Source organism: Pontixanthobacter sp., from assembly GCF_049682855.1.
Classification (GTDB): Bacteria; Pseudomonadota; Alphaproteobacteria; order Sphingomonadales; family Sphingomonadaceae; genus Pontixanthobacter.
Window position 1 is genome coordinate 1 of record NZ_JBAUIK010000014.1, and the last position, 92,946, is coordinate 92,946.

92 protein-coding genes, 1 tRNA gene and 1 pseudogene are annotated in these 92,946 nt (G+C 59.7%); 55 read left to right on the forward strand and 39 right to left on the reverse strand.

Annotated elements, in window-relative coordinates:
- From WA922_RS09370 to WA922_RS09380, 3 genes and pseudogenes are all read left to right on the forward strand, one after another.
- A pseudogene (locus WA922_RS09370) lies at positions 1-213 on the forward strand (YifB family Mg chelatase-like AAA ATPase); the annotation flags it as partial.
- Between the two features lie 192 nt (positions 214-405).
- Positions 406-1,113, forward strand: a complete 708-nt coding sequence (locus tag WA922_RS09375; protein ID WP_424771442.1) for a hypothetical protein — start codon at positions 406-408, stop codon at positions 1,111-1,113.
- A 99-nt stretch (positions 1,114-1,212) separates the two neighbouring features.
- Positions 1,213-1,929, forward strand: coding sequence for a Crp/Fnr family transcriptional regulator (locus WA922_RS09380; RefSeq protein ID WP_424771443.1), 717 nt, complete (start codon positions 1,213-1,215; stop codon positions 1,927-1,929).
- 17 nt (positions 1,930-1,946) lie between these two features.
- Here the strand turns inward: WA922_RS09380 and WA922_RS09385 are convergent, their stop codons facing one another.
- The 4 genes from WA922_RS09385 to galE form a co-directional block, all read right to left on the reverse strand.
- Positions 1,947-2,501, reverse strand: a complete 555-nt coding sequence (locus WA922_RS09385; RefSeq protein ID WP_424771444.1) for a winged helix-turn-helix transcriptional regulator — start codon at positions 2,499-2,501, stop codon at positions 1,947-1,949.
- Between the two features lie 306 nt (positions 2,502-2,807).
- Positions 2,808-3,452 (reverse strand): HAD family hydrolase, encoded by a 645-nt coding sequence (locus WA922_RS09390; protein WP_424771445.1) that lies wholly within the window; start codon positions 3,450-3,452, stop codon positions 2,808-2,810.
- A 72-nt stretch (positions 3,453-3,524) separates the two neighbouring features.
- Positions 3,525-3,650 carry a type B 50S ribosomal protein L36 gene (gene ykgO, locus WA922_RS09395; RefSeq protein ID WP_007165381.1) on the reverse strand — a complete coding sequence of 42 codons (126 nt, stop codon included), beginning with the start codon at positions 3,648-3,650 and terminating at the stop codon, positions 3,525-3,527.
- Between the two features lie 145 nt (positions 3,651-3,795).
- A complete protein-coding gene (galE, locus tag WA922_RS09400; protein ID WP_424771446.1) occupies positions 3,796-4,818 on the reverse strand; it encodes a UDP-glucose 4-epimerase GalE in 1,023 nt (340 codons plus the stop codon).
- 213 nt (positions 4,819-5,031) lie between these two features.
- Here galE and WA922_RS09405 point away from each other — a divergent pair, with 213 nt between their 5' ends.
- From WA922_RS09405 to WA922_RS09415, 3 genes are all read left to right on the forward strand, one after another.
- Complete coding sequence (locus WA922_RS09405) at positions 5,032-5,643, forward strand: DUF4136 domain-containing protein (RefSeq protein WP_424771447.1); 612 nt, start codon at positions 5,032-5,034, stop codon at positions 5,641-5,643.
- On the forward strand, positions 5,640-6,770 hold the full coding sequence (locus tag WA922_RS09410; RefSeq protein ID WP_424771448.1) for a M14 family metallopeptidase: 1,131 nt from the start codon (positions 5,640-5,642) through the stop codon (positions 6,768-6,770). The genes WA922_RS09405 and WA922_RS09410 overlap by 4 nt, the downstream gene beginning before the upstream one ends.
- A gap of 114 nt (positions 6,771-6,884) precedes the next feature.
- Positions 6,885-7,565 (forward strand): DUF4197 family protein, encoded by a 681-nt coding sequence (locus tag WA922_RS09415; protein WP_424771449.1) that lies wholly within the window; start codon positions 6,885-6,887, stop codon positions 7,563-7,565.
- A gap of 14 nt (positions 7,566-7,579) precedes the next feature.
- Here the strand turns inward: WA922_RS09415 and WA922_RS09420 are convergent, their stop codons facing one another.
- From WA922_RS09420 to WA922_RS09430, 3 genes are all read right to left on the reverse strand, one after another.
- A complete protein-coding gene (locus WA922_RS09420) occupies positions 7,580-7,990 on the reverse strand; it encodes a cytidine deaminase (protein ID WP_424771450.1) in 411 nt (136 codons plus the stop codon).
- Between the two features lie 151 nt (positions 7,991-8,141).
- Complete coding sequence (locus WA922_RS09425) at positions 8,142-8,843, reverse strand: GH25 family lysozyme (RefSeq protein WP_424771451.1); 702 nt, start codon at positions 8,841-8,843, stop codon at positions 8,142-8,144.
- A gap of 7 nt (positions 8,844-8,850) precedes the next feature.
- The gene (locus WA922_RS09430; protein WP_424771452.1) at positions 8,851-9,348 is read right to left on the reverse strand and encodes a UPF0262 family protein; all 498 of its coding nucleotides are present in this window, start codon (positions 9,346-9,348) and stop codon (positions 8,851-8,853) included.
- A 146-nt stretch (positions 9,349-9,494) separates the two neighbouring features.
- Between WA922_RS09430 and WA922_RS09435 the strand changes: the two genes are divergently transcribed.
- Positions 9,495-11,033, forward strand: a complete 1,539-nt coding sequence (locus WA922_RS09435; protein WP_424771453.1) for a replicative DNA helicase — start codon at positions 9,495-9,497, stop codon at positions 11,031-11,033.
- Between the two features lie 4 nt (positions 11,034-11,037).
- Here WA922_RS09435 and WA922_RS09440 read toward each other — a convergent pair whose 3' ends face one another.
- The gene (locus tag WA922_RS09440) at positions 11,038-12,210 is read right to left on the reverse strand and encodes a phospholipase D-like domain-containing protein (protein ID WP_424771454.1); all 1,173 of its coding nucleotides are present in this window, start codon (positions 12,208-12,210) and stop codon (positions 11,038-11,040) included.
- 225 nt (positions 12,211-12,435) lie between these two features.
- On the opposite strand from WA922_RS09440, the gene rpoZ reads away from it, so the two are divergent.
- From rpoZ to WA922_RS09455, 3 genes are all read left to right on the forward strand, one after another.
- Positions 12,436-12,780 carry a DNA-directed RNA polymerase subunit omega gene (gene rpoZ / locus WA922_RS09445; RefSeq protein ID WP_424771455.1) on the forward strand — a complete coding sequence of 115 codons (345 nt, stop codon included), beginning with the start codon at positions 12,436-12,438 and terminating at the stop codon, positions 12,778-12,780.
- A gap of 150 nt (positions 12,781-12,930) precedes the next feature.
- Positions 12,931-13,668, forward strand: coding sequence for a ParA family protein (locus WA922_RS09450; RefSeq protein ID WP_424771456.1), 738 nt, complete (start codon positions 12,931-12,933; stop codon positions 13,666-13,668).
- 42 nt (positions 13,669-13,710) lie between these two features.
- Complete coding sequence (locus WA922_RS09455; protein ID WP_424771457.1) at positions 13,711-14,799, forward strand: DUF3667 domain-containing protein; 1,089 nt, start codon at positions 13,711-13,713, stop codon at positions 14,797-14,799.
- A gap of 28 nt (positions 14,800-14,827) precedes the next feature.
- On the opposite strand, the gene WA922_RS09460 is transcribed toward WA922_RS09455, so the two are convergent.
- From WA922_RS09460 to WA922_RS09470, 3 genes are all read right to left on the reverse strand, one after another.
- Positions 14,828-15,202 carry a hypothetical protein gene (locus tag WA922_RS09460; RefSeq protein ID WP_424771458.1) on the reverse strand — a complete coding sequence of 125 codons (375 nt, stop codon included), beginning with the start codon at positions 15,200-15,202 and terminating at the stop codon, positions 14,828-14,830.
- Positions 15,203-15,283: 81 nt separating this feature from the next.
- Positions 15,284-17,233, reverse strand: coding sequence for an ATP-dependent zinc metalloprotease FtsH (ftsH, locus tag WA922_RS09465; RefSeq protein WP_424771459.1), 1,950 nt, complete (start codon positions 17,231-17,233; stop codon positions 15,284-15,286).
- A gap of 94 nt (positions 17,234-17,327) precedes the next feature.
- Positions 17,328-17,981, reverse strand: a complete 654-nt coding sequence (locus tag WA922_RS09470; protein WP_424771460.1) for a TetR/AcrR family transcriptional regulator — start codon at positions 17,979-17,981, stop codon at positions 17,328-17,330.
- Positions 17,982-18,074: 93 nt separating this feature from the next.
- Here WA922_RS09470 and WA922_RS09475 point away from each other — a divergent pair, with 93 nt between their 5' ends.
- From WA922_RS09475 to WA922_RS09490, 4 genes are all read left to right on the forward strand, one after another.
- The gene (locus tag WA922_RS09475) at positions 18,075-19,211 is read left to right on the forward strand and encodes an ABC transporter permease (RefSeq protein WP_424771461.1); all 1,137 of its coding nucleotides are present in this window, start codon (positions 18,075-18,077) and stop codon (positions 19,209-19,211) included.
- On the forward strand, positions 19,208-19,945 hold the full coding sequence (locus WA922_RS09480; RefSeq protein WP_424771462.1) for an ABC transporter ATP-binding protein: 738 nt from the start codon (positions 19,208-19,210) through the stop codon (positions 19,943-19,945). Before WA922_RS09475 ends, WA922_RS09480 begins: the two co-directional genes overlap by 4 nt.
- Positions 19,946-20,008: 63 nt before the next feature.
- A complete protein-coding gene (locus WA922_RS09485) occupies positions 20,009-21,064 on the forward strand; it encodes an efflux RND transporter periplasmic adaptor subunit (protein ID WP_424771463.1) in 1,056 nt (351 codons plus the stop codon).
- Positions 21,061-22,515 carry an efflux transporter outer membrane subunit gene (locus tag WA922_RS09490; protein WP_424771464.1) on the forward strand — a complete coding sequence of 485 codons (1,455 nt, stop codon included), beginning with the start codon at positions 21,061-21,063 and terminating at the stop codon, positions 22,513-22,515. The genes WA922_RS09485 and WA922_RS09490 overlap by 4 nt, the downstream gene beginning before the upstream one ends.
- Here the strand turns inward: WA922_RS09490 and WA922_RS09495 are convergent.
- The 4 genes from WA922_RS09495 to WA922_RS09510 all read right to left on the reverse strand — a co-directional run bounded on the left by WA922_RS09495 (position 22,485) and on the right by WA922_RS09510 (position 26,776).
- Positions 22,485-23,480 carry a HupE/UreJ family protein gene (locus WA922_RS09495; protein WP_424771465.1) on the reverse strand — a complete coding sequence of 332 codons (996 nt, stop codon included), beginning with the start codon at positions 23,478-23,480 and terminating at the stop codon, positions 22,485-22,487. The two genes, WA922_RS09490 and WA922_RS09495, sit on opposite strands and share 31 nt — an antisense overlap.
- Positions 23,477-24,301 carry a peptidyl-prolyl cis-trans isomerase gene (locus WA922_RS09500; protein ID WP_424771466.1) on the reverse strand — a complete coding sequence of 275 codons (825 nt, stop codon included), beginning with the start codon at positions 24,299-24,301 and terminating at the stop codon, positions 23,477-23,479. Before WA922_RS09500 ends, WA922_RS09495 begins: the two co-directional genes overlap by 4 nt.
- 24 nt (positions 24,302-24,325) lie before the next feature.
- The gene (locus tag WA922_RS09505) at positions 24,326-26,257 is read right to left on the reverse strand and encodes a DUF3604 domain-containing protein (protein ID WP_424771467.1); all 1,932 of its coding nucleotides are present in this window, start codon (positions 26,255-26,257) and stop codon (positions 24,326-24,328) included.
- A 66-nt stretch (positions 26,258-26,323) separates the two neighbouring features.
- Positions 26,324-26,776, reverse strand: coding sequence for a MaoC family dehydratase (locus WA922_RS09510; RefSeq protein ID WP_424771468.1), 453 nt, complete (start codon positions 26,774-26,776; stop codon positions 26,324-26,326).
- Between the two features lie 157 nt (positions 26,777-26,933).
- Between WA922_RS09510 and putA the strand changes: the two genes are divergently transcribed.
- The 5 genes from putA (at position 26,934) to WA922_RS09535 (ending at position 34,163) form a co-directional block, all read left to right on the forward strand.
- A complete protein-coding gene (gene putA, locus WA922_RS09515) occupies positions 26,934-30,110 on the forward strand; it encodes a bifunctional proline dehydrogenase/L-glutamate gamma-semialdehyde dehydrogenase PutA (RefSeq protein WP_424771469.1) in 3,177 nt (1,058 codons plus the stop codon).
- A 21-nt stretch (positions 30,111-30,131) separates the two neighbouring features.
- Positions 30,132-30,662 (forward strand): hypothetical protein, encoded by a 531-nt coding sequence (locus WA922_RS09520; RefSeq protein WP_424771470.1) that lies wholly within the window; start codon positions 30,132-30,134, stop codon positions 30,660-30,662.
- Positions 30,663-30,747: 85 nt separating this feature from the next.
- Positions 30,748-31,302 (forward strand): dCTP deaminase, encoded by a 555-nt coding sequence (dcd, locus tag WA922_RS09525; RefSeq protein WP_424771527.1) that lies wholly within the window; start codon positions 30,748-30,750, stop codon positions 31,300-31,302.
- Between the two features lie 163 nt (positions 31,303-31,465).
- Complete coding sequence (locus tag WA922_RS09530; protein ID WP_424771471.1) at positions 31,466-32,497, forward strand: hypothetical protein; 1,032 nt, start codon at positions 31,466-31,468, stop codon at positions 32,495-32,497.
- Positions 32,498-32,960: 463 nt separating this feature from the next.
- Positions 32,961-34,163, forward strand: a complete 1,203-nt coding sequence (locus WA922_RS09535) for a saccharopine dehydrogenase family protein (protein ID WP_424771472.1) — start codon at positions 32,961-32,963, stop codon at positions 34,161-34,163.
- A gap of 84 nt (positions 34,164-34,247) precedes the next feature.
- On the opposite strand, the gene WA922_RS09540 is transcribed toward WA922_RS09535, so the two are convergent.
- Positions 34,248-36,374, reverse strand: a complete 2,127-nt coding sequence (locus WA922_RS09540) for a TonB-dependent receptor (protein WP_424771473.1) — start codon at positions 36,372-36,374, stop codon at positions 34,248-34,250.
- Between the two features lie 235 nt (positions 36,375-36,609).
- Positions 36,610-37,848, reverse strand: coding sequence for an RsmB/NOP family class I SAM-dependent RNA methyltransferase (locus WA922_RS09545; RefSeq protein ID WP_424771474.1), 1,239 nt, complete (start codon positions 37,846-37,848; stop codon positions 36,610-36,612).
- Between the two features lie 75 nt (positions 37,849-37,923).
- Here WA922_RS09545 and WA922_RS09550 point away from each other — a divergent pair, with 75 nt between their 5' ends.
- A complete protein-coding gene (locus WA922_RS09550) occupies positions 37,924-38,094 on the forward strand; it encodes a DUF1674 domain-containing protein (RefSeq protein WP_424771475.1) in 171 nt (56 codons plus the stop codon).
- Positions 38,095-38,107: 13 nt separating this feature from the next.
- Here the strand turns inward: WA922_RS09550 and WA922_RS09555 are convergent, their stop codons facing one another.
- From WA922_RS09555 to WA922_RS09570, 4 genes are read right to left on the reverse strand one after another with little or no spacing between them, the layout of a single operon-like run.
- Entirely contained in the window at positions 38,108-39,526 is a 1,419-nt protein-coding gene (locus tag WA922_RS09555) for a cytochrome P450 (protein WP_424771476.1), read from the reverse strand.
- 39 nt (positions 39,527-39,565) lie between these two features.
- Positions 39,566-40,606 (reverse strand): ferrochelatase, encoded by a 1,041-nt coding sequence (gene hemH, locus WA922_RS09560; protein WP_424771477.1) that lies wholly within the window; start codon positions 40,604-40,606, stop codon positions 39,566-39,568.
- Positions 40,607-40,611: 5 nt separating this feature from the next.
- The gene (locus WA922_RS09565; RefSeq protein WP_424771478.1) at positions 40,612-42,897 is read right to left on the reverse strand and encodes a molybdopterin cofactor-binding domain-containing protein; all 2,286 of its coding nucleotides are present in this window, start codon (positions 42,895-42,897) and stop codon (positions 40,612-40,614) included.
- Between the two features lie 13 nt (positions 42,898-42,910).
- A complete protein-coding gene (locus WA922_RS09570) occupies positions 42,911-43,891 on the reverse strand; it encodes an Mrp/NBP35 family ATP-binding protein (RefSeq protein ID WP_424771479.1) in 981 nt (326 codons plus the stop codon).
- 126 nt (positions 43,892-44,017) lie between these two features.
- Here WA922_RS09570 and hflK point away from each other — a divergent pair, with 126 nt between their 5' ends.
- The 3 genes from hflK (at position 44,018) to WA922_RS09585 (ending at position 47,820) form a co-directional block, all read left to right on the forward strand.
- Complete coding sequence (gene hflK, locus WA922_RS09575; protein ID WP_424771480.1) at positions 44,018-45,277, forward strand: protease modulator HflK; 1,260 nt, start codon at positions 44,018-44,020, stop codon at positions 45,275-45,277.
- 2 nt (positions 45,278-45,279) lie between these two features.
- On the forward strand, positions 45,280-46,131 hold the full coding sequence (gene hflC / locus WA922_RS09580) for a protease modulator HflC (protein WP_424771481.1): 852 nt from the start codon (positions 45,280-45,282) through the stop codon (positions 46,129-46,131).
- Positions 46,132-46,305: 174 nt separating this feature from the next.
- A complete protein-coding gene (locus tag WA922_RS09585; protein ID WP_424771482.1) occupies positions 46,306-47,820 on the forward strand; it encodes a Do family serine endopeptidase in 1,515 nt (504 codons plus the stop codon).
- Positions 47,821-47,961: 141 nt separating this feature from the next.
- Here WA922_RS09585 and WA922_RS09590 read toward each other — a convergent pair whose 3' ends face one another.
- The 5 genes from WA922_RS09590 to WA922_RS09610 all read right to left on the reverse strand — a co-directional run bounded on the left by WA922_RS09590 (position 47,962) and on the right by WA922_RS09610 (position 52,345).
- Positions 47,962-48,351 (reverse strand): hypothetical protein, encoded by a 390-nt coding sequence (locus WA922_RS09590; RefSeq protein ID WP_424771483.1) that lies wholly within the window; start codon positions 48,349-48,351, stop codon positions 47,962-47,964.
- Between the two features lie 109 nt (positions 48,352-48,460).
- Positions 48,461-50,650 carry a PBP1A family penicillin-binding protein gene (locus WA922_RS09595; RefSeq protein ID WP_424771484.1) on the reverse strand — a complete coding sequence of 730 codons (2,190 nt, stop codon included), beginning with the start codon at positions 50,648-50,650 and terminating at the stop codon, positions 48,461-48,463.
- Positions 50,651-50,784: 134 nt separating this feature from the next.
- The gene (gene msrB, locus WA922_RS09600; RefSeq protein ID WP_424771485.1) at positions 50,785-51,186 is read right to left on the reverse strand and encodes a peptide-methionine (R)-S-oxide reductase MsrB; all 402 of its coding nucleotides are present in this window, start codon (positions 51,184-51,186) and stop codon (positions 50,785-50,787) included.
- A 46-nt stretch (positions 51,187-51,232) separates the two neighbouring features.
- Positions 51,233-51,904, reverse strand: a complete 672-nt coding sequence (locus tag WA922_RS09605) for a glutathione S-transferase family protein (RefSeq protein ID WP_424771486.1) — start codon at positions 51,902-51,904, stop codon at positions 51,233-51,235.
- A 63-nt stretch (positions 51,905-51,967) separates the two neighbouring features.
- On the reverse strand, positions 51,968-52,345 hold the full coding sequence (locus WA922_RS09610) for a hypothetical protein (RefSeq protein WP_424771487.1): 378 nt from the start codon (positions 52,343-52,345) through the stop codon (positions 51,968-51,970).
- A 129-nt stretch (positions 52,346-52,474) separates the two neighbouring features.
- On the opposite strand from WA922_RS09610, the gene WA922_RS09615 reads away from it, so the two are divergent.
- The 4 genes from WA922_RS09615 (at position 52,475) to fghA (ending at position 55,349) form a co-directional block, all read left to right on the forward strand.
- Positions 52,475-53,581, forward strand: a complete 1,107-nt coding sequence (locus WA922_RS09615; RefSeq protein ID WP_424771488.1) for an S-(hydroxymethyl)glutathione dehydrogenase/class III alcohol dehydrogenase — start codon at positions 52,475-52,477, stop codon at positions 53,579-53,581.
- 22 nt (positions 53,582-53,603) lie between these two features.
- A complete protein-coding gene (locus tag WA922_RS09620) occupies positions 53,604-53,996 on the forward strand; it encodes a VOC family protein (RefSeq protein WP_424771489.1) in 393 nt (130 codons plus the stop codon).
- Positions 53,997-54,026: 30 nt separating this feature from the next.
- Positions 54,027-54,407, forward strand: a complete 381-nt coding sequence (locus WA922_RS09625) for a VOC family protein (RefSeq protein ID WP_424771490.1) — start codon at positions 54,027-54,029, stop codon at positions 54,405-54,407.
- Between the two features lie 87 nt (positions 54,408-54,494).
- A complete protein-coding gene (gene fghA, locus WA922_RS09630; protein WP_424771491.1) occupies positions 54,495-55,349 on the forward strand; it encodes an S-formylglutathione hydrolase in 855 nt (284 codons plus the stop codon).
- Between the two features lie 129 nt (positions 55,350-55,478).
- On the opposite strand, the gene WA922_RS09635 is transcribed toward fghA, so the two are convergent.
- The 3 genes from WA922_RS09635 to metX all read right to left on the reverse strand — a co-directional run bounded on the left by WA922_RS09635 (position 55,479) and on the right by metX (position 58,593).
- Positions 55,479-56,324 carry a hypothetical protein gene (locus WA922_RS09635; protein ID WP_424771492.1) on the reverse strand — a complete coding sequence of 282 codons (846 nt, stop codon included), beginning with the start codon at positions 56,322-56,324 and terminating at the stop codon, positions 55,479-55,481.
- 557 nt (positions 56,325-56,881) lie between these two features.
- The gene (metW, locus tag WA922_RS09640) at positions 56,882-57,490 is read right to left on the reverse strand and encodes a methionine biosynthesis protein MetW (RefSeq protein ID WP_424771493.1); all 609 of its coding nucleotides are present in this window, start codon (positions 57,488-57,490) and stop codon (positions 56,882-56,884) included.
- Positions 57,487-58,593, reverse strand: a complete 1,107-nt coding sequence (gene metX, locus WA922_RS09645; protein ID WP_424771494.1) for a homoserine O-acetyltransferase MetX — start codon at positions 58,591-58,593, stop codon at positions 57,487-57,489. Before metX ends, metW begins: the two co-directional genes overlap by 4 nt.
- Before the next feature lie 149 nt (positions 58,594-58,742).
- Between metX and WA922_RS09650 the strand changes: the two genes are divergently transcribed.
- Positions 58,743-59,843, forward strand: coding sequence for a pyridoxal phosphate-dependent aminotransferase (locus WA922_RS09650; RefSeq protein ID WP_424771495.1), 1,101 nt, complete (start codon positions 58,743-58,745; stop codon positions 59,841-59,843).
- Positions 59,843-60,718 carry a prephenate/arogenate dehydrogenase family protein gene (locus WA922_RS09655; protein ID WP_424771496.1) on the forward strand — a complete coding sequence of 292 codons (876 nt, stop codon included), beginning with the start codon at positions 59,843-59,845 and terminating at the stop codon, positions 60,716-60,718. The genes WA922_RS09650 and WA922_RS09655 overlap by 1 nt, the downstream gene beginning before the upstream one ends.
- An 8-nt stretch (positions 60,719-60,726) precedes the next feature.
- On the opposite strand, the gene WA922_RS09660 is transcribed toward WA922_RS09655, so the two are convergent.
- The 4 genes from WA922_RS09660 to ftsE are packed head-to-tail and all read right to left on the reverse strand — an operon-like array spanning position 60,727 to position 63,637.
- The gene (locus tag WA922_RS09660) at positions 60,727-61,419 is read right to left on the reverse strand and encodes a lysophospholipid acyltransferase family protein (protein WP_424771497.1); all 693 of its coding nucleotides are present in this window, start codon (positions 61,417-61,419) and stop codon (positions 60,727-60,729) included.
- A gap of 6 nt (positions 61,420-61,425) precedes the next feature.
- Positions 61,426-61,956, reverse strand: coding sequence for a YdcF family protein (locus tag WA922_RS09665; RefSeq protein WP_424771498.1), 531 nt, complete (start codon positions 61,954-61,956; stop codon positions 61,426-61,428).
- Positions 61,953-62,888, reverse strand: coding sequence for a cell division protein FtsX (locus tag WA922_RS09670; protein ID WP_424771499.1), 936 nt, complete (start codon positions 62,886-62,888; stop codon positions 61,953-61,955). Before WA922_RS09670 ends, WA922_RS09665 begins: the two co-directional genes overlap by 4 nt.
- Positions 62,885-63,637 carry a cell division ATP-binding protein FtsE gene (gene ftsE / locus WA922_RS09675; protein WP_424771500.1) on the reverse strand — a complete coding sequence of 251 codons (753 nt, stop codon included), beginning with the start codon at positions 63,635-63,637 and terminating at the stop codon, positions 62,885-62,887. Before ftsE ends, WA922_RS09670 begins: the two co-directional genes overlap by 4 nt.
- Before the next feature lie 154 nt (positions 63,638-63,791).
- Between ftsE and WA922_RS09680 the strand changes: the two genes are divergently transcribed.
- From WA922_RS09680 to WA922_RS09695, 4 genes are all read left to right on the forward strand, one after another.
- Positions 63,792-64,727: a zinc-ribbon domain-containing protein gene (locus tag WA922_RS09680; RefSeq protein WP_424771501.1), complete on the forward strand. Its 936-nt coding sequence runs from the start codon at positions 63,792-63,794 to the stop codon at positions 64,725-64,727.
- Positions 64,728-64,838: 111 nt separating this feature from the next.
- Positions 64,839-64,925: transfer RNA gene (locus WA922_RS09685), tRNA-Leu, on the forward strand.
- A 161-nt stretch (positions 64,926-65,086) separates the two neighbouring features.
- Positions 65,087-65,566, forward strand: a complete 480-nt coding sequence (locus tag WA922_RS09690; protein WP_424771502.1) for a hypothetical protein — start codon at positions 65,087-65,089, stop codon at positions 65,564-65,566.
- A 655-nt stretch (positions 65,567-66,221) separates the two neighbouring features.
- Positions 66,222-67,481, forward strand: a complete 1,260-nt coding sequence (locus WA922_RS09695; protein ID WP_424771503.1) for a tyrosine-type recombinase/integrase — start codon at positions 66,222-66,224, stop codon at positions 67,479-67,481.
- Positions 67,482-67,559: 78 nt separating this feature from the next.
- On the opposite strand, the gene WA922_RS09700 is transcribed toward WA922_RS09695, so the two are convergent.
- Positions 67,560-67,961: a MerR family transcriptional regulator gene (locus tag WA922_RS09700; RefSeq protein ID WP_417613382.1), complete on the reverse strand. Its 402-nt coding sequence runs from the start codon at positions 67,959-67,961 to the stop codon at positions 67,560-67,562.
- A 150-nt stretch (positions 67,962-68,111) separates the two neighbouring features.
- Between WA922_RS09700 and WA922_RS09705 the strand changes: the two genes are divergently transcribed.
- The 7 genes from WA922_RS09705 to WA922_RS09735 all read left to right on the forward strand — a co-directional run bounded on the left by WA922_RS09705 (position 68,112) and on the right by WA922_RS09735 (position 76,104).
- Positions 68,112-68,492 carry a DUF3703 domain-containing protein gene (locus tag WA922_RS09705; protein WP_424771504.1) on the forward strand — a complete coding sequence of 127 codons (381 nt, stop codon included), beginning with the start codon at positions 68,112-68,114 and terminating at the stop codon, positions 68,490-68,492.
- Positions 68,489-69,154, forward strand: a complete 666-nt coding sequence (locus WA922_RS09710) for a class I SAM-dependent methyltransferase (RefSeq protein ID WP_424771505.1) — start codon at positions 68,489-68,491, stop codon at positions 69,152-69,154. Before WA922_RS09705 ends, WA922_RS09710 begins: the two co-directional genes overlap by 4 nt.
- Positions 69,155-69,192: 38 nt before the next feature.
- Positions 69,193-69,513, forward strand: a complete 321-nt coding sequence (locus WA922_RS09715; RefSeq protein ID WP_424771506.1) for a hypothetical protein — start codon at positions 69,193-69,195, stop codon at positions 69,511-69,513.
- Between the two features lie 63 nt (positions 69,514-69,576).
- On the forward strand, positions 69,577-70,809 hold the full coding sequence (locus tag WA922_RS09720; protein WP_417613390.1) for a TolC family protein: 1,233 nt from the start codon (positions 69,577-69,579) through the stop codon (positions 70,807-70,809).
- On the forward strand, positions 70,806-72,047 hold the full coding sequence (locus tag WA922_RS09725; RefSeq protein ID WP_424771507.1) for an efflux RND transporter periplasmic adaptor subunit: 1,242 nt from the start codon (positions 70,806-70,808) through the stop codon (positions 72,045-72,047). Before WA922_RS09720 ends, WA922_RS09725 begins: the two co-directional genes overlap by 4 nt.
- A 14-nt stretch (positions 72,048-72,061) precedes the next feature.
- Positions 72,062-75,190 carry an efflux RND transporter permease subunit gene (locus WA922_RS09730; RefSeq protein WP_424771508.1) on the forward strand — a complete coding sequence of 1,043 codons (3,129 nt, stop codon included), beginning with the start codon at positions 72,062-72,064 and terminating at the stop codon, positions 75,188-75,190.
- Positions 75,187-76,104, forward strand: a complete 918-nt coding sequence (locus tag WA922_RS09735) for a cation diffusion facilitator family transporter (RefSeq protein ID WP_424771509.1) — start codon at positions 75,187-75,189, stop codon at positions 76,102-76,104. The genes WA922_RS09730 and WA922_RS09735 overlap by 4 nt, the downstream gene beginning before the upstream one ends.
- 35 nt (positions 76,105-76,139) lie before the next feature.
- Here WA922_RS09735 and copD read toward each other — a convergent pair whose 3' ends face one another.
- From copD to WA922_RS09755, 4 genes are read right to left on the reverse strand one after another with little or no spacing between them, the layout of a single operon-like run.
- A complete protein-coding gene (gene copD, locus WA922_RS09740) occupies positions 76,140-77,066 on the reverse strand; it encodes a copper homeostasis membrane protein CopD (RefSeq protein ID WP_424771510.1) in 927 nt (308 codons plus the stop codon).
- A 7-nt stretch (positions 77,067-77,073) separates the two neighbouring features.
- Positions 77,074-77,469 (reverse strand): copper resistance protein CopC, encoded by a 396-nt coding sequence (locus tag WA922_RS09745; protein WP_424771511.1) that lies wholly within the window; start codon positions 77,467-77,469, stop codon positions 77,074-77,076.
- Between the two features lie 32 nt (positions 77,470-77,501).
- On the reverse strand, positions 77,502-78,533 hold the full coding sequence (locus tag WA922_RS09750) for a copper resistance protein B (RefSeq protein ID WP_424771528.1): 1,032 nt from the start codon (positions 78,531-78,533) through the stop codon (positions 77,502-77,504).
- A 5-nt stretch (positions 78,534-78,538) separates the two neighbouring features.
- On the reverse strand, positions 78,539-80,416 hold the full coding sequence (locus WA922_RS09755; protein ID WP_424771512.1) for a copper resistance system multicopper oxidase: 1,878 nt from the start codon (positions 80,414-80,416) through the stop codon (positions 78,539-78,541).
- Positions 80,417-80,486: 70 nt separating this feature from the next.
- On the opposite strand from WA922_RS09755, the gene WA922_RS09760 reads away from it, so the two are divergent.
- The 15 genes from WA922_RS09760 (at position 80,487) to WA922_RS09830 (ending at position 92,587) form a co-directional block, all read left to right on the forward strand.
- Positions 80,487-80,759, forward strand: a complete 273-nt coding sequence (locus tag WA922_RS09760; RefSeq protein WP_417613404.1) for a metal-sensitive transcriptional regulator — start codon at positions 80,487-80,489, stop codon at positions 80,757-80,759.
- An 88-nt stretch (positions 80,760-80,847) separates the two neighbouring features.
- Positions 80,848-81,357: a DUF305 domain-containing protein gene (locus tag WA922_RS09765; protein WP_417613406.1), complete on the forward strand. Its 510-nt coding sequence runs from the start codon at positions 80,848-80,850 to the stop codon at positions 81,355-81,357.
- The gene (locus WA922_RS09770) at positions 81,354-81,737 is read left to right on the forward strand and encodes a hypothetical protein (RefSeq protein WP_424771513.1); all 384 of its coding nucleotides are present in this window, start codon (positions 81,354-81,356) and stop codon (positions 81,735-81,737) included. The genes WA922_RS09765 and WA922_RS09770 overlap by 4 nt, the downstream gene beginning before the upstream one ends.
- A gap of 80 nt (positions 81,738-81,817) precedes the next feature.
- Entirely contained in the window at positions 81,818-82,093 is a 276-nt protein-coding gene (locus tag WA922_RS09775; protein ID WP_424771514.1) for a DUF5676 family membrane protein, read from the forward strand.
- Entirely contained in the window at positions 82,090-84,405 is a 2,316-nt protein-coding gene (locus tag WA922_RS09780) for a copper-transporting P-type ATPase (RefSeq protein WP_424771515.1), read from the forward strand. Before WA922_RS09775 ends, WA922_RS09780 begins: the two co-directional genes overlap by 4 nt.
- 100 nt (positions 84,406-84,505) lie before the next feature.
- Complete coding sequence (locus tag WA922_RS09785; protein ID WP_424771516.1) at positions 84,506-84,991, forward strand: hypothetical protein; 486 nt, start codon at positions 84,506-84,508, stop codon at positions 84,989-84,991.
- A gap of 742 nt (positions 84,992-85,733) precedes the next feature.
- On the forward strand, positions 85,734-86,711 hold the full coding sequence (locus WA922_RS09790; protein WP_424771517.1) for an ArdC family protein: 978 nt from the start codon (positions 85,734-85,736) through the stop codon (positions 86,709-86,711).
- The gene (locus WA922_RS09795) at positions 86,708-86,926 is read left to right on the forward strand and encodes a hypothetical protein (RefSeq protein ID WP_424771518.1); all 219 of its coding nucleotides are present in this window, start codon (positions 86,708-86,710) and stop codon (positions 86,924-86,926) included. The genes WA922_RS09790 and WA922_RS09795 overlap by 4 nt, the downstream gene beginning before the upstream one ends.
- 14 nt (positions 86,927-86,940) lie before the next feature.
- Positions 86,941-87,342, forward strand: a complete 402-nt coding sequence (locus WA922_RS09800) for a DUF2958 domain-containing protein (protein WP_424771519.1) — start codon at positions 86,941-86,943, stop codon at positions 87,340-87,342.
- A 137-nt stretch (positions 87,343-87,479) separates the two neighbouring features.
- A complete protein-coding gene (locus WA922_RS09805; RefSeq protein ID WP_424771520.1) occupies positions 87,480-89,273 on the forward strand; it encodes a ParB/RepB/Spo0J family partition protein in 1,794 nt (597 codons plus the stop codon).
- 152 nt (positions 89,274-89,425) lie between these two features.
- Complete coding sequence (locus WA922_RS09810) at positions 89,426-89,866, forward strand: hypothetical protein (protein ID WP_424771521.1); 441 nt, start codon at positions 89,426-89,428, stop codon at positions 89,864-89,866.
- A gap of 527 nt (positions 89,867-90,393) precedes the next feature.
- A complete protein-coding gene (locus tag WA922_RS09815) occupies positions 90,394-90,717 on the forward strand; it encodes a DUF736 domain-containing protein (protein ID WP_424771522.1) in 324 nt (107 codons plus the stop codon).
- Between the two features lie 224 nt (positions 90,718-90,941).
- The gene (locus WA922_RS09820; protein WP_424771523.1) at positions 90,942-91,454 is read left to right on the forward strand and encodes a DUF4287 domain-containing protein; all 513 of its coding nucleotides are present in this window, start codon (positions 90,942-90,944) and stop codon (positions 91,452-91,454) included.
- A 172-nt stretch (positions 91,455-91,626) separates the two neighbouring features.
- The gene (locus tag WA922_RS09825; protein ID WP_424771524.1) at positions 91,627-91,962 is read left to right on the forward strand and encodes a DUF7668 domain-containing protein; all 336 of its coding nucleotides are present in this window, start codon (positions 91,627-91,629) and stop codon (positions 91,960-91,962) included.
- 226 nt (positions 91,963-92,188) lie between these two features.
- Positions 92,189-92,587: a VOC family protein gene (locus WA922_RS09830; protein ID WP_424771525.1), complete on the forward strand. Its 399-nt coding sequence runs from the start codon at positions 92,189-92,191 to the stop codon at positions 92,585-92,587.
- Positions 92,588-92,713: 126 nt separating this feature from the next.
- Here WA922_RS09830 and WA922_RS09835 read toward each other — a convergent pair.
- A partial coding sequence (locus WA922_RS09835) for a helix-turn-helix domain-containing protein (RefSeq protein WP_424771526.1) occupies positions 92,714-92,946 on the reverse strand: 233 nt, incomplete at its 5' end.

Here is a 92,946-nt window from a genome sequence, read left to right on the forward strand (position 1 = left end):
GACGGCGATGCGCTGGAAGCCTTTGCCGCGCCCGATGCGGACGGGCACACATTATTGATGCAGGCGGCCGCGACCATGCGTCTGTCGGCGCGGGCCTATACCCGGATATTGCGCGTCGCGCGCACTATCGCTGATCTTGACGGGTCAACCGGCATTCACCGTATTCACATTGCCGAGGCGCTGAGTTACCGCCGCCACGCCCCGCGCGCATAATCATTCAGTAACGCGTCAGGCCGGTGCGCTGTACAAGCATCATGAACGCCGGGCGGGCCTTGCTGGCCAATGCCCCCTGCATAACGAAGGTACCCCGCGATTTCTGCAACGCATGATACCTCTGCCGGATATGCGAATCCGGACAACCAGGCCGATTGGACGCGGCGCGCAGTCGGCATCGCACTGGCGTTAATGCTCGAGGCGTTGCTGCTGTTGCTGCTGTTGACGCTGGGGATTATCGGTGAAGACCGGGCGCGGCCTCCGGCGGAATTTGTGAAATTCACGGCGTCAGAACTGACCGAAAAATCCGATCCAGAACCTGAGCAGGACCGCGCTGAAACCCAGTCCGACGCCCCTTCTGACAGCCCAGCGGAATTCGCGCAAAAAGAACCAGATCGCCCCACAGCTATAGCCATAGAAACGGCCCCACCGGTAGTGCGCCGAAAGCCAGCGCCGCAATTAATGCCGCTGGATCCCAGCCAGATGGCGGCTGCTGACATATCGAAAACGCCGAGGACCGCGCCGGGAAATGATGGCCCGGCCTATGGTCCGCCAGACACAGGCACTCCGGGTGACACGCAGCGGGTCAGCGGGTCGTCCCCTACCGGCGAGCCGCTTTATGCCGCGCGGTGGTACCGGGAGCCGAGCGATGCGGAACTGGCGGGATATCTGTCCACAGCCAGCGGGCCTGGATATGCCATTATTGCCTGCCAGACTGTGCCCGATTTCCGGGTCGATCATTGCGCATTGGAGACCGAATATCCCAGCGGATCACAGATCGGCCGGTCCGTCATGGCTGCCGCCTGGCAATTCCGCGTACGGCCCCCGCGCATTGGCGGGAGATCCCAAGTCGGGGCCTGGGTCCGGATCAAAATTGATTACGCGGTCAGGCGGCCCTGACAGAGGACTTCTTGGCGGCATGGACCGGCACGCTTGCACAGTGTCGAACGCGCTGCCAAATGGTCTGCCAGATAGCCGCAGAACGGGGGCGTACGCGTGATGGCATTGTGGAATGTATCCTTGCTGATCCATATTGGCGCGGCGCTGTATATTGCGGCCTTTCTGATCCGTGACGAGCTGCTGTTGCGGTTGCTGGTTCTGGCAGGATCGGCCTTTTACCTGCTATATTACTATCTGTTTCCGGCAGAGCCGCTGTGGGACGCCATCATTACCACACTCATCTTGATGGCGGCCAACATGTTTGTCCTGACACACGTCGTGCTGGAGCGGACAACGCTGCGTCTGAGCGACGAGGAGAAGGCGCTGTTCGACGCGTTCGAAACGCTGACTCCGGGCCAGTTCCGGCATATCGCAAAACTGGCGGTGTGGAAAACGGCAAGCGAGGAGGACGGCACCGTGCTCACGCGGGAGGCCGAACCATCGCGGTCGTTATTCTATATCTTCAGCGGGGTGATTTCGGTTGAGAAGGGTGACCGGCAGTTCCGTTTGCCGGAAGGGAATTTTGTTGGCGAGATTGCCTATGTTCTGGGGCGCGACACCACCGCGACCACAGTCGCGCCGGAGGGTGTCCGTTATGTCGCGTGGTCATCCGATGCCTTGCGGGCATTGAGCAAAAAGAAACCCAATCTGGGCAATGCGGTCACTGCATTGCTGACCCGCGATCTGGCGCGCAAGCTCACCGCCAGCTATCGGCCCGATACCGCCCTGCCCGCCAATCAGGAAACCTCAAAACTGATGGCTGCAATGGGCCAGTGATCGCCCGGGACATGCGGCTAACTATATACCGCGCGGATATGTTTGCCGTTCAAATCAGTCCGGTCGCCGCGTTGTAAAGGCGCGGCGGAAACAGCTGTGCTGCCATCTGCGCGGATACCCAGAACCGCGCGGTCAGCCAGCCGCAGATCATTGGGCCCCAATATGCGGCCGTCATGGGCGAGCATCGACACCGGGCCGATCGGCAGCCGGTCCTGTGTATCGACGAGCACCGGATTCTCCTCAGTCTCGACCCCGTATTTCTGGCCCCATTGGCGCAGGGCCAGCATCGCTGGCAGCAGGTCGAGGCCCTTTTCAGTCAGGCGATATTCAATGCGCCGCTTGTCATCGGCGCAGGGTTCACGGTTCAAAATGCCGTGTTGCACCAGCTTGGCCAGCCGGTTGGACAGGATATTGCGCGCAATACCCAGCTCGGTCAGGAATTCCTCAAAATGATGCAGGCCGTTGAAGCTGGCGCGCAGGATCATAAATGACCACCGCTCCCCCATCACTTCCAACGCTTCGGGCAGACCGCATACGGTCAGCTCTCTCAGCGGTTCTCTCAGATCGCCCATAAATCATCCTCTTGCAGGCACTCTAGCGCGCTTTGAATATCGCTCAACGCTCAAATTGCATTTTCAGTTTTGATATGAAATCCATCCTGCCGCAGGGACGCTGTATATGCGGTGCGTGATGCTGCTCTCCTCCGGCGCAGTTTCACAGCCAGCAGCCAATGCCGGGATCTATGCGTTTTTTGCAGGCTGCCAGATTATCGCGGCGCCAGAGCCGCTGCGTGCCATCCCCCAAATCCGCCCATGCGCATTGGCGAAACCGGCGAACGCGTTATCGTTCAGGCCAGAAAAGGGCCCTGACTGGCCACATTATGCCAGCAAGCCCCGCTCGTTCAGATCATGTTCCAGCCGATCCGCATCGGTGAACAGATGTGTCTGCCAGCCAAGCCGGTCCGCGCTGTGGATATTGGCGGAATTATCATCCACAAACAGCATGCGGCCGGGCGCAAAGCCGAAACGCTGCTGCGCCAGATGAAATATGGCCGGATCCGGCTTTGCCAGTTTCTCTGTACCTGACACCACTATATCGCGGAAAAATTGCAGCTCTGGCCGGGTCGGGAAAAACTGCGCCCAGAACTCATCGCCGAAATTGGTTATCGCAAACAAAGGCATACCGGCCCCCGCCAGCCGCTCAATGATACTGGCCGTGCCTGCTACCGGCCCAGGAATAGTTTCCAGAAACCGCGCGCGATAGGCATTGATCAGATCGGCATAGGCGGGAAATTGCGCCGTGCGTTCGGGCAGCATATCATCCAGCGGGCGGCCCGCATCATGTTGGAAATGCCATTCTTCGGTCACGACATGGGTCAGGAACCAGTCCAGCTCCTGCGCATCGTCAATCAGTTTCGCGAACAGATGCCGCAAATCCCATTCGACGATCACCCGGCCCACATCGAACACGACAGCGGCCAGTGGTGCGTTTTCGATCCCGTTTCCCATCTGCCCTTCAGACATACAAAAAGCCCCCGCTTTCACGGAGGCCTTTTGGGTGCATCATCCCGCGATCGGATCGCGGTGACGGCATGATTAACCCTGACGCGCCTTGAAGCGGCGGTTGGTTTTGTTGATCACGTAAGTGCGCCCGCGGCGGCGGATAACGCGGCAATCACGGTGACGGTTTTTCAGCGACTTGAGGCTGTTACGGATTTTCATCGGTCAATTTTTCCAAAAAGAAGGGCACCGGAGACAGACCCCGATGCCGGAATTTATGCAGCGCAATTAGGGCGCGAATCGTCATCAGTCAAGCGATTGTCTGGCGGGCGGGATGGTATTGCCGCGCGGCATGCCGCTGCTTAAATCATGCCTTCCCGCCTCTGATTTCGCCCAGTTTACGTTCCCATTGCAGCGCATGGCGAATAATCTCGTCCAGATCGGCATGCTCTGGCTGCCAGGGCAATGTGGCACGAATCCGTGACGGGTCCGAAATGAGCGATGCCGGATCCCCCGCCCGGCGCGGCTGCATTTCGCGCGCAATTGTCCGGTTGGTGACGCGGTCCACGGCGTCCAAAACTTCAAGCACGGAAAAACCGCTGCCATAACCGCAATTCATGGTCAGCGATCGGTCCGGCTGCTTCATCAACGCCTCCAGCGCCAGCACATGCGCCGCCGCCAGATCCGAGACATGGATATAATCGCGAACACCGGTGCCGTCAGGCGTGTCATAGTCAGTACCGAATACCGCGACAGATTCGCGCATACCCAGCGCGGCCTCCACCGCGACTTTGATCAGATGTGTCGCACCCGCTGTCGATTGCCCGCTGCGGCCCTGCGGATCGGCACCCGCAACATTGAAATAGCGCAAGGCGCAGAAATTGAGATCATGCGCGAATGCCGTATCGCCCAGCATCTGCTCGGTCATTAATTTGGACCAGCCATAGGGATTGATCGGAATTTGCGGCGTATCTTCGGTAACAGGCGACACTGCGGGCACGCCGTAGGTCGCGGCTGTCGAGCTGAAAATGAAATGCGGCACGCCCCCGGTTACCGCAGCCTCTATCAAAGCGCGGCTTTTGACAGTGTTATTATGATAATATTTGAGCGGATTATCGACCGATTCCGGCACCACGATGGAGCCAGCAAAATGCATGATCGCGCCCACTTTCTGTTCGGCGATGATCCGCGCAATCAGCGCCGCATCCTCAATATCGCCTTCATAAAACGATACCGCATCGGGCACGGCAAAACGGAAGCCCGTGGTCAGATTATCAACCACGGCCACTGGCCATCCGCCATCGCGCAAGGCGAGTACGGCGTGACTGCCAATATAGCCCGCGCCGCCTGTTACGAGGATGGTAGGTTTGGAGATGGTAGGTTTGGGCATGGATTTAAGCGCCTTCAGAAAGTTGTTACCAGGGCCATAGCAATTCCGGGCGAGCGATTGGTTAACGCCTATAGCGTTTGTTTACCAGTGCTGGCCCGTGCGATGCTGGCCCGTGCGATGCTGGCCTGTGCGATGCTGGCCTGTGCAAGTCTGGCTTCGCGTGGCATAGTGGTTTAGGCGCAGGGACAGATGGCGGGGCGAAGGAGAACGAGTATGACGATTTACAGACTGATTGCCGCATCATGTATGGCCGCAGGGCTTTCTGCATGCGCCGCTGGCCCGAAAGTAAGCCCGGTGGAAATCACCCGGTTTCATCAGGCGGCGACTGTCCAACAGCTGGGCATGGGCACCATCTTTATCGAAACCGCGTCTGATGACGGTCTGACCGCGCTTGACCTTGCGCCTTACAAATCGGCGCTTGCCACTGAATTGATGGAAGTTGGGTACCGCGAAACCGCGCGCGCCGAAGCGCAATATATCGCGTCAATGTCTGTGGACCGGTATATCGCAGAGGAAGAACGCGGCCAGAGTCCGGTCAGCGTGGGCGCGGGGGGATCGACCGGCAGCTATGGTTCGGGCCTGGGGCTCGGCATCGGGATCAATCTGGGCGGCAGACAGCGCGAGATGCGCGGTACCGACATGGCTGTGCGCATCCGCGATGCCGCCAGCAGCGATGTCGTGTGGGAAGGCCGCGCCAGTTTTGCGGTCAGTGACAATTCGTCTTTATCGGACAATGCCGCCAATGCCTCTGCAATCGCCGATGCCCTGTTCCGCGAATTTCCCGGCAATAATGGCGAAACCGTTGCAGTAAGGGTCGCAAATTGACAGACATTCAGATCGATGCCGCATTCGATAGCGGGAATATCGAGGTGCTGTCGGTTGTTGGCAGCACCGCGCGTCTGGCAATCCGGCAGGATCACCACAGCGAGTTCAGGCAGTGGTTCCATTTCCGCCTGTCGGGGCAGGCCGGTCAGGAGGTCGAGCTGAACATCGAACAGATGGAAAGCACCGCCTATCCGCGCGGCTGGCCCGGCTATAATGCCCGTGTCAGCGAAGACCGCGAATATTGGGGCGTTGCCGCGACATCATATGACGCGAAGGAAAATGGCGGCACGCTGACCATCCGTTATACGCCCGCCAGCGATATCGCCTATTTTGCCTATTTCGCGCCCTATTCGATGGAACGCCATCATGATCTGATCGCAGAATGTGCCGCCAGCCAGGGCGTCACCTATCAGCGAATCGGCACCACACTGGACGGGCAGCCGCTCGATTATGTGCGGCTCGGCGAAGGCGAAACGCAGGTCTGGCTTTATGCCCGCCAGCACCCGGGCGAAACCCAGGCCGAATGGTGGATGGAAGGCGCTCTGGAATGCCTTACCGATGAAAGCGATACGCTCGCGCGCGAATTGCGCCGCAGATGCACATTCCACATCGTGCCGAATTGCAATCCTGACGGATCGCGCCGGGGTCATTTGCGCACCAATGCGGTGGGCGCGAACCTCAATCGCGAATGGCTTGACCCCAGCGACGACCGCGCGCCTGAAGTGAAAGCCATTTTGGCAAAAATGGACGAAACCGGCGTCCATTTCGCGATGGATGTCCACGGTGACGAAGCCATACCGGCGGTATTCCTGGCAGGGTATGAAGGCATTCCTGATCTGACCGAGGAGCATATCGGTCAGTTCAATCGCTACGAAGCAATCCTTGAGCGCCGGACGCCGGATTTTCAGACCAGGCTCGGCTACCCCAAAACGCCCGCTGGCAAAGGCAATCTGGGCATGTCGACCAATCATGTCGCGCACCGTTATGGTTGCCCCGCCATGACGCTGGAAATGCCGTATAAAGACAATCAGGATGCGCCCGACGCAGAGCAGAACTGGTCGCCTGAACGCTGCAAAATACTGGGCCGCGATTGCCTGGCGGCATTACTGGAATTTCTGGCAGGCTGACCGCGCTGGATTCAGCCGCGCTTCATCAATGTAAATTCCCCGAGGGCAGTCTTACACCGGCCGCGCCTTTGCGCTACGGTTACCGGATAGACGTCGCCAGTATCGGAGAATATAATGCCGCATTCACACAGGCTTTTCGGACGTAGACAGGTGCTTGCCGGGGCTGCTGCTGGTGCCGCGCTCCTGCCATTTGGTGCGCTGGCACGGGCTCAGGGTCTTGATCTTGCCAGTCTGCTCGAGTCGGCATCCGATGGCGCTCTCGACAAGCTGGCGGTGCCCGGCGCATTTTACGGCGATAAGGATGTCCGTATCGGGTTGCCCTTTGCCGGACGCAGCAGCGGGTTATTGGGATCGCTGCTCGGCGCGGGTGAACGGCTTGGTCTGCTTGACGGCTTGATTCGCACAGTCAACAATGCTGCGGGCGCAGCAGCGGGCGAGGCTAAGCCGATTTTCCGCACCGCGATCAGTGATATATCCTTCAGCGATGTGCCCGGTATTGTGCGTAGCGGTGATGGCGGCACACAATATCTGCGCGGCAGCGCCCATGAGGAGCTTCACGGCAAAATGACACCGCTGGTCGATAGCGCATTGGGCGATCTGGGCGCGTATAATGAATTGGATGCACTCTCGGAAAAACACAGTTTCGTGCGCCGCGCGGGCCTGTCACGCGCCGCCATGAGCCGCACCGTTGCCGATCAGGGCCTGGATGGAATTTTCAGCTATATGGGCAAAGAAGAACGCGCATTGCGCGCCAACCCGCTGAAACAGGCAGGCCGCTTGCTCGACCTGTTTTAAACCTGAACCAGGTTTTAATCCTGCATCAAACTGGCGGGCCCGAACGCAGCGGGTAACAGCACGCTCAGCTTGATCTGCTTGACCGTGTCTGCGCCGACGCACAGAATATCGGGATCGGTTCCGCCGAGTTGCGCCAGCTCGTTCAGCACCTGGCGGCACCGCCCGCACGGCGTGATCGGTACATCAGCCGGACCTGTTACGGCAGCCGCCACCAGGCCGCCGCGCCTGCCCGCATCCATCGCCTTGGCCGCCGCGACCGTTTCTGCACACAATGCCAGTCCGTAACTGGCATTTTCGATATTGGTGCCGGTTACCACGCTGCCATCAGCGAAACGCAGTGCCGCCCCGACCGCAAATCTGGAATAGGGGGAATAGGAATGGCGCGCCGCACCGCGCGCTGCGGCTATCAGATCATCATCACTCATGCGAAAAATTCCATCTGTCCTGACCGCAGCAAAAAGAACCGGGCGGAGCCAAAGCGGGGCAACGCGGTGCCGGCGATGGGATGCGCGGGGTGAAATGCCGGGGGGTGAAATGCCGGGGGGTGCGGTGCCGGGGGGTGAGTTGCCATTGATGTCACGGCTGCACCACCACCCACTCCAGCGGTTCTTCGGCGGCGGCGGTCTGCAAATGCGCGTTGGCGGACCACAGCAGCCAGGGCCGCACGGCATAACTGGGCGCAAACCGGGTCTGCTGGACCCACAGATTGCGCTCCAGTTTGGCCGAAATCGCATAATGGTCTTCAAATTCCGGAGTGATCTTGAGGATCACCGGTTTGCCGGTGTGATGTTCGATCTGGTTGATCAGCGTCATCAATTCGCTTTCAATCGCCGCATCGCTGACGCGTTTCGGGCACGTATCGGCCAGCCGGGTCAATGCGATGGCAGACGGCAGCAAGGCTTTCTCGCGCGGGACCATCGTTGCGAAATTGGCCGATTGACCGTCCGCCAGCACGCATGGATCAAACCGGTGGATCGCGCCGACCTGTAATCCGGCCTCGCGCGCTGCGGCGTAATTGGCGGTAAACCGGCTGTCACGGTGCCCCGCGCCGGTGCTGGCTTCCAGATAGACGAAATCCGCCCCGATCGCAGACAGGGTTCGGAAATCGGCCGGACCGGTCTGGCTGGTGACCACCGCGCCTTGATCGGGAAATGCCGCCTCTTGCGGGGTCCAGTGCTGGATATCCCACCACAGCCACAGCGCCGCTACTCCCGCCATCAGAACCAGCGCCGCAATAATGCGCCAGAGCCAGCCGCGTGGTCTGCGTTTGCGCGCCATCGATCCCCTATCCCTTGATATGGAGCACGCAAATCAGCGTGAACAGGCGCCGAGCGGTCGCAAAATCGGTCTCGACCTTGCCTTCGAGCCGCTCCAGCAGCAATTCCGCCGCGCCATTGTGCACTCCGCGCCGCGCCATATCGATCGTCTCGATCTCCGCCGGGGTGGCCTTGCGGATGGCCTGATAATAGCTGTCGCAGATCGCAAAATACTCGCGGATCGGGCGGCGGAACCGGCCCAGGCCCAAAATCAGCGTTTCAAGCAATGCGCCTTCGGGGTTGGTAATCGTCAGCCCCAGCCGCCCGTCCTGCACCGCCAGCGCCAGATGATACGGCCCATTATGGCCAGCGTCCGACGCGCGCACCGGTCGGAAGCTGTTTTCCTCAATCAGATCAAAAATCGCTACGCGGCGTTCCTGCTCAATATCGGCGCTGCGCCACAGGATCGTATCCTCGTCGAGCGTGATCTGGGCAATGCGCCAATTGGGATCGGGAGTTTCCGGCATGAAGCCTCCCCATCGCAGATAGGTAGGGGGCCGTGCAAGCCTTTCGCGGGTCATCCCCACTATCCACAGGCAGTTGGTGCAACACTGCATCCGATTTGTCGCAAACACTCTTGCTATTGGATGGGTAGAGCCTCCAAAGAAGCGCCATGCCCGAGCACGATCTTCTTGAACGCACCGCCACCCAATCCGCGCCTGATTCGGGAAATGGTGCGCCGAAAGGTCAGACGCTGCCCGCCAATATAGAGGCGGAGGCGGCGTTTCTGGGCGCGGTCCTGATCGATAATCGCGTGATCGAGGAATTACCGGCCGCCATCCGCCCTGAACATTTCTTCGAGCCTGCTCACCAGCGTATCTATGGGCGAATTCTGACCTTGCTCGACCGCAGCGCGGTGGTGACCCCGGTAACACTCAGGCCATATTTCGAGGCGGATGACGCGCTGAAGAAAATGGGCGGCATAGCCTATCTCGCGCAGCTTACAGCGGACCGACAGGGTCTGCTCGCCCCGCGTGAACTGGCGCAGCAGATCTATGATCTGGCGCTGCTGCGCGAATTGGTGACGGTGGGCCGCACTCTGGTAGAGGGCGCGCTTGATACCTCACAAGATGTCGCGCCATTGCAGCAGATCGAACTGGCCGAGGCGTCGCTGTTCCAAGTGGCCGAAGGTGCTGGCGCGCAAAGCGAGGCCTCGCCGTTCAGCTCTGCATCGACCAAGGCGCTCGGGCTGATCGAAACCGCGATCAATTCTGGCGGCAGCATCTCGGGAAAAACCACTGGCCTCACCAGTATCAACCAGAAAATCGGCGGTTTGCACGATTCCGATCTGATCATTCTGGCGGGCCGTCCAGGCATGGGGAAAACCTCTCTGGTCACCAATATCGCGTTCAATTGCGCCGACCGGTTTCTGCGCGATCAGGCCGACGGGATCGAGAAATCGGTCGGGGCGTCGGTGGCATTTTTCAGTCTGGAGATGAGCGCGGATCAGCTTGCCACGCGGATCCTGTCCGAACAGGCGGGCATTTCGTCCGAAGCCCTGCGGATGGGCAAAATCAGCCGCGAGGATTTCCAGCGGCTCAGCTTTGCCAGTCAGCGGCTGGCCGATCTGCCGCTATATATTGACGATACGCCCGCCCTTACTATCGCGGCACTGCGCACCCGCGCCCGCCGGTTGAAGCGCAAGCATGATATCGGCCTGATCGTGGTGGATTATCTGCAATTGCTGCAGGGCACAGGCCGCGCCAATGACAACCGCGTGAATGAGATTTCGGAAATTAGCCGGGGCCTCAAAACGCTGGCTAAGGAGCTGGAACTGCCGGTTATTGCATTGTCCCAGCTAAGCCGGGCGGTTGAACAGCGCGAAGACAAGACCCCAATGCTGTCCGATCTGCGCGAATCGGGTTCGATCGAGCAGGATGCCGATATGGTCTGGTTCGTGTACCGCGAGGATTACTACGTCCAATCAAAAGAACCCAAGCGGCCGATCGAAACCGATGACCAGAAAGTCCATGAAGCCCACGCCGCGTGGATGGCCGAAATGGAGCAGGTCTTTGGCCTGGCTGAATTGGTGGTGGCGAAACAGCGTCATGGCTCGACCGGCAAAGTGCGGATGAAGTTTGAAGCGCGCATCACCAAATTCTCCGATCTGGCAGAGGATGATCCGCGCGCCAATTATGATGGTTCGCTCTAGCGGTTCAGTTTCCGGCATTCAGACGGCGGGTTACCGTGTAATCCAGCGTCGACACCAAAAACCAGCCCATCCGCCATTGCAGCTGGGTCCACACATTGCTGCGCTGCCTGTGCAGATCATAGGTCACATGTACCGAGGCATCCTGCAGCCCGTCGATAAATTCACGTATCCGCGCCGCCAGCCCGGCATCATCAATCCGGAACATCATCTCCAGATTGAGCCGGATTGACCGATGATCAAAATTGGCGCTGCCAAAATAGGTTACATCATCAATAACCAGCAGCTTCATATGCAGCTTGCTGGGCTGAAACTCGTAAATCTGCGCGCCCTTGCGCAGCATCCCGCCATATAATGCGCGCGATGCGCCAATGGTTGCGCCATTATCGGATTTGCCCGCCATGATCAGCCGCACCGCGCCGCGCTTTGCAATGCGCCGGATATGCCGGCGGAAACTGCGCGGAGGGGAGAAATACGCCATCACAACGTCCAGCTTCTCCGCCTGTGCAAGATCGCGTTTCACGCCCCGGGCCCAATTGCTGGCAGCGCGCGTGGGGCCGCCCAAGGTCAATTGTACGCGGCCATTGCCGGGCGTCCAGTTTTTCACAAGTTTGCGGATGGCGCGGAACTGGGTGGTATCGTCGCGCGCCCAGTCCCATAATTTTTCGTACCAATCGAGCAGCGGCGCAATGGTCGCGCCGGTCATGGAGACGCCCATATCGTTCCAGCCATTTTCCGCAGGCGGAGCGAAATAGTGGTTGGAAATGTTGAACCCGCCGACCATTGCGCGCTGCTCGTCCGCGATGGTCATTTTCTGATGGTTGCGGATGAAATAGCGGCGGCTCCATTTGGCGGAGAATACGGTGAATGCCCCGCCCGCCTCGGTCACCGGATCAAAAAAGCTGTTTTCCGCATCGGTGCCAAACCTGTCCACCAGCAACCGCACTTTCACGCCGCGCTGCGCCGCATCGGCAATGGCATCGCGCACTTTGGTACCGCACGCATCATCCTGAAACATGTAGTAGAATATGTCGAGCGAGGACTGCGCCGAGGCAATCATGTCCAGCAATGCATCGAGCCGGTCCTGCCCGCATGGCAGGAATGTCAGCGAGACATCATCCGTCTCGACCGAAAAGGGCGGAGGGTCCTGATAATCCGAAATGGTGTCTGGCGTGGTCACTGCGCTGCATGTGGCCATCCCCGCACGCAAGAGCAAGGGCTTTGTTATGGCTGCATCGCCCAATGCATCGCCCAATGCATGGCCCAGTGCATGGCTCGGTGGGTGTGGGGCATGGCTCGGTGTGGGGGGTGTGCCGCGATGCGGCTGCGCGCAAATTGTTGACTCGCGCACATGCGCGGCCTATTTGGCAAACTTTCCCGAAACACTTGTTTTATCGGAGTGCTCATGGCGCGCGTTACCGTCGAAGATTGCGTTGATAAGGTCCCTAACCGTTTTGATCTGGTTTTGCTTGCTGCGCAGCGCGCGCGCGAAATTTCTGGCGGCGCGGAACTCACATTGGACCGCAACCGTGACAAGAACCCGGTCGTTGCGCTGCGCGAAGTGGCCGAACAGACGGTCAAGCCGAAGGATCTGAAAGAAAGCGTTGTCACCGGTTTGCAGAAAATCCTGCCCGATGATGAAGACGAGGCGGATGAAGTCTCCTCGCTCAGCCAATCGGCAGAAGCGTTGCGGATTACCGCATCCGCCCCGACCCGCTCGACATCGATCGGGTCCGATTACGATGGCTGATTGCCGCCGCTGACCGCGGGACGCGATTTTTGCAGTCCTGCTTTGGGTCACAGGCCGAAACATAACGGGTCGCTCCTTGACGGGGCGGCCCGTTTTGTTTGGATGCCGCCAGGCGAATGACAGCCCACCGAATCAGGAGCGATCAGCGGCATGGCGACCGTGGCGGTTTACAGTGTGAAAGGCGGTGTCGGTAAAACGACTTTGGCAGCCAATCTGGCGTGGTGCTCTGCCGCGATATCCTGCCGTGAAACATTGCTGTGGGATCTGGACGCCTCTGGCGGAGCCGCATTCCTGCTGGGGGTCGATCCGAAAAAGAAAAAGCGCGTCACCAGCGTCTTCTCGCAGGAATATGATCCGCACCGCCTGATCCGCGCGACTGGCCATTCCAGGCTGGACGTGTTGCCGGCGGATGAAAGCATTCGCGCGCTGGACCGGCAATTGATGAAGATCGGCAAGCGCAAACGCCTCGCCAAACTCGGCGCGGGACTAAGCAAGAAATATGACCGGATCGTGCTTGATTGCCCGCCAGTTTTGAACGAGCTGAGTGCTCAGATCATGCGCGCTTGCGATCTGGTAATCGTGCCTTTGCCGCCCTCGCCATTATCCACCCGCGCATTCGATCTGGTTGCGCAGGAAGTGAAATCCGCCATCCAGCCGCATCCGCCAATATTGCCGGTGCTGTCGATGATTGACATGCGCCGCACATTGCACCGCGAAGCGCGCGCGCAAGCGTCCGACTGGCCGGTTATCCCGCTCGCCAGTGCAGCCGAACAATGCGCCGTGCGCCAGCAGCCGGTGGGCGTGTTTGCCCCGCGATCGCCATCAGCCCAGAGCTTTGCGCAGCTATGGACCGCGATCGAACGCAAACTGGCCGCGCTGAAAAAGTAATCTCCACTCGTAATATCATAGCCGCTTCGCTAGGCTGAGAGCATGAGCGGGGACGGGATCGAGGCAGCTGGCCAAATTGCGGAAGGCGCCATAGCTGCCCGCGCGGCAGAACGCGCGCATGGGCAGCGCGGCAATCCGCCTGCGTCCAAAGGCCATTTCGATGAGCGGGACTGTCTGAATTGCGGGACGGCACTGGACGGAAATTACTGCCGTCATTGCGGGCAGAAGGCGCATTTGCACCGGACATTGGCGGCATTCGGCCATGACCTGATGCACGGGGTCCTGCATCTCGATGGCAAGCTGTGGCGCACGCTGCCACTGTTGTTTTTCAAACCGGGGGAGATAACGCGGCGTTATATCGAGGGCGAGCGCGCCAAATTCGTCTCCCCAATGGCAATGTTCCTGTTCAGCGTGTTTGTGATGTTTGCCGTTTTCCAGGCAGTTGGACTGACGACTCCCGCCACTCTACAGACCCCAGGAGAGGTGCAAACGGCGCTCGATCAACCCTTGATTGACGCGAAACAGAAGCGCGATGAGGCGCAGGCGGCGCTCCGCACTGTATCTGCCGGCAATCCTGAACGGGCCTCTGCCGAAGCGGCGCTGCTCGAAGCTGAGGAGGAGCTGGCGGCCATTGAGGCGGCAGCTGAGATTGTGACCAAAGGCAGCGATGGCCAGATAAAATTCAGCGGAACCGGGATCCGCTCGTTTGACGAAGGCTTGATCAGGAAATGGCGCGATAATCCCGGATTGATGCTGTATAAATTGCAGAATAACAGTTACAAATTCTCATGGATACTCATCCCGCTTTCGGTACCGTTCGTGTGGCTGCTGTTTTTCTGGAAACGTCAGTTCACGGTTTATGACCATGCGATTTTCGTAACCTATTCGCTCGCATTCATATCGCTGCTGTTCATTATCGTGTCGGTATTGGGCAAGATCGGGGTATGGGCCCCTGCGCTTGTCTGCGCGGCCATCCTGATCCCGCCAATTCATATCTATAAGCAGCTGCGTTACGGTTATTCATTGAGCCGAAGCGGCGCGCTGTGGCGGACTTTCACTCTCACCAATCTAATCGCCTTTGTGGTGATTGTGTTATTTCTCTGGCTGCTGCTTTTACTGGGGGCGTTCTGACATAGACGGTGTCTGTTGGAGGGCGTTTCTAACAGGGATATTTTTGTTTCATCAGCGCAAAGAATGCGGTGCGCACGGTTACATTCGCGCGGCGCGATTGCGGGTAGCTGGTGAAATGCGCCATCAATTCTTCGCTATTCATCGAACCTTTGGCGGGCGGGCAGCTATGCGGTGTGCGCCCTGCGGCCTTATCGCGCGTAATGCGCGCACGGTAATCGGCGCTGGCACCCTCGACCTCGCCCTTGAGCACTTTCATATCGCTGGAGAACAAAGCGAGCGCGCCTTTCTCGATCAGCCGCTCAGCTTTGGGAATGAACACCGCCAGGTTCATATCGCCCGCTTTTGCCGCCAGGGGCGAAGCGAGCAATATGGCTGGCGCAAGAAGTGCTGACCCAATACGCATGAACAGGGGCTCCCGAATGATCCGGAAGCCCCTGTGATATGTCAGCATTGAATAGCGGATGAACCGCCATGCAATATTGGGTCAGGCGCCCTGCGGCTGCGCACCGCCCGGCCCGCCAAACTTCTTGCCCGCTTTCGGGATGGCCGATGTGGAGGCCGGTTTCACCGAGCCTGTGCCCGATGGTTTGTCGGGCCGGTCCATTTTGCCGGTTTCCATCAACTGGTTGATCTCGTCGCCTGTCAATGTTTCATATTCCAGCATGGCCTGGGCAAGCAGATGGAGTTTATCCTCCTGTTCACGCAAGATGGTTTCTGCCCGGTTCAGACCGCCTTCGACCAGAGCCTTGATCTCGGCATCGATCAGCTTGTTGGTTTCCGCGCCTGCCATTGTCCGCTGGGTCGATCCCATGCCGAGATAGCCTTCCTGGCTGGCCTCATATTGCAGCGGGCCAAGCTTCTCGGACATACCCCATTTGGTCACCATATTGCGCGCCAGATCGGTTGCATATTGAATGTCAGAGGATGCCCCGCTGGAGACTTTATCATGGCCGAAGATAATATCCTCTGCCACGCGCCCGCCCATCGCAACCGCAAGGTTGGCGTGCATTTTATCGCGGTGATAGGAATAATTATCCCGCTCTGGCAAACGCATTACCATCCCCAAGGCGCGGCCGCGCGGAATGATCGTTGCCTTGTGGATCGGGTCCGATGCCGGCTCGTTGAGCGATACCAGCGCATGGCCCGCCTCGTGATAGGCGGTCATTTTCTTCTCGTCATCGGTCATGACCATAGAGCGGCGCTCTGTCCCCATCATGACCTTGTCCTTGGCGTCTTCAAATTCCTGCATTGCGACCAGGCGCTTGTTCCGGCGCGCAGCCAGCAAAGCCGCTTCGTTGACAAGATTGGCCAGATCCGCGCCAGAGAATCCCGGCGTGCCGCGCGCGATCGTGCGGGCATTGACATCGGGTGCAAGCGGAGTTTTCTTCATGTGTACGCCGAGAATTTTCTCGCGCCCTTCAATATCAGGAACGGGCACGACAACCTGACGGTCAAACCGGCCCGGGCGCAGCAATGCCGGGTCGAGCACATCAGGGCGGTTGGTCGCCGCGACAATGATGATGCCTTCATTGGCCTCAAACCCGTCCATCTCGACCAGTAACTGGTTGAGCGTCTGTTCGCGCTCATCATTGGAATTGCCGATCCCGTTGCCGCGGTGGCGTCCAACCGCGTCGATCTCGTCAATAAAGACGATGCATGGCGCGTTTTTCTTGGCCTGTTCAAACATGTCGCGGACCCGGCTTGCGCCGACCCCGACAAACATCTCGACAAAGTCGGAGCCGGAGATGGTGAAGAACGGTACGCCTGCCTCGCCAGCGATTGCGCGGGCAAGCAATGTTTTACCGGTACCCGGCGAACCGACCAGCAGAGCGCCTTTCGGAATTTGACCGCCAAGTTTCGAGAAACGCTGCGGATCTTTCAGAAATTCGACGACTTCCTCCAGCTCTTCACGCGCTTCATCAATACCGGCGACATCGGCGAAAGTGACTTTACCCGACCGTTCGGTCAGCATTTTGGCTTTCGATTTGCCGAACCCCATCGCGCCGCCCGCGCCGCCGCCCTTTTGCACCTGGCGCAGAGCGAAGAAGGCGATGCCCAAAATAAGAATGAATGGCAGCGACTGGATCAGGATCATCAGCAGCGGATTCATCTGCTCGCGCGCGGCACCTGAATAGGTCACGCCTTTTTCATCGAGCAGTTCGGTCAGCTTGGCATCGCTGGTAACCGGAACAGTGGTGAAATATTCACCGTTTTTCAGCTTACCGGTAATTTTGTCGGGCGCTATCTGGACTTCTTCCACCAGGCCCTGCGACACCTGATCGCGGAAACCCGAATACTGGATTTCGGTCGAGGGTGGCTGGCTCGCGCCGCCAAACATGGTCACCACCAGCAGCAGTGCCATAAAAATCCCGCCCCAGATCATCAGACTCTTCATCCAAGGGTTGGGGGCTTGCGGTTCGTTGTCGTCATTCATCGGCGCAAAAGTCCTTTCTTACCCGTGTAATGTAGGGCACGAGACGTGAATGGCAAGATAACGCAGCATGCCATATAAATGTTTGTTTTTTCGATTACTCTGATCGGGCATAGGCGGTGAGGAAGACATCGACCGCGCCCTCGATCCGTTCCTGTGTGCGTTCGGGGTCATGCGTGGCGCCGAATCGGCGCTCCAGATCGCCAAATCCCTTGCACATCGACACGAATTGTTCCGCTGCCAGCGCCAGGTCATCAATCTGCAGACATCCCGCCGCCACTTCCCGGCGGAGCATCTCGACAAAATTATTGCGCATGTTGCGCGGACCCGCATCGAGGAACGAGCGCCCGATTTCCGGTGCATGTTCGGTCTCGGCGGCGATGCGCAGTTCAAACCGGGTCATTTCAGGCCGCGCCAGAAACGCAGTCATCGCTTTCCCCAGATGCAGCAACCGGTCGCGCAAAGCACCCGGCGTGTTCAGATCAAGCGTGAAATAGCCGCGCATTCTGGTGCATTCATGCTCGACCGTCGCGATGAACAATCCGCGCTTATCGCCGAAATGATTATACACGGTAACTTTGGAAACGCCCGCCTTGCTGGCAACCTGCTCGATCGCGGTCGCGGCAAAACCGACATCGAAAAACATCTGTGAGGCGGCCTCGATAATCGCGTCGCGCTTGCCCTCATCCGCCGGGCGCCCAAGGCGCGCGCCGGGCCGTTCAGCAGGAGGTGGCGAAGTATCAGTTGACAAAGTGAACGACCCCGTTCAGTTAAACGCTATCGTTCAATATGTAGGGTCGCGGCACGCAAACCGCAACCCGCCGTCACTGTAAGGGGTACCTGCGTGCTGTGGATCGCCATCCGAATGCTCACCGGCGATAGGCAAAAATTCTACGGGCTGCTGTTCGGCATTGCCTTTTCGACTTTGCTCATCACTCAGCAGCTCACGATTTTCGTCAATCTGGTCGAGCGCGGCGCGAGCGGTGTCTATAATGTACCCACTGCTGATGTATGGGTAATGGACGCGGTCAGCCGCACCACCGACGTCAATTTCGCCATGCCGTCAACCGCGCTCGACAAGGTGCGCGGTGTATCCGGTGTCGAATGGGCGGTCCCCCATCTGCGCGGGAGTGCTGCGGTACGGACACAGGAGGGCGATCTGGAAGGCGTCAACATTATCGGCGTTGATGATGCGACGCTGATTGGTCTGCCCAAGAATATGGTCGAGGGCCGCACCGATGTGTTGGCGCAGCCTGACAGCGTTATCATCGATGATGTCGGCGTATCGAACCTGTTTGAAGACGGGCAGTCACCGATTGGCGAACGGCTCGAACTTAACGACCAGCGGGCGATTATCCGCGGCGTGGCCGATTCGATCCCCAGCTTCACCAGTCAGGTCGTGCTTTACACCAAATACAGCCAGGCGCTGCGATATGTGCCTGGCACACGCAACCGGATGAGCTTCGTGCTGGTTGGTGCCGCTGATGGCGTTTCACCATCCGCCCTGGCCGCGCACATCACCGAGCGAACCGGTCTGCGCGCCCGCACCCGCGATGAATTTGCCCAGGACGGCGTAGATTTCATCATTCAGAATACCGGCATCCCGATCAATTTCGGCATCACCGTGGTGCTGGGCTTTATTGTGGGTGTTGCCATTGTCGGCCTGACATTCAGCCTGTTTATTCGCGATAATATCAAGCAGTTCGGCGCGCTCAAGGCGATCGGGGTTACCAATCGCAAGATTGCCGGCATGGTTGGGGTCCAGGCAAGTATGGTGGGCCTTATCGGCTATGGTCTCGGAGTTCTGGGAACGGTTGGCTTCATCAACGCCTTTTCGGCCAATCCGACATTCAAGGGCTTTTACATCCCGTGGCAGATCCCGCTGATTTCCTTAGCTGCGATGATCCTGATCATTGTGCTGACCGGATGGATCGCGCTGCGCGGGGTGATGAAAACCGAACCGGCGGCGGTGTTCAGATGAGCGGGACCGCATCCGCGACCCCGCCGGCGCAAACCACGCCCGCCATCCGCACACGCGGGGTCACGCGCGATTTCAAGGCCGGACAGCAGACCATCCGCGTTTTGCACGGCATTGATCTGGATGTCTGCCCGGGCGAGCTGACCTATCTGGTGGGCGAATCCGGATCGGGCAAAACCACGATGATCTCGATCATGTGCGGTATCCTGTGGCCGACCGAGGGCGAGGTGGAGGTTTTCGGCACGGATATTTATGCCCTGTCGGACAATGATCTGGTCAATTTCCGGTTGCAGAATATCGGCTTTATTTTCCAGCAATATAATCTGATTCCTTCGATCGATGCAGCCGCCAATGCTGCGGTCCCCCTAATCGCCCAGGGCATGGACCGGCGCGAAGCACGAGAGCGGGCTGCGGCCATGCTGGATAAGCTTAATATTGGTGATCAGGCGGCCAAGCTGCCCAGCCAGCTATCGGGCGGACAGCAACAACGGGTCGCGATTGCCCGCGCTCTGGTGCATGAACCGCGTCTGGTGGTGTGCGACGAGCCAACTGCGGCGCTCGATGCGAAATCTGGCCGCACAGTGATGGATCTGCTGCGCGAAGTGGGCGTGGCAGACAACCGCTCGGTCATCATTGTCACGCACGATAACCGCATTTTCGATCTCGCTGACCGGATCCTCGTTCTGGAAGACGGCCGCATCACGCATGATGGCACCGACATGCCCGACGACCATTAAACCCGCCCGCATCAAATCACGCCCGTTTTGATACCAAGGATTATACAGCCAAGGATTATACAGATGGCATTGCTCCCGCAAAATATCAGCTTCTCGCGCACAGTGCTGCCGGTCATTGCGGTGATCGGCCTGATCATTGCCGCCATCTATATCGGCACCGGTCTGCCTGACCGTGAATTGTCGGAGCCCGATCAGGAACCTCCGCGCGCAAGCGGAGAGCTTGCCAAGTCTGCGCGGGTTGCCGGGGCCGGTCTGGTCGAGCCATCAAGCGAGCTGGTGGATATCGGCACGGCGCTGCCCGGCATCGTCACCGATCTGCGCGTGCGAGCGGGTGACGTTGTCGAGAAGGGCCAGATACTGTTCACAGTCGATGACCGCGCAGCCCGCGCGAGTCTGAACGAGGCGAATGCCGCCATTGCCGAAGCGCGCGCCGCGATCCAGGAGGCACAAACCGCGCGCCGCACCGCGCAGCAGCAATTGGCATTGTACCGGCGCGTTGAGGATGCTGCTGCCGTATCGCGATCTGAAGTGATCCGGGCAGAGGGCGAAGCGAGCGGCGCGAACAGCCGCCTGCAATTGGCCCGCGCGCGCCTTAATGCGGCGCAGGCGCGTGCAGGAAGCGCGCAGACAGAGCTGGGCCGCCTGACCGTTCGCGCGCCGATGGCAGGAGAAATTCTGGCGGTCAATATCCGTCCAGGCGAATTTGTTTCAACGCAGGGCGGCGGCGACAGCGCGCCGTTTATCCGTATGGGCGAAACCCGGCCGCTCTATATCCGCATCGATATTGACGAGGCCGATATCAGCCGTGTCAGCATTGGCGCCCCCGCCACCGTTTCCCCGCGCGGCGCGGCAGCCCGGCAGGTACAGGCCCCCTTTATCCGGGCGGAACCGCTGGTTGTGCCCAAAACATCGCTGACCAATTCGGCCAGCGAACGGGTCGATGTGCGGGTGCTGCAATTGCTTTACCAACTGCCGGAGACGGAGGGGCTTTTTCGTGTCGGACAGCAAGTCGATGCGTTCATTCCGGCCAAGCGGGATACCCCCGCCGCGAATGACAGCACCGGCGACAGCAGTAGCACAAGCAGCACCAAAACCAGCACCGAAAGCGGCGGCGAATGAGCCGCGCGCATTTCCTGCTGACCGCAGCCGCCAGCCTGACGGTAAGCGCCTGCGCCGCCGGACCCGCCCCTGACATCGCGACACCGCTGCCGGTTCTGCCGCAAAGTTTTGCGCTGAGCGTGACGACGAGCGAAGCGGCCAGCGTCGCCGCATTGCTGCCGGCAAGCGATCCGGCATTTACCGCTCTTTCGCGCATCGCCTTGCAAAGCGGGCCCAGCGTCCTGGAAGCCGCCGCCCGTGTCGATAGCGCCAGGGCGCGCGCCTTTGCTGCGGGCGCAAACCGCATGCCGTCGATAGGTGGCAGCGTATCAGCCACCGGCACCCGCACCAATCCGGCGCAATTTGGCGGCAATCTGCCCGGCGGATTTGCAATCGATAGCGAACAATTATCCTATGGCGGTAACCTGTCTGCCGTATGGGACCCCGATCTGTTTGGCCGGTTGCGCGCGCAGGAACGATCGGCGCTGAGCCTTGCTGAAGCTGCCGGAGCTGACGCCGCCGCTGTGCGTATCTCCATTCTGGCCGAGATTGCCGGTGCCGTGATTGACTGGCGCACTCTGTCGGCGCGCGAAAACGCTCTGGGCGAGGATTTGGTCGCGGCGGAATCTCTGGTGGCGCTCGCCGATATTCGCGAACGGGCCGGAATTGCGCCCGGCTTTGACCGCGTTCGCGCAGAAACCGCAGCAGAACAAAGCCGCAGCCGGATTAGCGCATTGGATAGTGAGCGCGCGCAGATCATCGGGCGATTGGCGGCATTGACCGCGCAATCGGGCCAGAAGGTGCGCGATACACTTGGCCGATCCGCATCCGCAATGCCAGCGCCGGTTGCGCCCGCCAGCGCCCCGTCGCGGTTGCTCACCAGCCGCCCCGATGTGCAAGCGGCAGCCGCGCGTCTCGCCGCCAGCGATGCCGATCTTTATGCAGCCGCCGCCAATCGCTTTCCGCAATTGACGCTGTCGGCGGCATTGGGCCTGCTGGCATTCGATACCAGCAGGCTGTTTGATGATGATGCGATTACCGGGTCAGCGGGCGGATCACTGCTCGCGCCGCTGCTCGACTTTGGCCGGATACAGGCGCAGATTGACCGCGCAGCGGCGGACAAGCAGGCGGCATTCCAGGCCTATCGCGGGGCTGTGTTTGCCGCGCTGGGCGAGGCAGAGACTGGCTACGGCCTTGTCGCCGCAGCCGACCGCGAGTTGCAGGCTGCCTTGCGCGAACAGGCGAGCGCCGCGCGCGCTGCCGAGCTGGCCGATGTCCGCTTTCGCGCAGGTCTGGCCAATTTCCTGACAGTGCTTGATGCGCGCCGCGTGGCGGACAGTTCGGGCGAACGTGCCGCCGCCGCGCGCGGACGTGCAGAGCGGGCGCGCGTGCTCCTGTGGCAGGCATTGGGCGGCAATGAAGGCCGCAATGGTTCCGAAAATCACGCAATCACGCGGTCGATCAACCAGTAAGCGCCGGTCATTCCAATACCGTAGGAGGCGATATGGACGACCGGTTCCAGCGCCGCGCTGGCGGCTGCGCGGATTGCCGCCAACCCGGCCAGAACAACCGCGATCACCAGCAATTGCCCCGCTTCCACGCCGACATTGAACGCCAATAATGCCGCGACAATATCCCCCTCCGGCAAACCGATGGACGTCAGCGCACCGGCAAACCCGAAACCGTGCAGCAAACCAAATAGAAACGCGACAATCCACGGGAACCGCCGCGTCAATGTGGGGGTCCCAGCGGTATCATCCGCGGAGCGCAATATTTCCGCTGCCAGGAATATAATCGACAGCGCAATCAATGCCTCTACCGGGCCGCCGGGCAGGCCGACAAACCCAAGCGCCGCCCCGGCCAGCGTGAGCGAATGCGCCGCCGTAAACGCAGTCGCGGCGACAATCACCGTCCGCCCGTTCTGCACCAGCAGCACCAGCGCAATGACGAACAGCAGATGATCCCAGCCCGCCAGAATATGCTCCACCCCCAACACAAGGTAGGTTTGGAGCACTTGCACTGTAGCTGGCTGACGGGCGATCTGCGCGTCCGGTTTGGCCGCCGTGAGCCGCAGCGCCTGCGCGGGTGCATCGAGCGGCGCGATCCGCACCAGCATGTCCGCCTGACCGATCAGGCCGGGCATCGACACTGTCTTTCCCGCAACCGGCCCGGTGCATCTGGCCTGCGCCGACCCAAGCACGGCGGCTGCCGCTGTGCCGATTTTGAGAGCACCCGAATAGGCGCAGTTATCGGGCAGAACCGGGGGCAGAGGCGTGTCTGCCGGGGGCGCGGTATAGGGTAATTTCCAGCCGACCGACCACTCGCCAGCGCGAATTTCGGCCAGCTCCAGATAGCCGGGGCGCAGTTCGTCCGCCTGTGCCGGGGCCGCGATGATCACCGGCAGCAGCATCAGCCATACGGCGATCAGCCATCTCACTTCTGAATCTCGACCCTATAGGCACTGCGCAGCAGCTGATAGGCATCATCGCGCCGCGTCGCCAAAGTCTGGTTCCGCCAGTCATTTTCCACCCGTCCGCGAATATCGGCCAGCGGCGGGACTATACCGGCCTCGCGCATGCGCAGACGCACCAGATGCCAGCCGAACCCCGATGGTACGGGACCGCGCCAGCGGGAACCCGGCGCAGCATCATTCAGCTGGTCCACAAATGCGCTGCCAAAGCGTTTTTCGACCGCAGCAGCAGCCTCGGCCTCGGCAGTTTGGGGCAGGGAAATATTCTCACCCAACCGCGCCCAATCCGCGCCGCTTGCCAATGCATTGGCTGCGGCCTCTGCGGCAGTTTTTTCGGCAAAATACAACTGGTCAAAGCTGTAGCGCGTATCTTGTGCAAAACGCTGCGGATTATCCGCCAGCCAGTTTTCGAGCGTTTCCTGCCGCGGCTGGACCGTTTCGGCAATGCTGGTCGCCAGATACTCCATCTTGTTGGCCAGCCGTTTGCGCACCACCGCATCATCACGCTCGAGCCCCAGCCGCAATGCCTCGCGGTAGAGCACTTCTTCACGCAGCCATGTCTGCGTCAGGCTGTCCAGCTCGGCATCGGTTGGCGCGCGCTGCATCGTGCGCTGCCACTGCAGAGCCAGCTGCGCGCGGTCTTCCCGGCTGATCGTGATATCACGGCTTGATGGATCGGCGGGCGCGCCCTTCCATGCAAAGAATGCAAACAGCACCGCCCCCGCCAACAGGAAGTGGACAAGCGGCTCGCGCATCCAGCCAGCACTGCCGCCAAATCGGGCTGTCATGATATCTCCCCGGCTTGCAGCCGCTCAGCTTTGCGTGCGGCCAGCATTCGCCGCCGGGCCAACCCAGATCGGCGAGGTGTAAGCCCGTTCCTGGGCCACCGCATCCTTCATCGCATCCGCGCTCAATTCAAAGCCGAAGCGCACCGCATCGAACAGGGTCCAGCGCGGCGTCGGGATCTCCAGCACGCGCACATAATAAAACGCATTCTGCCCTGCGCGATATTCGGGGTCCACCCAGACACTCTGCAATTCGGGCGCGCCGATGGCATTGGTGTAGGTGGCTTTTGCGCGGTCGACAGTATCGCCAACGCCGGGCACTTTGCCGCCCACACTGCGCCGGGTGTCCATATCGGACCAGATCACATCGAACACTTTTTCCTGCAACGCGCCATCGGGTGTGATCCACCCCTTTACAATCTGCACACGGTCAAGATGCGCGCCGTCAGGGTCTTTCAATGCCGAGACGATAAAGTGCGGGGCGGTGCCATTATCCGATAATTCACCGCCCATCGGCACGCCGGTAGTATAAGCATCTTCAACCCAGTCACCGGCAAAATCGGTTTCGGAAAAATCATATCCGCCAAAAAACCGCACGACCATGCGCGGCCCGGTGGTGGCATAGACTTCGCGCCGCTGCATCGCGTCAAAAATCTCCGCCCGGGTGTTCGCCTTTGCCCAGACCGCAGCATAGCCGCCCGCCAGATAATTCCAGCCAAAACGGCCAATCCGCGTACCCAGATTTTGCGGAGCATTGGCGCGTTCTGCGCTGGGCTCGTTACCGGTATGCTTACCAAAGAAATTATCCTCGTCGCCGGTTGCCAGCGTCGTGTGGCTGTCAGTCGATCCGATCATGCCGAATTTATACGGGTTCACGCCGGTTTGCTGTTCGATCGACAATCCGCGCTTCAACGCTTCGCGCAGATAGTCACCGGCCAATTGCGAATTCTGCTTGGCCTGCGACAGGTCAAGATTGCCCAGATCCCACCCGGCATCACCGAAACCGGCAAATTCATCATTGGGGGACAGGAATGGATGCGCTTCGCTGTCACCCTTGATCTGGGTCGCTTCCACAACCGGTTCGCGCAGCGCGCGGGTGCGCGCGAATTCTGCCGTCATCGGTCCGCCATCGGGCGCGGTCAGTTCAAACATCATGCCGTTGGAAAGATTGGAATTATGCGGAATGGCGAGCACGCGCCCGCCGGTCGCCTTCTCATAGCCCTCCATATAGTCATACAGGCCATCGACCTGGCCTTCCAGCCCCGGAAATGGCAGGGTTTTCGAAGTTTTCTCAAACCCGTCGCGGAACATTACCACACGGTGCAGATTATTGCCGCCCGGCATCAGCGTCCACTCATATCCGGCGATCGGGGTGAACGTGCCGGGGTCATAAAATGTGTCGAGCGTGGCCAGATGCGCGGTCCAGATCGTGCGCGTGGCTTCCTCCTGATTTGCCGGGTTGCGCAGGGCCTGCGGCAAACTGCCATCCGATGCTGCAGCAATCAGTTCGCCGATTGCGCGCTGCGACTGCTCGGGCGATTCATGCATCATATCATGCCATCGCAGCAGCGTCGGGTCCTGTATCGCGATACGCGGCGCATCGTATAAACGCCGTGTGGCGCCCAGCCCGTCGCTGTGATCGGCGATCACCAGAAAATCGAGCGGACGCGCCAGTTGCGCTTTCATGCCAGTCGTCGCGGTGACTTCTTCCCCGCGCGCAAACCGCAGCGCCGCTTCGGGGCCGAGCCGCGTGCCGAAACCGAACGCATCGATGGAATTGTCGGTATGAAGATGGGTATCGCCCCACAGCACGTCCTGCGGATAGGGCGCGATCTCTACGCCCTGTTCTGCATCAGCCACTTTCTGCGCATTGGCCTGCGGATCATCGCGGCCAAACAGCCACCATCCCGCACCGATCAACAGCGCCGCCAACAGCCCGATGCCGAGATATTTCTTCACATATCCTCTCCCGCCGCGTCGAACGCGCAGCCTGTGACCACAACGATGCCAGAGTTTACGCCAGCGTCAAGAGGGGGCCTTGTTCAGCAAAGCCGCCCTGCTGCAGCGCACCACCACCTCGCCGCGCTGGTTGAGCAATTCATGCTGGAACGTCACAATTCCCGCACCGGGCCGCGATTGCGATTCTTTCAGACCCGTCACTTCGGTGACGGCGTGCACAGTATCGCCGATAAAAACCGGCTTGGGCATGACCAGCGCGTCATAGCCCAGATTGGCGACCAAGGTGCCCAGCGTGGTGTCCCCCACGGACAGCCCGACCATCAGGGAGAACGTGAATGTGCCATTGACCAGAATCTGGCCAAATTCGGAAAGCTTGGCGGCCTCCGCATCCAGATGCAGCGGCTGCGGATTATGAGTCATAGTGGAAAACAGCAGATTATCCGTCTCTGTCACTGTCCGGCGGATGGCGTGTTCGATCCGGTCGCCTATCTGCCATTCATCAAAATATCGTCCGGCCATGCGCATTCTCCCTGTTGATTGTTCGGCTTAGTGCTCGGCGAATGAGTGTGTTCTGCCATGCGCTGCGAGGCGCATGGATTGCAAATGAAATGCAAGGCTTGATTGAACACGCAATGGCGTTCAAATCGCAGCCCTGTGTCCAATGAAAGTGCCGTGTATGACCAAACCTGCCCCGCTTAACCGCACCCAATTCCGGCTGGCCTATCGTCAAGCCGAAGACGTCTGCGTGCAGGAGCGGATGGAGCAGGCGCGCCCGGTTACACAGGTGCATGATCAAGCGGCAGCATTGGCCGTAACCCTGATTGAGGGTGCGCGCCGCCGCAAAGCCAGCGGGATTGATGCGTTTTTACAGCAATTCGGGCTGGCAACAGAGGAAGGCATCGCTCTGATGTGTCTGGCCGAGGCATTGCTGCGCGTACCCGACAGCGACACCGCCGATGCGCTGATCCGAGACAAGATTGGCCATATTGATTGGGGCGAGCATTTGGGCGAAAGCTCCTCCACCTTTGTCAATGCTGCGACATTTTCCCTGATGCTGACCGGCGAAGTGCTGGAACAGCCCGACACGCATCAGCGCGGTATGGGCGCAACGCTCAAACGCACTGTCAGCCGCCTGGGCGAGCCGGTGATCCGCACCGCCACGTTGCAGGCGATGCGTATTCTGGGCGGCCAGTTCGTGTTTGGCCGCGACATTGATGAGGCGCTGAAACGGGCTGCACCCGAACGCAAGCAGGGATTGACGCACAGTTTCGACATGCTTGGCGAGGCGGCGATGAATTTCACCGATGCGGAGCGGTACCGGATATCCTATGAAGCCGCGATCGACCGGCTGGCACACGAGGCGGCTGGCGGTATTTCCCGCTCGCCGGGTATTTCGGTCAAACTCTCCGCGCTCTATCCGAAATATGATTTCCTCCATGCCGATGCCGCGAAAGCCGCGCTGGTCCCGATCCTGAAAGCTCTGGCAATCAAGGCGCGCGATGCGGATATCCACTTTACCATCGATGCAGAGGAAGCCGACCGGCTGGAACTGTCGATGGATATCATCGAAACGCTGGCCGCTGATGACCGCCTGTTTGCCAATGGTACACCCGGCGGCTGGGAGGGGTTTGGCCTTGCAGTCCAGGCCTACCAGAAACGCGCGGCACCTTTGTGTGACTGGGTGATCAAACTCGCGCGGCGTCATAACCGGCGGTTGATGGTCCGGCTGGTCAAGGGCGCCTATTGGGATACCGAGGTCAAGCTGAGCCAAGTGGGCGGCTATGAAGATTATCCGGTCTTCACCCGCAAAGTCGCCACCGATGTCTCCTATCTTGCCTGCGCGGCGAAACTGATGGCTGCGCGCGATACGATTTACCCCGCCTTTGCCACGCATAATGCCTACACCGTCGGCGCAATCAAGGCGTTAGCCGGTGAAGTAAGTGGCGGGGCGAGCGGGGGAGCGAGCGGGGGGGCGAGCGGCGCGTTCGAATTTCAACGGCTGCACGGCATGGGCGAGGATGTTTTCGGTGCATTGCGCGCGCAGGAGGCGAATGATGTCACGCCCGTCCGTATCTATGCGCCAGTGGGCGGACATAAGGATTTGCTCGCTTATCTGGTCCGGCGCTTGCTGGAAAACGGGGCGAACTCGTCCTTCGTCAACCGGATGGCCGATGCCGAAGTGCCCGCCGCCGATCTGGCCAATGATCCGGTGGCGGAACTGTCCGCGCAGGATCCCCTGCGCAATCCTGCCATACCGCTGCCCGCCGATATCTTCCCGGGCCGCGTAAACAGCGCCGGGATTGATCTGTCCGATCCGCTGGTGCGTGATCCGCTGGCGCGCAAACTGGCACAGCTGGAGGATGTTCACTGGCAGGCAGAGCCGACATTCTGCAATGACGACCCCGGTTTTGACGCCGAAATTGCCCCGATCAACACACCGCAGGATTTGCGGCAGGAAGTTGGCACGCGGCGTGACACCCTGCCGCAGGAAGTCAGCGACGCGATCGGCCGGGCGGAGGATTTCCAGACCGGGTGGAACGCGCTGGGCGGCGAAAAACGCGCCATATTGCTGGAGGCGGCCGCTGATCTGTTTGAGGAACACACCGCAGAATTTCTGTCCCTATGCCAGCGCGAAGCGGGCAAGACATTGCCTGATTCGGTGCTCGAACTGCGCGAAGCGGTTGATTTCATGCGCTATTACGCGGGCGAGGCGCGGCGATTATTTGCTGCGCCGGTGATGCTGCCGGGGCCAACGGGCGAGGAAAACCGCCTGCATCTTGCCGGACGCGGCGTATTTGCCACCATCAGCCCGTGGAATTTCCCGCTGGCGATCTTTATCGGCCCCGCCGCCGCCGCGCTGGCGGCGGGCAATTGCGTGGTTGCCAAACCCGCCGAGCAGACCCCGCTGATTGCGGCACTGGCGGTCAAACTCTGCCATGAGGCCGGTATTCCCGAAGCCGTGCTGCAATTATTGCCGGGCGCGGGTGATGTCGGCGCGATGATCACGTCCGATCCGCGTCTGGCCGGTGTGGCCTTTACCGGATCGACCGACACGGCGCGCGCGATCAACCGTTCGCTTGCTGCGCGCGACGGGCCGATTGCCAGCTTCATCGCGGAAACCGGCGGGCAGAATGCGATGATCGTCGACAGTTCCGCTCTGCCCGAACAGGTCACCCGCGATGTTATCGCCAGCGCGTTCCAGAGCGCGGGGCAACGCTGTTCCGCGCAGCGTATGCTGTATTTGCAGGATGATATTTTTGACGAGACTTTGGCAATGATCCGCGGCACGTTCGATGCGCTGGAAATTGGCGATCCGGCGCTGCTCGCCACCGATGTCGGTCCAGTGATCGACCCTGACGCCAAGGCGGCGCTGGAGCGCCATGTCGCACGGCGCAAGAAAGCAGGGCGCACCGTGTGGCGGCGCAAATTGCCCAAGGGCACGGGTACCACCGGGTGCTTTGCCGCGCCGACCATTATCGAGATCGATTCCATCCTTGACCTGAAGCGGGAAAATTTCGGGCCGATCCTGCATGTCGCGCGGTTCAGGGGCGATGATCTGGCGAACATCATCGATGATATCAATGCCACAGGTTTCGGCCTGACGCTGGGCCTGCATAGCCGGATCGAGGCGACCCGCCGGTTCGTGGAAGCGCGCGCCAAAGTCGGCAATTTCTACGTCAATCGCAATCAAATCGGCGCGGTGGTGGAAAGCCAGCCCTTTGGCGGCGAAGGTCTGTCCGGCACGGGCCCCAAAGCCGGCGGCCCGCATTATGTCGCCCGCTTTGCCACTGAACGCGTGGTATGCATCGACACCACGGCGGCGGGCGGCAATGCCAGCTTGCTCGCCAGCTAGGGGCTGATTACGGTACCTGCTATGATCAGACTGTTCTCGCTCATCGCCGTGCTTGTCCTGTCGGGCTGGTCACTGCCCGCATCAGCGCAAGTGACCATGAGCTTTCACAGCTTCAACGGATCGGTCCTGTTCGGGCGCTACCCGCACACATTCGTGGTTCTGAACGGGACGATGGCTGGCAGCGGCGCGGCCGTGGACGAGAATTACGGCTTCACCGCCAGGACTGTCTCGGCCGCGATCCTGTCCGGCCCGGTAGAGCATGATATTCTGGTAGAGGAAGACCGCTATATCAAAAAGACCAACCGGCATTTTGCAGTGGTGCTCACCGATGCGCAGGTCGAACGCGTGCGCGCCACCATGCGCGCATGGCGCGGCCAGCCGGGCAAATATTATGATCTGGACAGCCGCAATTGCATCCATTTTGTCGGTGCGATGGCGCAGATTGCCGGGCTGAAAGTCGAATATCCCAAAAAGATGCTGCGCCGCCCGAAGCAATGGCTCAACCATATTGCCGCGCTCAATCCGCAGCTTGGCGCGAAGCGTATCCGCTGAACGCACGCGCTCAAACCTCATATGAATCCGGTAAAAGCGCCGCCTATGGCTTGCCCCATCGGCGCGCTTGGGGAATCACGGCATGATGGCGATTCTTAGCGATAAATGGATCCGCGCACAGGCGCGGGATAACAAAATGATCGAACCGTTTGTGGAGGCACAGCGGCGGGACGGGTGTATCTCCTACGGGCTCAGCTCCTACGGCTATGACGCGCGCGTCGCGCCGGAGTTCAAGATTTTCACCAATGTCGACAGCACGATTGTCGATCCGAAAAATTTCGACCCGAAAAATTTTGTCGACCGGGAAACCGATGTCTGCATCATCCCGCCCAACAGTTTCGCGCTCGCCCGCACGGTTGAATATTTCCGCATTCCGGAAGATGTGCTGGTGATCTGCCTGGGCAAAAGCACCTATGCCCGCTGCGGAATTATCGTCAATGTCACCCCGCTGGAACCGGGCTGGGAAGGCCACGTAACGCTGGAATTTTCCAACACCACCCCGCTTCCCGCCAAAATATACGCCAATGAAGGCGCGTGCCAGTTCCTGTTCCTGAAAGGCAATGAACGGCCAGAGGTTACCTATGCCGACCGCGCGGGCAAATATATGGGCCAGAAGGGCGTGACGCTGCCTAAGTTGTGAAGAGGGCTAGTGGCTTTGGCTTTTGCCCCTATTGGCGGACGTTCCATAATCAGACGAGATTGAGTTTAGCTGCTCTCGTCAATTGCAGATATTAGCGTTGAATCTCAACAAGTTGGAGGAAGAGCGTCTCAAGTTGAAAGGCGGCAAAGTTAGGTGATCTTCAATGACTTCTAGTGAGACAACTTACAGCCAGTTCATGCATCTATCGGCTGGACTGCGTGTCACGAAGGATGACGATTCTAAAGTTCGCTTCTTTCCGTTCAGCAAAAATGAGGCCGTTGAAGTCCCTGAGTTTCCGCTTGAGAAATTCGGTGAGATTCTGGTTGGAGCTGGACTTCATTGTATCGGAAATGAAGAACGACTTTGGTGCGATGGCTATGAGGACCAGGTCTGGATTCCAGCATTAATCCGCGGAGTTGGCGACAAGATTGGCGAATGGCCCGGCCATGATTGGGCAGCACTTGGGCATGCCCATCACAAACGCGAGGAAAGTGAACAACGACGATTTAGCTCGGCAGCGAGCTTTCATTTAATCGGATCTGCGCGGCGGCTGATGCATGTTTCAGAATGGTATCATCAAATGCTACTCTATGTGCATCTAAAAAATTTGGCAGATACAGTTTCATTTAGAAATTCCGATCACACGAACTTCCTAATCGATTGCCAAAGCTTTTTAACTGAGGTCGGTTCTGCACGGGATTATATCTCAGGCTATGCAGCCTTCGCAATTGCAGGGCTGACAAACATTTCTACCTTCCGTGGTCTATGGAAAAATCGAGAAGGACTGCCAGCAAAGCTAAGAAGTATCGTGGAGGAGGCCTGGCAGGATTCAAATGAAAAACTGACGTTGAAGCACATTGGACGTTACCGTGATGAAATTGTCCATCAGCGTCCCATCACTGAGTTAAGCGACGGTGGTTTCAAGATCACCAGCCATGACATCGGCCTCTCAAAACCATTGCGCGGGGTCAAATTTGACATTCAAGTTTGGCCTCACGAAAAGCCCGACGTGAAATTCGATGCTCTGAGACAATTTCACGCCATGATGCGTGTGTTGTACTTGTTTGGAAGGGCTGTGATTGCGCTCGCTCCAATCGAGCCTGAAATGCCTGTTATTAATCTGGCTAAACAAGCTGGGCGCATCCCGCCGAAAACCACCCGCAGGGTCTCATATCCACGAAAGATGGAGAGCTAGGAAAGCTAAAAGTGAATTGCACCAACTTGGCCCATAGCGAAACTTTGAAACTGCAACGTCAGGCGGTTCAAACTCAATTTCTATCCAGTCATCATCTTTCGCGGACCAACTTAGGTGACCTCAGTGAGCCGTTCGAGCGTGCACTTCCCACACCCCCCATCACCATTTTCCTACATGCGGCTTGCTTGCTAACCAGCCTGCAATGATCGTCCAACAAAACCTACCCCCCGGGGGGCCTCCCCTCGTCAACCGCATAGCAGTATTTTCCTGAAATATATTGAATTACAATACTTTAGTAAAAAAACCCCCGCTTGACACAGTGTCAATTGTGTCAAGCAAGTGTCAAGCAGATGCCGCCCATCTGCCCCGCCGCCGATATCACGCACGCGAACGCACCATGCCGTAACGGCTTTGACTTTGCGGGGATGTGCGCGCATTCCATGCGGCAACACAGGAGAGTTTAATGAGCAAGGCAGAGCGTGAATTTGATATCGTCGTCTACGGGTCCACCGGCTATACTGGCCGTCTGGTCGCAGAATATCTGGACCAGCATTATGGCGCCAATGGTCCTGGCAGCGATGATGCCCCAAAATGGGCGCCAAAATGGGCAATGGCGGGCCGTAGTCAGGACAAGCTGGAAGAAGTGCGCGATCTGATCGGTGCGCCCGCTGATACGCCGCTGATCGTGGCAGATGCATCTGATCCCGCCAGTCTGGAAGCGATGTGTGGCCGCACCAAAGTGGTCCTCACCACGGTTGGGCCGTACCAGCTGTATGGCGATGATCTGCTCGCCGCCTGCGTGAAAACCGGCACCGATTATGCCGATTTGTGCGGAGAGCCGGGCTGGATGCGTGAGAAGATCGACCAGCATCACGAAGAAGCGCAGAAAACCGGCGCGCGGATTTGTTTCTCCAGCGGGTTTGATTCGATCCCGTTCGATCTGGGCGTATTGATGCTGCAAAAAGAGGCAGTGGCGAAATTCGGCAAGCCCGCTCCGCGCGTCAAAGGGCGTGTGCGCGCGATGGCGGGAACCTTCAGCGGCGGCACCGCAGCCAGCCTGAGCGCGACGATGAAAAGCATCGCCAAAAACCCCAAATTGATTCCGATTTTGCAAAGCTCCTTCGCTCTGACGCCGGGTTTTGAGGGGCCCAATCAGCCCAATGGCATGATCCCCGAATATGATGCGAAGCTGGGCAAATGGGCCGCGCCGTTCATCATGGCGGCGATCAATACCAAAAATGTCCACCGGACCAATTTCCTGCTTGGCCATCCCTATGGTGAAGATTTCAAATATGATGAAATGATGCTGACCAGCGCGGGTGAAATGGGCGAGAAAGCCGCCAAAGCCGCCGCCGAGATGCTCAAAAACCCGTTCGGCGCGAAACCGCCTAAGCCGGGCGAGGGGCCGAGCAAGGAAGAGCGCGAGAACGGTTTTTACGATGTGCTGTTCATCGGCGAAATGCCCGGCGGCGAGAGCATTCATTACAGCGTAAAGGGCAAGTATGATCCCGGCTATGGCTCGACCAGCCGGATGATTGCCGAAACCTGCATCGGCCTGCTATCATGTGACAAGGAAGGCGGCATCGGGACACCAGGCTCTTTCCTGGGCGAGGCGCTGGTCAAGCGTCTGGAAGAGAATGCAGAGATTGCGTTCGCGGCTGAGTAAAATATTGAAATCTAATACAAAGGGGCGCGTCAGATATCTCTGCCGCACCCCTTTCGTTGGAACCGAGATTTCCGGCGGAAAGGCTTAGAAACTGGTCCGCACGCTGGCTTTGAAATTGCGCCCGATATTGGGGACAAAATCCTTGGTGAAGCTGGTGTGGCGGCGCCCGTCCACGTCGAAAATATTGTCCGCCTGCAGCATGATGGTAATGTTGGAGCGGTCCTTGAGCGGACGCCATGCGATGGATGCATTGACCAGAGTGAAGCTGTCGGTTGGCGATTCAAACGGTGCCACATCATTCTGGCTGTCAAACCACTGGGTTTCAATCCGCGCATCAAACTGATCGGTCTGCGCCTCCAATGCGCCAAGGACATTCAGCGCCGGTATACGCGGTACCGGGGTACCGTCGGCCAGCTCGGCCTGGATATAATCACCGCGCAGATCGGCCAGCAGAGTGAACGGGCCGCTATCGATAAGCGGCACTGTGACCTGCCCTTCGATACCGAAATAATCGGCATCCTGCTGGAGGAATTCAAACACTGGCAAATCATCCTCTTCAGCGCCCGTGGCCGACAGGAAAATGAAATCGTCAAATGCGTTATGGAACACAGCGAAGCTGACGCTGGCCGGACCTACATTGCCGCGCAGGAATGCCTCTACACCCCACGCCTTTTCCGTGCCAAGATTGACATCACCGATCTCGAACGCCTGCGTGGCGATATGCGGACCGTTGGCAAACAGTTCTTCGGCAGACGGGGCGCGCTCTGCACGCGATCCGGTAACCCCGAACCGCAATCCGTTCTGCGTTTCATAGGCGAGCGATACAGCGCCCGAAAGAGTATTGAAATCGCGCTCTATGCCAAGCGGCTGGGAGCTGACATCGGTGGTTTCATATCGCAGCGCACCCTCCAGCTGGATGGCGCGGGTCAGGTCGAATTCCTGCAGGCCGAAGACGGCGAACTGATCGGTCCGGTTCGGGGCCACAAATGCCTCGTCACCGATCGCTTCAAAATCTCGGAAAGTGTATTGAAGCCCCAGCGAACCGCGCCAGTTTTGCGTCGGAGTCTGCACCAGCTCGGCGCGCGCTTCGATGCCCCGCACTTCAAAAACGGTGCCGACTTCCGCGCCTTCAAATTCGGTGTGCGTATAGTCGCTGTAACCAACGCGCGTGCGCAATTCGGAGAAGACACCCGATCCCAGATCCACCGCACCGCGCATGTCCGCGCGGAACTGGCGCAGGTCGATGGTGACGCTCTCTTCACCCTCTTCCTCCTCTTCTTCTACAGCGCCCGCTTCTTCGACCTCCTCGCCGTGGTGATGGCCAGCGCCGGGGCGGCCGGGAATGCCGTACACCGTGTCATAAACGCCGATTGATGCACCCAGATTGCTGTTGCCGGAGAAAAACGCGAAGCCAATATCGCCGCTATAGGTTTCAACCGCGCTGTTGGGCAAAGTGCCTCTTTGATTGGCGGCCTCGCGCAGCTCCTCGGCCTCTTCCAGCTCGCCATCGTCTTCTTCTTGCGCAGCGTCAGCCAGCAGATCAGCGCGCAATTGTGGAACCGCGGTAAAGCCAGGCACCTCAATATCATCGCTGCTGCGGTAGGATCCGTTGACATGCATCACGAAATTAGAACCGATCGGGACATCCAGCGAGGCCCCGCCCTGCAGCAAATTCGCCGCCGTATCGGCGGTGAAAACCGTATCGAGATGAAACGCCTCATCCGGCACTCTTTGCGGGATACGCTTGTCGATCACGTTGACAGCGCCGCCAATCGCCTGGCTGCCGTACAGAATAACCGCCGGGCCGCGCAGCACTTCAATCCGCTCTGCGGTCAGCGGATCAATCGAGACGGCGTGATCATCGGATGTGTTGGAGGCATCGATGGCGCCGATCCCGTCAATCAGCACCTTGACCCGCTCGCCGGAAAAGCCGCGCAGGATCGGACGCGATGCGCCGGGGGAAAACCCGCTTGACGAAACGCCGGGCAATTTTTCCAAGACTGTGCCCAGCTGTCCATCGAGATTGCGCTGAAGCGCGTTGCTTTCCAGAATCGCGCTACCCGCCAGAATGTCGAGCTGGGTAATGCCAACCGCGCTGACCACAATTTCGCCTTCGGAATTGATGCGGCGATTATGCACATCATCATCGACACGCTCAGCATCGGTTTCGGCTACGGCATCCTGAGCATAAACAGCAACGGGTGCCGCCACCGCGCATATTGGTAGCAGCGAGACGGCGAACATTAAACTATCGTGACGGAACATTCTGGAGTGGGTACCTTTATTATATGTTACAACATTACATCCCACATACCGTCTGATTGACAAGGTGCAAGGCCTTTTCCGGACACAGCGCCCGATCGCTTCTGCCAGCACCATGCATTGTTCCATATTCGCCGCAGATAATTGCGCGCCAAGGATTTTGATCGGCCGGCGCGCAGATGATTCAGGCGTTTATCCAGCGCCCGATAAAGAACCCGTCCAACCCGCCCGCATCGCCGAGCATGCCGGGATCGGTGCGCAGCCAGCCATCATCGGCGGGCTCCAGCCCTGCGGGCAGCTCATCGCTGGTGATCGGTACTTGCTTCAGACCAACGCTGTCTGCCTGCGCAATAGCTTCGGCATTTTCCAGCGAGCACACTGCGTAGATCAGCGTGCTGCCATCAGGGAGCCACTGTGTAGCGCGTTCGAGCAGTGCGTTTTGCAATTCAGCCTGCTCCTCAATCTGACGGTCACCGATCCGGTGGATCACGTCCGGGTGGCGCCGCGCAGTACCGGTTGCGGTGCACGGCGCATCAAGCAGGATCGCATCAAACTGTTTTGCAGGCTGCCATGTCAGCGCGTTGGCCTTGATAATTTCCGCCTGCAAACCGGTACGGTCAAGGTTCTGGCGTAATTTGCCCAGCCTGCGCTCACTTATATCCAACGCGGTCACCTGCCAACCGGCAGCGGCCAGTTGCAATGTCTTGCCGCCCGGCGCGGCGCATAGATCAAGCACGCGCTTACCCTGTCCGCTCCCAAGCAATCTGGCGGGCAGTGACGCGGCGAGATCCTGAACCCACCAATCGCCATCTTTGAAACCGGGCAACTGATCCACCGGCGTACCGCGCGGCAGCCGGATATGGCCCGGCGCAAGGCTGACCCCGCCCATCATTTCGGCCATCGCCTCTGTTTCCCGCCAGTCTTTCAGCGCCAGATCAAGCGGCGGCGGAACGACCAGTCCGGCGGCAATGGGGCCGGCCCGCGCGCCCCAGCGATACGCGACATCCTGTGGCAGTGTGGGCGCATCGGGCAGCGCCAGCCCGTCGCGTTTGGTCAGCGCCGAAAACACACCGTGCGCAAGTCGGCGCGGTCCGCCTGACAGCAGGGCCAGCGCCGTCGCGATGACTGCGTGTGGCGGCGTATCCAGCCGCAACCATTGCGCCAGCATCAATCGCAAGACAGACCGCGTCTTGGCATCATGCGGCAGCGGTTTTTGCATCGCGCTGTCGATCATCGTGTCAATATCAGTGAGCCAGCGCAATGTCTCGCCGGCAATCGCGCGCGACAAAGCCTGATCGGCCGGGCTGCGGATATGGCGGTTGGCATTGCGCTCCACCTGCTCAAGCGTTTCGCCGCGGTTCATAACCGCATCAATCATTTTCAGCGCAGCCCGGCGCGCAGGCAGTCCGGGAATATCGCTCATAATATTGGTAAACCTGTCATGATGCGTCCCATAGGCGCGCCGGAACCCATCCGCCAGCCCGTGCATTCTATTTGCATGACCAAGAAAAAAACAGACGTCGTTAAAGAGTTTGAAAAACCAGCGCATTGGACGAATGATCCAGTGCCGGAGCCCAAGGCGGTCGATCCGTTAAAGGACGAACCCCGCGATCTTTCCCCCACACGCTATGGCGATTGGGAGAAAGACGGTATTGCCTGGGATTTCTAAAGCTGGTTTTTGATCACAGCGATGTGAACGTCACATTCAAACCATCTTTCGGCTGAGGGATTGGCCACGGCTTCCACGCAGGATCATACCCTTCGGCAATCTCGATCTGATAGCGGGTCAGAATATGCGCCATCAGGATTTTGATCTGCATATATGCGAAATGTAACCCCAGGCACATATGCGCCCCCCCGCCGAAGGGAACCCAGGCATATTTGTGCCGCGCTTTCACCTGGTCTGGCGTGAAGCGCAGGGGATCAAACGTGGCCGGTTCGGGCCAATATTCTTCCATCATGTGAACCCCGGCAATGCTGATGCCGACCGGCGTGCCCGCCGGAATGTGATGCCCGCCAAATTCGAAATCTTTAAGTGCGCGGCGCGGCATGGAGGGGACCGGCGGGATCATCCGCAGGGCTTCCTTGAAAGCCATCTCGGTCAGTTCAAGCCGGGCCAGATCATCATAGGCCAGATCGCGCGGTGTCCCGTCTGCATCATAGCCGCCGGTTGTTGCCAGAATCTCCTGCCGAAGCCTGTCCTGCCACTGCGGATTTTTCGCAAGCAGCCAGACCAGCGATGTCGCCGATGACGTGATCGTGTCATGCGCCGCCATCATCAGGAAATTCATGTGATCAACCACCTCATCCACCGGCAGCAATTCGCCGTCCTCGCGGGTTGCGGTGGCAAACTGGCTGAACATATCCTGCCCGCCCCCCTCTTTCCTGCGGCGCAATGTCTCCTTGGTGAAATATTCAACCAGAAATTCGCGGCCCTTCACCCCTTTGCGCATCAGCGTAAACGGCAAAGGCTTGCGTATGGGAGCGACCGATGCCTGAACCATATGGACAAATGCCTGGTTGATCCTGTCCGATTCCGGCCCCCAAGGCAGACCGATAAAGCTGTCTGCCGCCAGATCGAGAGTCAGTGTCTTGATCGCCGGGTAAAACTGCATGGGCCTATCCGCCCAACTGGCGACCCGATCGGCAATACCGCGATTAAGCGCGTCAGAATAATGCCGCATCGGACCTGGCTTGAACGCAATCGACAGCGCCTTGCGGTCCACGCGGTGTTCCGCAAAATCCATCAACATCAGGCCGCGCGGAAACAATTGGTCGAGCACCGGGCCCCAGCCCTGCTCGGAGGAAAATATCTTGCCGCGATCAAACAGCAACAGCTCGTTGGCATCTGCCCCGAACAAGGCCACTTGCCGCCTGCCGAAGGCACGGTTGCGATACACTGTACCGTATTTTGCAACCATCTGGCGGCCGAACTTTGCCGGGTCAGCCAGCATTTTGAATGTATTGCCGACAATCGGCAGCCCGTCATCGCCGGGGATATGATCAAGCGCGCCGTCCGGCAGACCCTGCGCCCAATGGGTTGGCGTGAAATCGCTGGAGAGCGAAACTGCGGGGCGTGATGGGGGTGCTGCGCTGGCCATATCAGATATCCTTACTGACATTTGTGTAAGTAAATAAGCCTACCTTGTCCAGCCCGACAATTCCCGGCGGATGATATGCTCCAGCAAATCCATGCCCGGCTCGCTGGTATTGAGGCAGGACAGTACGGCAAATTCCTCCCCGCCTGCACCGCGAAACTGCTCGCCGCCTTGCAAAACAAGCTCCTCCAGCGTCTCCAGGCAATCAGCGGAAAATCCCGGGGCTGCAATCGCCAGCCGCCTGATACCTGCCTTCGCCTCTGCTTCCAGCGTCTCGTCGGTGGCAGGCTCCAGCCATTTTGCGGGGCCAAAGCGCGACTGGAATGTCGTTTCCAATCGCATGCCGCCTTTCACCAGCGGATGATCGGCCATCGCTTCGGACAGCAGCCGCGCCGTTTTGCGGCAGTGACAGTGATAGGGATCGCCCAGTTCCAGCGTGCGCTGCGGCATTCCGTGGAAGCTGAGCAGCAACACTTGCGGATCAAAGGTCAACGCTTCCAGCTGGCGCGCCAGATCCAGTGCCAATGCGCGAATATAGGCCGGATCATCATGATATGGCGGCAGAGTGCGCAGCGACATTTGCCAGCGCATATCCTTCAGCTTATCAGCCGCCTTATCGACCACGGTTGCCGTCGTCGCGCTGGAATATTGCGGATATAACGGCGCCAGCAATATCCGGTCGCAGCCCTCATCCATCAAATGTTGCAGAGTATCGCCGATGGTCGGCTTGCCATACCGCATGCCCCATGCGACCTTGACACCGGTCCCCAGCCGTTTTTGCAGACCCTCTGCCTGGGCTTTGGTGATAGCGGCCAGAGGCGAGCCGTCCTCGGTCCAGACCTGGCTATAGGCGTGTGCCGATTTCTTGGGCCGGGTGTTGAGAATAATACCGCGCAGGATGGGCTGCCACGCGATCGGGGGTATCTCCACCACCCGCCGGTCCGACAGAAATTCCTGCAAATAGGTTTTGACCGCCTGAGTGGTTGGCGCTTCGGGCGTTCCCAGATTTACGACCAGCACGCCAACATTGCCGCTGGTCACAGCAAGGTGATCGCTGGGCAAGGCTTGAGGCTGCCACGTCATAAAAACTACAACCCTTCGGAGAATAAAGGCAGCCGGCGGAACCTGAGGCCGGTCGCAGAAAACAGAGCATTCGCTATAGCAGGAGCGCATATCGCGGCGCCTAGTTCCCCGGGATCGAAAGGATCCTGCTCGCTCGCGACAAAATCCACTTCGATTTCAGGCGAATCCGATAATAGCGGCAAATTGAGCTGCGCCAGGCGCTGGCTGGTGGGCAATCCGCCGGAATAGGATGTGGCAGACCCCAGGGCGAGCGACAATCCAAAAATCAATCCGCCTTCAATCTGCTGGCGGGCGATATCAAGATTGACGATCCGGCCAATATCGACGGCGGCACTTATTTTCGACACCCGCACGCCGCTCCCCTCGCGCTTGGCGGTTGCGATACAGGCGATACGCCCTTCGGCCTCGCCCAGTCGCATGGTATGGCACGCCAGCCCCTGCCCGCTCTGGTCGCGCCCGCCATCCCACTGTGCAAGACGTGCGGCGCGTTGCAAACATGTTACCATCCGCACATCCTGACCCAGCATTTCAATCCGGTAAGATAGCGGTTCGCGCCCGAACATCGCGGCAACTTCATCGATAAAACTTTCGACAAAAAACGCGGTATAGCCGTGCGCATTGCCGCGCATGCGCGCTGTGGCATACCGGATGTCGACCGGCACATGATCCACCGTGACATCGCTGATCGCGTAAGGCGGCATCGCACCTTCAACCGCCATCGCATCCGCCTTGCCCGATGCCTCGCGCCGGGCGGCCCAGCGGACCGTATTATCGAACAGCCGCGCGCCGCTTTCATGCGAGGTTGGCGGTGTGGCGATCCGCATTTGCAGCGCCTCAATAGTGCCATTGCCGCCATCGCGCAGTTTTGCCCAGATCAGCGCCGCCGCAGGGGTGCGCGCAATGCCCGCCAGATGTTCCTGCCAGCGGGACCAGATCAGCTGGACAGGGCGCGGCGCTGTGCGTGATACCTCGCGGGCAATCAGCGCGGCCTCGATCGCGTGGCCATGTTCCAACCGGCTGTCAAAACTGCCGCCGGCAGGCATCGGATAGAGAACAACATTTTCCAGCGCCAGGCCCACCGCATCAGCCGCCGCGGCACGGGCCCGTTCGGGCGCCTGGCTGGCCAGCCATAATTCCAGCCGTCCCCCGGCATAGCGGGCGGTTACGGTCGCTGTTTCGAGCGGCGCATGCACTGCCGCTGCCGCAGAATATCGCCGCGCAATATCGGGCTGGCCCAGCGCGTCATCATTCTCGCCCCGGCGCGCGACACGGTATGATCGTCCGCTGCGCGCGCCAGCCCGCAAATCCTCCAGCGTGGTGTCACTGTCTGCCAGATCAGCGACATCGAAACGCGGCTTCATGGCCTCGACCGCCTGGTCCGCGCTCCACCAGTCGGTTGCCACCGCCGCCAGCCAGCGTTTACCCTCCACCACTGCGACAACCCGATCATTGCCCGCAACCGCAGAGGAATCGAATGCGGTCAGCTCTGCCTGATCGACCGGACCATGCTTGATCGCGGCATAGACCATATCCGGCAGGCGCACGTCGCCCGCGAACAAATGGGTGCCATCGACTTTTGACGGCAGGTCCAGGCGGGGAAACTGCGTCGGCGCATCCGCCTCACCCGGGATCGGTGTCTCATAGGCAAATTCAGGCCTGAGCGGCGGCGGATCAGCCGGTTCGCGCTGCGCTGCACCTGCAACCAGCTGGGCAAAGCGCAATTGCTTGCCTTCATGTGTGATAAAGCCGCTGCGGGCTTCGCATTCCTCTGGCGGGACACCCCACCGCTGCGCCGCTTCCTGCGTCAACGCATCGCGTGCAGTTGCTGCGGCGATCCGGCAGGGGCGCTCATATGCGGCCAGCGATGTACCATCAGCCGTGCCGGAAAAACGCGTTATCTGGGCAAAGCGCGTGGCCAGCAAATCCGTATCCTGCCCGGCCAGATCGGGCAAAAACGGTGCCCATAATGTAGACCATTTTGCGGCCAGGGGAATATTCGCATAAGCGCCGCTGGGCGGGGCAGGCTCGACCGCAATCTGCCGCCAATCCGCGCCCATTTCCACAGCGATGATCTGCGGCAGCAACGTGGTGATTCCCTGCCCCATTTCCAGCTGCGGAACGGCGACGGTAATCACCCCGTCCGCCGCAATTTTCAGCCATGCGTCAAATACATATTCATCGCGCCCCGCGCCCAGCGGCGTCGGGAAACTGCGCGGGCGGACGGTCCACGCAACCAGCAATCCGCCGCCCACGGCTGCCCCCAGCAACACTCCCCGGCGGCTTACTGGCATGGTATGGGCACTTTCAGCTCTCCCCGGCAGAGCGCGGCGTATCGAGCCACCGAGCCAAATGCCGCGCAATCGCATGAAACGGCTGTGCCGCATCACTGTCACCGCCCGCCAGTGGATCGCCGGCATCGCTCGACCGGCGAATATCAAGCGCCAGCGGTATCCGGCCCAGAAACGGAATATCGGTCGCATCCGAGGCCGCTTCCACGCCGCCAGTCCCAAAGGGATTGCTGACCTCTCCGCAGCTTGGACAGGCATAGCCCGACATATTCTCGACCAGTCCAATGATCGGCACGTTACCCGATTCGAACAGATTGGCCGCTCGCTGCGCATCGATCAGAGCAAGGTCCTGCGGGGTCGAGACGATGACAGCGCCCGCCGGTTTGAACTTGGACAGCATGGTCAATTGCACATCGCCCGTGCCCGGCGGCAAATCGATCAGCAGCAATTCTGCATCGCCCCACCGGGCATCGACCAGTTGCGCCATCGCATTTCCGGCCATTGGCCCGCGCCAGGCCAGCGCCTGCCCCGCCTCCACCAGATGCCCCATCGACAGGACCGGGATATTGTGGCGGCTGGGCACTGGGACCAGTTTCTCGCCATCCGCGTCCGGCTTGATGCCCTTATTATCAAACAGGGTCGGCTGCGAGGGGCCGTAGACATCGGCATCCACCACCCCGATTTTCTTCCCCAAACGCTGTAATGCAACCGCCAGATTTGCGGTCAGGGTGGACTTGCCCACTCCGCCTTTGCCTGATCCGATGGCGATTATCAAAGGCGCAGCCGCTTTATCCGCCATCATCGCCACACGGACTTCCGCAACGCCCTCTGCCTCACCCAGAATGTCTTTAATGGCGGATTCGATACCGGCACGCCGGTCCGCCGCGAACCCGGATGCATCAATCACGAGCGAGACGCGGCCCTGTTTCACGGTGACCGATTGTACCCGCTGCGCAATGGCGTCTGGCAGCCGTGCTGTGAGTGCATGTTCGTCCATCCTGGCGCGTCCTAATTCGTGCGTCTGCAAACCGCAACGCCCAAGACAGCGGACAAAATACCCGCGCGCACCGGTTTTTCCCAAACACCCTCTGTTTTTCCAGCGCCGCGCACCTATACAGTAAGAATGAGAAAATTTGGCGATTTTACGAAGAATATCGGACTGGCAATGGCTGGCAAGAGCCCCTGGGGCAATAATGGCGGCGGAAATGGTGGAGATGTCGGGAATGACGCCAGCGGTTCCGGGGGTGGTTCTGGGCGCGGTTCTGGCGGCGGTTCCGGCATTGGCGGGAAATCGGGCGGGAAATCGGGCGGGAAGTCTGGTGGCCCGCGCAATCCCTGGCTTCCAGGCGGTAGCTCCAACGGCGGATCAGGCGGTGAAGAGCCGCGCCGCTCGGCCAATATAGAGGATATTTTCAAGAAACGCGGGCCAGAAGGACCTCGCAAGGGCGGCGGCGGGCCGCGTGGTCCCAATTTCCAGATGCCGCAGCGCCCTGGCGGCAAAAGCTGGTGGCCGATTGTCATCGCCGTGGTTGTGGTCGCCTGGCTGGCGCTGAGCATGTCGCACCGCGTCCAGCCGAAAGAGCAAGGCGTGGTAACGTTTTTCGGCAGCTATTCACGGACCCTTCCGCCGGGTTTCCATTTCACTTTACCCTCGCCATTCGAGCGGGTCGATATCGAGAATGTCAGCGAAGTTCGCGCCGTGCGTATCCCGAATGGGGAGGAGCAGAAACTGATTCTTACCGGTGACCAGAACCTGGTCGATCTGTCCTATCTGATCCGGTGGAACATCAAGGATTTGGCACAATATAAATTTCAGCTGGCCGATCCGAGCGTGACGGTTGAAGAAGTGGCCGAAGCCGCGATGCGCGAAATGGTCGCGCGTAAAACCCTGGACGAGACATTCTCTGGTCAGGGGCGTGCCGAAATCGAGCAGCAAGTCCGCGCGCGGATGCAGAATATCCTTGATGGATATCGTGCAGGTGTGGCGGTTCAGGGTGTCGAAATCGACAAGACCGACCCGCCCGGCGAAGTGGTGGAGGCGTTTAAGGACGTATCCGCGGCCGAACAGGATGCCGATGCCGCTCGCAACCGGTCACGCGCAGCCGCGCAGCAAATTCTTGCCCGCGCAGAGGGCGAAACCGAAGCGTTTGACAAAGTCTACGAGGAATACCGCCTTGCTCCGCGCGTGACTCGCCAGCGTCTCTATTACGAGACGATGGAGCGGGTACTGAGCCAGACTGATAAGACCATTGTCGAGGCGCAGGGCGTCACCCCCTATCTGCCGCTGCCGGAAATCCGCCGCCGCGCTCAGACACCGCCGCCGGGGGCGCCGCCGCCAGCGGGCAATATCGCCACCCCCACTGCATCCGCAGGAGGCCAATAATCATGGAAAATATCTGGGACACATATAAGACCGCAATCATTGCCGCTGGCGTGGTTCTGATTGCTGCGTTCTCGACTTTGTTCGTTGTTCAGGAACAAGAGCAGGTTGTCGTGGTGCGCGCGGGTAAGCCTATTGAAACGGTCAACCGGTTCAAGCCCGATATGCCGTTTGGCGAGACCGGTGCCGGTATCTGGTGGCGCATTCCCGTGCTCGACACGCTGGTTCGCGTCGACAAGCGTATTCTTGATCTTGACATGACTGACCAACAGGTTCTGTCAAGCGATCAGCAACGTCTGTTGGTCAACGCCTATGCCCGTTTCCGGATTATCGATCCGGTGCGGATGGTGGAACGGGCCGGTTCAACAGAGGGCGTCCGTACACAGCTGGAACCGATTTTGAACTCGGTCCTGCGTCAGGAGCTTGGCCGCCGGACATTTGCCGAAATGCTCACTGCCGAACGCGGCAATGCGATGACGCAGATTACACAGAATCTGGACGCCCAGGCGCGCGAATATGGTGCGCAAGTGCTCGATGTGCGGATCAAGCGGACCGATCTGCCCGAAGGTACACCGCTGCAATCAGCCTTCACGCGGATGGAAACCGACCGTCAACGCGAAGCGGCGACGATCCGTGCCCAGGGCCAACGTGATGCACGGATTATCCGCGCAGAAGCCGATGCGACCGCCGCGCGCAATTATGCGGAAAGCTTTGGCAAGGACCCCGATTTCTACGATTTTTACCGGGCCATGCAGAGCTATGACGCGACCTTTGCCAGCGAAGCAGAAGGCGAAAGCAGCATTATCCTGTCACCCGACAATGAGTATCTGCAGCAATTCCGTGGCGGGGGGCGGTAACCCCGTATCGGACAGAATATAATACACGTAAACAGGCCCGTTTTTGCGGCGCATGAGACGGCGAAAATAGACGATCGTTCAAACGCCATTCAGGGCCAGTACCCTGTAGTCAATATGGGGCCAAAGGCGCATAATACGCGCACAATTGAAGAGGAATAGAAGGACGTGAAGCCTGTGCGATATGCTTATGGATTGACCTCCGCGCTGCTGATTGGCGGCGCTGCTGTTACAATGATTGGCGGCTTCCCCGCCGGTGCCCAAGTGGCGGTGAACGAAGGGATCGAAATGCAGCGCGCCGTGCCGCGCGCAGGCGCTCCGGAAAGTTTCGCCGATCTGACCGAACAGCTTCAGCCTGCGGTGGTCAATATCTCCACCCGCCAGCGGATCGAAGTGCAACGCGGAAATTCGATCGCTGAACTGTTCGGCCTGCGCCGTCCGGGCCAAGATGGCAATCAGCCGCAAACGCGCGAAGCGCAGTCACTGGGATCGGGTTTTATCATTTCGGCGGACGGCTTCGTCGTCACCAATAACCATGTGGTCAGCCCCAACGGGCGTGGCACTGTGGAAGAGATCACTGTCACCATGCCTGACGGTAAGGAATATGATGCCGAGCTGGTCGGCGCCGATGCCGCCTCTGACCTGGCGGTCCTGAAAATCAATCGCGCACAGGCGTTTCCGTTCGTGAAGTTTGGCGATTCCGATCAGGCCCGCGTGGGTGACTGGGTTATCGCCATTGGCAACCCGTTTGGCCTTGGCGGAACGGTGACATCGGGCATCGTATCTGCGGTATCGCGCAATACCGGTTCGGGCGCATATGACCGGTATATCCAGACCGATGCCAGCATCAATCGCGGCAATTCGGGCGGGCCGATGTTTGATATGCAGGGCAATGTAATCGGCATCAACAACGCCATTTTCTCCCCATCGGGCGGCAGCGTCGGTATCGGTTTCGCAATTCCGGCCGAAGTGGCCAAGCCCATCGTGGCGCAATTGCGCGAGGGGCAGAGCATCGAACGCGGGTTCCTGGGCGTGAGCATTCAACCGGTTGATGAGGACCTGGCCGATTCGCTTGGGCTGGAAAAGAATGTCGGTGAATTCGTGCAGGCCGTGTCCCCTGACGCGGCGGCTGACAAGGCCGGCATTCGTGCCGGTGACATCGTTGTGGAAGTGAACAACAAGAAAGTCACGTCGGAACAGACGTTATCTTTCCTCGTCGCCAATATCACGCCGGGCACGACCATCCCGATTGAACTTTACCGCGAAGGCAAACGCCGCACGGTACAGGCCACCATCGAGAAACGCCCAAGCGAAGAGGAAATGCGCGCATCGCAGATGTTCGCCGATCCCGATGACGAGACGCCGATGCCCGACAGTATCGATAGCGGCGAAGTGGAAACTTCGCTGGGTCTGCAAGTGGTTCCCCTCACCCCGACGATCAATCGCCAATTGGGTGCCGCAGCCGATACCGATGGTCTTGCCATCGCGGCTGTCGACCCAAACTCCGACGCTGCCCGCAAGGGACTGCGCCGCGCGGACATTATCCTGTCAGCCAATTACAAGCGGGTGAACAGTGTCGCCGGTCTGGAAGCGATTGTGGCGCAAGCGAAAACGGAAAACCGGGAGGCTGTACTTCTGCAGGTACAAAGACGCGGCACTCCTGCGCGCTATGTCGCGATCCGCCTGAGGTAATATCGGCCGAAATCTGGCGGCCCGGGCGCCGCACAAGAAACGCAAATGCCCTTCGGCAGCGCCCCCGGCAGCGCCCTCCGAGGGCAGCCCCCCCGGCAGCTATTGCCGGAGGGGCTGTGTTTTTTCCAGTGAGCGGACAGTCTAACGCACAGTCATATTCCAGCGATCCTTGCACACCCAATCATAGGAAGACTGGGTCGATCCGACTGCATTGTAACTGACATCGCCCGTGGCATCATAGGTGTAATATTTGTAACTGCTATTGCCCCTGATGCCGAATGCGCCGCAATCCCGGCTGCCGCTATTTCTGTCATGACAGACCTTGGTATAGATTCTCTGATCGCAGCTGTTGCTGTATGTGACCGTAATCTTGCCGTCATTCCACTTATGATCGGTCTGCTGCAGACATTTGGTGTTGCGCGGCGTTTTGGCATCCCAGCACCCATCCTTATCGACAGACGGGCGGTAGCTGGCCGAGGCCGATGATGATGCGACCAGCACAGCCGCCATTAGAGTAAACCGGATAGACATATGTTCTCCTCATTGTGATCCTGTTTTGCGATCACCAGGCGAGTAGAACGTGAATGTTGCCCGCGCCGTGATGCAGGTCACACGGGGCGAGCGCGCAGCGCCCCCTACGCTATTGCGCGGGCGGCGCAGCGGACTGGCCGCGCGATGGCGGCTGGCCAGGCGTGGCTCTGGGTTGCGGCGGCGGAGCGGAGGGCCGGTCTGCGGGGCCGATTGCGCGTTCAAGGAAATCATCGCTGACAGCCTGGGGCGCGCCGGTAGCGGGCGTTTGCGGGCGTGGGCCGGCACGCTGCGCGGCGTTGTTGGACCCGCTTTCTCCATCGATAGGAAATGCGGGATCGCGCGGCGCACCGCCGGCCCCATCCGGCCGCCCCGGTTCGATCAGATTGCCCTGCTCATCAATGTAATAATATTCTTCCGGATCGCCAAAATAGAACTCGTCATCGGGTTCCAATTGCCATTCGGGCAGTTGCAGCTCGGTATCAAATTCCTCCACCGGCCTGTCTTTGACCGCATAGCGCATATAGGCCGCAAAAGCGCGCGCCGGTGCGCGGCCGCCCTGCAATCCGGCAACCTGTTTCGCATCATCGCGGCCCATCCATACACCGGTGGTAATCCCGCTCGAAAACCCAATGAACCACCCGTCCTTGTTGGACGATGTCGTACCGGTTTTGCCCGCCACCGGGCGCCCGATCTGCGCCGCTTTGCCGGTACCGGTATTAACCGCCGTTTGCAGCAGATCGGTCATTCCGGCCGCAACATAATCGGGCACCAGACGCGATCCGCGCGCTGATCTATGCTCATACAAGGTCTCACCCCCGGCCGTAGTCACTTTGACAATGCCATAAGGTTCGACCGACATGCCGCCAGCCGATACGCCGGCAAAGGCGCGGGTCATATCGATTACGCGCGTTTCCGAACTGCCCAGCACCATAGCGGGGAAGGTGGAAATCTCGCTCGTAATGCCAAACCGCCGTGCCATGCTGGCCACGGTGCCGAAACCGACTTCATTGCCCAATTGGGCCGCGACCGTATTTTTGGAATAGGCAAAGGCGGTGCGGACATCCATCGCGCCCGAATAGTTGCCGCCGGAATTGCGCGGGCTCCACCCGTCAATTGTCACCGGCGCGTCGACCACGCGCGAATCGGGTTTGTAATTCGCCTCCAGCGCGGCAAGATAGACGAATAATTTCCACGCCGACCCCGGCTGCCGCATCGCATCGGTGGCGCGGTTGTAATTGGTCGTGACATAATCCGTGCCCCCAATCATGGCCAGGATCGCGCCGTCACGGTCGAGACTGACCAGAGCCCCTTGTGCGCCCTCGGGCGTATTCGACTTGATCGAGGCGGCCGCGGCGCGCTGCATCCCTACGTCGAGAGTGGTCCACACCTCGATCGGTTCGAATGTCTGCGGCAGCAAGATATCCAACTGCGGCAAAGCCCAATCGGTGAAGTACCGTACCGAATTCTGCCCACGTTCCTCCTTCAGTTTTACAGTGGAGGGATCGACCGTGATATTCGGCGAAATCCGTCCCTGTTCCTTCATCAGGCGCAGCACCACCCGCGCGCGGTCCACTGCCGCCTGGACATCGGCGGTTGGCGAATAATTGGACGGCGCCTTGACCAGTCCGGCGATAATGGCGGCTTCGGCTGTGCTGAGCTGCGTTGCAGGATGGCTGAAGAATTTGCGGCTGGCGCTATCGATCCCGTAGGCACCGCCGCCAAAATAGACTTTGTTGAGATAAAGCTCGAGGATCTGGTCTTTCGAAAATTTGCTTTCCAGCGCCATAGCCAGCACGGCCTCGCGCAATTTCCGGTCCATCGTGCGGTTCGAATTGAGAAAAACGTTCCGCGCCAATTGCTGCGTGATCGTTGAGGTTCCGGCGATACGCCCGCTGTCGGATATCGCGACATAGACTGCCCGCGCCAGGCCGATCGGGTCCACTCCGAAATGGCTGTGATAGCGGCGATCTTCGACCGCAATCATCGCCTCTTTCATGACGCCGGGAATCTCGTCGCTGTCGAGCCATTCACCGAAGCTGGGGCCAAGCTCGACAATCTCGCTGCCATCGCGCGCGCGCACAATGATCGTTTGTGCGGTCTGTGTCGCGCGAAGCTCTGCATATGTAGGCAGGGACTGGGCGGCGAACGCCACTGCCAGACCCACAAAAATTACCGCCAGCACCAAAATCGCCAGGCCGGTGAAAAACAGGCGGCGAAACCACAACCGCCAGCCGCTGCGGGGTGGCCGGGCCGGTTTTGCGCTGCTGCGCGCTGTCCGCTTGCTGCCGCGTTTCTCCATCAGTTCACTTCACCCCGCCCGTTATGCACTGCACATACCGTCCAGTGAACCCCTGCCTAAACCAGTTGTAACCCCGCGTGAACGGGGAAATTGCAGGTGGCACGCTGCGATAGCGGCGCTTGGCAAAGATCAGCTTAATCGTCGCTTTCAAAATCCAGCGAGGCGCTGTTGATGCAATAGCGCAGACCGCCTGCCTCGGCCGGGCCGTCGGGGAATACATGCCCCAAATGTCCATCGCAATTGCTGCAGGTCACTTCGGTGCGGACCATGCCGAAGCTTTCATCACGGTGCTCGGCCACCGCGTCGCCTTCAGCCGGTTTGGTAAAGGCAGGCCAGCCGCAGCCGCTATTATATTTGGCATCGGAGGCAAACAGCTTTGCCCCGCAACCACCGCAGAAATACTCGCCTTCTTGATAATGCTTGTCATACTTGCCGGTAAACGCGCGTTCGGTCCCTTTTTCCCGCAATATGTGAAATTGCTCGGGCGACAGTTTTTCGCGCCATTCGGCATCCGTGATCGACTTGGGATCAGACATGTTGCTCTCCATTGTCCGGCTAACAGTTGGACAGCGGATATAGGGACTACCCGTCCACATCGCTATAGTGGCTGGGCGGCTGGATCACTTCCATCCGCTCGCTCAGCAATGGGCGAAAACTGGGGCGGCTTTTGAAAATGGAATACCAGCCGCGCGTCTGATCGTGCCCGGTCCAGTCAATTCCGCCAAGATAATCGGCCACGCTGATCTGCGCTGCGGCTGCCAAATCCGCCAGGCTCATCCGCGATCCTGCCAGCCACGGCCGGTTATCGATCAGGAAATCCATATAGTCGAGATGCCCATGCGCCATTTTCATGGCCGTGCGCAGCCGCTGGGAATCGGGCGGTTGGCGGGTAACCAGCCGCTTCATCATCCGTTCTTGCAGCAACGGGCTGGTGACATCGCCAAAGAAATTTTCGTCAAACAAGGCCACCAGTCGGCGAATTTCCGCGCGCCCGGCGACCGTGCCATTGATCATCGGTGCCTGTTCAATCGTCTCTTCGAAATATTCACAAATCGCGCGGCTATCGCACAAGGTTATTTTCTTATCCGGATCATGCAGCACCGGGGTGCGTCCTGCGGGGTTCAAATGGCCGAATTCCTCGGAATCGTCCCACGGGTTTTCACGCCATAATTCGTACGGCACGCCCTTCTCGCTCAGCAGCAAGCGGACTTTCCGGCTAAACGGACACAGGGGAAACTGATATATTCGCCACATATCACGCCCTATTGAACCAAGCGGATTGCCGCGTCCATATAATGCGGCATGAAACCTGCCGAATTATATGCCGGATGCCTCCAGCAAGAGGAGGCATGACGGCATGATTGGTGTGATCATGCCCTGTTCCGATAGATTGAGCGCCTCGGATTGGATCAATGCGCTGATCCGGGTCCGGTCCATGCCGGTATCATCCATCAGCCGCGCGGAACTGCGCACGAAAAATTCGCGCCCGCGCTCTGCCAGGGCCGGATATTCAAGCGCCTGCGGATTGCCCTTCGCCTGTCTGTCGGCAATGATCGCAAATGCCGCCGAACAGCGCAGGCTGGTGCGCTGTTCCAGCGTCAGCGCGGTCGCATCCGGCGTGCGTGCTGAAACCGGCAGAGCGAATTGGGCGGCGTGCAGCGTGATGCAGCATGCGGCAAGAGACAGCGTTTTCATCCAGCCGCCCTAAAGCGGCCAAGCTGAATATTCACTGGCCCGATCGGTTTTGCGTTTTGTGTGCTTCCCGGTTGACGCGGGTCAATACAGTCTTGAATAGAAACCGGACAACACAGGAGAACCCTACCCTTGAAGACCAGAGCCGCCATTGCCGTTGAGCCCAAGAGACCGCTCGAAATTGTCGAGCTTGATCTGGAGGGGCCGAAAGACGGCGAAGTGCTGGTTGAAATAATGGCAACGGGAATTTGCCATACCGATGCCTATACGCTGGACGGGCTCGATTCAGAAGGCGTGTTTCCCGCCGTGCTGGGCCATGAGGGCGCCGGGATCATCCGCGAAGTGGGCGCGGGCGTTACCTCGGTCAAACCGGACGATCACGTGATCCCGCTCTACACCCCCGAATGCCGCCAGTGCAAAATGTGCCTGAGCGGCAAGACCAATCTGTGCAGCGCGATCCGCACGACGCAGGGCAAAGGGCTGATGCCCGACGGAACCAGCCGTTTTTCCTACAAAGGCGAGACGATGTACCATTATATGGGGTGCTCGACCTTTTCCAACTTTACCGTTCTGCCCGAAATCGCGGTTGCCAAAATTCGCAAGGATGCACCTTTCAAGACCAGCTGCTACATCGGCTGCGGGGTCACCACAGGGGTTGGCGCGGTGGTCAACACGGCCGATGTGCGCCCCGGTGACAGCGTGGCGGTGTTCGGCCTTGGCGGGATCGGTCTCAATGTCCTCCAGGGCGCCAAAATGGCCGGTGCGGGCCGGATCGTCGGTGTCGATATCAACCCCGACCGCGCAGAATGGGGCCGCAGATTTGGGATGACGGACTTCGTCAATCCGAATGATGTTGGCGATGTCGTGGAGACATTGGTCAATATGCTCGATGGCGGGGCGGATTACACCTTCGACTGCACTGGCAATACCGATGTCATGCGCCAGGCGCTGGAAAGCTGCCACAAGGGCTGGGGCACCTCCATCATCATCGGCGTGGCAGAGGCCGGCAAGACCATTGAGACACGCCCGTTCCAGCTGGTCACCGGCCGTAACTGGCGCGGCACTGCCTTTGGCGGGGCGAAGGGCCGGACCGATGTGCCCAGGATCGTCGATTGGTACATGAACGGCAAGATCCAGATTGACCCGATGATCACCCACACGCTTACGCTGGATGACATCAATAAGGGCTTTGACCTGATGCATGCGGGCGAAAGCATCCGCAGCGTGGTGATATATTGAACACGCAAATAAGGAGAGAATAATGCTGAACCATATCATGATCGGCTCTGCCGATATCGAAAAATCGAAGAGCTTTTACAACGCCGTGCTGGGCGTTCTGGGCGCGGGCGACCCAATGGCGCATGTCAATGATACCGGCCAGACCCGGCTGTTTTACAGCCATGATGGCTCGACATTCTCGGTCAGCGAGCCGATTAACGGCAAGCCGGTGACCCCGTCCAACGGCAGCACGATAGGGTTTGTCTGCAATTCGCCCGAGCAGGTCCAGCAATTGCACGATGTCGCGGTGGCCAATGGCGGCACGGCAATCGAAGACCCGCCTGGCCTGCGCGATGGCAGCATGGGGCCGATGTATCTGTGTTATTTCACCGATCCCGACGGCCACAAAATCTGCGGCATCCACCGCCCCTCTTAATCGCGTAAAACCCCGTAAGGAGAATATTCTATGTTTAGCCATGTAATGGTCGGCGCGGATGATATCGACGCCGCCAAGAAATTCTATGATGCCTGCTTCATCGCATTGGGCGGCCGCGAGGGATCGGTCGATCCCAAGGGGCGGGTGATGTATATCAAGGATAGCAGCATCTTCATCGTGACCAAACCGATTGACGGCAACCCGGCATGCCACGCCAATGGCGGGACGATCGGCTTTGCGGTCGATAGCCCGGAAATGGCCGAAGCATGGCACGCGGCGGGCCTCGCCAATGGCGGCACGGCGATCGAAGACCCGCCCGGCATCCGCGAAGGCGGCGGCATGCAAATGCACCTCGCCTATCTGCGCGATCCGGCGGGCAATAAAGTCTGCACCATGATGCGGATGGGGTGATCTGCAGCCGATCCTCCCCGTTTTCCTATGAGCGTGTCGAAGAGGCAAATGGGAAGAATCAAACCCGCATAAACGGACTGTGATGTTATGGCTTTGAAAACCATCAGCGAGAACCGTGCCTTCGGCGGAGTGCAAGGGGTTTACGCCCATGCCTCCACCGAAACCGGTACCGAGATGACATTCTCGGTCTATGTACCCCCGCATGCACAGGGCGCGAAGCTACCGGTGCTATGGTACCTGTCTGGCCTCACCTGCACCCATGCCAATGTCACCGACAAGGGCGAATACCGCGCCGTCTGCGCCGAGCATGGCGTGATTTTCATCGCGCCGGACACCAGCCCGCGCGGTCAGGATCTGGGCGGCGATGACGTGCCCGATGATGCAGCGTATGATTTCGGCCAGGGCGCGGGCTTCTATGTCGATGCGGTGCAGGAACCCTGGGCCAAAAACTTCCGCATGCGCAGCTATATAGAACGCGAATTGCCCGCGCTCATCGCCGAGCATTTCCCCGCCGCCGATATGGCGCGCCAAGGCATCACCGGCCACAGCATGGGCGGCCACGGCGCGCTGACGACCGCATTGCGCAATCCCGGCCGCTTCCAAAGCGTCAGCGCCTTTGCCCCCATCACCAGCCCAATGCATTGCCCGTGGGGCGAGAAGGCGCTCGGCGGCTATCTCGGCGATGATCGGGCGGCATGGCGCGACTATGATGCCTGCGCCCTGATAGAGGATGGCGCGGCTTTACCCGACCTGCTGATCGACCAAGGCACCGCCGACCAGTTCCTGAAAGACCAGCTCAAAACCGGATTATTGGCCCTCGCCTGCAAAAAAGCAGCCATCCCCGCACAGATTAGAATGCAGGAGGGGTATGACCATTCCTATTACTTCATTGCGACCTTTATGGCCGATCATGTGCAGTGGCATGCGGAGCGGTTGGGGTAAAGATTAGCCGACGGCTGGGAACGAGCCTAGTGCGGGCATTGGGATACTGCATCATTCCTTTGGCCGAGTCGTTGAGAAGTCACCTCGAACACATTCAATGACTCTATCTTGCGATACTAACACTCGACCTCACTTTTGTGTTTTTAGCATATGAAGGCAGGCGTTAATTGTGTTCAGATAATAATAGAACATCCAGCTCAGCCAAATTGCTCTGTTATAGCTTACCTTCTGCTTCTGGTTCATATGCCGAATGCCGAAGTTATTCGCGATATTGAACAGGTCTCGCTCATCCTCCGGCAAGAGTTCAACCTTTATTTGCGGTCGAATGAATTCAAGCACGTCGACAAGGTCGCGAACCGCATCGTGGCGGTCTGTGAGACTGCTACCATGTCGCCGAAACTTCATCGTTGCATCAGCGACCTTTTCTTGGATCATTGGATCGGCAGTTGGCAGCGGAGCCTTGACTAATGTTGCCATCCCTTGCGGTGGCAGACTCAGAAGCTCACCAACGAAGGCCAACTCCCACCCAAGGCCGTAGCGCTTGAGAGGGAGATTGAGCCGCTCTCTAAACTCTTTGCGCCCCTCTTCTCGGTCAAAGTTTGAGTAGTGATACCCGCAGTTATCCCAACTATGGTACTCTCGGCTTAAGGGTTTGCTAATGTGATCATACAGGAACTCAATGAGGGTGAAAATGTCATCCTCATCGTACTCCTTGTAGTGGTCCTTCATCGGCCAAAGCTTGCCCCGTTCGAGCAATAATCTAATGTAAGCGTCGGCGTTGCTGCCTACGTAGCCAGGCTCAAAACCGGCATCAACGCATTCGAAGCCAAATGCCTCAACGAAATAGCCGCTATGATCGTAGTGCTCGTACGCACTAAACAGCAACTCGCGCATATCATCGAGCGACAATCCCGCAGAAGATGAACCATATTTTCGCGCGGCGTAATACTGACGGGGTTTAATTACTTCGTTCATCTGATCAATTTAGCGGAACCTATGCTATTACGATAGGCAGCAAAACCGCCGTCTGTGAGTTAATGATCCAGCAAAACGCCGGGCGAAATGTGATGTTAAAAGGCAGATGTCAGCTTTCCACTCCAATTCCGGACATCCGAGATCAAACTCCTGATCATAAAAGCGGCCAGTCCGCTATTTCTCATAAACACAAATCTATTTTCCTACTTCAATCCTCCACGATAGAGCGTAGGCGCTCTTTCAAATTGTTGATGTATGCTGCCATCACTTTTCGTCATTCCCGCGTAGGCGGGAATCTAGAGTGCTTGGCACTATACTGTTCTGGGTCCCCGCTTTTGCGGGGAGGACGAAAAATGGGGAATGAATGATGGATTAGTGGATGGTATATTGATGGACAGGTCAAGCAAGTACCCGCGATAGGCCCCGGCCCCTCCCCTGTATGTCTATATATTCGACATACACATAAGCCTATGATATAGTGCGATAAAAATACGGTCGCCATAATTGACACAGTGTCAATTGTGTCAAGCAAGTGTCAAGCGCCAGCCCCGCGCATGTTACCCGCGCCCGACCTCAAACAGGGCATATTCGGCGCGCCAATTTGCGCCGCTTTCGCCAATTTCACGCTCATTGGTGAAGAACCAACGGTTGGAAATGGCGATGCCCAGATCATCGGCGAGCACTTCAAAATCTTTCACCGTCACATGGTGGATGTTCTGCGTTTCATACCATGTTACCGGCAAGTGGCGGGTGACCGGCATTTGGCCTTTGCGCATCAAGGCCCAGCGCATCCGCCAATAGGCGAAATTGGGGAAGCTGACAAAAGCGCGGCGGCCCACGCGCAGCAGTTCCTGCATCATCCGGTCTGGCCGCGCGGCGGTTTGCAGGGTCTGGCTGAGGATCGCGTAGTCAAATGCGCCATCGGGATAGAAGGTCAGATCGTGGTCGGCATCGCCCTGTACAACCGACAGCCCGCGCGCGACGCAGCGTTCCACACAGGCGCCGTCAATCTCGATCCCGCGCGCATCAACCTGCTTCTGATCGCGCAAGGCCGCCATCAGAACGCCGTCCCCGCAGCCGACATCCAGCGCGCGGCTGCCGGGTTCGATCTGGCCGAATATGACCGCCAGATCCGGGCGTAGAATATCCTGTCCGGTCGCGCTCATTCGAGGAACCCCGTCACCACGCGGTCCAGCTCTGGCACGTTGAGCAGGAAGCTGTCATGACCATACGGCGCGCTGAGTTCAACAAAGCTGACCGGCGCGCCCGCCGCATTAAGAGCGTGGACGATATGGCGGCTTTCGGCTGTGGGATAGAGCCAGTCGCTGTCAAAACTCACCAGGCAAAAGCGTGCCGGTGTGCCCTTAAATGCGTTGGCGAGCAGAGTTTCTTCGCCATCGCCAGAATGTTCCTCCGCCAGATCGAAATAATCCATCGCCCGGGTGATATAGAGATAGGAATTGGCATCGAAGCGCCGGGTAAACCCGCTGCCCTGATAGCGCAGATAGGATTCGACCTGAAAATCCGCGTCAAAGCCGAAGCTTTTTGATGTGCGGTCCTGCAAACGGCGCCCGAATTTCTCGGTCAGGCCTTCTTCGGAAAGATAGGTAATATGCGCCGCCATGCGCGCCACGGCGAGGCCCGCATCGGGCGTTTTGCCGCTGGCGTAATATGCGCCCTGGGCCCAGTTCGGATCGGCCATGATCGCCTGGCGGCCAACCTCGTGGAAGGCGATATTCTGCGCGGAATGGCGCGCGGTGGTGGCAATGGCGAGCACCCGCGCGGCACGATCGGGCCAGTTTGCAGCAAGGCTCAACGCCTGCATCCCGCCCATGCTGCCGCCCACCACCGCATGCAACTGTTCGATGCCCAGATGATCGAGCAGTCCCACCAATCCGCGCACCATATCGCGGATGGTGATAACCGGAAAGCGCATGGCATAGGGCGCGCCATCTGGCCCCTGTGCCGCCGGTCCGGTTGACCCCATACAGCTGCCGATCACATTGGCGCAGATCACGTGATAGCGGTTTGTATCAATCGGCAGTCCGGGGCCGACCATCCGCTCCCACCAGCCAGCTTTGCCCGTAACCGGATGCGCGCTCGCGGCGAACTGATCGCCGGTCAGGGCATGACACAGCAGAACCGCGTTGCTTTTATCCGCCGCCAATGCGCCATAGGTTGCAAACGCAATCTGCACATTTTCAAGCGCATCACCGCTATCCAGCGCAAGCGGGTCAGACAGGGTCAAAGATTGAGTTTTCAACTGCACAGGCGATCGGTAACTTTGCAAGGGGCAATGCCGGGTGAGGCCCAGCATATACCGGTTGGACAATTCCCCTTACCCACACGGTACCCGCTTGTCGAAGGGCTGCATTTTCTTTTTTGCCTCATTGGCGGCATAGACTACAGGCAGCATCAATGAGCAACCATACCCCTCAACCAAAACCCTGGATCAATGCCATCCATGCCTATGTGCCGGGCAAGGCGCATAGCGATGACGGGCGCGCGCTGGTCAAGCTTTCCGCCAATGAAAATCCGCTTGGGTGCAGCCCGGCTGCGATTTCCGCCTTTGCCGATGCACACGCGCCGGCGGCCTATCCCGATCCGGATTCGGCGCAGTTACGGGCGGCTTTGGGCGTGCTACATGATATTGATCCGGCGCGGATCGTGTGCGGAACGGGGTCCGACGAACTGCTCAATCTGGCCGCACAGGCCTATGCCGGACCGGGCGATGAAGTGCTGTTTTCACGCTTCAGCTTTTCGGTTTACGAGATCGCGGCCCGGCGCGTCGGCGCTGCACCGGTGATCGCACCCGATTGCAATCATGGTATGGATGTCGATGCGATGATCGCGGCGGTTACGGATAAAACACGCGTCGTATTCATCGCCAATCCCAACAATCCAACCGGCACCTATTTGCCCGCAAATGACATAGCGCGGCTGCATGCCGCGCTGCCCGGCAATACACTGCTGGTGCTTGATCAGGCCTACGCCGAATATCTGGCGGCTGACGAGGATGATGGCGGAATGGCTTTGGCAGCAAACAGCCAGAATGTTTTGGTGACGCGGACATTTTCCAAGATTTACGGCCTGGCGGGGGAACGCATTGGCTGGGCCACTGGTGACCGTGATCTGATTGCCTCGCTGAACCGGATACGCGGGCCGTTTAATGTGACCAGTCACGGGCAGGCTGCGGCACTGGCAGCGGTCGGTGACCAGGGTTTTGTCACCGCTTCGCGCAACCATAATACGGCACAGCTAGCCCGCTTCACCGAATGTATCGAGGCGCTGGGCAATTACGGTCTGCGGTCTATACCCAGTAAGGCCAACTTTCTGCTGGTGCTGTTTGAAGGGGCCATCAGCGCAAAGCAGGCCCATCAGGCGCTGGCGGAGGGCGGCTATGCCACGCGCTGGCTGCCTGGACAGGGGCTGCCGCAGGGCCTGCGTATAACGATCGGGACGGCGCAGCAAATGGACGATGTGATGGCGATTTTGCGCACTCTGCTGGGGGATGGATAATGGCCGTCCAATCGGTCGCGATTATTGGGCTCGGTTTGCTGGGCGGGTCGATAGGCCTGGCGATTGCGAAACATTGCAGTGACATTACAACAACCGGATATGATGCCGATCCTGCCGCGTGTGAGGCAGCACGGACACGCGGCCTGGCCGATGTGATTTGCGATAATGCGGCAGACGCTGTCGCGGCGGCTGACCTGGTTATTCTGTGCGTGCCGGTTGGTGCGATGGCCTGTGCCGCCGATGCCATCCGTGATGCGCTGCCCGCAGGCGCAATTGTCAGCGATGTTGGTTCCTCCAAACAATCCGTGGCCGACACCTTGCGCGCCGCTTTGCCCGGTGCGGTGGTCATACCGGCGCACCCGGTTGCAGGCACCGAACAAAGCGGGCCGGACGCCGGTTTTGCCGAATTGTTTGAAGGGCGCTGGTGCATTCTTACCCCGCCCGAAAATACCGCTGACGAGCATATCCAAACCCTGTGTGCGTTTTGGGAAAGTCTGGGTTCGACGACAGAGATCATGGACGCGCAGCATCACGATCTGGTGCTGGCCGTCACCAGCCATATTCCGCATCTGATCGCCTACACCATTGTTGGTACGGCATCTGATCTGGAAGAGGTGACCCGCAGCGAAGTGATCAAATATTCGGCAGGGGGGTTTCGCGACTTTACCCGGATTGCGGCATCCGATCCGACCATGTGGCGCGATGTTTTTCTCAATAACAAAGACGCCGTACTGGAAATGCTGGGCCGCTTTACCGAGGATCTGACCGCTCTGCAGCGCGCCATCCGGCGCAGTGATGGCGATGCCCTGCACGAACTGTTCACGCGTACCCGCGCCATCCGCCGCTCGATTATCGAGCAAGGGCAGGATCGGTAAACCCTGCGCTATGCGGGCGGATGGTCGTTCAGCGAATTGATCGCATCCAGCACGCGCGCTTCCATTTCAGCGCGGGCAAGCCCAGCCGGAATGGTTGTTCCAAACCGGTATGTGATGATCCCGGCACGTTTGAGGCGGCGATGATAGAGCGGCCCGCTATTCACCGCGACCGGTACCACCGGCAAACCGATCAGCTTGTACAGACCGGCAAATCCAGCGCGCAAACGGCCCCGCTGGCCATGCGGCATCCGGGTACCCTCCGGAAAAATCACCAGCGAGCGGCCCGCCGCAGACAGGCCGCCCGCCGCCCTGACCATTGCCCGCAGCGCCTTGGCCCCCTCACTCCGGTCCACCGGGACGCAGCCATAAATTTTTGCGGCCCACCCCCAGAACGGGATGTAAAACAGTTCCCGCTTGGCGAACGGGGCGGGCCAGTCAATCAGCGCAGGCGCGTCAATGGCTTCGAAGAAACTCTCATGTCTGATCGCATAGAATACCGGTCCGTCAACCGGCGCGCCCTGTGTACGGATTTCAATCCCGACAAAAACACGCAGGCACCAGCGGTGAAAATGACACCAGGAACGCGTCAGCGCGCGCAGCATTGGCGGGCTGAAATACATCACCATAACCGACGGGATGATGAACAGCGGGCTGCCAATATAGAAAACCAGATAGAACAGAAGGTTGCGAATGATCAGCATAGCGGGTCACTCGCGCCAGATATTGGCCACACGGCTGGCAATATATTTGTGATATTCAAGAAACAATATCCGCAAGGATGGCTCTGATTCCACCGCATCCCCAATGATAGTCACGCCGGCCGGGATACTGTGCTCAAGCTCGTTTCGGGCACGGCGCATATGCCAATCCGTGGTGACCAGCCGCAGGTCCGTAATTCCCCGGTCTTCGATCCATTCTGCGGTTTCCGCTGCGTTTCCCCTGGTATCGACCGCCTTGTAACCCAGCGTAATGCAGCACTGCATAAGCTCCATCGACACGCCAAACTGTGCGGCAAATTCTGCCGGCCTAACTTCGCGGTCGACCCCGGTCACCAGCATTTCGCGCGCGTCACCATTGGCCAGCACTTCAAGACCGTGCTCGATCCGCCCGGCCGCACCCGTGGGGACGATAACCGCCTGGCTGATCCCGCCATCATAGGGCCGGGGCAAAGCAATGGTGAACCACGCAAATCCAATGAACCATAGGATCGCAATCGCTGCAAAAAAACGGCGCATCACAGCATCCGTCTCAGCGCGCCCATGACGGTCACACGCGCCGTCAGCATTGCAATGGCAACACCGGCGAGCGGGATCAAAGCGATGAGCACCCAGTCAAACCAGCGCAGACCGCCGCCAGCGATCATGCCGGACCCCAACTCCACGAATTGCTGCCCCAGCACCAGAATGGCCACAAGCCCCAAACCCAGGCCAACCGCACCCCCCAAAATCGCGTCAAACCCGACGGAGCGTTCAAATATCCGTGCGATCTGCACGTCTGTGCCGCCCAGCAGATGGACGATTTCTATCGTATCATGATTGGCACCCAGCGCCGTACGCGCAGCAAGCCACACTGCTGCGGCACTTGTCAGCCCCAATAACAGCACCAGCGCAGCCGCGAGCCATTGGAGCGATGATAGTGCGGAAAAAACCGGGCCAAGCCAGCTCGATTGCGCATCCAGCCTCGCCGCCGGGGCGGCGCTGGCCAAAATGCCGCGCAATGTCGCCAGATTATCCTCCGTCACATTCTCGCGCAGCCGCACATCGATCAGGGCCGGGACCGGCACCGCTTCATTATTGTTCGCGCCAACCCCAAGCCACGGTTCAAGCAGTGCATTCAGTTCCTCATCAGATACCCGCTCCACCGATGCGACTATTGGATGGGGTTCCAGCACGTTCAGCGCAATATCTGCTTGCCGGGCTCGCTCCGCAGCAGAGGCCTCGACAATCTGGACGGTCGCCCCGCCAGCCAGTTCTGCGCGGGCGTTGGCGGCGACATTACTCATCGCCAAACCGCCAGCGGCAGCGATCACGGTCAGAGCAACCATAATCGCGATGACCCACGGCATGGGTCCAGCCAGCCGTGCATGCGGCACCAATTGCGCGGCCTGCTCTCCGCCAAACGGAATGAGCCCGCGGACGGTTTTGCTACCCAAGGCCGGAGGCTGTTTCACAGGTCAGGCTCCAGCGTGCCGTCTTGCGGTCTTTGTGCCGGGCGGCGCGGCGGATAACGCAATGCGCCGGTCGGGTCTGACAGGCGCCCTTTATCCAGCCGCATAATCAGTGATGCCGGTACCTTTTTGAGCAGATGCACATCATGCGTCGCCACCACCACAGTCGTGCCGAGACGGTTGAGTGCCTCAAACAGACGCAGCAATTTCAGCGCCATGTCCGGATCTACATTACCGGTCGGCTCATCCGCCACCAGCATATCGGGACGGCCGATCACGGCCCTCGCAATCGCCACGCGTTGCTGCTCGCCGCCAGATAATGTGGCGGGATGCGCCTCCGCGCGGTGCGACAGGCCGACCCATTCCAGCATATCGATCACGGGCCGTTGCAAATCGGCCTCCCGCACGCCTGATACGCGCAGCGGCAGGGCAATATTGTCGAACGCAGACAGATGCGGAACGAGGCGAAAATCCTGAAACACCACCCCCAGCCTCCGCCGGTAGGATGGCAGCCGGTTGCGCGGCAGAGTGATGACGTCGGTGCCGAACATCCGGATGGCCCCGCGGGAGGGGCGCTGCGCCAGATATAGCAATTTGAGCAGTGATGTTTTGCCCGCGCCGCTCGCGCCGGTCAGGAAATAGAAGCTGCCTGGAAACAGCGTGAAGGAAATATTGCTTAGAACTTCCCGGTCCGTCCCGTAACGCAGCCCGACATTGTCGAAAATTACCCCTTCATTCTGGTCACCGGTCATGATGTGGGTCCAATTTCGGTCGAAAGAGTGATACGGCGCGGCATATTGGCAGCCCTATAGCGGGCCTTCGATGTGGAAAAAAGGTGTGCTGTCACCACTACGCAGTCGGACAAGCCTTGTTGCGATTCGCACACAGTCCTAAGAGCGATGTGTAATGATCCTTACCTGCCCAGCCTGTTCGACGCGATATGTCGTGCCCGATACCGCGATCAGCGCCGAAGGCCGGACTGTGCGCTGCGCCAAATGCCGCCATAGCTGGCACCAGGACGGGGCCGAACTGGACCTCGCCGATTTTGAACCGACCCCGGCTGAGCAGACCGCCACTGGCCGCGCCCCTTCCGGCCAGCAGCCAGCAAAGCCGGTAGGGGCGCAGCCCGCAAGCGATCCTGCCTTTGTCGCACCCTCGGACAGCGAGCCGCACCCCTCGGCGGAGGCACGTCCCGGCTTCAGCGAGGACCATGCCGCCCCTCCTACACGCAGAGCCCCCCCGCCCGCCGCACAGAGGCGATCAGACAACAGCGTTCCGGCAACCGATGGGCCCGCGGTGCCCCCTCCGCCATCTGCCTCGCCCACTGTCGTATCGGTCGAAAATGACGATGGCGGCTTTGACTCTCATGATGATCAGGCATCGCAATTTGACCCTCAGCCGCCCTTTCGCCCGCGCCGCAATCCGCTCAAGATCTGGACCGCTGCGGGCGTGATATTCGCTTTGTTTGCCGCAGGGACGGTGGCTGCGGTGAGTTATTACGGCCTGCCTGAATGGGTTCCTGTCAGCCGCCCAACCTTTGCTGTGGCGCAGCCCGATCTGGTATTGGACTTCCCCGCCGATCAGCAAGACCGCCGCACACTTCCCGATGGTTCGGAATTTTTCAGCGCGAGCGGCACGATTACCAATGTTGGCCGAACCGAATTGAGCGTACCGTCGATTTTGATCCTGATGCGCGATGAACGTGACCGCGTGGTCTATAGCTGGGTCGTGGTGCCGCCAGCCGCGAGCCTCGCCCCGGGTGCGAGTACCACGATTAACGAAGTCGCAACCGATGTGCCAAAATCAGCCAAGTTCGCTGAAATCGGATGGAAGCCAAGCTAGGGTCAGGAAAGTGATCCGCGCGCCCACACCGCGCTTGCGGAGTACACCCCGCTTTGCTAGTGGCGCGCTCCTACCAAGCGGGGCGGCGATCGCCGCCTCAGCAGACTGTGTGCGGTCGTGGCGGAACTGGTAGACGCGCAACGTTGAGGTCGTTGTGGGCTAACGCCCGTGGAAGTTCGAGTCTTCTCGACCGCACCAACTCCGGTCAAAGATCGGCACCGCCGACGGTCGTCCATGCGGACAGCCACGATGCAGCGCGGCCGCACGAGAAATGGGGACACGCCGCGCCTCGTGCGTAGCTATTGCTGGCGGGGCTTGCGAAACCTCGGCATATGCATGGTGAGGATATGTCAGAGGGTTTGATCGATCCCGGTGCGTTCACTCGTCAATATGCTTTTTCCCAACGCAACTGGCACAATTCCGATGAACATATGCGTTCAGTTAGGTCGGACCGGTACAAGCTCATCACGAACGCCTATCTTGATCTCCCACATGGAACGGCAGCAGATATCGGCAAAGGAATCGCTTTCCAAGAACTGCTTCAGGCCAAGTCACGCGGCACCTTGAGCCGTGTCCAGCAATTGCTCTTCACTGCACCGCGCGAGGCGCTTGAATTGTACGACCTTGAAGCCGATCCGGCAGAGCTTATCAATCTGGCCAATACTGCAGAATATGAGAGAATCCGCGATCATTTGCTGGAAGTGCTGGAGAAATGGCGTGCCGACACTTCCGATCATCCCCCGGAGGCCCGGCGGAGGGCGGACAATGTAAACCGTTTTACCGGACTAAAAGACGAAAACGCCCCTCGCCTCCCGCAGCTTAAGGTCAGCGGCGATTGAACGGGCGAGCGCCCCACCGCGCAATTTGCCGAAGTGTCACATAGGTCGCATAAAACGTCACAGGACCGAAACTGTATCAGCAATAGATTTCGCTGCTATCAACCAATGTGCGCACATGTGATCAGGCCTTGATGTATACGGCCCCGACAGAACGTGCGCCGAATGCACCGGTCCAAATATCTACTGGATAGACGGTCAGCAACACGCGAAATCACTTCCCAAACAATGGGACGAAACCAAGATCGGCCTGTATCTTTCCGCCAAATCGGGCCCGATAACCCGCCCACCCCGTGTACGGGATTTGTACGGATAATTGCCCCATTTTCCCGCATGGTCCTGCAAAGTTCTGCATCGAACACGACACGCCAATCCGCCGCCGCGAAAAAAGCCAATATTTCAAAGGAAGTAATGGAGCGGGCGAGGCGATTCGAACGCCCGACCCCAACCTTGGCAAAATGTCTGAGCAGCTTAGCCGTGTCTACGCCAGATAACGCCAAAGGCCGATATCATGCTGTAATGTAGTAATCTTTCCGGACAAAAACTACGCCAGAGCCATCCGTCATTACGCTAGATTTTCTCTTCGCTCGCTTACAATGTGCTTACATTGCCAACCGGAACGGCTTGTGTAAGCAAATTGTCCGAAAGGACGAACGGTATGGGCAAGCTCACAAAGCGAAGCGTCGACAGCATGGCAATCCCCGCCAAGGGACAGGCATTTCTCTGGGATGACGAACTTCGCGGCTTCGGTGTCCGGGCAATGCCATCCGGCCTGAAGGTCTTTGTTCTCCAGTATCGCAATGACGAGGGGCGCAGCAGGCGCATCGTCCTCGGACGCTATGGGGTCCTCACCGTCGAACAGGCGCGCAAGCAGGCGATCATGAAACTTGGCGCGGTGGCCGGGGGCAACGATCCGGCAGAAGAACGTGCAAAGTCGCGCGCCGCGATCACGATCCGCGAAGTTTGTGACTGGTATCTGGAAAATGCCGAGTCCGGCAAACTTCTCGGCCGCAAGCATCGGCCAATCAAGGCGTCGACACTCGCCATGGATCGCAGCCGCATCGAAACCCACATCAAGCCGCTCATCGGCAATCGGCAGGTCCGCTCGCTCCGGATGTCGGACATCGAAAAGATGCAGATGGATATCGTTGCCGGCCGAACCGCCAAGCCGAAGGGAAATAGCGGTCGTGGTGGGCGGACAACCGGTGGCCCAGGCGTAGCGGGCCGAGCCGTTTCTACTCTTCACGCGCTGCTGGCCCATGCGATGCGATACGATATCGTCGAGAACAATCCCGCTGCCGGAGTCCGCAAGATCGCTGGCAAACCGCGCACCCGGCGTTTGAGCGCTGTCGAAATCCGCGCGCTGGGCAAGGCAATTACTGTGGCCGAACGCAATGGTGAAAACCCGACCGGTCTGGCCGCCATTCAGGTCCTCTTGCTCACGGGCTACAGAATCTCCGAAGTTATTGGCATGCAGCGCAATTGGCTCAACACCGACAAGGGCATCGTTCATTTCCCCGACACGAAGACAGACGGCCAGATCCGACCGATTGGCAAAGCCGCAATCGCTGTTCTCGAATCCGTTCCAAAAAAGCGCGCGCTGCCGCTTTTCTTTGCCTCTGACTTCGTCGACCAGCCGTACTCCGGCGTTCCTGAAGTACTCCGCGCACTCTGCACGATTGCCGGGATTGAAGGCGTTACTCCGCATGTGCTCCGCCATACGTTTGGCAGCGTTGCAGGCGACATGGGTTTCTCGGAACTGACCATCAAAGCGCTGCTAGGGCACGGCGCGCGCGGATCGACCCAAAACTACGTCCACCTCGATGAAGCGCTGCGCCTCGCAGTCGACAGGGTGTCGGGCAAGATCGCGAATTTGCTCGATGGAACAGACATAGCGATCCTCAATAGGGCAGCTTGAGCAACACGTCGGCTCGATCAAGCGCCTAAGCAAAGCGTCGTTACAATCATCTTGTGGTCGAAATAGTGTATCGGCCAGTTAGCGGCCAGCACCGCTCCCGGCGAGCACCTCGATCACTCTGCACTCGGCAACAGTGCCGTGTTTGCAACTCTCGACCACTTTGGTGAGCTCTTTTCGAAGTGCTCTGAGATCGGTCAGCTTTGCTTCAACTTCGCGCAATTGGGCGCTGGCGATCTTGTCGACCGTTTCACAAGGCTGGTCGGGATCATCCGCCATCGCCATGAGCTCCTTTACCTGAGACATCGAAAAGCCAAGTTTGCGCGAACGCTTTATGAAGCGGAGGCGCGAAATTTCGTCCGGCCCGTAATCGCGATAATTGGACGATGTCCTCGGCGGCGGAGGCAGCAGCCCCTCCCTCTCGTAATAGCGGATGGTTTCGGACTTGGTGCCAGTCGCACGTCCTGCTTCGCCAATTCTCATCTGCTCTCCGATACAGAAAACTTGCTTGACCTTGTAGTTACTACAAGGTGCAGGGCTTGTCATCAGGACAGGAATTGAGCCCGACCAGCCTCGGAAATGATTACCCGAACGCTGGTCAAGCCGATGGTCTGTCAAGCACAGGAGTTACAGATGATGCGGGCAAATACCCGAGTTGAAGAGCTGCTACGACAAGAACGTGAGGCGTTCGGTGAGGCCCGACGAATAGGCGAGGTCTCAGCGGCCTGGGCCGCGCTGGAACGCGAGCACATTATTGGCCAGCCCTACCTTGCGGCGCACTTTCGCTGCCACTTGTCGATGCTGGGCTTCGCTATCGAGCTGCGCGACTGGCGGGAACTGCGCGGACAAATTCTCCGGCTGCTGCTCGCGCCACTGGGCAATGCATCGGGACGCTTGCCGATCGGCAATACTGGTCGCTCCAATGTCAGCGCCTTTGCACCGATGGAAATCCCCGCCGATCTATCAGCAAAAATTGAAAACACGTCGCCCGATGCTGGCGAGAACTTACAATGAGTGTCCTGAGCAGTGCGGAGACGAGGAAACTCTATAACCGGATCGCGGGGGTCTATGATCTCTGCCTCAAGGCCTTCAATGCGGTGGGAACCAACCGATGGGGCTCGCAGCTTGTAGCGAATTTGCAGATCAGGCCCGGCGACCATGTCATCGACCTGTGCGCGGGAACAGGTGCGAACCTTCCCTATCTTGCAGAGAAACTTGGAGCCCAAGGTAAGCTCACTCTCGTCGATCTTTCGGAAGGGATGCTAACCAAGGCAAAGGAGCGGGCGGAGAGGCTGGGCCTGACGAACGTCGAAATCGTCCAGATGGATGTGAACGAGTTTCGATTTCCGCCAGAAGTCGATGCCATTATCAGCACGTTTGGGCTCGAAATGGTGCCCACTTACCCGGCCATCATCGAGCGGGCCGTTGCTTCGCTGCGGCCGGACGGGCGCATCGGTCTGCTGGGACTGAAGCATCCCGAAAACTGGCCACAATGGGTGCTGCAAATCGGCATCTTGGTGACAAAGCCCTTCGGCGTTTCCCGCGACTACGAGGACTTCAAACCGTGGGTCGCTGCCCGAAACGCGGCCAGCCAAGTATGGTTTGAAGAACACCTCGCAGGATCTGCCTATTCCTTTGTCGGGCAGCGCAAAGCGACATTGGCCGAGAAACAATAATGCTTTTAACTTCAAGCCTTCTTCGCTACTCGCCCGCCATGCGTTTTGTTTTCACTCTCTTCGCCGCGATGGCGATACTGGTTTCCGGCATCCATGCCGGGCCATCGGAGGCGCATGAAAATGATCCCACGCATGCCAGCGAGCATCACGCCCAAAGTGACGATGACGATGGCGGTTCGGAGGATTCTACCAAGGGCGACCAGCACGGCTGCCATCACCATTGTCCAAGTGCCGCAGCGTCCAATCTCGGCAAACTGACATCGACGCACAACTTTGCTAGCGCCCGTCTGGTGCCGTCGAAGACGTTCCCGCTTGGCTCAACTACGCGTGCACCGCCACTAACCCCTCCCAAGGCCTGATTGTTCGCACCGCGCGCGGCCTGATCGCGCGCTCTGAAGCAATTTGCCAAGGGATGATTCCCCATGAAATCGATAATTTGCGCTTCCCTGCTTGCCGGGGTCGCGGGGCTGTGGCCCGCAACACTTGCGGCGCAGCAGCTGACACTTGACGAAGCGGTCGACAGGGCCGTGGCCTCCGCTCCTGAAATGGTCGCAGGACAGGCGACAGTCGATGCCGCGCGCGCCGAAATCCGCCAGGCCGACGTGCGCCCCAACCCCACTGTGTCGGTCGAGGCCGAAAATTTCGTCGGCAGCGGCGGGTTCAGCGTGCTGGAACAACCTGAAGTCACAGTGACCTACGAGCAGCGCATCGAGCGCGGCGGCAAGCGAGAAGCCAGGCTGGGATACGCGTCGCGCGGCCTCGACCTTGCTCAGGCAGAAGCTCGCCTGGCGCGGCTGGAGCTGGCGCAGCAAGTGCAGCGCGCCTTCATCGACATTCAAATTGCTGACCAAATGGTCTGGATAGCCGAGCGTCGGCTCGAGACGGAACGCGAAATGCAAACGGAAGCCCTGCGCCGCGTTCGCGGTTACCGAGACCCTCTGTTTGTCGAAACACAGGCTGCAGCGCGTGTCACTTCGGCTGAACTCGCGCTTGAACAGGCTGAGGCCCGATCAGCCGCCGCCCGCAATCTGCTCGCCTCTTTCTGGGGCGGAGAGGGCGACGGGCTTGAGGTGTCAGATGGCATAGAGAGACTGGCCAGCTTGCAAGGCGAACTGGCGCAGGCTGATGCGAATGTTCGCGATGCAGCCGTAGCGCAAGCCAGCGCGGAAGTGGTGCTTGAGCAATCACGCGCCACTCAGGATTACACAATCGGCGGCGGCGTCCGTTTTTTGCGGGAAACCAACGATGTCGCCCTTGTCGCAGGCATTTCCATCCCGCTGGGCCGGTTTGATCGCAATGAAGGCAATATCGACCGTGCGCGCGCTGAACGCCGGCGGTTGGAGGCCGAAGCGGAAGCCGACCGCCTCGCGCGATTGCGCCGACTGGCGGCTTTGCGAGCCGAAGCCAGCGCTGCTGCGAGACGGGCAGATGGGCTGATGCATCAAGTCTATCCGCAAGCTGTCCGGACACTTGAACAGGTCCGCGAAGGCTACAATCGCGGAGGCTTCCGCTTTTCCGATGTCCAGGACGCCGCTGACACGATCATCCAAGTCCAGCAACAATGGGCCGATGCGATGACGATGTTCCGCGACGCCCAATCCGAAATCGATCGACTGACCGGCCGCTTTGACGTGGCTGCGGAGACTCTCCCATGATCAAGAAAATTTTTGCACGCTGCGTTCCCTTCGCGCTTATTCTCCTCCCGCTCGCTGGCTGCAGTCCAGCGCCCGATGGCACCGAAGCAGAACACAGCGAGAGCGCCGAAGCACCTGAAGGTCCGCATGGCGGCAGGCTGCTGACCGATGGCGATCTCGGGCTTGAAATCACCATATTTGAAACCGGGCAAGAGCCGCAGTTTCGCGTCTATCCCTATTGGCAAGGCGAGGAGCTCGATCCCGCCAAGGTCAATCTTCAGATTACGCTGTCGCGCCTCGGCGGGAAAGTCGATCGATTCACCTTTACTGCGCAGGATGATTTTCTGGCTGGTGCAGGCATCGTCGAAGAACCGCACAGCTTTGATGTCGAAGTTGTCGCATCGGTTGACGGAAAGCGCAGCCGCTGGACGTATGAAAACCATGAAGGCCGCACGACAATCACGCCAGAAGCTGCCGAGCAGGGCGGAATCGCAATCGCCACTGCCGGGCCAGCAACGATTGGTGATACGCGCGAGCTCTTCGGAACGGTCGAACTCAACCCGTCAGCACGATCCGAAATCCGCGGCCAGTTTCCTGGACGCGTGATCTCGGTAACCAAACAAGTCGGTGACACCGTGCGCAGCGGCGAGCTGCTCGCCCGGATCGAGTCCTCCGAGAGCCTACAAACCTATCCGGTCTATTCGACGGTAAGCGGGGTCGTGGCCGAACGGGGCGGAAACCCCGGCGACATGACGCATGACGCCCCGCTCTATGTCATTACCAATCCGTCAGCGACGACGGTGGTCTTCAATATCTTTCCGCGCGATCTTGGGATCATCCGGCCAGGCATGCGGGTCGAGGTCCAGTCGCAGGACGGGCGGGCAGTCGGTGCAACCACGCTTGGCCAGTATCTGGCCGAGGGCAATCCTCAGGCCGGAACGGCTCTGGTGCGCGCGGCCATCCCCAATCGCGGGGGGTGGATCAGGCCCGGCATGACCATGCGCGGGCGAGTCATCATCAACGCGGAAACTGTACCGCTGGCGGTTCGCACCGAGGCGATCCAGCCCTTCAGGGACTTCCAGGTGGTCTACGCCAGATATGGCGATGAATATGAAGTGCGGATGCTCCAATTGGGGCGCCGGGGTGCCGAGTATACCGAAGTCCTCTCGGGCATTGAACCCGGGACGCCTTATGTCACCGAAGGCTCCTTCCTTGTGCGTGCGGACGTCGAAAAGTCCGGCGCGAGCCATGATCATTAAGGGAGGGACAGCTCATGCTTGAAAATATCGTCGGACTATCGATCCGCCAGCGCTGGTTTGTCCTCGCTATCGTGCTGCTGCTTTGCGCGCTCGGCGTGTGGAGCGCGTTGCGCCTGCCGATTGATGCTGTGCCGGACATCACCAATGTCCAGGTGCAGATTAACACCGAGGCTGAAGGCTATTCGCCGCTCGAATCCGAGCAGCGCATCACATTTCCGGTCGAGACCGCCATCGCGGGTATTCCGAACCTCGAATACACCCGCTCCATCTCACGCTATGGCCTAAGCCAAGTGACGGTTGTGTTTGAAGACGGGACCGACATCTATTTCGCCCGGCAGCTCGTCAACGAACGCATCCAGCAAGTCAAAAACCAGCTTCCCGAAGGCATTGAGCCGCAGATGGGGCCAATTGCCACCGGTCTGGGTGAAATTTTTATGTATGCAATCGAGCCGGAGCCTGGTGCGCGCAAGCCCGATGGCAGCGAGTGGACGCCGACCGATTTGCGGACATTGTCCGATTGGGTCGTGCGGCCGCAGCTCCGGACCATTCCCGGTGTCGCTGAGGTCAATACGGTCGGCGGCTACGAACGGCAGTATCATGTTACGCCGGACCCGATGCAACTTGCCGCGCTGGGCCTCTCGCTATCGGACGTGGTCGAAGCGCTCGAACGCAACAACGCCAACAGGGGCGCTGGCTATGTCGAGCGCGGCGGCGAACAGATCCTGATCCGTGTGCCGGGTCAGGCGTCGAACGAAGCCGATCTCGGCAGCATAATCGTGGCAACGCGCGGCGGCGTTCCGATCCGCGTGGCGGATGTGGCGGAGATTTCCATCGGCGCCGAACTCAGGTCAGGTGCAGCAACCGAAAACGGCCGCGAAATCGTGCTCGGTACGGTGCTGATGCTGACCGGCGAGAACCCCAGAGTTGTGGCGCAAGCTTCTGCGGATCGGCTGGAGCAAATCACCGCCACGCTTCCCCAAGGCATTATCGCTCACCCGCTCTACGACCGCACCGAACTGGTCGATCGCACGATCGTCACGGTCGAAAAGAATCTTGCCGAGGGCGCGTTGCTCGTCATCGTCGTGCTGTTCCTGTTGCTGGGCAATTTCCGCGCAGCGCTAATCACCGCTGCAGTCATCCCCGTGGCAATGCTGATGACGCTAACAGGCATGTTGGCTACACGAACTTCTGCCAATTTGATGAGCCTGGGCGCGCTCGATTTTGGATTGATCGTCGATGGCGCAGTCATCATCGTCGAAAACTGCCTGCGACGACTTGGCGAACAGCAAAAACGTCTCGGGCGGCTGCTCGATCGCGATGAACGCTTCGGTCTCGTGGCCTCGGCCAGTGCTGAAGTCATCAGGCCAAGTATTTTCGGCGTCATCATTATCACCGTCGTCTATCTGCCGATCTTTGCGCTCGAAGGGATTGAAGGCAAAACCTTCCATCCCATGGCGATTACCGTCGTGCTGGCACTGACAGCCGCGATGATCCTGTCGCTGACCCTCGTTCCGGCTGCTGTGGCGATGTTCGTGACCGGCAAGGTGGAGGAAAAAGAGAACCGGCTGATGCGCTGGATCTCGAATGGTTATGCGCCGCTGCTTGGCAAGGTGCTCTCTCGGCCCAAGCCCGTTCTGGCAGGTGCGCTTCTGCTTGTCGTAGTCGCGGGCTTTGGCGCAACGCGCTTAGGGTCCGAGTTTATTCCCGAGCTCGACGAAGGCGACATCGCCATGCATGCCTTGCGCATACCTGGCACCAGTCTGTCGCAATCAATCCAGATGCAAGAAGCGCTGGAAGAGCGCATCCGGCAATTCCCCGAGGTGGAACGCGTCTTCGCCAAGATCGGCACGCCCGATGTGGCGACTGATCCGATGCCGCCATCGGTCGCCGACAATTTCATCATGCTCAAACCGCGCGCAGAATGGCCCGATCCGCGAAAACCGCGTGAGCAGCTCGTTGATGAACTCAACGAGGCGGTCGAGCTGATCCCGGGCAACAATTATGAGTTTACACAGCCCGTCCAGATGCGGATGAATGAATTGATTGCGGGCGTTCGCGCTGATGTTGCGGTCAAACTGTTCGGCGACGATCTCGATCAGCTTATTGCCAGCGGCCAGGACCTCGAGGAAATCGTTGGAAGCATTCCGGGTGCCGCCGATGTGAAACTTGAGCAGGTCACCGGACTGCCAGTGCTGTCGATCGTTCCGCGCCGTGACATGCTCGCCAGCTACGGCGTGAACATGGTCACCGTGCAGGATATCGTTGCAACCGCCACCGGCGGACAGCAGGCTGGTCAGATATTCGATGGTGACCGGCGCTTCCCCTTGGTCGTGCGCCTGCCCGAAGACCTGCGCACCGATCTTGACCGGCTGAGCAATCTGCCCGTGCCACTGGCGAACGGCGCATCGGTACCGTTGGGAGAACTTGCGGATATCACGCTGGCTGCCGGACCGAACCAGATCAGCCGCGAAAACGGCAAGCGGCGCGCGGTGATCACTGCGAATGTCCGCGACCGCGATCTCGGGAGCTTCATCGAGGATTTGCAAGCCCGTGTGGACAGCGAAGTTGAACTGCCAAGCGGTTATTACGTCGAATATGGCGGAACGTTCGAACAGCTGCAGTCTGCCACGACCCGATTATCCATCGTAGTGCCGCTGGTGCTGCTGCTGATCTTCGGCCTGCTATACACATTGTTCAGGTCATGGCGCGATGCGGGTATCGTTTTCACAGGCGTACCCCTCGCGCTGACCGGAGGCGTTGCTGCGCTTGCCCTGAGGGATATTCCATTCTCCATTTCGGCGGGTGTCGGCTTCATCGCTCTGTCCGGCGTCGCGGTTCTCAATGGCGTGGTGATGCTGTCCTTCATCAGCGATCTTCGCCAGCGCGGCGAAGCTTTGCTCGAAGCAATCCGCCACGGAGCCCTGACGCGTCTGCGGCCAGTGCTGATGACCGCGCTCGTCGCTTCGCTTGGCTTCGTTCCCATGGCCTTGAACGTGGGCGCCGGATCGGAGGTTCAACGCCCGCTCGCCACTGTGGTGATCGGAGGAGTTCTGACCTCCACCATCCTGACGTTGCTGGTGCTGCCCGCCCTTTATCTTCTGGTGCATCGGCGCGAGAAAAGCAGTGAAGGAGAGGCCCAATGAGCGCGGGACATGATCACGATAGCGAGAATATGAGCGATGCCCGGCTTGTCTGGGCGGTCATCGTCAATGTCGGCCTGACTATTGTTCAGATCGTCGGTGGGATAATCTCAGGTTCGCTCTCACTCATCGCGGACGCCCTGCACAATTTCAGCGATGCGGCGGCGCTTGGTCTTGCCCTGTTTGCGCGGCGGATCGGACGAAGGCCGGCCGACAAACTGATGACCTTTGGCTATGCTCGTGCGGAGCTTGTCGCCGCCCTTATCAATCTCACCACACTGATTATCGTCGGCTTCTATCTCATTGTTGAGGCGGTGAACCGATTCATATCACCGCAGCCGGTCGAAGGCTGGACGGTGGTCATCGTCGCGGGCGTTGCCTTGGTCGTCGATGTCATAACCGCCGTGATGGTGTATTCCGGTTCCAAGAGCAGCCTGAACATCAAGGCCGCCTTCTTGCACAATGTTTCGGACGCACTCGCCTCTGTCGGTGTGATTATCGCGGGCACGCTGATCATCCTGTTCGATCTCTACGTAGCCGATCTGATCATGACTTTGGTGATTGCCGCCTATGTCATCTACCAGGGCTTTTCGATCATGCCTCGCACCGTGAGACTATTGATGGGAGCCGTTCCCGACGAGCTCGAATTCGACCGCATCGTCACTGCGCTGCAAGAGCTCGACGGCATCGATGATATTCACCACGTCCATGTCTGGTCCATCAGCGAACATCATCGCGCATTGGAGGCACATGTCGTCCTGGTCGGCGGCTCGCTCGAGGAGTTTGAGACACTGAAAGCCAAGGCTCGCGCCGTGCTGGAAGAGCGTTTTCATATCGAACACGCAACCATCGAAGCGTGTCTTCGAACTGGTTGCATGTCCGAGAGCGAGGCCTGTCAATCTACCCAAAACATGTAACGACGGCATGACTTCCAGAGCGGTCTGGTCACACCCTATTCCATCGCCATCGGTGACATCATCCCAAGAACCGCGACCAGCCCAACCACGCCAACCGCCAGTCCAAACTCGCCGGCAAGACTGCGGCGCAAAGCTGCCAGCGAAGCGGGGCTATCATTGGCTTGGCTATTATTTGTCGAAGCTTCGCGCCGCCCGATCCGGGCATTGTGCGCCGCGAAGGCGAGCATGCCGCAGACCAGCACCAGCTTTCCTGCCAGCAAAATGCCATAATCGGTCGTCAGGACTGCAGCACTGTTCGTGATCCCGAAGATCAGTTGGGCATTGATCAGGCCGGTAATGGCAACGACCGATACCAGCGTGACCCCCAGCGGCGCAAATCGGTGCATCGCGTCCAGCAGGTTCCGCGCCTGGGCGTCATCAACTCGCCGATGCGCCCTGATGACAAGATGGAGAAACCAGCCGATGGCCCCCAGCCACAACCCGGCTGCAAGCAAATGCAGCCCATCATTGAGGCGATGAAACAGCCCCAATCCGCCCTCCGTCGCGGCGGCATGTCCGCTCCATGCGAGCGTGATGAGTGCGGAAGCGTAACACAGCGCAGCGATGGGCAACGCTGACGCCAGACGGTTGCGCAGCAAAAGTGCAATCAGGCCTCCTGCGAGCAGTGCCGCGCGAAAAAGGAAAGCCCAACCCAAATCGGTGCCAAAGATCATCGCTTCGACCATCGGCCCTTCGAGCGCGGCGAGTGGCTGGCCCATCATCGCAGCGATCGAGGTCAGCATCAGGACGAGCGACACCAACGGTGCCAACACCGCACCCACCATCGCCACGGCAAAACCGTTTCCCCATTGCTGCCAATTCAGCTCGCGCAGGCCAATCACGCGGAACGCTGTCCACCCGAACAAGCCAAGCAGCAGTGCATAATGCAGAAACCGCAATCCCGGCTCGAGCCAGTCCTCCATAAAGTGGTCAGCTGACCGTGAAGTTCACGGTGCCCGTCATCCGGTGCCCGTCGGCGCCGGCGGCCTGCCAGCGCACTTCATAGGTGCCAGCACGAAGGGCCTGGCGCAGGTTGAGCGTCAAGGTCCGATTGCTATTCGACCAGGCGGTGGTGAAATTTCGGATCGTCATTTCGCCGTGGTTCGGCATGCCGGGCATTGCGGTCATGACGATGCTCGCAGCGGCCGTCGGAGGCAAAAGAGCCTCGCTATAGGTAATTGTTATAGTGCGCGGGCGCGCGACCGTTGTGCCCTCGCCGGGCGTCGATGCCGTGACGCGCGCGTGAGCGTATGCGGCAGTTGGCACGGCAGCCGATAACAGGGCGAGGCTCATAGCGCCAATCGGGAGTATTTTGCGGAAATTCATAGTGGTGTCCTTTGGGGGATGGAGTGAATATTTCAGAACCAGAAGCGAATGCCGACGACGTAAGTTGTCACGCTTGGATCTTCGCCCCGCAACCGCGCGAAATCGGCACTTCCGCCGACGCGCCAGCTCTGCTCGATGCCGACATAGGGCGCGAATTCGCGAATGATTTCGTAGCGCAGGCGCAGGCCCACCTCGACCTTGTCGATACCCGCTCCAATGCCGAGTTCAGCCACGTCTTGCGCCGACAGACTGATTTCCCCGCGAGGCTGGAGGATCAATCGCTGTGTAATGCGCTGATCGAGTTCGGCTTCGATCCGCGCGGTGATGTCGCCGCGGTGCGAGGCGAACAGCGCGGCGTCGATCTCGAACATATAAGGTGCGAGGCCCTGCACGCCGACAACCGCGTAGGTGGTGTCGGGTCCAGCTACATCCTGCCGCACGCCTGCCTGCACATCCCAGAAGGGCGCAATGGCACGCGAATAGAGCGCCTGAAACTCGGCATCCTCAATCGCTTCGCCAAAACTGCCTTCACCTTCACTCTTGAACCAGAACCTCTCGGTTGTGCCGCCATAATAGCCCTGCACGTCCCACAGATAGCCATCTGACCCCTCGCGAGCCTGAACTTCAGCGCGGTCGGCCTGGAACCAGAACACGGGGAAATCGCCGTGGGTCTGCTGCAATTCGCGCCGTGATGCCCGCATGGCATCAGCGCCCCAGATCGCATCGGCGGCGCGCGGCGGACCGCTCCCCGCTTCGGGCGGTGGCGGGGTTTCCATTGTGGGTCCGGGTGAAACTGAGGCCGTGCCATCGCGATCAGCCATTGCACCATGGTCCATAGCCGAATGATCCATGCCATCCATCGCGTCTTGCTGGGCTGGCGCAGTCTCAGCCGCCGCAGGCATGTCGTGGCCCGCATGCGGATCGACGGGCGGAGGGGTGACGGGCGAAGGCTCGGGAGCAGGCATAGCATGCCCCTCATGTCCGGCATGGCCGTCCTGGCTTTGCGCGAATGCCGGGGCAGTGAGCGCAGACGCGGCAAGCATCGTCAGCGCAAAAGTAGCCATCCGGTTCACGACGCTGCCTCCGGGCCGACCACGGTCACGGTCTGCATCATGCCGCCATGCATGTGATACATCAAATGGCAGTGGAAGGCCCAGTCGCCGGGCTCGTTGGCGGTAAGGTCGAACTGGGCGCTGGCGCCCGGTTGAACGATGACGACATTCTTGCGCGGTTGATGCGCAGCGCTTTCGCCGTTCACCAGCTCGAAGAACATACCGTGCAGATGGATGGGGTGGGCCATCATCGTGTTGTTGACGAGTTTCACCCGGACGCGTTCGTTCCAGGCAAACCGGATCGGCACATCGCTGACGGCCGAATACATCCGTCCGTCGAACGACCACATATAGCGTTCCATATTGCCGGTGAGGTGCAGTTCAAGCAGCCGTGACGGCTCGCGCGAGACGATATTGGACTCGAGGGCGGAAAGCATGCGGTAGTTCAGCACCCGGTGCGGCACATCGCGCAGCCCAAGGCCCGGATCGCCCATTTTGTCGACCGGTGCCATCGAGACCATATCGACCCCCGGGCCAATCGCGACATCGGGCGGTAACAGCGACGTATCTCGCATGCTCATGCCCTCCATGCTCATGCCGCCCGTCGCCATTCCGGCCATTGCGTCATCGGCCGCAGGTGCTGGAGCAGCAGGCGAGGCATGGCCCATGGCCGAGTGATCCATGGCCGCCGCTCCAGCCACGCCGCCCGCCGCAGCGCCATCGCCAGATCCGCCATGGTCCATGCCGCTGTGGTCCATGCCCTCGGAGCCGTGGTTCATCCCCATATCACCCATCGTCAGCAGTGGCGGATCACGCAGCGCTGGTACGGCCGCCCGAGCGCCCGGACGGCTCGCCAGCGTCGCGAGCGCCATGCCCGACCGGTCCATGGATTCGCCAACAATCGAATAGGCCTCTGCGTCGCCCGCCGTGACGATCACGTCATAGGTCTCGGCGGTGCCGATCTGGAACTCATCGACCTCGACGGGCCGCACATTCTGCCCGTCGGCAGCGATGACTGTCATTGGCAGGCCGGGAATCCGAACGTTGAAGAAGCTCTGCGCTGACCCGTTGATAATCCGCAGCCGGATACGCTCACCGGCGCGGAAGAGATATTCCAAACCTTCGGTCGGCCCGCGGCCATTGGCGAGGAAGGTGTAGGTTGGCGATCCGATGTCCATGATGTCGGTGGGCATCATCCGCATTTGCGCCCACATGCGCCGTTCCTCACCCGTCATCGGATAATCGTCGGTCCAGGTGTTTTGCTGGCGGTTGAAATAGCCTTCACCGGTGCGCAGCCGGTTCATGATGAAATGCGGGTCTAGCGTGGTGAAGTCACTCAGAAGAAGAATATAGTCCCGGTCGTAATCGGCTGGCTCTGCACCCGCCGGGTCGATGATCATCGGACCATAATGGCCCGACTGCTCCTGAAGACCCGAATGGCTGTGATACCAATAGGTGCCCGCCTGCCGGACTGGAAATTCATAAGAGAATGTCTCGTGCGGCTTTATACCCGGAAAGCTGATGCCCGGCACACCATCCATCTGGAACGGCAAAAGCAGACCATGCCAGTGGATCGAGGTGTCCGCATCAAGATGATTGGTGATGTTCAGGCGGACATTCTGACCCTCGCGCAGGCGGATGAGCGGACCCGGCACGCTGCCGTTCACGGCAATGCCCGGGCCTCGGCGGCCCTCGACAATGCGATGGCCGCTGCCAACAGTCAGGTCGATGATGTCCCCGCTAAGCTCACCAAATCCTGCCGGGATCAACGGACCCCCGCGTCCGTGGCTGCCGCCGTGAACGCTATGACCCTGCGCCCAGGCAGGGACCGCCAGCATGGACGCACCGACACCCAAACCGCCCAAAAGAGTTCTTCGCGAAACTTGATTGGTCATTGTCTTGCTCATCCTTTGGTAAGCTGATACTATACCCCCCTATGGTATTGCAAGGGATAAGAGGGAATCGATGACGAAAGACAAGACAGCCATTCTCAATCGGCTCAGCCGGATTGAGGGCCAGGTGCGCGGCGTGGGCCAGATGGTCGCGGACGAGCGTTATTGCATCGATATCCTGCATCAGATGCAGGCCGTGAAAGCTGCCCTTTCAAAGGCAGAGAGTGAAATTCTGAAAGATCACGCGGCGTGCTGCGTTTCCGAAGCGATCGCATCGGGCGATACGGCCGAGCAGCGCGTGAAGTTCAACGAGCTGATCGACCTGTTCGAAAAGGTCAAACGATGACCCCAGCCCAAACCGAAGCCAAGACCGTCACCCTTTACCGCATGGTGATGGCCCTGCGGATGTCGCTAGCGCCCATGGGAGATACGCAATGACCTACACCCGTTTTCTCGCGATGATCGCAACCTCAACCGTTGTGATGTTCGGCCTGATGTATCTGAACACCTACGCCCTCGACCATATCTTCTACAGCCAGACCCGCACCTGGATGGCCGTCTATATGGGCGCTGTCATGGCGATTATCATGCTCGCCTTTATGTGGAAGATGTATGACGGAACATCCAAGAAGCTGACAATTGTCGGGGCATCACTGCTGGTTTTTGCAGGCTCGCTCTATCTCGTCCGCAGCCAAGAGACTGTTGACGACGTGAGCTACATGCGCGCGATGATCCCGCATCACTCGATCGCGATCATGACCAGCGAGCGAGCGCAGATCCGCGATCCCCGCGTTCGTGCTTTGGCGGATGACATCATCGAGGCACAAGTCAGGGAAATTGCCGAGATGAAGCGGCTGATCGCCGATCTGGAGGCTCAGCCAGTTCCCTCAGATGCTCCCATTTTGCCGGCAGTCCCAGTGCAAAGCACAGAAACGGGAAAATGATGGTACGCGGCAGCAAAAGCGAGACCGAGGCTGTTCCGCACAGCGATACGCCTGATGAAATGTCCGAAATTCGTCAGCGTGCGCTCGCAAGGTGGGACAATGAAGGGGGCGCGATTGCCTCTATAGCTGAGACTGCTGCGGATGCTGTCCCTGAAATGACCAACACTGAACTGGTTCATCTGCGTATCCGGGTCATCGCGCTCGAAAATCTCATGATCGCTGTACTGGCAGAGGGATCGGAGCAGCAGCGCCAGATGGCGCGCGACATGGCCGCTCTCATTACGCCTCGGCAAGGTTACACGCAGCATCCGCTGACCATTCATGCAGCCGATCACATAACTGATTTGGTTGAACGCGCGGACCGGTTTCGCACGGACTGACACCGCAGAGCCTGCGCTTTTCCCCGCAGGAGCAGCCCTGTGGTCGCACTCAGACACCAGCTGCACCAAGGGAGATAGACATGCAAAATCCAACAATTGGCCGCCAGATTATCCGCTCGGGATGGACGCTTAGCGTTTTCATTCTGCTCAGCTTTCTTGTTTGTATTGCGTTCGGCCTGCTGATGCCGGGACGCTTTCATATGCATGAGGCATGGGCGCCGCTGCTGCCGGGGTTTGAGTGGCTGACTTGGCCCGGCTTCATCGCCGGCGCGGTCGGTAGCTTTCTCTATGGCTGGTATATCGCCGTATTGATCGTTCCGCTTTATCGCTTCTTCGGGCGCGGAGATCCGTCATGAGCGGCTATATTTGCCCCATGCACCCTGAAGTCCGGCAGGACGAGCCGGGCGACTGTCCGAAATGCGGAATGCATCTCGTACCGGACGACGGCCAGCAAAGCAGCACGCATTCCGAATGCCACGCTTCGCATGGCCAGAAGGAACACCAACCGAGCGATGGCAGCTATGATCACGTGCCAGAGGGATACACCGGCACGGTCTATACCTGCCCGATGCATCCACAGGTGCGCCAAACCAAAATGGGATCATGCCCGATCTGCGGCATGGGGCTGGAGCTGGAATCCGCGAGTATGGTGGAGGACGGCCCCAATCCGGAGCTGGTCGATTTTACCCGGCGTTTCTGGGTCGGCGCTATCCTCACAATACCCTTGCTGGTTCTGACCATGGGGCCGATGCTGGGCCTTGGCGGTCTGCGCGAAATATTCGGCGAGCGTGCGACCCTGTGGATCGAGTTCGCGCTGGGCACGCCGGTGGTCTTGTGGTGCGGCTTGCCGTTCCTAGTCCGCGGCTGGAAGTCCTTCCGGACGATGAACCTCAACATGTTCTCGCTCATCGGGATGGGGGTCATGGCGGCGTGGCTGTTCAGCATCGTCGCCGTGCTGGTTCCGGGTATTTTCCCTGACGGTTTTCGCGATGCAGAAGGTAATGTCGCGGTCTATTTCGAAGCTGCCGCAGTAATCGTCACTCTGGTGCTGCTGGGACAAGTTATGGAGCTGCGCGCCCGTGAAGGCACCGGCAAGGCCATCCGCGCGCTGCTCGACCTTGCGGCGAAGACCGCGAGCGTCATCAGGCCCGACGGCACTGAAGAAGAGATCGAGCTGGAAGACGTTCAAGTGGGCGACCGCTTGCGCGTCCGGCCCGGTGACAAGGTCCCGGTCGATGGCACTGTACTGGAAGGACGGTCTTCCGTCGACGAGAGCATGGTGTCGGGCGAACCTGTACCGATTGAGAAAGTCGCTGGCGATCAAATTACCGGTGCGACCATCAACGGCACCGGCAGTCTGGTGATGGAGGCGACCCGTGTCGGTTCGGACACGATGCTGGCGCAAATCGTCGAGATGGTCGCGAACGCTCAACGCTCGCGCGCTCCGATCCAGAAATATGCCGACAAGGTTGCGGGCTGGTTCGTTCCGGCGGTGATCGGCATCGCGGTGCTGGCCTTTATCGCCTGGGCAATCTGGGGCCCTGCTCCCGCGCTCGCCTATGCCCTGATCGCGGCAGTCTCGGTCCTGATTATTGCTTGTCCCTGCGCATTGGGCCTCGCCACACCGATGTCGATCATGACTGCAACCGGGCGCGGTGCACAGGCGGGCGTACTGATCAAGAATGCCGAGGCTCTCGAACGCTTCGAAACGATCGATACGCTGATCGTCGACAAGACCGGCACGCTGACCGAGGGCAAGCCCCGGTTGGTCGCGGTGATGCCGGAGGATGGGCATGACGAGGCGGAAGTGCTGTATCTTGCAGCCTCGCTCGAACGCGGGTCGGAACACCCGCTGGCCGAAGCAATCGTGCGCGGCGCAGAGGAGCGCGGCGTTGCGATGGAGAGCGCCAGCGACTTCGAGGCCATTACCGGCAAAGGGGTAAAGGGTACCGTTGACGGCAAGTCCATTGCCCTTGGCAACCTTGCGCTGATCAATGACATGGGTCTCGAAGCAGCAGCGCTGACACAAAAGGCCAACGCCAGACGCGACGAAGGCGAGACGGTGATGTTTGTCGTAGTCGACGGCACCATCGCCGGTCTCGTCGCGGTGGCCGATCCGGTGAAAGAAACCACCCCTGCGGCGCTCAAAGAACTGCACGCATTGGGCCTGCGCATCATCATGGCAACCGGTGACAATGAACGGACGGCCAAGGCAGTTGCCGCGCGGCTAGGTATCGACGAAATCCGCGCCGACGTTCTGCCCGAAGATAAGGCGCGCATAATCCGCGAACTTCAGGAAGGGGGCGCGAAAGTTGCGATGGCAGGGGACGGGGTCAACGATGCGCCAGCGCTAGCGCAAGCCGATGTCGGCATCGCGATGGGCACCGGGGCGGATGTAGCGATTGAGAGCGCAGGTATTACGCTGGTCCGCGGCAATCTCGATGGGATCGTGCGCGCTCGCCGCCTTGCCAAGGCGACAATGAACAACATCCGCCAGAACCTGTTCTTTGCATTGATCTACAACGCGGCCGGAGTGCCCGTAGCGGCTGGCCTGCTCTATCCGTTTTTCGGCATCCTGATCAGCCCGATGTTTGCCGCCTTCGCCATGAGCGCGTCCTCCATCTCGGTGGTCCTCAATTCGCTGCGCTTGCGGACCGCCAAGCTGTGAGCGAGGCGGGACGCGGCAATCGCGATCGTGTTCCTAGGCGAATGGATCTTCCTTTCGCGCCAGAAAGATCATTCAAAACAAGGACCGCAACACTCTGCCAATGGTTCAGCTAAAAAGGAGCCGCACGATCACTGAACCCATTTTTCACCGACTCGATAAGCCCGAAACGTGGATTGCTATTCACGGCTTTCTTGTCTCGTTCGCCTGGGAAATGTTTCAGATGCCGTTCTATGCAATGGATCAACTGTCGGCGTGGCAAGTTACGAAGAGCTGCGGCATTGCTTCGGTGGGCGATGCCGGAATAATGGTGTTCGCCTACTGGATCGCGACAATTGCAACCGATGATCGGATGTGGCTTCGCGGCGCGCGTGCGCGAGCCCTCACAGTATATTTAGGCACCGGGCTGTCGATTACGATAGTCGTCGAACACTTGGCGCTCCGCAGCGATTGGGGCTGGCAATATGATGACACAATGCCGTTGATCGGTGGCGTCGGGCTGGTGCCATTGGTCATGTGGATCATTGTGCCATTGGTAACGATGAAACTGGCAGAGCGATCAGTCGTGCACAGCGGGCCGGCGCCGTAAGCAGATTAGAAAATCGACGAGCTAATTCTCTCAATGGCGCACACCATGCCGAAGGCCAGTGAGTTGCGGGCGTTCGATTTCCGAGTGTAGGCAAGGGTCGCTCTTTGCATTGCAATGGGGGAAGGCCTTCCCCTGAGCCGGAGCCGCTTTGCTGTCTCCTGCTACCCCTTCTGCGGGGACACCCCGCAACGCCCCGGGAAGCGGAGCGGGGCTGTTGACGCGCTCTGTCCCGCTGGCCTTGCGGCCTGCTCCTGAGGGCGCGGCATTCATTTATATTGGCCCCGCGCGCACTCTGATTGCAGCTTACATTGTCATGAGGATCGGCCTGCCGGACGACAGGCCCCGCCGGGGCGGCCGATCCAAGGACTTGCACCACACGCTTCAATTCAGGGTGCGCATTTACTGTCTTGGACATCTCGCTGGTCGCTCGGCCCCGACTGGCGGCACGAGCAGGTAGCTGCGGACGGCGCGCTGCTAGCGCGCCGGCGTTGTTGGTGTCGGCCCGCGAAAGCGGCGGGGTGGGCGGCGCTCCCGTCTGGGCACGGTTCGGACAGCCGCAACCCGGCCCTGAAGGGACCGGGTCTTCCATTGCATTGCAGCCCTTATCCAACCGGCTGAACGGTCAGCCATTCGCGTCATGCGGGTGCGGCTGTCCGCCCCGCACCTTTCTGGTCGCTGTCACCGCCCACCGCGCCCCTTCCGGGGGCCGATGTGCGGATTTGGGCAGTTCGGGAGGAGGGCGATGGCGCGTAAGATTTCAAAGGGCAGTGCAGGTGGCAGGCGTACAGGGGCGGCGCGCCGCGCCGCGCGCGGGAATGGTTCCCGCGCATCGCTGTATGACGAGGTCACACAGACAATCATAACCCAGCTTGAGGAAGGCGTGTTTCCTTGGGTCAGGCCGTGGAGCAAGGCCAAGGCCTCGCTCGGCCTGCCCTGCAATGCGGTGACGAAGCGGGCTTACTCCGGAATCAATGTGCTGGTCCTGTGGGGCGCGGTGATCGAGGGCGACTATCCGTCGCAGGATTGGCTGACCTTTCGCCAAGCGCTGGCCGCTGGCGGCTGCGTCCGCAAGGGCGAGCGCGGGCGCACGGTATTCTATGCCGACCGCTTCACCCCGAAAAACGACCGCGACGGGCAAGGGCGCGAGCAGGTCGAGAGCGGCGACGAGGCGCGTTCGATACCGTTCCTCAAGCGCTTTACGGTGTTCAATGCCGCGCAATGCGATGGCCTGCCCGAAGGGCTGGTGTCGCAGCCAGCGCCGCTGCCCGAACGCGAATTGCACCGCGCTGCCGAAGACCGCATTGCCGCGACGGGCGCGGATTTCCGGATTGGCGGGGCGAAGGCCTACTATTCGCCGTCGGGCGACTTCGTGATGGTGCCGCCGCAACCGGCCTTTCATCACCAGATCGACTATTACCGCACCGCTCTGCACGAGCTGGGCCACTGGACCGGTCACGGCTCGCGGTTGGGCCGCGACCAGACTGGACGGTTCGGCTCTGCGCCCTATGCGCGCGAAGAACTGGTTGCCGAACTGGCCTCGGCCTTTCTGTGCGCCGCGCTCGGCATCGAGCCGACTGTGCGCCACGCCGATTATCTCGGCAGTTGGCTGGCCGTGCTGCGCGCCGACAACCGCGCAATCTTCCGCGCGGCCAGTCAGGCGAGCAAGGCCGCCGAGTTCCTGCTGCAATGTCAGGGCGCAGAGCAGGAGCGGGCGGCATGAGCAGGAAACCTGACCAAGCCGCCAAGGGACGCGCCTTCGAGGCCGAGCAAACCGAAGCCGGTTCGCAGACACTGGTTCCCGGCGTTGCGCCGGTCACCTTGGGCGAGCGGCTTGGTGTTCTTGCCAATGCGCCGCTGCTGCCGCGCAAAGGTCAGCGCCCCGCCAATCACGGGCTGTTCGACACGAACGCCCGCAAACAGCTCGAAATGTTCTGACCGGAGGCGATGCAATGGACCTTCTCACCCGACATCTGCGCGAGCGCCTGCTGGCCCATGGGACTTGCGAGGCCGACCATGTGCCCCTCGTCAAATTCTTCAATCCGGTTGGCGCGGCGACCTGGCTGTTCAGCGAACTCGGCAGCGACGGCGATACGCTATTCGGCCTGTGCGATCTCGGTTTCGGTTTTCCTGAACTGGGCTGCGCGAGCCTGTCGGAAATCGCCTCGGTGCGCCTGCCGCTAGGTTTGCGGATTGAGCGCGATGTGCATTTTGCCGCCGAGCATCCGCTCTCGGTCTTTGCCGAGGCGGCGCGGTTTTGCGGCCAGATCACCCAGCACCCCGACCATTTGACCTGTGCGGCAGCAGCGCTGGCGCGCGCCAGAGAGCAGGGGCGCAGCCGTTCACCGCCGTAGCCCCAACCGGCGGATGATGCCCGCATCGGACCCGTCCCTTCGATGCGGGACACACCGGCCCCGCCTTCCGCCTCCCAAGCCCCCCGACCGGAGGGCGGGGCCACCCTTTCCAAGAGATTATTCAAGGAGTCACTATCATGCAGATCGACCATATTCCGCTGGACCGTCTTTCGGTTTCCCCCATCAATATGCGGCGCGGGCGCAAGGCCCCCGATGTCCGCGATATCTTGCCATCGGTGAAGACGCGCGGCGTGCTCTCGCCGCTGTTCGTTCGGGCAAATGGCAAGCCCGATTATTTCGAGATACTGGCAGGCAAGCGCCGCTATTTCGCGAGCGTCGAAGCTGCCAAGGAATGCGGCGAGGAGCGCAGCCTGCCGTGTATTGTCATCGGCGAGGGTGACGATGCCGAAGCGCTCGAAATCTCGATGATCGAGAACCTGCTGCGGCAGGACCCCGACGAGGTCACCCAGTGGGAAAGCTTCACCCGCCTTGTGAAGGAAGGCCGCAGCGTCGAGGATATTGCCGCGACCTTTGCGCTCACCGAATTGCAGGTGAAGCGCATCCTCGCGCTCGGCAATCTCTTGCCCCGCATCCGCGAGGCCTACCGCGCCGAGGAAGTGGATGCCGCGACCGTCCGCCATCTGACGCTCGCCAGCAAGGCGCAGCAAAAGGCATGGCTGGCGCTGTTCGAGGACGGGGAGGCCTATGCCCCGCGCGGCAGTCAGCTCAAGGGCTGGCTGTTTGGCGGCGCATCGATTGCGACCGGTGTCGCGCTTTTCGACCTTGAGACCTACTCCGGCCAGATCGTTGCCGATCTGTTTGGCGAGGACGGCTATTTTGCCGACAGCGATGCCTTTTGGGAAGCGCAGATGGCCGCAATCGAGTCGCGCAAGGCCGACTATCTTGAAGCAGGCTGGGCCGATGTCGTGATCGTACCGCCCAACGAGCATTTCGCCACTTGGGAGTATGAACACGCTTCCAAGCGCAAGGGCGGACGCGTCTATATCCAGTGCCGCGCCAATGGCGAGGCGGTGTTCCACGAAGGCTTTATCAGCCGCCGCGAAGCGCAAGCAGCAGAGCGCCGTGCGCGCGGCGAGGACGGGGACACCAAGCCCGCGCGGCCCGAACTGACCTCGACGCTGGCGAGCTATATCGACCTTCACCGCCATGCGGCGGTGAGCGAGCGGCTCTCGACCGAACCGTCGCTGGCGCTGCGCGTCATGGTCGCCCATGCCATTGCCGGTTCGCCGCTATGGAGCATCCGCCCTGCCGATACAGCAAGCCGCAACGAAAAAATTGCGGAGAGCCTTGCCGCCAGCCCCGCGACCAAGGCGCTCGCCGAGCGCCGCCGCACCATGCTCGATTTGCTGGGTTTCGAGGAAAGCCGCGAGGCATTGTGTCAGGACCGCTACGGCAGCGACCTTGTTACGATCCTGCACCGGCTGCTCAAGCTGGAAGATGGCGAGGTCATGCAGGTGCTCGCACTGGTCATGGCCGAAACGCTCGCCATCGGCAGCGAGGCCGCCGAATATTGCGGCCAGCACATGGGCGTGGATATGGCTGATTGCTGGCAGGCCGATGAAGCCTTCTTCGGCCTGTTGCGCGACAAGGAAGTGATGGTTGCGCTGCTGGGCGAGGTCGGCGGCGAGGCGGTGGCCAGCGCCAATGCGACCGAGAAAGGCGCGACCCTCAAAGGCCTTATCTCCGATCATCTGACCGGCGCGAATGAGCGGCCCAAGGTCGAGCGCTGGGTGCCGCGCTGGATGGCCTTCCCGCCTGCTGCCTATACATCGCGTGGCGGCGTGCCGAGCGTAGCCGCTGCAAAGCGCGCGGAGTGGCTGGTCGAAGGCGAGGAGGGCGAACCGCAAGGCGCGGGAGCCGCTTCGGAAGATCATCAAGAAACGCCGGAGGCAGAGCCGCTCGCGGCCTGACCCAGCGCTTTTCAAAATGCGGGCAGCGGGACGATCCCCCTGCCCGCATTGTGCATCGGGGCGCATGGTTGTAGTGGTTGGCCATCGAAAAAAGCACCGTGGAGGAGGTCGGGAGGTGCGTCCGGCGAATGTTCGCCATGAAAGGACGCCCCATGATTGTCATTGCCGCCCTCACCGTGCTCATCGCTGCCGTATTGGCAGCGCGCCTGCTTTATTCGCTGTCACTCTATGCCCTGCCGCTCTGGTGCGGCGGGACAGTTGCTTGGTGGACCTTTGCCAGCGGGGCGGGCTGCACGCTTGCGGCCTGTGCCGGACTGGCAGCTGCCACACTGCTGCTGGTCGCAGCCCATCTGCTCGCCGGTGCACGCTCCCCTGTTTTGCGACTCGTGCCGGTTGCAGGCTTCGGCCTGTGCGGCGGAGTGGCGGGCTATCATGCGGCGCATGGTCTTGCCCTTGCTTTCCTCCCCGATGGCCTGATCGTCCAGGGGCTGAGCCTCGCGGCAGCCATGCTGATTGGAAGCGCAGCGGCCCTGCGCTGGCTCACCGTTCGCGGTGGCGCTACCCCATCGCCGAACCCGCCATCATGGGTGTAAGCCGCTTGCCGGACTGGGCGATTGTCGGAATCGGCTGGTCCTCGATCAAGCGCTGACATGGCCCAGCTGGCTACCAGCACCGATGGTCGCTGGTCCGAAACGCTGACGGGCAATTTGCGAGCCTGATGTTCACTGACTTCGGTTCCGTGCAACCTGCGACATCGCACAGGGCGATCACTTCTTGACCAATGTGAGCCCGTAAAAAGGCAAGCAAGCCGATGAGTGTCCTGATCTGCCGTTTCCGCATGGCGTCACCTGCCCCACCTGCTGCCTCGTGCATGGCCTGTCTGGCGGCGGACGGGCTTCGCCCTTGCGGAGCTCCGGGGCGCAACGGCGCGGGGGGCGGCTATTTTCCGCCGGGCACTGGGGTGCCCTTTGCATCGCGAAACAAAATAGCCGCTCCCGCTGCCGTCCTTCGCTGACGCTGCGGTCCCTGACGGGATGCGCCCGCCCCGCACAACCGCCCTCGTCTGGCCATCGAGGCTGCGATGGGCGCAGGTTCGAACCAAAGCGAAAGGAATTTCATCATGGCCAATATCGGCAACTTTACCACTACGGGCACCGGCTACAAGGGCGAGATCGTCACCATGAGCGTGCAGCAGAAGAATGTGCGCATCGTCGCCGAAACCGAACAGGCAAGCGAGAACGCTCCCTCGCACCGGGTCTTCGTTGGCCGCGCCGAAATCGGTGCCGCCTGGAGCAAGCAGAGCCAGGAAGGCCGCGACTATCTCTCGGTCAAGCTCGACGACCCAAGCTTCGTCGCTCCGATCTACGCGAACCTTTTCGCCGAAGATGATGGCGAGAATTTCAGCCTGATCTGGACCCGCAGCCGCAAGGTCAATGGCGAGTAACCGCCGCAAGGCTGCCCCGCCCGGCACACGCCGGGCGGGGCTTCATTCGTGAAAGGTCTGCTTCTGATCCAACAGAACAGAAAGGCGACTGTCGGCTAACGACCCAATTTCGGAAACTGGCCACCAGCATTCTTCTATGGCATTATTCTTACTTGAATGTCGCAAGAAGAGTTCAGGTCGGAGAAAAGACAATGGGGAGTTCACCAGAAGACCAATTAGCCACCATGATGGCGAACATTCCTGAAAAAACAGGGAAACCGCTGTCGGAATGGATTGCGATTGTCGCGAAGAGTGGTCTGGAAAGACACGGAGCCATCCTCAAGCTACTCAAGGAAGAACATGGTGTAACACACGGCTTCGCCAACCTGATCGCGGCAAAGGCGCGTGAAACGGGCGAGGAAGTCGATCTGGTTGCCGCTCAATATGCGGGACCCAAAGAGGCGTTGCGCCCCCTTTACGAAGAGATTGTGAAGTTCGCTCAGTCGCTCGGTTCCGATGTCGAGATCGCTACCAAGAAGACGAGCGTCAGTCTTCGTAGAAAGAAGCAGTTTGCCTTGATTACTCCAGCCACCAAGACACGCATTGACTTGGGCGTGGCACTCAAAGGGGAAGAGCCGACCGCGAGGCTGGAAACCTACAATGCCATGTGCAGTCACAGGGTCCGTCTAGAAGCAGTCACTGACTTCGATGACGAGGCCAAAGGCTGGGTCAAGGAAGCCTACTCAAGATCAGGTTAGTTGCGCTGCCGATTGTCCGCTTCCCACCCCAATTTTTGACGTTCGAGTCGCCTTTAGCCGCACCTAAAGGCAGACCGGCAGGACACGACCCAGTTGCTGCCATTGGCTTTTTCATGCAATCCTCTGATCTGGAGGTGATCCCGTGGTTCAGATGGATGAAGATGAGCACTCGGTGCCAGTGCTTTGGCGTCCCAAGTTCAAAGAGATTGCTGCTGCCTTGGCCGCTGGCGACTTCCAGCTCTGCAAGTCACGCGTCGAGGGGGTGGAGCCAGTCGATCAGGAAACTGCCAACCTCATTGCTGCGAACGTTACAGCGTATGGCGATCGTCTCGCATCGCTCGAAGAAGTGACTTGGGACCGTTCCGCCTATCGCTGGATGGGCGGTTATTGGCAGGTGCTTGTGGACCTTTCCACTATGAATGAGCCGGTGAGCGACCTCACTTTGCACGCAAAAGTCTTCGAGGCAGATTGCTCACGGCTGAGGATAGACTCCGTTCACGTTCCTTGAGCCATAGGTCACGTCCGCTCTCCACCCAATTGTTGCCATCCAGCAGCGTCTTTCATTTCACCAAAAGCAGACTGTCAGCTTATCGTGGGTTTGTGATAAAAGCAGACCGTCTGCTAACGACCCACAAGCGGACATTCCAAGGGCCGGGGGTGACTGCGGGTTACGTGCCTGTTAGGTGAAACCGCTAATGGCGATCGGAAGTCGATCAGCCTTCAGGAGAGTATGCGTGCTTTTTCACACCATGGTCGGATCGAACGACATTGAACGATCCAAGCGCTTCTACGACACGGTGCTCGGCACCTTGGGTGCAGGGGAAGGGACGCCGAACATCGCCGACAGCGGCCACACCCGTCTGATCTACAATAACGGCAACGGAACCAACTTCATCGTCAGCCAGCCGATCAACGACGAACCGGCAAGCGTCGCCAACGGCAGCACAGTCGCCTTTTCCTGCGACTCGCCCGAGCAGGTAAAGCAGCTTCACGATACCGCCGTTGCCGCTGGCGGAACCTCGATCGAAGCTCCGCCCGGGCCGCGCGAAACTGCCTCCATGGGCACCATCGAACTGGCCTATTTTCGTGATCCCGACGGCAACAAACTGTGCGGAATTCATTTTCCTGCCTGATCCGTCCGGCACGGGTCTGCTTCTAAACCTAGCGGACCTCGATCATGCGATCCCGCGAATGTCCGCTTTCCACCCAATATCGGCCATTGAGAACGCCATTTGCGCAGCCCCAAAGCGGACACCCCGCTAAGTTGAAAATTCGTCGACTTCCGCACCTGCAAGCAATTCCGCGGGATCAATACCTAGCTCGACTGCCAGCTTTTCGATCACATCAAGCGTTGCAGCATACTGGCAGCGCTCAAGGCTGCTGACATAGGTCCGGTCGATCTGTGCGCGATGGGCAAGTTCTTCCTGCGACAGGCCGACCGCTTTTCGATAGCGGCGCAAATTGGCAGCAAAGGTCTCGCGCAGGGTCATGC

What these genes read in the sequence shown, in the direction of transcription:
- WA922_RS09375 (WP_424771442.1), top strand. Translation starts at nt 406, where the DNA reads ATGCTCGAGGCGTTGCTGCTGTTGCTGCTGTTGACGCTGGGGATTATC.
- WA922_RS09380 (WP_424771443.1), top strand. Translation starts at nt 1,213, where the DNA reads ATGGCATTGTGGAATGTATCCTTGCTGATCCATATTGGCGCGGCGCTG.
- WA922_RS09385 (WP_424771444.1), bottom strand. Translation starts at nt 2,501, where the DNA reads ATGGGCGATCTGAGAGAACCGCTGAGAGAGCTGACCGTATGCGGTCTG.
- WA922_RS09390 (WP_424771445.1), bottom strand. Translation starts at nt 3,452, where the DNA reads ATGTCTGAAGGGCAGATGGGAAACGGGATCGAAAACGCACCACTGGCC.
- ykgO (WP_007165381.1), bottom strand. Translation starts at nt 3,650, where the DNA reads ATGAAAATCCGTAACAGCCTCAAGTCGCTGAAAAACCGTCACCGTGAT.
- galE (WP_424771446.1), bottom strand. Translation starts at nt 4,818, where the DNA reads ATGCCCAAACCTACCATCTCCAAACCTACCATCCTCGTAACAGGCGGC.
- WA922_RS09405 (WP_424771447.1), top strand. Translation starts at nt 5,032, where the DNA reads ATGACGATTTACAGACTGATTGCCGCATCATGTATGGCCGCAGGGCTT.
- WA922_RS09415 (WP_424771449.1), top strand. Translation starts at nt 6,885, where the DNA reads ATGCCGCATTCACACAGGCTTTTCGGACGTAGACAGGTGCTTGCCGGG.
- WA922_RS09420 (WP_424771450.1), bottom strand. Translation starts at nt 7,990, where the DNA reads ATGAGTGATGATGATCTGATAGCCGCAGCGCGCGGTGCGGCGCGCCAT.
- WA922_RS09425 (WP_424771451.1), bottom strand. Translation starts at nt 8,843, where the DNA reads ATGGCGCGCAAACGCAGACCACGCGGCTGGCTCTGGCGCATTATTGCG.
- WA922_RS09430 (WP_424771452.1), bottom strand. Translation starts at nt 9,348, where the DNA reads ATGCCGGAAACTCCCGATCCCAATTGGCGCATTGCCCAGATCACGCTC.
- WA922_RS09435 (WP_424771453.1), top strand. Translation starts at nt 9,495, where the DNA reads ATGCCCGAGCACGATCTTCTTGAACGCACCGCCACCCAATCCGCGCCT.
- rpoZ (WP_424771455.1), top strand. Translation starts at nt 12,436, where the DNA reads ATGGCGCGCGTTACCGTCGAAGATTGCGTTGATAAGGTCCCTAACCGT.
- WA922_RS09450 (WP_424771456.1), top strand. Translation starts at nt 12,931, where the DNA reads ATGGCGACCGTGGCGGTTTACAGTGTGAAAGGCGGTGTCGGTAAAACG.
- WA922_RS09455 (WP_424771457.1), top strand. Translation starts at nt 13,711, where the DNA reads ATGAGCGGGGACGGGATCGAGGCAGCTGGCCAAATTGCGGAAGGCGCC.
- WA922_RS09460 (WP_424771458.1), bottom strand. Translation starts at nt 15,202, where the DNA reads ATGCGTATTGGGTCAGCACTTCTTGCGCCAGCCATATTGCTCGCTTCG.
- ftsH (WP_424771459.1), bottom strand. Translation starts at nt 17,233, where the DNA reads ATGAATGACGACAACGAACCGCAAGCCCCCAACCCTTGGATGAAGAGT.
- WA922_RS09480 (WP_424771462.1), top strand. Translation starts at nt 19,208, where the DNA reads ATGAGCGGGACCGCATCCGCGACCCCGCCGGCGCAAACCACGCCCGCC.
- WA922_RS09485 (WP_424771463.1), top strand. Translation starts at nt 20,009, where the DNA reads ATGGCATTGCTCCCGCAAAATATCAGCTTCTCGCGCACAGTGCTGCCG.
- WA922_RS09490 (WP_424771464.1), top strand. Translation starts at nt 21,061, where the DNA reads ATGAGCCGCGCGCATTTCCTGCTGACCGCAGCCGCCAGCCTGACGGTA.
- WA922_RS09500 (WP_424771466.1), bottom strand. Translation starts at nt 24,301, where the DNA reads ATGACAGCCCGATTTGGCGGCAGTGCTGGCTGGATGCGCGAGCCGCTT.
- WA922_RS09510 (WP_424771468.1), bottom strand. Translation starts at nt 26,776, where the DNA reads ATGGCCGGACGATATTTTGATGAATGGCAGATAGGCGACCGGATCGAA.
- putA (WP_424771469.1), top strand. Translation starts at nt 26,934, where the DNA reads ATGACCAAACCTGCCCCGCTTAACCGCACCCAATTCCGGCTGGCCTAT.
- WA922_RS09520 (WP_424771470.1), top strand. Translation starts at nt 30,132, where the DNA reads ATGATCAGACTGTTCTCGCTCATCGCCGTGCTTGTCCTGTCGGGCTGG.
- dcd (WP_424771527.1), top strand. Translation starts at nt 30,748, where the DNA reads ATGGCGATTCTTAGCGATAAATGGATCCGCGCACAGGCGCGGGATAAC.
- WA922_RS09530 (WP_424771471.1), top strand. Translation starts at nt 31,466, where the DNA reads ATGACTTCTAGTGAGACAACTTACAGCCAGTTCATGCATCTATCGGCT.
- WA922_RS09535 (WP_424771472.1), top strand. Translation starts at nt 32,961, where the DNA reads ATGAGCAAGGCAGAGCGTGAATTTGATATCGTCGTCTACGGGTCCACC.
- WA922_RS09545 (WP_424771474.1), bottom strand. Translation starts at nt 37,848, where the DNA reads ATGAGCGATATTCCCGGACTGCCTGCGCGCCGGGCTGCGCTGAAAATG.
- WA922_RS09550 (WP_424771475.1), top strand. Translation starts at nt 37,924, where the DNA reads ATGACCAAGAAAAAAACAGACGTCGTTAAAGAGTTTGAAAAACCAGCG.
- WA922_RS09555 (WP_424771476.1), bottom strand. Translation starts at nt 39,526, where the DNA reads ATGGCCAGCGCAGCACCCCCATCACGCCCCGCAGTTTCGCTCTCCAGC.
- hemH (WP_424771477.1), bottom strand. Translation starts at nt 40,606, where the DNA reads ATGACGTGGCAGCCTCAAGCCTTGCCCAGCGATCACCTTGCTGTGACC.
- WA922_RS09565 (WP_424771478.1), bottom strand. Translation starts at nt 42,897, where the DNA reads ATGCCAGTAAGCCGCCGGGGAGTGTTGCTGGGGGCAGCCGTGGGCGGC.
- WA922_RS09570 (WP_424771479.1), bottom strand. Translation starts at nt 43,891, where the DNA reads ATGGACGAACATGCACTCACAGCACGGCTGCCAGACGCCATTGCGCAG.
- hflK (WP_424771480.1), top strand. Translation starts at nt 44,018, where the DNA reads ATGAGAAAATTTGGCGATTTTACGAAGAATATCGGACTGGCAATGGCT.
- hflC (WP_424771481.1), top strand. Translation starts at nt 45,280, where the DNA reads ATGGAAAATATCTGGGACACATATAAGACCGCAATCATTGCCGCTGGC.
- WA922_RS09590 (WP_424771483.1), bottom strand. Translation starts at nt 48,351, where the DNA reads ATGTCTATCCGGTTTACTCTAATGGCGGCTGTGCTGGTCGCATCATCA.
- WA922_RS09595 (WP_424771484.1), bottom strand. Translation starts at nt 50,650, where the DNA reads ATGGAGAAACGCGGCAGCAAGCGGACAGCGCGCAGCAGCGCAAAACCG.
- msrB (WP_424771485.1), bottom strand. Translation starts at nt 51,186, where the DNA reads ATGTCTGATCCCAAGTCGATCACGGATGCCGAATGGCGCGAAAAACTG.
- WA922_RS09605 (WP_424771486.1), bottom strand. Translation starts at nt 51,904, where the DNA reads ATGTGGCGAATATATCAGTTTCCCCTGTGTCCGTTTAGCCGGAAAGTC.
- WA922_RS09610 (WP_424771487.1), bottom strand. Translation starts at nt 52,345, where the DNA reads ATGAAAACGCTGTCTCTTGCCGCATGCTGCATCACGCTGCACGCCGCC.
- WA922_RS09620 (WP_424771489.1), top strand. Translation starts at nt 53,604, where the DNA reads ATGCTGAACCATATCATGATCGGCTCTGCCGATATCGAAAAATCGAAG.
- WA922_RS09625 (WP_424771490.1), top strand. Translation starts at nt 54,027, where the DNA reads ATGTTTAGCCATGTAATGGTCGGCGCGGATGATATCGACGCCGCCAAG.
- fghA (WP_424771491.1), top strand. Translation starts at nt 54,495, where the DNA reads ATGGCTTTGAAAACCATCAGCGAGAACCGTGCCTTCGGCGGAGTGCAA.
- WA922_RS09635 (WP_424771492.1), bottom strand. Translation starts at nt 56,324, where the DNA reads ATGAACGAAGTAATTAAACCCCGTCAGTATTACGCCGCGCGAAAATAT.
- metW (WP_424771493.1), bottom strand. Translation starts at nt 57,490, where the DNA reads ATGAGCGCGACCGGACAGGATATTCTACGCCCGGATCTGGCGGTCATA.
- WA922_RS09650 (WP_424771495.1), top strand. Translation starts at nt 58,743, where the DNA reads ATGAGCAACCATACCCCTCAACCAAAACCCTGGATCAATGCCATCCAT.
- WA922_RS09655 (WP_424771496.1), top strand. Translation starts at nt 59,843, where the DNA reads ATGGCCGTCCAATCGGTCGCGATTATTGGGCTCGGTTTGCTGGGCGGG.
- WA922_RS09660 (WP_424771497.1), bottom strand. Translation starts at nt 61,419, where the DNA reads ATGCTGATCATTCGCAACCTTCTGTTCTATCTGGTTTTCTATATTGGC.
- ftsE (WP_424771500.1), bottom strand. Translation starts at nt 63,637, where the DNA reads ATGACCGGTGACCAGAATGAAGGGGTAATTTTCGACAATGTCGGGCTG.
- WA922_RS09680 (WP_424771501.1), top strand. Translation starts at nt 63,792, where the DNA reads ATGATCCTTACCTGCCCAGCCTGTTCGACGCGATATGTCGTGCCCGAT.
- WA922_RS09695 (WP_424771503.1), top strand. Translation starts at nt 66,222, where the DNA reads ATGGGCAAGCTCACAAAGCGAAGCGTCGACAGCATGGCAATCCCCGCC.
- WA922_RS09700 (WP_417613382.1), bottom strand. Translation starts at nt 67,961, where the DNA reads ATGAGAATTGGCGAAGCAGGACGTGCGACTGGCACCAAGTCCGAAACC.
- WA922_RS09705 (WP_424771504.1), top strand. Translation starts at nt 68,112, where the DNA reads ATGATGCGGGCAAATACCCGAGTTGAAGAGCTGCTACGACAAGAACGT.
- WA922_RS09710 (WP_424771505.1), top strand. Translation starts at nt 68,489, where the DNA reads ATGAGTGTCCTGAGCAGTGCGGAGACGAGGAAACTCTATAACCGGATC.
- WA922_RS09715 (WP_424771506.1), top strand. Translation starts at nt 69,193, where the DNA reads ATGCGTTTTGTTTTCACTCTCTTCGCCGCGATGGCGATACTGGTTTCC.
- WA922_RS09720 (WP_417613390.1), top strand. Translation starts at nt 69,577, where the DNA reads ATGAAATCGATAATTTGCGCTTCCCTGCTTGCCGGGGTCGCGGGGCTG.
- WA922_RS09725 (WP_424771507.1), top strand. Translation starts at nt 70,806, where the DNA reads ATGATCAAGAAAATTTTTGCACGCTGCGTTCCCTTCGCGCTTATTCTC.
- WA922_RS09730 (WP_424771508.1), top strand. Translation starts at nt 72,062, where the DNA reads ATGCTTGAAAATATCGTCGGACTATCGATCCGCCAGCGCTGGTTTGTC.
- WA922_RS09735 (WP_424771509.1), top strand. Translation starts at nt 75,187, where the DNA reads ATGAGCGCGGGACATGATCACGATAGCGAGAATATGAGCGATGCCCGG.
- copD (WP_424771510.1), bottom strand. Translation starts at nt 77,066, where the DNA reads ATGGAGGACTGGCTCGAGCCGGGATTGCGGTTTCTGCATTATGCACTG.
- WA922_RS09745 (WP_424771511.1), bottom strand. Translation starts at nt 77,469, where the DNA reads ATGAATTTCCGCAAAATACTCCCGATTGGCGCTATGAGCCTCGCCCTG.
- WA922_RS09750 (WP_424771528.1), bottom strand. Translation starts at nt 78,533, where the DNA reads ATGGCTACTTTTGCGCTGACGATGCTTGCCGCGTCTGCGCTCACTGCC.
- WA922_RS09755 (WP_424771512.1), bottom strand. Translation starts at nt 80,416, where the DNA reads ATGACCAATCAAGTTTCGCGAAGAACTCTTTTGGGCGGTTTGGGTGTC.
- WA922_RS09760 (WP_417613404.1), top strand. Translation starts at nt 80,487, where the DNA reads ATGACGAAAGACAAGACAGCCATTCTCAATCGGCTCAGCCGGATTGAG.
- WA922_RS09765 (WP_417613406.1), top strand. Translation starts at nt 80,848, where the DNA reads ATGACCTACACCCGTTTTCTCGCGATGATCGCAACCTCAACCGTTGTG.
- WA922_RS09770 (WP_424771513.1), top strand. Translation starts at nt 81,354, where the DNA reads ATGATGGTACGCGGCAGCAAAAGCGAGACCGAGGCTGTTCCGCACAGC.
- WA922_RS09775 (WP_424771514.1), top strand. Translation starts at nt 81,818, where the DNA reads ATGCAAAATCCAACAATTGGCCGCCAGATTATCCGCTCGGGATGGACG.
- WA922_RS09780 (WP_424771515.1), top strand. Translation starts at nt 82,090, where the DNA reads ATGAGCGGCTATATTTGCCCCATGCACCCTGAAGTCCGGCAGGACGAG.
- WA922_RS09785 (WP_424771516.1), top strand. Translation starts at nt 84,506, where the DNA reads ATGGTTCAGCTAAAAAGGAGCCGCACGATCACTGAACCCATTTTTCAC.
- WA922_RS09790 (WP_424771517.1), top strand. Translation starts at nt 85,734, where the DNA reads ATGGCGCGTAAGATTTCAAAGGGCAGTGCAGGTGGCAGGCGTACAGGG.
- WA922_RS09795 (WP_424771518.1), top strand. Translation starts at nt 86,708, where the DNA reads ATGAGCAGGAAACCTGACCAAGCCGCCAAGGGACGCGCCTTCGAGGCC.
- WA922_RS09800 (WP_424771519.1), top strand. Translation starts at nt 86,941, where the DNA reads ATGGACCTTCTCACCCGACATCTGCGCGAGCGCCTGCTGGCCCATGGG.
- WA922_RS09805 (WP_424771520.1), top strand. Translation starts at nt 87,480, where the DNA reads ATGCAGATCGACCATATTCCGCTGGACCGTCTTTCGGTTTCCCCCATC.
- WA922_RS09810 (WP_424771521.1), top strand. Translation starts at nt 89,426, where the DNA reads ATGATTGTCATTGCCGCCCTCACCGTGCTCATCGCTGCCGTATTGGCA.
- WA922_RS09815 (WP_424771522.1), top strand. Translation starts at nt 90,394, where the DNA reads ATGGCCAATATCGGCAACTTTACCACTACGGGCACCGGCTACAAGGGC.
- WA922_RS09820 (WP_424771523.1), top strand. Translation starts at nt 90,942, where the DNA reads ATGATGGCGAACATTCCTGAAAAAACAGGGAAACCGCTGTCGGAATGG.